The 115,343-nt window shown below is 57.8% G+C and carries 98 protein-coding genes and 2 pseudogenes; 45 read left to right on the forward strand and 55 right to left on the reverse strand.

The annotated features are described in order from the left end of the window. The 6 genes from malQ to D8U69_RS10410 all read right to left on the reverse strand — a co-directional run. On the reverse strand, positions 1-1,682 hold a 1,682-nt coding region (gene malQ, locus D8U69_RS10385), incomplete at its 3' end, for a 4-alpha-glucanotransferase (RefSeq protein ID WP_130907254.1). Then, positions 1,675-3,474 (reverse strand): malto-oligosyltrehalose trehalohydrolase, encoded by a 1,800-nt coding sequence (gene treZ, locus D8U69_RS10390; RefSeq protein ID WP_130905629.1) that lies wholly within the window; start codon positions 3,472-3,474, stop codon positions 1,675-1,677. The genes treZ and malQ, both read right to left, overlap by 8 nt. A gap of 12 nt (positions 3,475-3,486) precedes the next feature. Then, entirely contained in the window at positions 3,487-5,073 is a 1,587-nt protein-coding gene (gene glgA / locus D8U69_RS10395; RefSeq protein WP_130905628.1) for a glycogen synthase GlgA, read from the reverse strand. 639 nt (positions 5,074-5,712) lie between these two features. Beyond that, on the reverse strand, positions 5,713-6,735 hold the full coding sequence (locus tag D8U69_RS10400) for an alpha/beta hydrolase (RefSeq protein ID WP_056855477.1): 1,023 nt from the start codon (positions 6,733-6,735) through the stop codon (positions 5,713-5,715). A gap of 83 nt (positions 6,736-6,818) precedes the next feature. Further along, complete coding sequence (locus tag D8U69_RS10405; RefSeq protein ID WP_056855598.1) at positions 6,819-7,253, reverse strand: YqaA family protein; 435 nt, start codon at positions 7,251-7,253, stop codon at positions 6,819-6,821. Continuing rightward, a complete protein-coding gene (locus D8U69_RS10410) occupies positions 7,253-7,699 on the reverse strand; it encodes a DUF411 domain-containing protein (protein ID WP_056855476.1) in 447 nt (148 codons plus the stop codon). The genes D8U69_RS10405 and D8U69_RS10410 overlap by 1 nt, the downstream gene beginning before the upstream one ends. Positions 7,700-7,986: 287 nt before the next feature. On the opposite strand from D8U69_RS10410, the gene D8U69_RS10415 reads away from it, so the two are divergent. Beyond that, positions 7,987-8,175 carry a hypothetical protein gene (locus D8U69_RS10415; protein ID WP_130907255.1) on the forward strand — a complete coding sequence of 63 codons (189 nt, stop codon included), beginning with the start codon at positions 7,987-7,989 and terminating at the stop codon, positions 8,173-8,175. A gap of 24 nt (positions 8,176-8,199) precedes the next feature. Here the strand turns inward: D8U69_RS10415 and D8U69_RS10420 are convergent, their stop codons facing one another. Further along, a complete protein-coding gene (locus tag D8U69_RS10420) occupies positions 8,200-8,571 on the reverse strand; it encodes a hypothetical protein (protein WP_056855475.1) in 372 nt (123 codons plus the stop codon). 248 nt (positions 8,572-8,819) lie between these two features. Between D8U69_RS10420 and D8U69_RS10425 the strand changes: the two genes are divergently transcribed. Next, the gene (locus D8U69_RS10425) at positions 8,820-11,165 is read left to right on the forward strand and encodes an acylase (RefSeq protein WP_130907256.1); all 2,346 of its coding nucleotides are present in this window, start codon (positions 8,820-8,822) and stop codon (positions 11,163-11,165) included. A 53-nt stretch (positions 11,166-11,218) separates the two neighbouring features. On the opposite strand, the gene D8U69_RS10430 is transcribed toward D8U69_RS10425, so the two are convergent. Together D8U69_RS10430 and D8U69_RS10435 are read right to left on the reverse strand one after the other, a co-directional pair. Beyond that, positions 11,219-12,226, reverse strand: a complete 1,008-nt coding sequence (locus D8U69_RS10430; protein ID WP_056855473.1) for a FecR family protein — start codon at positions 12,224-12,226, stop codon at positions 11,219-11,221. Between the two features lie 192 nt (positions 12,227-12,418). Then, a complete protein-coding gene (locus D8U69_RS10435) occupies positions 12,419-17,233 on the reverse strand; it encodes a DUF6543 domain-containing protein (protein ID WP_130907257.1) in 4,815 nt (1,604 codons plus the stop codon). Positions 17,234-17,452: 219 nt separating this feature from the next. On the opposite strand from D8U69_RS10435, the gene D8U69_RS10440 reads away from it, so the two are divergent. Beyond that, positions 17,453-18,493, forward strand: coding sequence for an Ldh family oxidoreductase (locus D8U69_RS10440; protein ID WP_056855471.1), 1,041 nt, complete (start codon positions 17,453-17,455; stop codon positions 18,491-18,493). A 57-nt stretch (positions 18,494-18,550) separates the two neighbouring features. Here the strand turns inward: D8U69_RS10440 and D8U69_RS10445 are convergent, their stop codons facing one another. Continuing rightward, positions 18,551-18,868, reverse strand: a complete 318-nt coding sequence (locus tag D8U69_RS10445; RefSeq protein WP_056855470.1) for a DUF883 family protein — start codon at positions 18,866-18,868, stop codon at positions 18,551-18,553. 163 nt (positions 18,869-19,031) lie between these two features. Here D8U69_RS10445 and D8U69_RS10450 point away from each other — a divergent pair, with 163 nt between their 5' ends. After that, the gene (locus D8U69_RS10450; RefSeq protein WP_056855469.1) at positions 19,032-19,286 is read left to right on the forward strand and encodes a hypothetical protein; all 255 of its coding nucleotides are present in this window, start codon (positions 19,032-19,034) and stop codon (positions 19,284-19,286) included. A 4-nt stretch (positions 19,287-19,290) separates the two neighbouring features. On the opposite strand, the gene D8U69_RS10455 is transcribed toward D8U69_RS10450, so the two are convergent. Beyond that, positions 19,291-20,199: a LysR family transcriptional regulator gene (locus D8U69_RS10455; RefSeq protein WP_130907258.1), complete on the reverse strand. Its 909-nt coding sequence runs from the start codon at positions 20,197-20,199 to the stop codon at positions 19,291-19,293. A gap of 84 nt (positions 20,200-20,283) precedes the next feature. Between D8U69_RS10455 and D8U69_RS10460 the strand changes: the two genes are divergently transcribed. Then, positions 20,284-21,207 carry a carbon-nitrogen hydrolase family protein gene (locus D8U69_RS10460; protein WP_130907259.1) on the forward strand — a complete coding sequence of 308 codons (924 nt, stop codon included), beginning with the start codon at positions 20,284-20,286 and terminating at the stop codon, positions 21,205-21,207. Positions 21,208-21,224: 17 nt separating this feature from the next. Here the strand turns inward: D8U69_RS10460 and D8U69_RS10465 are convergent, their stop codons facing one another. The 3 genes from D8U69_RS10465 to D8U69_RS10475 form a co-directional block, all read right to left on the reverse strand. Next, positions 21,225-21,698: an LEA type 2 family protein gene (locus D8U69_RS10465; RefSeq protein WP_130907260.1), complete on the reverse strand. Its 474-nt coding sequence runs from the start codon at positions 21,696-21,698 to the stop codon at positions 21,225-21,227. A 61-nt stretch (positions 21,699-21,759) separates the two neighbouring features. Beyond that, positions 21,760-23,226, reverse strand: a complete 1,467-nt coding sequence (locus D8U69_RS10470) for a nucleobase:cation symporter-2 family protein (RefSeq protein WP_130907261.1) — start codon at positions 23,224-23,226, stop codon at positions 21,760-21,762. A gap of 85 nt (positions 23,227-23,311) precedes the next feature. Then, the gene (locus tag D8U69_RS10475) at positions 23,312-24,205 is read right to left on the reverse strand and encodes a LysR family transcriptional regulator (protein WP_130907262.1); all 894 of its coding nucleotides are present in this window, start codon (positions 24,203-24,205) and stop codon (positions 23,312-23,314) included. Between the two features lie 101 nt (positions 24,206-24,306). Between D8U69_RS10475 and D8U69_RS10480 the strand changes: the two genes are divergently transcribed. The 7 genes from D8U69_RS10480 to D8U69_RS10510 all read left to right on the forward strand — a co-directional run bounded on the left by D8U69_RS10480 (position 24,307) and on the right by D8U69_RS10510 (position 29,973). Further along, positions 24,307-25,398 (forward strand): polyamine ABC transporter substrate-binding protein, encoded by a 1,092-nt coding sequence (locus tag D8U69_RS10480; RefSeq protein ID WP_130907263.1) that lies wholly within the window; start codon positions 24,307-24,309, stop codon positions 25,396-25,398. A 13-nt stretch (positions 25,399-25,411) separates the two neighbouring features. After that, positions 25,412-26,371, forward strand: a complete 960-nt coding sequence (gene speB, locus D8U69_RS10485) for an agmatinase (RefSeq protein ID WP_130907264.1) — start codon at positions 25,412-25,414, stop codon at positions 26,369-26,371. 160 nt (positions 26,372-26,531) lie between these two features. Beyond that, the gene (locus D8U69_RS10490; protein ID WP_056855463.1) at positions 26,532-27,248 is read left to right on the forward strand and encodes a YafY family protein; all 717 of its coding nucleotides are present in this window, start codon (positions 26,532-26,534) and stop codon (positions 27,246-27,248) included. Between the two features lie 51 nt (positions 27,249-27,299). Then, the gene (locus tag D8U69_RS10495) at positions 27,300-27,641 is read left to right on the forward strand and encodes a nuclear transport factor 2 family protein (protein WP_056855462.1); all 342 of its coding nucleotides are present in this window, start codon (positions 27,300-27,302) and stop codon (positions 27,639-27,641) included. Between the two features lie 30 nt (positions 27,642-27,671). Then, a complete protein-coding gene (zapE, locus tag D8U69_RS10500) occupies positions 27,672-28,790 on the forward strand; it encodes a cell division protein ZapE (protein ID WP_130907265.1) in 1,119 nt (372 codons plus the stop codon). A gap of 18 nt (positions 28,791-28,808) precedes the next feature. Further along, a complete protein-coding gene (locus D8U69_RS10505; protein WP_130905615.1) occupies positions 28,809-29,390 on the forward strand; it encodes a DinB family protein in 582 nt (193 codons plus the stop codon). Positions 29,391-29,481: 91 nt separating this feature from the next. Beyond that, positions 29,482-29,973, forward strand: a complete 492-nt coding sequence (locus D8U69_RS10510; protein ID WP_056855459.1) for a GNAT family N-acetyltransferase — start codon at positions 29,482-29,484, stop codon at positions 29,971-29,973. A 113-nt stretch (positions 29,974-30,086) separates the two neighbouring features. Here D8U69_RS10510 and D8U69_RS10515 read toward each other — a convergent pair whose 3' ends face one another. The 3 genes from D8U69_RS10515 to D8U69_RS29465 all read right to left on the reverse strand — a co-directional run bounded on the left by D8U69_RS10515 (position 30,087) and on the right by D8U69_RS29465 (position 32,591). Further along, positions 30,087-30,302: a hypothetical protein gene (locus D8U69_RS10515; RefSeq protein WP_056855458.1), complete on the reverse strand. Its 216-nt coding sequence runs from the start codon at positions 30,300-30,302 to the stop codon at positions 30,087-30,089. Between the two features lie 169 nt (positions 30,303-30,471). Next, positions 30,472-32,214: a phosphoethanolamine transferase CptA gene (locus tag D8U69_RS10520; RefSeq protein ID WP_130907266.1), complete on the reverse strand. Its 1,743-nt coding sequence runs from the start codon at positions 32,212-32,214 to the stop codon at positions 30,472-30,474. A 200-nt stretch (positions 32,215-32,414) separates the two neighbouring features. Next, positions 32,415-32,591: a DUF6026 family protein gene (locus D8U69_RS29465; RefSeq protein WP_177336590.1), complete on the reverse strand. Its 177-nt coding sequence runs from the start codon at positions 32,589-32,591 to the stop codon at positions 32,415-32,417. 273 nt (positions 32,592-32,864) lie between these two features. Here D8U69_RS29465 and gnd point away from each other — a divergent pair, with 273 nt between their 5' ends. Further along, a complete protein-coding gene (gene gnd / locus D8U69_RS10525; RefSeq protein WP_056855456.1) occupies positions 32,865-33,845 on the forward strand; it encodes a phosphogluconate dehydrogenase (NAD(+)-dependent, decarboxylating) in 981 nt (326 codons plus the stop codon). Further along, positions 33,842-35,365 (forward strand): glucose-6-phosphate dehydrogenase, encoded by a 1,524-nt coding sequence (gene zwf / locus D8U69_RS10530; RefSeq protein WP_056855455.1) that lies wholly within the window; start codon positions 33,842-33,844, stop codon positions 35,363-35,365. The genes gnd and zwf overlap by 4 nt, the downstream gene beginning before the upstream one ends. Before the next feature lie 177 nt (positions 35,366-35,542). Here the strand turns inward: zwf and nhaB are convergent, their stop codons facing one another. From nhaB to D8U69_RS10545, 3 genes are all read right to left on the reverse strand, one after another. After that, positions 35,543-37,045 (reverse strand): sodium/proton antiporter NhaB, encoded by a 1,503-nt coding sequence (nhaB, locus tag D8U69_RS10535; protein WP_130907267.1) that lies wholly within the window; start codon positions 37,043-37,045, stop codon positions 35,543-35,545. Between the two features lie 79 nt (positions 37,046-37,124). Beyond that, positions 37,125-38,414: a hypothetical protein gene (locus D8U69_RS10540; protein WP_130907268.1), complete on the reverse strand. Its 1,290-nt coding sequence runs from the start codon at positions 38,412-38,414 to the stop codon at positions 37,125-37,127. Positions 38,415-38,701: 287 nt separating this feature from the next. After that, complete coding sequence (locus D8U69_RS10545) at positions 38,702-38,968, reverse strand: hypothetical protein (RefSeq protein ID WP_056855452.1); 267 nt, start codon at positions 38,966-38,968, stop codon at positions 38,702-38,704. A gap of 345 nt (positions 38,969-39,313) precedes the next feature. On the opposite strand from D8U69_RS10545, the gene D8U69_RS10550 reads away from it, so the two are divergent. Beyond that, positions 39,314-40,639: a sigma-54 dependent transcriptional regulator gene (locus D8U69_RS10550; protein WP_056855451.1), complete on the forward strand. Its 1,326-nt coding sequence runs from the start codon at positions 39,314-39,316 to the stop codon at positions 40,637-40,639. A gap of 58 nt (positions 40,640-40,697) precedes the next feature. On the opposite strand, the gene D8U69_RS10555 is transcribed toward D8U69_RS10550, so the two are convergent. From D8U69_RS10555 to D8U69_RS10595, 9 genes are all read right to left on the reverse strand, one after another. Then, a complete protein-coding gene (locus D8U69_RS10555) occupies positions 40,698-42,002 on the reverse strand; it encodes a hypothetical protein (RefSeq protein ID WP_056855450.1) in 1,305 nt (434 codons plus the stop codon). 47 nt (positions 42,003-42,049) lie between these two features. Next, positions 42,050-42,793, reverse strand: coding sequence for a hypothetical protein (locus D8U69_RS10560; RefSeq protein ID WP_056855449.1), 744 nt, complete (start codon positions 42,791-42,793; stop codon positions 42,050-42,052). Positions 42,794-42,837: 44 nt separating this feature from the next. Next, the gene (locus D8U69_RS10565) at positions 42,838-43,518 is read right to left on the reverse strand and encodes a C39 family peptidase (RefSeq protein ID WP_056855448.1); all 681 of its coding nucleotides are present in this window, start codon (positions 43,516-43,518) and stop codon (positions 42,838-42,840) included. A 63-nt stretch (positions 43,519-43,581) separates the two neighbouring features. Then, positions 43,582-44,589: a hypothetical protein gene (locus D8U69_RS10570; RefSeq protein ID WP_056855447.1), complete on the reverse strand. Its 1,008-nt coding sequence runs from the start codon at positions 44,587-44,589 to the stop codon at positions 43,582-43,584. Between the two features lie 63 nt (positions 44,590-44,652). Beyond that, positions 44,653-45,231 (reverse strand): hypothetical protein, encoded by a 579-nt coding sequence (locus D8U69_RS10575; protein ID WP_056855446.1) that lies wholly within the window; start codon positions 45,229-45,231, stop codon positions 44,653-44,655. Position 45,232: 1 nt separating this feature from the next. Beyond that, on the reverse strand, positions 45,233-45,667 hold the full coding sequence (locus D8U69_RS10580) for a hypothetical protein (protein ID WP_130905609.1): 435 nt from the start codon (positions 45,665-45,667) through the stop codon (positions 45,233-45,235). 349 nt (positions 45,668-46,016) lie between these two features. Further along, on the reverse strand, positions 46,017-46,547 hold the full coding sequence (locus D8U69_RS10585; RefSeq protein ID WP_130907269.1) for an AAA family ATPase: 531 nt from the start codon (positions 46,545-46,547) through the stop codon (positions 46,017-46,019). Beyond that, positions 46,544-47,107: a nicotinamide riboside transporter PnuC gene (pnuC, locus tag D8U69_RS10590; RefSeq protein WP_056855595.1), complete on the reverse strand. Its 564-nt coding sequence runs from the start codon at positions 47,105-47,107 to the stop codon at positions 46,544-46,546. Before pnuC ends, D8U69_RS10585 begins: the two co-directional genes overlap by 4 nt. Before the next feature lie 130 nt (positions 47,108-47,237). After that, positions 47,238-48,872 (reverse strand): methyl-accepting chemotaxis protein, encoded by a 1,635-nt coding sequence (locus tag D8U69_RS10595; RefSeq protein WP_056855443.1) that lies wholly within the window; start codon positions 48,870-48,872, stop codon positions 47,238-47,240. A gap of 258 nt (positions 48,873-49,130) precedes the next feature. Here D8U69_RS10595 and D8U69_RS10600 point away from each other — a divergent pair, with 258 nt between their 5' ends. Together D8U69_RS10600 and D8U69_RS10605 are read left to right on the forward strand one after the other, a co-directional pair. After that, positions 49,131-49,961 (forward strand): undecaprenyl-diphosphate phosphatase, encoded by an 831-nt coding sequence (locus tag D8U69_RS10600; RefSeq protein ID WP_056855442.1) that lies wholly within the window; start codon positions 49,131-49,133, stop codon positions 49,959-49,961. Beyond that, positions 49,958-50,386, forward strand: coding sequence for a DUF1294 domain-containing protein (locus tag D8U69_RS10605; protein ID WP_056855441.1), 429 nt, complete (start codon positions 49,958-49,960; stop codon positions 50,384-50,386). Before D8U69_RS10600 ends, D8U69_RS10605 begins: the two co-directional genes overlap by 4 nt. Here D8U69_RS10605 and D8U69_RS10610 read toward each other — a convergent pair. Both D8U69_RS10610 and D8U69_RS10615 read right to left on the reverse strand, forming a co-directional pair. Beyond that, positions 50,383-50,742: an MmcQ/YjbR family DNA-binding protein gene (locus tag D8U69_RS10610; RefSeq protein ID WP_056855440.1), complete on the reverse strand. Its 360-nt coding sequence runs from the start codon at positions 50,740-50,742 to the stop codon at positions 50,383-50,385. The genes D8U69_RS10605 and D8U69_RS10610 overlap by 4 nt on opposite strands. Next, positions 50,739-51,647 (reverse strand): LysR substrate-binding domain-containing protein, encoded by a 909-nt coding sequence (locus D8U69_RS10615; RefSeq protein ID WP_056855439.1) that lies wholly within the window; start codon positions 51,645-51,647, stop codon positions 50,739-50,741. The genes D8U69_RS10610 and D8U69_RS10615 overlap by 4 nt, the downstream gene beginning before the upstream one ends. Before the next feature lie 132 nt (positions 51,648-51,779). Between D8U69_RS10615 and D8U69_RS10620 the strand changes: the two genes are divergently transcribed. After that, positions 51,780-52,391: an FMN-dependent NADH-azoreductase gene (locus D8U69_RS10620; RefSeq protein ID WP_056855438.1), complete on the forward strand. Its 612-nt coding sequence runs from the start codon at positions 51,780-51,782 to the stop codon at positions 52,389-52,391. 167 nt (positions 52,392-52,558) lie between these two features. Continuing rightward, complete coding sequence (locus D8U69_RS10625) at positions 52,559-53,596, forward strand: dienelactone hydrolase (RefSeq protein WP_056855437.1); 1,038 nt, start codon at positions 52,559-52,561, stop codon at positions 53,594-53,596. A 17-nt stretch (positions 53,597-53,613) separates the two neighbouring features. Here D8U69_RS10625 and D8U69_RS10630 read toward each other — a convergent pair whose 3' ends face one another. Both D8U69_RS10630 and D8U69_RS10635 read right to left on the reverse strand, forming a co-directional pair. Continuing rightward, complete coding sequence (locus tag D8U69_RS10630) at positions 53,614-54,804, reverse strand: MFS transporter (RefSeq protein WP_130907270.1); 1,191 nt, start codon at positions 54,802-54,804, stop codon at positions 53,614-53,616. 467 nt (positions 54,805-55,271) lie between these two features. After that, positions 55,272-56,858: an ABC-F family ATPase gene (locus D8U69_RS10635; RefSeq protein ID WP_033044478.1), complete on the reverse strand. Its 1,587-nt coding sequence runs from the start codon at positions 56,856-56,858 to the stop codon at positions 55,272-55,274. Positions 56,859-57,230: 372 nt separating this feature from the next. Here D8U69_RS10635 and lpxO point away from each other — a divergent pair, with 372 nt between their 5' ends. Beyond that, complete coding sequence (gene lpxO, locus D8U69_RS10640; protein WP_130907271.1) at positions 57,231-58,130, forward strand: lipid A hydroxylase LpxO; 900 nt, start codon at positions 57,231-57,233, stop codon at positions 58,128-58,130. A 69-nt stretch (positions 58,131-58,199) separates the two neighbouring features. Here the strand turns inward: lpxO and D8U69_RS10645 are convergent, their stop codons facing one another. Next, positions 58,200-59,060 (reverse strand): Ku protein, encoded by an 861-nt coding sequence (locus D8U69_RS10645; RefSeq protein ID WP_056855593.1) that lies wholly within the window; start codon positions 59,058-59,060, stop codon positions 58,200-58,202. Positions 59,061-59,250: 190 nt separating this feature from the next. Here D8U69_RS10645 and D8U69_RS10650 point away from each other — a divergent pair, with 190 nt between their 5' ends. Together D8U69_RS10650 and D8U69_RS10655 are read left to right on the forward strand one after the other, a co-directional pair. Then, complete coding sequence (locus D8U69_RS10650) at positions 59,251-59,604, forward strand: hypothetical protein (protein ID WP_130905601.1); 354 nt, start codon at positions 59,251-59,253, stop codon at positions 59,602-59,604. Between the two features lie 52 nt (positions 59,605-59,656). Then, a complete protein-coding gene (locus D8U69_RS10655) occupies positions 59,657-60,808 on the forward strand; it encodes a PQQ-dependent sugar dehydrogenase (protein ID WP_130907272.1) in 1,152 nt (383 codons plus the stop codon). Between the two features lie 79 nt (positions 60,809-60,887). Here the strand turns inward: D8U69_RS10655 and rimI are convergent, their stop codons facing one another. Continuing rightward, positions 60,888-61,982 (reverse strand): ribosomal protein S18-alanine N-acetyltransferase, encoded by a 1,095-nt coding sequence (rimI, locus tag D8U69_RS10660; RefSeq protein WP_130907273.1) that lies wholly within the window; start codon positions 61,980-61,982, stop codon positions 60,888-60,890. Positions 61,983-62,074: 92 nt separating this feature from the next. On the opposite strand from rimI, the gene D8U69_RS10665 reads away from it, so the two are divergent. After that, positions 62,075-63,673, forward strand: coding sequence for a RimK family protein (locus D8U69_RS10665; protein WP_130905598.1), 1,599 nt, complete (start codon positions 62,075-62,077; stop codon positions 63,671-63,673). Between the two features lie 7 nt (positions 63,674-63,680). Beyond that, positions 63,681-64,604: a magnesium transporter CorA family protein gene (locus D8U69_RS10670; protein ID WP_130905597.1), complete on the forward strand. Its 924-nt coding sequence runs from the start codon at positions 63,681-63,683 to the stop codon at positions 64,602-64,604. A 149-nt stretch (positions 64,605-64,753) separates the two neighbouring features. On the opposite strand, the gene eco is transcribed toward D8U69_RS10670, so the two are convergent. Continuing rightward, positions 64,754-65,236 carry a serine protease inhibitor ecotin gene (gene eco / locus D8U69_RS10675; protein WP_130905596.1) on the reverse strand — a complete coding sequence of 161 codons (483 nt, stop codon included), beginning with the start codon at positions 65,234-65,236 and terminating at the stop codon, positions 64,754-64,756. Between the two features lie 291 nt (positions 65,237-65,527). Between eco and D8U69_RS10680 the strand changes: the two genes are divergently transcribed. Continuing rightward, positions 65,528-65,800, forward strand: coding sequence for a DUF1652 domain-containing protein (locus D8U69_RS10680; RefSeq protein WP_130905595.1), 273 nt, complete (start codon positions 65,528-65,530; stop codon positions 65,798-65,800). A gap of 93 nt (positions 65,801-65,893) precedes the next feature. Here D8U69_RS10680 and D8U69_RS10685 read toward each other — a convergent pair whose 3' ends face one another. The 11 genes from D8U69_RS10685 to D8U69_RS10740 form a co-directional block, all read right to left on the reverse strand. Further along, positions 65,894-66,163 carry a DUF2790 domain-containing protein gene (locus D8U69_RS10685; RefSeq protein ID WP_056855427.1) on the reverse strand — a complete coding sequence of 90 codons (270 nt, stop codon included), beginning with the start codon at positions 66,161-66,163 and terminating at the stop codon, positions 65,894-65,896. Between the two features lie 191 nt (positions 66,164-66,354). Beyond that, positions 66,355-67,293: a carbohydrate kinase gene (locus D8U69_RS10690; RefSeq protein WP_130905594.1), complete on the reverse strand. Its 939-nt coding sequence runs from the start codon at positions 67,291-67,293 to the stop codon at positions 66,355-66,357. Positions 67,294-67,306: 13 nt separating this feature from the next. Continuing rightward, positions 67,307-68,803 (reverse strand): xylulokinase, encoded by a 1,497-nt coding sequence (gene xylB / locus D8U69_RS10695; RefSeq protein ID WP_130907274.1) that lies wholly within the window; start codon positions 68,801-68,803, stop codon positions 67,307-67,309. A 205-nt stretch (positions 68,804-69,008) separates the two neighbouring features. Continuing rightward, on the reverse strand, positions 69,009-70,481 hold the full coding sequence (locus tag D8U69_RS10700; RefSeq protein ID WP_130907275.1) for a mannitol dehydrogenase family protein: 1,473 nt from the start codon (positions 70,479-70,481) through the stop codon (positions 69,009-69,011). A 16-nt stretch (positions 70,482-70,497) separates the two neighbouring features. After that, positions 70,498-71,601, reverse strand: a complete 1,104-nt coding sequence (gene ugpC, locus D8U69_RS10705) for a sn-glycerol-3-phosphate ABC transporter ATP-binding protein UgpC (protein WP_056855423.1) — start codon at positions 71,599-71,601, stop codon at positions 70,498-70,500. A 129-nt stretch (positions 71,602-71,730) separates the two neighbouring features. Then, entirely contained in the window at positions 71,731-72,561 is an 831-nt protein-coding gene (locus tag D8U69_RS10710; protein WP_056855422.1) for a carbohydrate ABC transporter permease, read from the reverse strand. 8 nt (positions 72,562-72,569) lie between these two features. Beyond that, positions 72,570-73,469: a sugar ABC transporter permease gene (locus D8U69_RS10715; RefSeq protein WP_236708491.1), complete on the reverse strand. Its 900-nt coding sequence runs from the start codon at positions 73,467-73,469 to the stop codon at positions 72,570-72,572. A 199-nt stretch (positions 73,470-73,668) separates the two neighbouring features. Further along, the gene (locus D8U69_RS10725; protein ID WP_130907276.1) at positions 73,669-74,979 is read right to left on the reverse strand and encodes a sugar ABC transporter substrate-binding protein; all 1,311 of its coding nucleotides are present in this window, start codon (positions 74,977-74,979) and stop codon (positions 73,669-73,671) included. 326 nt (positions 74,980-75,305) lie between these two features. Continuing rightward, positions 75,306-76,211 (reverse strand): AraC family transcriptional regulator, encoded by a 906-nt coding sequence (locus D8U69_RS10730; RefSeq protein WP_130907277.1) that lies wholly within the window; start codon positions 76,209-76,211, stop codon positions 75,306-75,308. Between the two features lie 23 nt (positions 76,212-76,234). Then, positions 76,235-77,539, reverse strand: coding sequence for a glycosyltransferase (locus tag D8U69_RS10735; RefSeq protein WP_130907278.1), 1,305 nt, complete (start codon positions 77,537-77,539; stop codon positions 76,235-76,237). A gap of 128 nt (positions 77,540-77,667) precedes the next feature. Next, the gene (locus D8U69_RS10740) at positions 77,668-78,039 is read right to left on the reverse strand and encodes a response regulator (RefSeq protein ID WP_130905586.1); all 372 of its coding nucleotides are present in this window, start codon (positions 78,037-78,039) and stop codon (positions 77,668-77,670) included. 257 nt (positions 78,040-78,296) lie between these two features. Here D8U69_RS10740 and D8U69_RS10745 point away from each other — a divergent pair, with 257 nt between their 5' ends. The 5 genes from D8U69_RS10745 (at position 78,297) to D8U69_RS10765 (ending at position 84,839) form a co-directional block, all read left to right on the forward strand. Continuing rightward, positions 78,297-81,785 carry a response regulator gene (locus D8U69_RS10745; RefSeq protein WP_130907279.1) on the forward strand — a complete coding sequence of 1,163 codons (3,489 nt, stop codon included), beginning with the start codon at positions 78,297-78,299 and terminating at the stop codon, positions 81,783-81,785. Then, positions 81,786-82,619, forward strand: a complete 834-nt coding sequence (locus tag D8U69_RS10750) for a protein-glutamate O-methyltransferase CheR (RefSeq protein ID WP_130907280.1) — start codon at positions 81,786-81,788, stop codon at positions 82,617-82,619. Beyond that, on the forward strand, positions 82,616-83,209 hold the full coding sequence (locus D8U69_RS10755) for a chemotaxis protein CheB (RefSeq protein ID WP_056855414.1): 594 nt from the start codon (positions 82,616-82,618) through the stop codon (positions 83,207-83,209). The genes D8U69_RS10750 and D8U69_RS10755 overlap by 4 nt, the downstream gene beginning before the upstream one ends. Continuing rightward, positions 83,203-84,384 carry a hybrid sensor histidine kinase/response regulator gene (locus D8U69_RS10760; RefSeq protein WP_056855413.1) on the forward strand — a complete coding sequence of 394 codons (1,182 nt, stop codon included), beginning with the start codon at positions 83,203-83,205 and terminating at the stop codon, positions 84,382-84,384. Before D8U69_RS10755 ends, D8U69_RS10760 begins: the two co-directional genes overlap by 7 nt. A gap of 77 nt (positions 84,385-84,461) precedes the next feature. Next, on the forward strand, positions 84,462-84,839 hold the full coding sequence (locus tag D8U69_RS10765; RefSeq protein WP_056855412.1) for a response regulator: 378 nt from the start codon (positions 84,462-84,464) through the stop codon (positions 84,837-84,839). An 18-nt stretch (positions 84,840-84,857) separates the two neighbouring features. Here the strand turns inward: D8U69_RS10765 and D8U69_RS10770 are convergent, their stop codons facing one another. The 3 genes from D8U69_RS10770 to D8U69_RS10780 form a co-directional block, all read right to left on the reverse strand. Then, a complete protein-coding gene (locus tag D8U69_RS10770) occupies positions 84,858-86,525 on the reverse strand; it encodes an ATP-binding protein (RefSeq protein ID WP_056855411.1) in 1,668 nt (555 codons plus the stop codon). Next, entirely contained in the window at positions 86,525-88,027 is a 1,503-nt protein-coding gene (locus D8U69_RS10775; protein ID WP_056855410.1) for an ATPase domain-containing protein, read from the reverse strand. The genes D8U69_RS10770 and D8U69_RS10775 overlap by 1 nt, the downstream gene beginning before the upstream one ends. Before the next feature lie 154 nt (positions 88,028-88,181). Further along, complete coding sequence (locus tag D8U69_RS10780) at positions 88,182-89,237, reverse strand: tetratricopeptide repeat protein (protein WP_130907281.1); 1,056 nt, start codon at positions 89,235-89,237, stop codon at positions 88,182-88,184. Positions 89,238-89,391: 154 nt separating this feature from the next. Between D8U69_RS10780 and D8U69_RS10785 the strand changes: the two genes are divergently transcribed. Genes D8U69_RS10785 through D8U69_RS10795 form a run of 3 tightly spaced genes read left to right on the forward strand, consistent with a single transcriptional unit; the run spans position 89,392 to position 92,696 of the window. Further along, on the forward strand, positions 89,392-91,527 hold the full coding sequence (locus D8U69_RS10785) for an FUSC family protein (RefSeq protein WP_130907282.1): 2,136 nt from the start codon (positions 89,392-89,394) through the stop codon (positions 91,525-91,527). Beyond that, a complete protein-coding gene (locus D8U69_RS10790) occupies positions 91,517-91,717 on the forward strand; it encodes a DUF1656 domain-containing protein (protein ID WP_056855407.1) in 201 nt (66 codons plus the stop codon). The genes D8U69_RS10785 and D8U69_RS10790 overlap by 11 nt, the downstream gene beginning before the upstream one ends. A gap of 4 nt (positions 91,718-91,721) precedes the next feature. Then, a complete protein-coding gene (locus tag D8U69_RS10795; RefSeq protein ID WP_130907283.1) occupies positions 91,722-92,696 on the forward strand; it encodes an HlyD family secretion protein in 975 nt (324 codons plus the stop codon). A 202-nt stretch (positions 92,697-92,898) separates the two neighbouring features. Here D8U69_RS10795 and D8U69_RS10800 read toward each other — a convergent pair whose 3' ends face one another. The 3 genes from D8U69_RS10800 to mexE are packed head-to-tail and all read right to left on the reverse strand — an operon-like array spanning position 92,899 to position 98,777. Further along, positions 92,899-94,320, reverse strand: a complete 1,422-nt coding sequence (locus tag D8U69_RS10800; protein WP_130907284.1) for a TolC family protein — start codon at positions 94,318-94,320, stop codon at positions 92,899-92,901. Beyond that, positions 94,320-97,508, reverse strand: a complete 3,189-nt coding sequence (locus tag D8U69_RS10805) for an efflux RND transporter permease subunit (RefSeq protein WP_056855404.1) — start codon at positions 97,506-97,508, stop codon at positions 94,320-94,322. Before D8U69_RS10805 ends, D8U69_RS10800 begins: the two co-directional genes overlap by 1 nt. A 15-nt stretch (positions 97,509-97,523) precedes the next feature. Further along, entirely contained in the window at positions 97,524-98,777 is a 1,254-nt protein-coding gene (gene mexE / locus D8U69_RS10810) for a multidrug efflux RND transporter periplasmic adaptor subunit MexE (protein ID WP_056855403.1), read from the reverse strand. Positions 98,778-99,075: 298 nt separating this feature from the next. On the opposite strand from mexE, the gene D8U69_RS10815 reads away from it, so the two are divergent. The 3 genes from D8U69_RS10815 to D8U69_RS10830 all read left to right on the forward strand — a co-directional run bounded on the left by D8U69_RS10815 (position 99,076) and on the right by D8U69_RS10830 (position 102,274). Then, positions 99,076-99,891: an alpha/beta hydrolase gene (locus tag D8U69_RS10815; RefSeq protein ID WP_130907285.1), complete on the forward strand. Its 816-nt coding sequence runs from the start codon at positions 99,076-99,078 to the stop codon at positions 99,889-99,891. Then, complete coding sequence (locus tag D8U69_RS10820; RefSeq protein ID WP_130907286.1) at positions 99,881-101,053, forward strand: PAS domain-containing sensor histidine kinase; 1,173 nt, start codon at positions 99,881-99,883, stop codon at positions 101,051-101,053. Before D8U69_RS10815 ends, D8U69_RS10820 begins: the two co-directional genes overlap by 11 nt. Positions 101,054-101,344: 291 nt before the next feature. Further along, entirely contained in the window at positions 101,345-102,274 is a 930-nt protein-coding gene (locus D8U69_RS10830) for a ZIP family metal transporter (protein ID WP_130907288.1), read from the forward strand. Between the two features lie 33 nt (positions 102,275-102,307). On the opposite strand, the gene D8U69_RS10835 is transcribed toward D8U69_RS10830, so the two are convergent. Next, the gene (locus D8U69_RS10835) at positions 102,308-102,886 is read right to left on the reverse strand and encodes an ATP-dependent Clp protease proteolytic subunit (protein ID WP_082557618.1); all 579 of its coding nucleotides are present in this window, start codon (positions 102,884-102,886) and stop codon (positions 102,308-102,310) included. 244 nt (positions 102,887-103,130) lie between these two features. Between D8U69_RS10835 and D8U69_RS29735 the strand changes: the two are divergent. Then, a pseudogene (locus D8U69_RS29735) lies at positions 103,131-103,292 on the forward strand (general stress protein); the annotation flags it as partial. A 191-nt stretch (positions 103,293-103,483) separates the two neighbouring features. Further along, positions 103,484-103,562 (forward strand): annotated as a pseudogene (locus tag D8U69_RS30000) (KGG domain-containing protein); the annotation flags it as partial. Positions 103,563-103,642: 80 nt separating this feature from the next. Here D8U69_RS30000 and D8U69_RS10845 read toward each other — a convergent pair. Then, positions 103,643-105,820 (reverse strand): ATP-binding protein, encoded by a 2,178-nt coding sequence (locus tag D8U69_RS10845; protein WP_130907289.1) that lies wholly within the window; start codon positions 105,818-105,820, stop codon positions 103,643-103,645. A gap of 294 nt (positions 105,821-106,114) precedes the next feature. On the opposite strand from D8U69_RS10845, the gene D8U69_RS10850 reads away from it, so the two are divergent. The 7 genes from D8U69_RS10850 to D8U69_RS10870 all read left to right on the forward strand — a co-directional run bounded on the left by D8U69_RS10850 (position 106,115) and on the right by D8U69_RS10870 (position 115,286). Continuing rightward, positions 106,115-106,432 (forward strand): helix-turn-helix transcriptional regulator, encoded by a 318-nt coding sequence (locus D8U69_RS10850; RefSeq protein WP_056855396.1) that lies wholly within the window; start codon positions 106,115-106,117, stop codon positions 106,430-106,432. Next, positions 106,425-107,693 carry a type II toxin-antitoxin system HipA family toxin gene (locus D8U69_RS10855; protein ID WP_130907290.1) on the forward strand — a complete coding sequence of 423 codons (1,269 nt, stop codon included), beginning with the start codon at positions 106,425-106,427 and terminating at the stop codon, positions 107,691-107,693. Before D8U69_RS10850 ends, D8U69_RS10855 begins: the two co-directional genes overlap by 8 nt. 955 nt (positions 107,694-108,648) lie before the next feature. Beyond that, on the forward strand, positions 108,649-108,906 hold the full coding sequence (locus tag D8U69_RS29745) for a hypothetical protein (protein WP_241667794.1): 258 nt from the start codon (positions 108,649-108,651) through the stop codon (positions 108,904-108,906). 27 nt (positions 108,907-108,933) lie between these two features. Beyond that, a complete protein-coding gene (locus D8U69_RS29750; protein WP_241668651.1) occupies positions 108,934-109,014 on the forward strand; it encodes a transposase in 81 nt (26 codons plus the stop codon). Positions 109,015-109,319: 305 nt separating this feature from the next. Then, positions 109,320-109,511: a transposase gene (locus D8U69_RS29755; protein ID WP_241667793.1), complete on the forward strand. Its 192-nt coding sequence runs from the start codon at positions 109,320-109,322 to the stop codon at positions 109,509-109,511. A 1,693-nt stretch (positions 109,512-111,204) separates the two neighbouring features. Further along, positions 111,205-113,310, forward strand: coding sequence for an FAD-dependent oxidoreductase (locus D8U69_RS10865; RefSeq protein WP_130905575.1), 2,106 nt, complete (start codon positions 111,205-111,207; stop codon positions 113,308-113,310). A 1,217-nt stretch (positions 113,311-114,527) separates the two neighbouring features. Next, a complete protein-coding gene (locus tag D8U69_RS10870) occupies positions 114,528-115,286 on the forward strand; it encodes a hypothetical protein (protein ID WP_130905574.1) in 759 nt (252 codons plus the stop codon). The last annotated feature ends 57 nt before the right edge of the window (positions 115,287-115,343 follow it).

The raw sequence follows: 115,343 nt of genomic DNA on the forward strand, positions 1-115,343 counted from the left end.
TGCCACCAGCCATTGAGGGTCGGCAGGTCGTGGGTGCTGGTGGTCGCCAGGGCATTGTCCGGCCAGTCGAGGATCGGTTTGAAATGGGTGTTGTCCTGTTCAAACAGCAACACACGCATGCCCAGCATCGAGCGGGCGCTGAGTTTTTCCCGCAGGCCCTCGGGCACTGTGCCCAGGTCTTCGCCGAGGACGATGGCCTTGTGACGATGGGATTCGAGCGTCAGCAGACGCAGCAAGTCGTCAATCGGGTAGTAAAGGTAGGCGCCGTCGGCAGGCGGTGCGCCGTTAGGGATGACCCATAAACGTTGCAGGCCCATGACGTGGTCGATTCGCAGTCCGCCGGCGTGGGCGAAATTGGCCCGCAACATTTCGATGAAGGCACGAAAGCCGTTGCGTACCAGACCTTCGGGCGAAAATGCCGAAATCCCCCAGCCTTGGCCCGTGCGATTGAGAATGTCCGGTGGCGCGCCGACCGTCAGCGCGGCAAGCAATTCATCCTGACGACTCCAGGCCTGGCTGCCACCGCCATCGGCACCCACCGCCAGATCGGCGATCAGGCCGATGCTCATGCCACTGCTGCGGGCAGCGGCTTGTGCACGCTCCAGACAGCGGGTGATCAGCCATTGGCAGAAGGCGAAGAAGCCGATGCGTCCGGCATTCTCCTCAGCGAACTCAGCCAGCGCGGCGCTGCGCGGATTGCGCCATTGTTCCGGCCACTGGCGCCAGTCGAGGCTTTCTCCATTGGCGGCCCGTGTTTCCTGGATGGCCTCGAAGCGGCAATGGTTTTCCAGGGCTTCGCCACCGGCGTGGCGGAAACTGCTGAAGTCGGCGTGCAACGGGTGCTCGCCTTGTACGAAGCCTTCGTACAGCGCCTGCAACAGTTTGTGTTTGGCTGCCGCGGCGGCGGGCCAGTCGATCAGCGGCAACGCCTCAAGATCCTTGAGCTCGGCGCCCAGACCGGTGGCATCGATAGCGGCACGCATGGCCCGTTCGCCGAGAATGCTCCCCGGCGCGCAGTACAGACTGTTCAGAAACAGACGACTGGAGGGCGAATAAGGGCTGTAGCGTTCGGTATCGTTGCTGAACATCGCATGCAGCGGACTGATCGCCAGGGCCTCGGCGCCGCGCTCACCGGCGACCCGTGCCAGATCTTCCAGCGCCTGGGTATCACCGAATCCGCCATCGCCGGCTCGTCGCAAGGCATATAACTGAACGCTCAGGCCCCAGGCGCGGGGGATCGGACTGTCGACCGCATCGCCGACGCTGTAACAGCGCTCAGGGGCCACGGCCAGGGTAAAGGTTTGTCCGTCGATGGTGACGTGCTGATAACCCACCGGGATCAACCCAGGCAGAATCGCCTCGGCATCCAGTTTCAGATGCAGGCGGGAGCCGTCTTCCAAGTGAACTTCGCAGGGCGTTTCCGGCTGGAAGTAGCGGGCCAGGTCGAGCCCGCTGCCGACGTCCACGGTCATCAAAGGTGGCAGGTGCAGGGTGTCTTGTACCTGTTGCAGCTCTTGCAGGCTGGCGTCGATTTCCTGGGCACTTCCGGCCGGGTGACCAAGACCGGTGAGGACATTGCGCAGCACTGCGGGGGCGACTTTTTGCGGGCGGCCATTGGCGTCGATCCAGTCGACTGCCAGGCCCGCCCGGCTTGCAAGGATTTCCAGTTGCGCATCACTCATTGGCGCTCTCCATCGGGGGTAGCAAAGGGGCTGCGGCCGTGAGGCTGACAAGCGCGCAATACGGAGCCAGAGTGCCTCGGTCGAGCAAACTGGCGGACCGGGGCGGGTGTTCAAACAGCAACGAAGTTCTGGCCGACGCAGTGTGGAGTACAGGCGTGTCGCTTAGGTTCAGGTCAATGTGCAACAAACTGCCGTCGCCCAACCGCCAGGACGCGCTGACTGCACCGACGCCCAGGACGTCGGCATCCAGGGCCTGGGTGCCGGGCAGGCGCGGGATGATCTGCTGGTGGCGGATCTGCAACAGCTGGCGATACAAGGCGTGCATCGGCGAAGTCTGGTTGTGCGCCAGATTCGGCCGTGACGCTTTGAAGGTCTGCGGGTCGTTGGGATCGGGAATCTGCTCGCGTCTATGCGGATCGGCGAAGGCGCTGAAGGCAGCAAACTCATTGCGCCTTCCTTCCCGTACCAGCTGTGCCAACTCGCCGTGATGACTGGTGAAAAACAGAAACGGCTGCTGCGCAGCGAATTCCTCGCCCATGAACATCAGCGGAATCATCGGCGAAAGCAGCAGCAATACGGTTGCAGCTTTCAGTGCATCGGGATGGGCCAATTGGTGCAGGCGCTCGCCGAATGCCCGGTTGCCGATCTGGTCATGGTTCTGCAGGAACAGTACGAAAGCGCTGGGCGGCAAATGACCGCTGGGCTCGCCACGGGGTTCGCCATGGCGGTTGATATGGCCCTGGAACACGAAACCCTGGCTGAGGCAGCGGGCCAGTTGTTGCGTAGGGTTGTTCGCGTAATCGACGTAATAAGCGTCGGTTTCGCCGGTCAGCAGCACGTGCAGCGCATTGTGGCCATCGTCGTTCCACTGCGCGTCGTAGCCTTTTTCCAACAGGCTCGACTGATTGTGTTCGTTTTCCACGGTAAGCCAGATATGTCGCGCGGGGTCCGTCTGCTGGCGCACCCGTTGAGCAAGCTCCTGGAGAAAGTCCGGGTCCTCTATGGCATGCACCGCGTCCAGGCGCAAACCGTCGAAGCGGTACTCCATCAACCACATCAAGGCGTTGTCGATGAAGAAATCCCGCACCTCGCGCCGCCGGAAGTCGATCGCCGCGCCCCACGGCGTGTGCTTGTCCTCGCGGAAGAAGCTTTTGGCGTAGCGATGCAGGTAATTGCCGTCCGGCCCGAAGTGGTTGTAGACCACGTCGAGAATCACCGCCAGACCATGGCCGTGGGCCGTGTCGATCAAGTGCTTGAGTTGTTCGGGCGTCCCGTATGAAGCTTGCGGCGCGTACGGCAACACGCCGTCGTAACCCCAATTGCGCGCTCCGGGAAATTGCGCGATAGGCATCAATTCGATCACGGTCACGCCCAGTTCGACCAGGCGCGACAGATGCTGCTCGACCGCCTCAAAGCCGCCGAGCAGACCTACGTGCAACTCGTAGATCACCGCTTCGTGCCACGGTCGCCCCTGCCAGGCGCTGTTCTGCCATTGATAAGCCAGCGGATCGACCACCACGCTGGGTTGGTCGATACCACCAGACTGGGCACGGGAGGCCGGGTCAGGCACCTCTATCTCGCCATCAATGTTGTAGCGATAGCGAGTTCCCGCCGGGCAACGGGTGTTGATCACGAACCAGCCGTCGGCCTGGGGCATCAACGGCAAGGATTGTCCATTTTCCAATTCGACACTGACGTAAAACGCATCTGGCGCCCACAACGCGAATCGCGTTTGTTCTGCGTCCAGCTTGATTGCGCCGTGGGGCCAGGTCTCAAGGGTCCGTAACGGCATTTGCAAAACCTCTTATTGTTTGTGCGATTTCCCCAAGGCCTTGGCCACCAGTTGTTCATAGAGTTCGGCATAGGGTTCGACGGCTTTGCACCAGTTGAACGGTGCTGCCATGGCTCGGCAACGCATGGCGTGCAACAAGTCCGGAAATGCGAAGACCTTGAACGCGCGGCTCAGGGCCTCCTGATAACTCTCGACCGTGGATTCATCGAACAGGAAACCGGTCACGCCGTTTTCAATGGTGTCGGCCAGGCCCCCGGTATTGCGCGCCACCGGCAGGGAGCCGAAGCGCTGGGCGTACATCTGGCTCAGGCCGCAAGGTTCATAGCGTGAAGGCATCAACAGGAAATCGCTGCCGGCGAACATGCGCCGGGCATCGGTTTCGTTAAAGCCGATGCGCACGCCGACCTGCCCGGGGAACCGCAAGGCCAGCTCGCGCATCGCTTGTTCTTCTTCCGGCTCGCCACGACCGATGATCGCGATTTGGCCACCGGATTTGACGATGTATTCGGAAACCGCTTCGGTAAGGTCCAGGCCTTTCTGGTAAACCAGACGTGAAACCACGGCAAACAGCGGACCTTCGGAGTCGTCGAGGCCAAACAACTCGCGTACATGGGCGGCGTTGGCGGCCTTGCCGTCCCAGTCACCGATGCTGAACGGGCAGAGCAAGTGCGCGTCAGTGGCGGCGTCCCAGCTTTCATCGATACCGTTGGGAATGCCGCTGAGCAAACCTTGCTGGGTCTTGGCGGCGAGAAAGCCGTCGAGACCGCAGCCGAAATCCGGTGTAGTGATTTCCTGGGCGTAGGTCGCGCTGACGGTGGTGATGTGGCTCGAGTAGGCCATGCCGGCCTTGAGGAACGACATCTTGCCGTAGAACTCCATGCCTTCCTGTTGCAGTGCGTGATGGGGAATACCCAGTTCCGGGCAGGAACCCAGACTGGTCACGCCTTGATAGGCGAGGTTATGGATGGTGAACAGCGTCGGGGTACGCTGCCCGCGCCAGTGCATATAGGCAGGCGCCAGGCCGGCCGGCCAATCGTGGGCGTGCACCAGGTCCGGGCACCAGTGGATTTGGGCGAGGTTGGCGGCGATATCGGCAGCGGCCAGACCGAGGCGGGCGAAACGAATGTGATTGTCCGGCCAGTCGCGGCCATTGTTGGCGCCATAAGGCGAACCTTCGCGCTCGTAGAGTTCAGGGCAGATCAACACGTAAATGACCAAGCCATCGGGCATGTCCATGCGCCCGATCTTGCACGGCGGCAATGCGGCATGACCGCCAAGCTCACCAATGATGTGAATCGGATTTTCGCTGTGCAGCACTTGCGGGTAACCCGGAATCAAAACCCGTACATCGTGCAAGTGCGCCATGGCGCGGGGCAGTGCAGCGGAAACGTCGCCCAAACCTCCGGTTTTCACCAGATCGGCGATTTCCGAGGTCACGAACAAGACTTTTTTCTTGTTCGGATTTCGGCTGGCCACGGGAGCCAGTGTCTTGGTGCCGGGAACGCTGATCGATTGGGAAGCCGGTGCACTCACAGTGCTTGATTCGCCGACATGCTGATGAGCACGTTCTCCCTGAACATCTAAAGCCGCACTAATCATATGAATCTCCCGCGTTGTTGATCTTCTTAGGCCTGGCAGACGGTGTTTCGTGGCCAAATCCTGTGGCCGGGCGCTGAAGCGCTGCGCATCAGTGAGCAAGCGCTGCCCAATGCGCTGTAGCAAGATGGGTGGAGTAGCCATTGCAAGGATTGCACCAGTCGCATCGCAGCTTCCTTTTAGTCGACCGACCACGCGTAGCAAAAGTTTCGACTTTTTTCCCACTTTGTGACCGACTGGTTTTACCCCCCGAAAATGAGTCTAGGCCAGAAGTTAGAGCGGTAAAGTGCAGATGGCAAAATTGTTCGACAATCGGTTGACGAGGTACGAGCGTGCCGGATTTGAGGGCTTACGCACCGACGAAGGGCAGGTTTTTTTGCAGTTTTGTCAGGAAATGAAGCAGTACTGTCACATCGGTGTGCGTCTGTGAACAGCGGCAATGCACCATTGCAGTGCAGGCTCTTGGGTGGTCGCCATGAGTACGGGGCTCATCGCGAGCAAGCTTTGCTCCTACAGGTCGCTTCAGTAGGAGCAAAGCTTGCTCGCGATGAACGATAACGCGGTATCCGTTGAGTACACGAACGGGCTGACCCCACGAATCGCCAATCAGCGTCATCGGCACCGCCTTCAGCCTTGCCTCAATTAACGCACAGGGTTGGTTTTGTTCAGCCAGTCGAGCAGGGCCTTGTGGAATTGCGCCGGTTCTTCCATTTGCGGAGCGTGGCCCATGCCGGGGAATTCGACCAGTGTCGATTGGGGAATCAGTTTTGCCACCTGCTTGCCGAGTACGTCGTAACGGCCGATCTTCGCCTTGACCTCGGGTGAAGCGAGGTCCTTGTTGATGGCGGTGCTGTCGGCCGTGCCGATCAACAACAGGGTCGGCATCTTCAAGTCCTTGAACTCGTAATACACCGGTTGGGTGAAGATCATGTCGTAGATCAGTGCCGAGTTCCATGCGACCTGAGCCTTGCCCGGGCCTTTGGCCAGACCGGCGTACATGTCTACCCAACGATCAAACTCCGGTTTCCAGCGCCCGTCGTAATAGGTGCTGCGCTGATAATCATGAATGCCCTGCGCGTTGACCTTCAGCTCACGTTCGTACCACTGATCGACGGTGCGGTACGGGACGCCGAGGGCCTTCCAGTCTTCCAGGCCGATGGGATTGACCATCGCCAGTTGTTCAACCTGATCGGGATACTGCAGCGCATAGCGGGTGGCGAGCATGCCACCGGTAGAGTGGCCGAGCAGGGTGGCTTTCTGGATGCCGAGGGCTTTGAGCAATTGCTGGGTGTTGCTCGCCAATTGCTGGAACGTGTACTGATAGTGGTCAGGCTTGCTGGATGTGCAGAAACCGATCTGGTCCGGGGCGATGACCCGGTAACCGGCGTCACTCAGTGCCTTGATCGAGGTTTCCCAGGTGGCCCCGCAGAAATTCTTGCCGTGCATCAGCACCACGCTGCGCCCGTTGGCCTTGCCATGGGCGGCGACGTCCATGTAACCCATTTGCAGGGATTTGCCCTGGGATTGGAAGGCAAAGTGTTTGACGGTGTAAGGGTATGCAAAACCTTGTAATTCAGGACCGTACGCCGGGCCTTCAGCGGCAAGGGCCGGCAGTGCGGCGGTGAGCAGCAGGCCGGCAAACCAGTGTGAGCGGGTCAAGGGCATGGGTGAACTCCATTGGAAATCCGCCGATCCTGGATCGGCATGATTAGGGCGACATTAAACAGGCAATCGCCACCACGGTTGGTTCAACCCATCCAGCCCAAAGTGGCCAATGCCAGTACGCCATAGCGGGCGCCCTTGGCCAGGGTCACGATCAGCAGGAATCGCCCCAGCGGCTCACGCAACACACCGGCCACCAGCGTCAGCGGGTCGCCGATGATCGGCAGCCAGCTGAGCAGCAGTGACCAATGTCCGTAGCGCTGATAGTGGATACGGGCTTTTTCCAGATGAGCAGGGCTGACCGGGAACCAGCGCCGGTCACGGTAGCGTTCAACGGCGCGGCCCAACCACCAGTTCACCAGCGAGCCGAGGACATTGCCCAGTGTCGCCACCGCCAACAATGCCCATAGCCAGTATTTGTCGCTGAGCAGCAAGCCCACCAGCAGGGCTTCGGACTGCAACGGCAACAAGGTCGCGGCACCAAATGCCGCCAGGAACAAACCGATATAGGCGCCGAAAATCAATGGGCCGGGTAGTCGGCCACGACCACATCCGTGCCGTCCTTTTTCAGGCCGATCACCTGATAGGCATCGCTCATGCCGTCCATCTCCATGCCGGGCGAGCCCATGGGCATGCCGGGCGCGGCCACGCCCAGCAGGTCGTCGCGTTTGCTCAGGGCCAGCACCTGATCGGCCGGGACATGGCCTTCAACGAATTTGCCGTTGACCAGCCCGGTGTGGCAAGACGCCAGACGCGGCGGTACGCCATGCTGTTGCTTGAACTCACTCATGTTGGCTTCGACGTGGTCCTCGACCTTGAAGCCGTTAGCTTCCAGGTGAGTGATCCATTTTTTGCAGCAGCCGCAATTGGCGTCGCGGTGGACTTCGATCGGGATCAGGTCAGCGGCCTGGGCCAGGGAAGAAATGAACAGGGCGCTCAAGGCAGCCAGACGCAGAGAGTTTCGCATGACGGGTCAAGTCTCGGATTGCGGGCGAAAAAACGCATTCTGACCGGTTTTTCCGGGCAGGCATTCATGGTTTGTTTCAAAGTACTACGGCGCAGTGCAGCCCTATTATCGTAGATCAAGGCTGTCAGGCAGATGAGGGCGGCATGACAAATTTGTCAGCCGGGGCGACGCTCAGGCAGTTGATGTAACATGTGGCCCCGGTTGCAACGCCCATCCCCACTGAACGGCAGGGATCTGGCAGCAATCGGGTACACAGCGCACACACTTATTCAGATTCAGGAACTGCAATGACCCAGTCGCAACGTTTGAAATATTCGATTCTGATCTCCCTGGTGGTCCTGGGAATCATGTTTGGCCTTTCGTATTTGCAGAACACCGGTGTCATCAGTGAAAAACTGTTCCAGTACATCGCCATCGGCGTGGCGGTGGTCGTGGTCGTGATCAATGGCGTGATGCGTCGCAAGGTGAAGCCCTGAGCCGTGAGGCTCAAGGCCACTTGATCAATCGTTGTGCAGCACCGCGGCGGCCCGTGGGTCGAGGCTGTAGCTTTTGTCCGGGTTGAGGACGATCACGCCCTCGCTGCACAGACGTTTCAACACCTCGCGCACACTCAGAAAGGACAGGGGAATATCCAGTTCCAGCAAATGACTGTGTACACCGCGCACGCCCAGGCTGCGGTCGCTTTCGGCGGCTGTCAGCAAAGCGTCGATGACTTTCAGGCGAATCAGACTCGTTCGCAAGCCAAAGCTTTTGAGCAGGAAGCGAATCCTCTCGTTGCCATTGCGCTCGGTACGCTGGTCGAAAACGCCGACCCCAATGGAGGTGCTCTTTGGCGCGTTGCTACCGTCCGTTGGCAGATGCGAGTTGTACATTGCAAAACTCCTTTTCAGAGCCTGATCAGGAAAAATGGGGCGCTCTTGCATAACAAGACGTATGAGCGACCCAAATAATGAAGACTTGAATGTAGAAATTTCGTCGTCATTACGTCACCGCTCTGTCGGGCGCCTCTGGATGGCAGTTCATTCTCCTAAATTTTTGTCGTTTGCTTCGTCCCTGAAAGGATGCGCAGTGCGTGTCAGTACGCAGAACTGTGACCATTGTTTTTCGATCAGGAGCGAGTGTGATTATTTCCAGCCAGTTAACCAGGTTGAGCCTGGCAGGTTTGTTCTTGGGGCTCAGTCTCGCGGCGAATGCACGCAGCCAGCCTGAGCAGGCGAGTGCCGATATCCGCCGGACCACGTTCGGTGTTCCGCACATTCGTGCCGAAAACGAGCGAGGGCTCGGTTATGGCATCGGCTATGCCTACGCTCAGGATAACCTGTGTTTGCTGGCGAATGAGATCGTCACGGTGAACGGTCAACGCTCGCGTTATTTCGGCCCTGATCAATTCACGTTGGAAGAGCGAGCAAACCTGGCCAGCGACTTGTTTTTCAATGGCTTGAACACAGAGCAGGCGGTCAGCGGGTTCTGGCGGGCACAAACCCCTGAAGTGCGCGAACTGATGGAAGGTTATGTGGCCGGCTACAACCGATTCCTGTCGCAAAGCCGAGGGCAGGGGCTACCGGCGCAATGTCAGGGCGACTGGGTGCGGGAAATCACCACCACGGACCTGGTCAAGTTGACTCGACGGCTGTTGGTCGAAGGGGGGATCGGGCAATTTGCCGAGGCGGTGGCGGGGGCGACACCCCCGACTGCCGTCGCCACCCATGCCGGTGAGCGCGCGTCATTTCAGCTGGCTGCTTCGCGCCTGCAGCGTTTTGCCCTCGACCGCGGCAGCAATGCGGTGGCGGTGGGCAGCGAGCGCTCCTTCAACGGCCGTGGCATGTTGTTGGCAAACCCTCATTTTCCGTGGGTCGGCGGCATGCGTTTCTATCAGATGCACCTGACTATTGCGGGCAAACTGGATGTGATGGGGGCTGCATTGCCGGGCCTGCCGTTGATCAATATCGGTTTCAACCGGCATTTGGCCTGGACCCACACCGTGGACACGTCCAAGCATTTCACCCTGTACCGCTTGCAACTCGATCCAAAGGATCCGACCCGCTATCTGCTCGACGGCCAGTCACTGCCGATGCACAGGCAAGCACTGACCGTCGATGTGAAGCAAGCCGATGGAACGATCAAAGCCATTTCCCACGTGGTGTACAGCTCGCAGTTCGGCCCGATCGTGCAATGGCCCGGCAAACTGGATTGGGATAACCAGTTTGCCTACAGCCTGCGTGATGCCAACCTGGATAACGATCGGGTGTTGGCCCAGTGGTACGCGATGAATCGCGCCGATAGCCTTGAAGCGTTTCAGGCCAGTGTCAACAAGATCCAGGGCATCCCTTGGGTCAATACGCTGGCGGCGGATGACAAGGGGCAAACCCTGTACATGAATCTGTCGGTGGTGCCCAACGTCAGTGCCGAGAAACTGGCGCAGTGCAGCGATCCGCGTATCGGTCTGGAAATGATCATTCTCGACGGTTCGAACAGTGCGTGCGCGTGGGACATTGACCCGCGGGCCGCGCAGAAAGGCATTTATGCAGCAGACAAGCTGCCGCAACTGTTGCGCAAGGACTTTGTGCAGCATTCCAATGATTCGGCTTGGATGGCCAACCCGGCGCAACCGTTGACCGGTTTCTCGCCGCTGATCAGCCAGGACAATCAGCCATTGGGTTTGCGTGCGCGATTCGCCCTGCAACGGTTGGGCAGACTGACCCAGGCGGGAACGCTCAGCGCGCAGGATCTGCAACACATGGTGATGGATGATCAGGTCTATCAGGCCGCACTAGTGATGCCGGACCTGCTGCAGTTCTGCGCCGATGGTCTTGGCACCGATGCGAAAACGCTGGCCCCGCTGTGCGCCAGTTTCAAGGCCTGGGACCGCAAGGCAAATCTGGACAGTGGCCTGGGCTTCGTACACTTCCAGAATGTCATGGAAGCTTTGCAGCAAATGCCGGATGTCTGGCGTGTAGCGTTCGATCCCAAAGACCCGCAACACACGCCACGGGGTTTGGCGCTCGATCGTCCGCACGTGGTGCAAGCGCTGCGCCAGGCGATGTTGGCCTCGGTGGAGCAGGTCAACGCCTCCGGGCTGAAGCAGGCCACGCGCTGGGGTGATGTTCAAGTCGTCAGCAGCGGTGGCCAGCAAACGCCGATTCACGGTGGGCCGGGAACATTGGGCGTCTACAACGCCATCCAGAGTGTGCCCCGCAGCGACGGCAAACGCGAAGTTGTCAGCGGCACCAGCTACTTGCAGGTGGTGACGTTCGATGAGAACGGTCCGCAGGCCAAAGGTGTGTTGGCGTTCTCGCTCTCCAGTGACCCGTCTTCGAAGTACGCGCGGGATCAGACTGAGGCATTTTCGAAAAAACAGTTGAGTGTGCTGCCGTTCACCGAGCAACAGATCCAGGCCGATCCGCACTATCAGGCCATGACCCTGCGCGAGCAGGATGAAAGAACCGGGAAGGTGGCGGCACAGTAAACACCGCTGCAACCGTTGAATGAAAGGCCGCACTCGGCAAAGGATGCGGCCTTTCAGCTTTTCGGCGGTTGTTGCGGGATGGAGTTGAGGACCGGGTTGCCCTCTTTGTTGCGGGTCAGGTAGACCGGCAGCACCTTGGGCAGGGTGGCCACCAGGCTATTGAGTTCCTTGATGTTGTAGATACCCCCAATCCGGATCGCGCCGGTATTGTGGTCGGCAACCATCAACGGGTTTTCCAGGTAGCGGTTGATCAATGGCAACGCATCGTTGAGTGCCAGGTCATCGAGTACCAACTTGCCGTTGAGCCAGGCCAACGCGTTATCGTTGTCGTAGGTCTGGCTGATCTGCGGAATGTAATCGCCCTGGCGGTAACTGGCCTGCATCGACGGGCCAAGCCTCAAACCATCTCCCGGCAGGTCATCATTGCTGCTGACCAGCACCGATCCTTCGATCAGATTCACTTTGACCTGGTCTTCATACATCCAGACATTGAACCTGGTACCGGTGACGCGGATCTTGCCTTCAGCCGCCTTGACCACGAAAGGGTGGCCAGTGTCATGGCTGACGCTGAAAAACGCTTCGCCCTTTTTCAGAGTGACCTGACGACGATCCTTGTAATTGCTGTAGGTCAGCTCGCTGCCCAGGTTCAGTTCGACTTTGCTGCCGTCATTCAAAGTGACCTGGCGTATGTTGTTGGTCGCTTCAAAGTGCTGGTATGAATTGGGCAGCCAGCCCAGATTCCAGCCGCTGTAGGCCGCCAGCGGCAGTGCCAGTGCACAGACGGCGGCGGCCATGCCAACGGTGCGCCATGGAGACTGTGACTTGACGGGCACCATCGGCACGACGACAGCAGGCTCTGGACGAGGCAAATCCCCCGCGACATCCCAGATTTCCAGCATGGCTTCGTACTCGAAGGCATGAAGCGGGTGTGCACTGCGCCACTGCTCGAACGCCAGACGCTCCTGCGCGGTGCAGTCTTCGGCGTGCAAGCGCATGCACCAATGCGCTGCGGCATCGGTGATGGCGTCGTATTCGTCTTGGGAGAGAGAGTGGTCGGTCATTGACTCATCCTGATTTGCGCCATTCTAACCTTGAGGGCGGCCGGCGAGAAACATCGGTCATGGCAATTAACCATCAAAGAGCGTTTATTTTTACCGGGATGCCCGTAAACACGGGGACGCCAGGTTTTATTCGTCGTCAGTGTGAAAAAACATTCACGGGCAGACCCGGCGGATCTGCGCATGTTTAATAGATCAGGCTGACGTGTTGGAAGTGGATGGAAGCGGGTCGAGCTGCCGCCCCATTTCACAAATCAGAAAGGCAATCGAATCGGCATTGCGCAAAATGATGTCGATCCGTTTCTCTGCGTTACTCGGATCCAGGAACGCATCGCGGGCTGCTGCCATGGTACGGGTGCCCGCAATAGTGAGGATTTCCTTGCCAATGTGAGTCGAACCCGGGATCGAATCCAGGCTTATCCATGACTGCAAGCGACTGTTCCAGCGTGCGAAGAGTTCCTCCTTCGGGGTGCTCAGGGACAACGCCTCCCGCTGAAACTTCGTCTGACTTTGCTTCATTGCCCGGCCGTAACCGGTGATCGGTGCGACAAGATCGAGAAATGGCCGCCGGGCCTCCAGGGTCGCGATATCCAGGGTTTTTGAAAACTGATGGGAAAATTCGTGAATCAGCGTGGCTGCCTGGCTGTGACCATCGACATCAAAGGGTTCAGTCAGACAGGACTTGTACCAGTCCAGTTGTTGATCGAAGAACCTTTCAGTGAAATGCACATGGTTGCTTGCGTCATCATTGACCACGAACGCGATCAGATTGGCTTGCTGGTATTTGTTCGAACCGACGACAAAGCGCTCGGTGTTCATCAAGTCTTCGTCCGGATCCACCAGTGCCGTACACACCGGCAGTATCGCCTGTTTGATTTTATCGAGCAGGGCGGTGTCGACGGCGCTGACATCAAAAAAACGCTTGAGAAAGGTGTCGAGGCGCGTGCCACTGGTGAGTTGCCTTTGTTGCGCCAGATTGTGCAGGCTGTTGAAGGCGTAATAGCGCGCCAGGTCGATGGCCTGCACAATCATGCGGGCCTTTTCCGGATGATTGGCGCGGATGGCTGCCATGCCCCGCGCTTCGATGTTCAGTACCAGCCTGGCTTCGAGGCTCGCCACATAGTCGTTACGCATTTTTGACAGGGCTTTTCCGTAATGCACGGTGTGCACGTCGGGGTCGAGCACCAATTGCCGGGTCGATGTGCTCGCCAGATAGGGCCCGTCGTGGCTGGCATTGAGGATTTGCCAGACCGCAGCGGGTTTATCGACGCGATAGACCTTGCCGGCGATGGGCGCGTAACGGTGTTTGTCGACTGAATTGAGGTAGGTGCCATCGACGGCATTTTTGCTCAGATCTTTCAGGGACACGGTCGACGCTTCGAAGGTTTGCAATTGAGTGCGTGAGGCAGACGTCAGTTTGATCTCAGACCATTTCGGTTTAGTCACGGCGGTGATGACCGGTGTTGTTTCGCTGGATTCCTGCAATGTCAGCTGTTCATTCTCGAGCGACAAACGCCCCAAGGAGACCATTTGTACCGTACCGGCAATAAACGCCTGCAAGGCCCGCGTCCAATGGTGGTCCTGCAACGCTTCGGCGGAGGCTTTGAAATCCTTGAAGCTTTGCCATAAGAACTGCACATAGGCGAGTTTGCCCGGCAACAGACCGGACGCCAATTTGAGACCGGAGCTGAACAGATGTTTGACGGCCTCCCAATCCGACTGGCCGTTGGCAAGCGATCGGCTGCCGAGCATTCGCTGCAACAGGCTGGCATTGTCGCTGAACAAGCTATCCAACAGATTGCCGTCAATGGCAGACGAGGCGAGGGTGATTTCGCTTTCCTCGCCGATCGTGGACTTGAGCAGGTTACTGAAGATCGATTGTTGGTTTTCAGGTAATCGCCGAATCACCAGGTCCTGGAATGAACCGGGGGTATTGATCGCCGCAACGACTTTGGCCTCGCTTTCAAACTCGCTGAAAGCCGAGCCTGCAAAGTATGGCGCATACAGGACATGCGGCCCGTGATGGCCGGCACCAGGGCTGATCAAATACAGTCCCAGGGTTTTGATGGCAGCAGCCCCCGCTGTCTTGATCAGTTCGAGCGGTCGGACGATAGCGTGCGCGCCTTCCACCGAGGCTCGAGCGGTGGCGTCCGGCATATCGAGCACTTGGCTGACCAGATCGAATGCCTCGCTGGAAAGACGCTGTTGCAACTTCAATGCGTGAGCATGCTGCAAGAGCTGCCAAGGAAGCTGTTGGGCAAAACGACGTTTACACTCTTCAGTGTCAGCGCCGGTCAATGTATCCGCCACCCGTTTTGCAAAGTCACTCTCGATATTCAGGGACTGCAAAAACTGTTGAACAACGCTCTGGTTCAGTCCCTCGGGCAGCGAGGTGGTCGTGGTTGATGTGATCTTGAAGCCCGTGCCTTGAGCAATCTTGACGTGATTGAGGGCGAAATCGGTCAGGGCCAGAGGCGGGCCGGCCAACGCCAGGTTGGGGGTGATTGTGATGTCGTCAGGGCTGAGCGACGTCCCGGGAAACCGGCTGGCAAGCAATGACTTCAACCGCTCGCGCGTGTAGTCAGATAGCGTCTGTATTCCATGCAGATAGTCTTTGTCATCGGTAACGCTGTTGCGGTACTGCTCCAGCAATTCGATGTGCAACTGTTGCTCTTCGACGGGCGCCATGCCCAGCCAGGCGGGTAAGGACTGCTGTTGTGAAATGGCTTTGGCGATACTGGCGGCCCTGGGCAAGTTGGTGTCGATGATGTTTTTCGTCAGTTCGCCAAGTGCCTTGCGCTCTTTGGCCTGCGCAAGCTTGCGCGAGCGTACCTGCTCACAAGTGGCCAGAAAGTGTTCGATGGATGATTGCGTGAGGTGCTCCATCACGTTGCCTTCGATCAGCCGCAACGCGTGGATTGAGTAGCGTTGATGAAATTGACGCAGGGCGGGGGACAGGTTCTCCAGCAGCTCCAGACGGATGCGAGGGTCGAGCAGGCGTCGGTTCAGTACCTGTTTCGCGCGGTTGAGCGAATCAAAGACCTCGAGTCCTGCTGCCGGGGACCTTAAAATGACGCGTCCCGAATGTTGGTTATCAAGTCCGCCACGCTCGGTCAGCAGCACGCAATTGGCCAAGGGCAGCAGCTCTTTCTGTCCGCTGCATTCAATCATCAGCGTGTAGGCGTCAGGCCGGAATCCATTGAGTGCGCGGCGACTTTTGCGATCCGGTTGATCGGGGTTGAACACCGTGTCGACGATGGACTGTTCTGCCGTCCGCAAGGTTTTATCAAGCACCCGCAGCCTGGCTTCCCCGCCAACTCCGACGGACAGGGCATGGGCTATTTTCGGTTTGATTTTCTCCAGATAGAGCCGTTGCAACGCCAGTGAAGTGATCGGTTGGGCGGCGAAGTCTGTGCTGATCGGTGTTTCGACAGCCGTGAAAGTTTTCACGTAGGCCGCCGCGGTGTCGCCGCGCACCGCCGAGGGTTTTTGCTTGCCCACCAGCATTGGCTGTGTACTCCAGCGACCATCGGTGCCGAGCGCGAGCAAGCGTTCGCTGATCATCGAACGTATATCCAGCGCCTTGTCGAACAGGGCATGGAGGTTCACCGTGCCGTCGCTGTGGCGGAAAACCTGCAAGGCGTATTCGATGTTTTGCCGTTGTTTGGTGATGATTGCCTCGAACAGTACCGTGAATATCGGGCCGTAAACGACCTCTCCGGAGACTTGCGGCTGATCGAATCCGATGAAGCTGTTTCGTTCGCCCAGACTCAGCAGGCCATAGAGTTCATCCTCGTGACCACTGGCGCTGAACTTGCTCATCAACGTCGCTTTCAAGTCTTGATAGTCTTTCAGTACCTGTAATCCCTGGGTCGGGGTGTAAAGGTAGGCAGTCGAGTGGCTGATCATCAGCGAGCCCGCCAATTCCACGAAGTTGGCTTGCTGCTCCCACAGGCGCACCGTCTCCAGGGTAACGGTGTGCGTGGTGGCGGTTGGTTGAAACAAAGTGTGCAGGGCACGGCTTTGGTCGGGGCTGATGATCTTCGCCTCACGCTTGAGCAAAATATCTGCTCGTGCCTGCTGACACAGGGCCCTGCTGAAGAGTGACCGGCGCGTTGCACCGTCACCGGCCGCGGGTGCTTCCCAGTAGGCTTCCAAGCGCTGGAAAAGCAGGGGCAGCAGTTTGCTGGAGGCGCTAAGTACCGCAGCTTGCCAATGTTGCTGGTCGGAACTGCTGGCGTTTTTCTGCGGGTGAGAAAACTCGACATGTTGACCCGCTGGCCACTGTTGATTGCGGTAATGGGACAGCACCGCAGCCTTCAGTGACAAGGAGTTGCTCAAGCGTTCAAAGGTGTTCTGCGTCTGGCCGACAGTGGCGTCGAGATAAAAATCTGCCCGGGTCTGACGCTGATCGAGCCCGGGCTGCGTGTTCGCCAGCAAGTCGGCAATTATCGTGTCGAGCAATGAATCGAGGGACGGCAGGGCAACCAGTTCGTCGATGAGTGCCTGATCATTCACAGCCAGGTTTTGGCGGATGGCAGCACCCTGGTCTTCGAATACATCGCCATCGATCGTCTGATAAGCCACCTGGACGCTGGTAGCCTCCGCCAGCGTCTTGCGCTGGGCAAGGGACATGAAGGCCAGCAGGTTATCGTCCTCGTCAGCGTCGCCAAGTTTTTGTACCAGGTGTTCGGTCAAGGCTGCTCGGCTGTAGAACTTCTGAATGCCGGCGTAGGGTGTATAAACGATCGCCCCGTTGGTATCCGGAGAAGGGCTCAACACGAAACAGCCGGCAAGAGGCACCGGTACCTGGTCGGAGGTGCCTATCAGTATTCTTTCGACGAGCATCGGTGGTGACTGACGACTGCGCAGGGTCTGGCTGGTGAGTTCAATGTGCTTGAACCATTCGAAATCTTTGCGCGCCAGGCCGTGGATATTGCCCAGTTCAGTCCAACGGCCGGGGGACTGCAGGGCTTCGGGGAAAAACAGTGGATCTGGAGGTACAGGCATTATCGAATCTCGAACAAGGCACTGCGCAGAGCGCCAATGGATGGAGCGTCGAGACTAAAAGCCGCGGCTGCGGTACGGGTGGTAGATAGTTAACGCACGACAGGTCCATGTTCATGCAAACAGGCACCACCGAAGGGTTGACAGCGCATACGCCGCGCGTTGTTAATCGGCGCTCTACGTACGCTGTAGCCCCCTCCAATAATTAGTCTGGAGCTTCAGATGTCTGCGCCACACGAACATGTGTCTACTGTTGTCTCGCAAAACCTGTCACTCGATGAGCTGACGGCACTGCTTGAGAAGATATTCCTGCGTCACGGCACTTCGGCCGATGTCGCGCGGGTGCTGGCGCAAAACTGCGCCGGTGCCGAGCGCGACGGCGCCCACAGCCACGGCGTGTTCCGTATGCCTGGCTATGTCTCGACGCTCAAGAGCGGCTGGGTCGACGGCCAGGCTGTTCCGACGGTCGAGGATGTGGCTTCGGGGTTTGTCCGGGTCGATGCCAAAAACGGTTTTGCGCAACCGGCCCTGGCTGCCGCTCGGCCACTATTGATAGAAAAGGCTCGCAGCGCGGGCATCGCGGTCCTGGCGATCCGTAATTCCCACCACTTCGCGGCGCTCTGGCCGGACGTTGAACCCTTTGCCTATGAAGGGTTGGTGGCGCTCAGTGTGGTCAACAGCATGACGTGTGTGGTGCCCCACGGTGCCGATCGACCATTGTTCGGCACCAACCCGATTGCCTTCGCTGCCCCTCGGGCTGACGGCGAGCCAATCGTGTTCGATCTGGCCACCAGCGCCATCGCCCACGGCGATGTTCAGATCGCTGCGCGCAAGGGCGAGCGCCTGGCACCCGGCATGGGCGTGGACAGTCTCGGTCAGCCGACCCAGGACCCGAAGGCGATTCTTGAAGGTGGCGCGTTGTTGCCGTTCGGCGGGCACAAGGGCTCGGCGCTGTCGATGATGGTGGAGCTGTTGGCGGCGGCGTTGACCGGGGGTAATTTTTCTTTCGAGTTCGACTGGAAAAATCACCCGGGCGCAAAGACTCCCTGGACCGGTCAATTGTTGATCGTCATCGACCCGAGCAAAGCCGCCGGGCAGAACTTCGCCGAACGCAGTCAGGAGTTGGTGCGACAGATGCACGGTGTGGGGCTCAAGCGATTGCCGGGTGATCGGCGTCACTATCAGCGGGCCAAGTCGCAAGCCGACGGCATCGCACTCGATGAGCAGACACTGGCGGATCTGCGGGAGCTGGCAGGGCTCTGATCTGAAAAACCTGTGGGAGCGAATTCGCTCCCACAGGTTTTGTGTTCAGGTTGATGATCAGCGGCGTGCCAGGAGCATCCCCACCACAAGGCCGAAACCCGCCGATACCGCAACCGTCTGCCAAGGGTGGCCGCCGATGTAGGTTTCAGTGGCCTCGACTGCAGGCAGTGTCCGGTTGCGTACGCTGGTCACCGAATCCCGGGCCTGCTGGAGTTTCAGGGCGATTTGCCCACGCAATGTCTCTGCTTCCTCACCGACCAGTGAGGCACTGCTTTTGAGCAGCTTTTCCGACTCTTCGATCAGCGATTGAAGCTCGCTGAAGGCTTGATCCTTGATTTGTTCATCGGCAGCCTGTGCGGCGGTTTTCCGGGCCATTGAAGTACTCCTTGCAGTGGGTGAACAGTGAACAATGGAGTCCTCGGCACTGGAAAAAGTTGCAGCGATTTCTCGCGTCAGCCCGATTCCAAGGAAATCCAGCGCAGGACGATTCATCCTACAGTGTAAGATGTCGCCTATTTTATGCAGCAGGAAAAATCCCATGAGCTTCAATCTGGCCGACAAATCCCTCGCCGAGCGCGCTGCGCTTGAAGATGAAAAATCCCGTCTGTTCGAACTCTGGCAAAACAACCTGGGCAAAGCCAAGGGTGAAGCGGCGCGCTTGTTTGGCGAACGTGCTAAACGCAAAGGCAAGTGGGCCGAGTGGGTTCGTGCCGAGCTGGACGGCATGTCGCCACCGGAGTACTCGAACATGGTGCGCAGTGAAGTCAATCGCCTGATGGCCGCCAACAAGTAAGTCGCTACATAAAACTCGCCACGATCGCCTCGCGCACTTTCAGCACCACCGGGTCTGGTTGGGTGCTGGTACGCCAGCCCAGCTCGATCGGATAGCGCGGCAATGCCAAGGGGCAAGGCAGCAATGTCAGGCCGCTGAGCGCAGCAATGCTCCTGGCCGCGTGAGCCGGAATGGTCGCCACCGCCTGACTGCCCTTGAGCAGATGCGGCAGTGCTGCAAAGTGCGTGGTCGAGGCGCACACCCGGCGACTCAAGCCCACTGCCGCCAGCCCTTCATCGGTAATGCCGATAAAGCCCCCCGAAGACACAAGGATGTGCTCACGGGTGACGAACTCCTCCAGACTGATGGTCTGCTGGCCCTCGCTGAGGCTCAGCGGGTCGACCAGACACAAGTAACTTCCTTCCCCCAGCACCTGACGGCTCAGCAAGCGTTCGGCGAACCCGCCGGCGGTAATCGCCAGATCGATGCTGCGTTCCATCAAGGCCTGAGCGACGATCTGGCTGTGGGTCTGGCGAAAGATCAGGCGCAACTTCGGCGCGCAGCGGGCAATTTCCTCTATCAGCCGACGCCCGTAGGCAATCTCGAAATCATCCGACAAGCCGATACTCACCGAGCGTCCGTCGTAATGGTGGGTAGTGGGATCGACCATCGCCAGGCTCTGCCGGCATTTATTCAGTGCATCGCTGACCACCGGCTTGAGTTGATTGGCCTTGAGCGTTGGCGCGAGGCCCCGGCCGGTTCGGACAAACAATTGGTCGCCATACACCTCACGCAACCGCCGCAATGCGGCACTGACCGCCGATTGCGTGACACCAAGGCGCAGCGCCGCTCGACTGGCACTGGACTCTTCGTGCAGGGCTTCAAAGACTTTCAACAAATTGAGATCGATATCGCTGATATTCATTTGGTTCATATCATTCAGCAGCTAACTGGGCTTTATTCATGATCCCGTGTCGCCGCAGAATCAGCAACATCTGACCCCGCTGGAGTTACTGTGATGCCCAAGTCAATCGTTGCTGCGCTGCAAATCGGCGCCTTGCCCGGCGGCAAGGCCGACACGCTGGAGCAAATTCTGTCGTATGAAAGTGCGATCATCGAATCCGCCGCCGCCCTGGTGGTGATGCCCGAAGCGCTGCTCGGCGGTTATCCGAAAGGTGAAGGCTTCGGCACCCAATTGGGCTATCGACTGCCGGAAGGGCGCGAAGCCTTTGCCCGTTATTTTGCCAACGCCATCGACGTGCCGGGCTTGGAAACGCAAGCGCTGGCCGGGCTTTCAGCGCGTACCGGCGCCAACCTGGTGATCGGCGTCATCGAGCGCTCGGGCAGCACGTTGTATTGCACTGCGCTGTATTTCGATCCGCAGGCGGGACTGGTCGGCAAGCATCGCAAATTGATGCCGACCGGCACCGAACGGCTGATCTGGGGCAAGGGCGATGGTTCGACGTTACCGGTGATCGACAGCCAGGTCGGGCGGGTCGCGGCGGTGGTGTGCTGGGAAAACATGATGCCGCTGTTGCGCACAGCGATGTACGCCAAGGGGGTGGAGGTGTGGTGCGCGCCGACGGTGGATGAGCGGGAAATGTGGCAAGTCAGCATGCGGCACATCGCGCACGAGGGGCGCTGCTTTGTGGTCAGCGCTTGTCAGGTTCAGGACTCGCCACAGGCCTTGGGCCTGGAAGTCGCCAATTGGCCTTCGGACCGGCCATTGATTGCTGGCGGCAGTGTGATTGTCGGGCCGATGGGCGACATTTTGGCCGGTCCGCTGCGTGGTGGTCGCGGTTTGCTGACCGCCGAAATTGACACGGACGAGTTGATCCGCGCGCGTTACGACTACGACGTGGTCGGGCACTATGCGCGCCCGGATGTGTTCGAGTTGACGGTGGATGAGCGAGCGAAACCGGGTGTGCGCTTTGCTTCATAGCCTCTGCATCTTCAGCGTTACCGGCTGCCCGTCGTCGGCCCTGGCAGGCTGAGCTTGCCGCTATCGACAAAGCGCATGGTGCCGAACAAGCCGCCGGCGAGTTTGCCACGCAGGATGTAGGGCATGTTGTTCAGGGTCTGCGTCTTGCTCAAGCCGAAGGTCTGGCGCAGCACCGAGAACGCCGAGACGCTGACGGGAACCGTGAGCACGGTTTCGGAGAAGCGCGCAATCGAACCCGACTGATCGCTGACACCGGAAGCGAAGGGTTGGCCGTTGATGTCCAGATCCAGCGCCACCCCGTTGAAACTGATCGAACCCTCATTGGGGTTCTGCACACGAATCTTCACCGCAAAACGGATCTCCATGTCCTGGCTTTGTAAAGGTTCGATGCCAACCACGTTGATGTTCAGCGGATCGCGATTCGGGAGCAGGGCGCAGGCGCTGAGGGAGAGTAACAACAGGGAAAGGATAACGGCGTGGACGCTGCGCATGGACGTGCTCTCACAAGTAAAAAAGGGCTGAGCCGCAATGGCTCGGCCCTTGAGCATTTGCCTAGCTGTTCAACTGTGCGACAACCGCAGGTCTGGCGGGTTCACTCTTGGCCGGGACATCCGGGTTTTCCATGACCTGCAAAATCGACGCTTCAGGATCGAAATCGTCTTCTTCCAGCTCGATGAATTCTTCCGGCAGGAAAATGTTCAGAACGATGGCGCACAATGCACCGACGGTGATCGGCGATTCAAAGATGTTGTGCAGCGCCTTCGGCAGCTCACGCAAGACTTCCGGCACCGCGGCCACACCCAGACCCATGCCGATGGAAATCGCCACGATCAGCATGTTGCGCCGATGCAGACCGGCTTCGGCGAGGATCTTGATCCCGGCCACGGCAACCGTGCCGAACATCACCAGTTCAGCGCCACCGAGCACCGGTTTCGGCATCAGCTGCAGCACCGCGCCGATCATCGGGAACAGCCCCAGCACGACCAACAAGCCGGCGATGAAAAACGCCACGTACCTGCTGGCCACGCCAGTCAGCTGAATGACGCCGTTGTTCTGCGCGAAGGTCACCATCGGCATGCTGTTGAACACGGCGGCCATCGCCGAGTTGAGTCCGTCAGCCAGCAATCCGGATTTGATCCGGCGAATGTACACCGGGCCTTTGACCGGCTGCCGTGAGATCATCGAATTGACGGTCAGGTCACCGGCGGCTTCCAGTGGCGACACCAGGAAAATCACCGCCACCGGCACGAACGCGACCCAATCGAAAGAGAAGCCGTACTTGAACGGCACCGGCACGCTCATCAACGGCACAGCAGGCAGGCTGGCGAAATCGACGTGCCCCAGCAGCCAGGCGACGAGATAGCCAAGGGTCAGGCCGATGACGATTGCCCCCAGGCGCAGGAACGGCACGTCCACGCGGTTGAGTACCACGATAGTGCCAAGCACCAGTGCGGCCAGGCCAAGATGGCTCGCTGCACCGAGGTCAGGCGCGCCGAAACCGCCGGCAATGTCGGTCATCGCGACCTTGATCAACGACAAGCCCATGAGGGTGATGATGGTGCCTGTGACCACCGGGGTGATCAGCATGCGCAGCTTGCCGATGAATTGGCTCAGCACCACTTCGATGAACGCGGCGAAGAAGCACACGCCGAAGATCGTCGAGAGAATCTCATCGGTGCCGCCGCCCCGGGCCTTGACCATGAACCCGGCGCTGAGGATCACGCTGATGAACGAAAAACTCGTGCCTTGCAGGCACAGCAGGCCTGAACCGACCGGTCCGAAGCGTCGCGCCTGAACAAATGTGCCCAGGCCGGAAACGAACAGCGCCATGCTGATCAGGTACGGTATTTCGCTTTGCAGGCCGAGGGCGCTGCCCATGATCAGCGTCGGCGTGATGATGCCGACGAAACTGGCCAGCACATGTTGCAGGGCTGCGAACACGGTAGCCGTCAGGTGAGGGCGGTCGTCGAGGCCGTAGATCAGGTCGTTATTGCGCGGGGTTTTTTCTGGGGAGGTCATGGTGGTTTGCGTGCCGGGAAGCGGGACCGGGTCGGAAAATGGAGGCGCAGGATGCCAGAACGGTCCGATCACGGCAAAAGAACCTTCAGGCAAAAGCCGCCAGTAAATCCTCTTCAAACGCTTTCTGCGCATCCCCCGGCACCAGCGCCCGATGCCTGGCCAGATGAAACGCCACGTCGAAACTCATTTCCTCGCGGCGCACCGCACGTAACAGTCCTTTGTCTTCCCAAGCACGGGCAAAGTGGCTGGGCAGATAACCGATATGCTTACCGGACAGAATAAAGGCGAGGGTGCCTTCGACCTGTTCTGCCCGCGCCGAACACAGTTTGCCCTGGAACGGCTCGTCACTGCGCAGGAAGCGGTAAGGGTGATCGACCCGGTCGCAGGCTTGCAGGGCCTGGTCATCCGGCGCTGCATCGGCGAACAGAGGATGGCCGACTGCGCAATACAAATGCTGGGTTTCACTGAATAGTTGGCGGTAATCAAAAGCGTTCTGGATCTGCGAGAAGTACCCGATCGCCAAATCCAGTCGCTGTTGCAGCAGCAGGCGTTCCATTTCGCCGGGCATGGCACTCATCAACTCAATACGCACCGATTCGTCGCGCTGGCGAAAGCGTCGGATGGCCTCCGCGACCCGGTGCAGCACCGATTGATCCAGCGCTTCGGACAAGCCCAGGCGCACTTCGCCGATCAGGCGACCGGCCACGCCATTGGATTGGTGACGGAACGCTTCGATGGACTCGAACAGGCTGCGCGTGGCGTTGAGCAGTTGCTCGCCCTTGGGCGTGACATTGAAGCCACCCTTGCCACGGCTGCACAGCCGATAGCCGAGGCGAGTCTCGAGCTTGGCCATTTGCTGGCTGATGCTCGACTGGCTCAAGCCCAGCTCGCCCTGCGCCGCGCTGAAGCCGCCGCACTCCACCACACTGACAAACAGACGCAACAGTTGCAGGTCCACATCGTGGAGTTGACCGAGCATCAAACATTACTCCCGGGTAATGTCAGGTTAATAAACGTGATATTTCACCAATGTATCCGACGCGGCATCCTGCAACCACTTCCAATGGTCAGGTGTTCGTCATGGCTCCCACGTTCAAGCTGTGTTTACCCGCGTTGTTTCTTGTCGTGTCCGCGTCGGCCAGTGCCGAGGAGAAAGTGCTTAACCTCTACAGTTGGGCCGATTACGTGGCACCGCAAACCTTGCAGCGATTCGAGCAGGAGACCGGCATTCATGTGCGCTACGACACCTTCGATGCGCCGGAAGTGCTGGAAACCAAACTGCTGACCGGTGGCAGTGGCTATGACGTGGTGGTGCCGTCCTCCAGTGTGCTGGCACGCGGCCTGGCGGCGGGTGCACTCAAAGCCATTCCCCACGATGGCTTGAAGGGTTACGCCAATCTTGATCCCGACCTGTTGGAAAAACTGGCGGCGGTCGATCCCGGCAACCGCTACGGCGTGCCCTACACCTGGGGCACGCTGGGCTTGGGAATGAATGTGCAGGCGGTCAAACAACGCCTGCCGAACGTGCCGCTCAATAGCCTGGACCTGCTGTTCAAGCCCGAATATGCCCACCAGCTCAAGGACTGCGGCATTGCGATCATCGACTCACCGCAAGAGGTGATCGGCCTGGCACTGCACTACTTGGGCAAAAACCCCAACAGCACCGACAAGCGCGATCTCGAATCGGCCCAGGCGTTATTGCAGCAATTGCAGCCATCGGTGCTGTACGTCGCCAGCGGCCGGCAGATCAATGATCTGGCCAATGGCAGTGTGTGCCTGGCACTGACCTACAACGGTGACGCGAGCATGGCCGCCGAACAGGCGCGCAAGGCGGCCAAGCCCTATGACATTGCCTACCGGATTCCCAGGGAAGGCACGTTCGTGTGGCAGGACAACCTGGCAATCCCCAAGGATGCACCGCACCCCGAAGCGGCGCGCCAGTTCATCGAATTCATGCTGCGCCCTGAATCCGTCGCCGCACTGACCAATACCCTGTTTTTCGCCACCGCCAACCAGGCTGCAACGCCGCTGGTGGATGAGGTTGTGCGCACCGACCCGGACATTTACCCGCCCGCCGAGGTGCGTGAGCGGCTGTATGCCGACCGCAGCATGAGCCTCAAGGACATGCGCCAGCGCACCCGCGTATGGACCAGTTTCCGTAGCCGTCAATAACAAGGAGCCTTCAATGGACGTCCCAGCGCAGAACGACCAAGCCATCACCCGTGACAGCCTCTACGGCACCGCGGCCGAAAGTACTTACGCTGGCATCACCAGTTTCATGCGCCGTCGTTACAGCCGCGAGTTGCGCGGTGTCGACGTGGCGGTCAGCGGTGTGCCGTTCGACACCGCCACCAGCAACCGTCCCGGCGCACGCTTCGGGCCACGCGGCATTCGTGCAGCGTCCACCGGGATTGCCTGGGAACGCCACTGGCCGTGGGCCTTCGACCCGTTCGATCATCTGGCGGTGATCGACTACGGCGATTGCGACTTCGATTACGGTTCACCACAGTCGACTCCGCAAGCCATCGAAGCCCACGCCGAACATATCCTCGGTGCCGGCAGCGCGATGTTGACCTTTGGTGGCGATCACTTCATTACCTATCCGCTGCTCAAGGCTCACGCCCGCAAACACGGGCCGCTGTCGCTGATCCACTTCGACGCCCACAGCGACACCTGGCCGGACGAAGAGGGCAAGCGCATCGACCACGGCACCATGTTCTGGCACGCGGCCAAGGAAGGGCTGGTCGATCCGTCACGCTCAGTGCAGATCGGCTTGCGCACCACTAACGATGATCATCAGGGGTTTGAGGTGTTGGACGCGCGACAGGTGCATCGATGTGGCGTGGATGCAATCGTCGAAGCGATTCGGGCGCGGGTCGGCGACAACCCGGTGTATCTGACGTTTGACATCGACTGCCTCGACCCCGCTTTCGCCCCGGGGACCGGCACACCGGTGTGTGGCGGGTTGAGCACGGTGCAGGCGCTGGAAATCCTCGGCGGCTTGCGCGGGATCAATCTGGTGGGCATGGATGTGGTGGAAGTGGCGCCAGCCTATGACAATGCAGACATCACCTCGCTCGCGGCGGCGACGTTGGCGATGGAAATGTTGTGCCTCTATGCGGCAAAACATAAGGTCGACCGTTAAGTAGCAATCTCCCGTGGGAGCAAGCTGAACTGGCCAAATGATTTTGCACACTTCAAGCGGGCGCTATGATGGCGCCCGAATCTGAGGTGTTTGCTACTGCCAATTTCTGTCAGTGGCCTCTGCTAAGCTCACTCGAATTTCCGGACTGGGCCTGCCGATCGTGTCGCGAACCACTCGTTTACTGACGTTGCTGCAAGTGTTGCGCGGCAGAAGCCGGCCGGTGACGGCGGCGACGCTGGCCGGGGAACTGGACATCTCCGAACGCACGCTGTATCGCGACATCGCCGAACTCACCGCCCTCGGTGCACCGATCTATGGCGAGGCGGGAATTGGCTACGTGTTGCGCAGCGGTCTGTTCCTGCCTCCGTTGATGCTCAATGCCGATGAAACCGAAGCCATCGTGCTTGGCTTGCGTTATGTCGACCAGCGAGGGGATGAGGTATTGAGCAAAGCCGCTGCCGACGCCCTGGCCAAGATTGCCGCGGTACTGGCGCCGGAAGCGCTGGACGCGTTGCACAACCCGACCGTTCTGCCGGGACCGTCCGGTTATGGCTTTGCGCCAAATGCGGTGCCGTTGAACGTGTTTCGCCAGGCCATTCGCAGTCAAGCCAAGTTGCACATCGATTATGCAGACGCGCAGCAAGTGCCCAGCCAGCGGTTGATCTGGCCACTGGCCCTGGGTTTTCTCAATGAGGTGCGAATCATCGTCGCCTGGTGCGAATTGCGCAGTGCCTATCGCACGTTTCGCACAGACCGTATTTCGCAAGCGAGGGAGCAGGGCGAGCGCTATCCGGGGCGACGCAGCGACCTGCTGCGAACATGGCGCAAGCAGATGCAACTGGACGATGCAGGGCGTTTCACTCCTGACAAGAACTGACATTCACCTGTTCTAGCATGGCTCCAGAATCAACCAACAAGGAGCCATATCATGTCTCATTCAGCTTCTGCGCTGGCGCCGGCCATCGCCGCCTACATTGCTGCTGCCAATGCCCGTGACACTTCGCGCGTCGGCAGTTTTTTCGCTGAAGATGCCAATGTGTTCGATGAGGGCCAGCATCGGGTCGGCACCCAGGCCATCGCCCAATGGATGCAGGACACGGCCGAGCGGTACCAGCCACGGGTCGAAGTGCTGGGAGTGCAGCAACGCACTGGAAAGGTGCTGGTCAACGGCCTGATTTCCGGCACATTTCCCGGCAGTCCGTTGACGTTGCGCTACATGTTCCGCCTCAATGATCAGGGCAAGATCGCCCGGTTGGACATTTCACTGTAGCTGTCGCGATCTGGTGGCATACTGCCGCGCATGAATGTCGACTCCCCACTCAAAGCCTGGCAACACGCCATCGAACAGAAGGGCTTCGTCCAGGACGAAGCCCAGGAACATGCCGTCTGGGCCTTGCAGAAGTGCCATGAGGCGCTGCATGAAGGGCGCTCGCCCGTCATGGGCGTTTATCTGTGGGGGCCGGTCGGGCGCGGCAAGACCTGGTTGATGGATCAGTTTTACCAGCACTTGCGGGTGCCGGCCCGGCGGCAGCACTTTCACCATTTCATGGGCTGGGTGCACCAGCGCTCGTTTCAATTGACCGGTACCGCTGACCCGCTGAAGGCGCTGGCGCGTGAATTGAGCGAAGAAGTGCGGGTGCTGTGCTTCGATGAGCTGTTCGTCAATGACATTGGTGACGCAATCATTCTCGGGCGCCTGTTCCAGGTGATGTTCGAACAGGGCGTGGTGGTGGTCTGCACCTCCAACCTTCCACCCGATCAACTGTATACCGATGGCTTCAACCGCGACCGGTTCTTGCCGGCCATTGCCGCGATCAAACAGCATATGCAGGTGATTGCAGTCGACGGCGGCGAGGATCATCGTCTGCATCCGGGGCAGGGGTTGCAACGCTACTGGGTTGCCGAACCCGGACAGCCCAGTCCGCTGGCGGATGTGTTCAAGGTCCTGACCGTGGGGCAAACGGTTTCCAGCGCGCCGATCAACGTGGGTTATCGACCGCTGGCTGTGGTGCAAGCCAGTCAATCCGTGCTCTGGTGTCGTTACGCCGATCTCTGTGAACAGCCGTTCGCCGCCATGGATTTCATGGCTTTGTGTGACACCTTCAGCGCTATTCTGCTGAGTGACGTGCCCAACCTCAGCGCGCAAAAACGTGCCGGACGCATTGCCCGGGGCACCGAAGACGCGCCCGTGCGCGTGGAAGCCGGCGACCGGGAGTTGCCGCAGTTGTCGGTGCACGACGACGGCGTGCGACGTTTTATTGCCCTGGTGGATGAGTGCTACGACCGCAAAGTGCCGTTATACCTCGAAGCACAAGTGCCGATGGATGCGCTGTACACCGAGGGTTATCTGGAATTCCCGTTCCGCCGCACGCTCAGTCGTCTGCAGGAAATGCAGCTGGAACGTTTCGCCGAGGTTTGAACCCCAGGAGGAATGACCATGAATCAACCTCTTTCGCATCACTTGCTGACCATGGCTTACCAGAACGCCTGGGCCAATCATCGCCTGGCCAAGGCCTGGTGCCAATTGAGCGAGGATGAGCTGCAGGCGCACCGCGTCAGTTTCTTTCCCGGTATCCGCGCGACCCTGAATCACATCCTGACCTGCGACTGGTTTTACGTGGATGCCCTTGAGCGGGAGCTGCGCGGCGATGAGCCTCATCCCGATTGCCAAGTGTTTTTCAATGAGGACGAGCCGTTCACCCGCGCTGTGGATCTCAAGCGCGAACAGGCACATGTTGACCGACGCCTGATCGCTTATTGCGAACAGATGCGTGACGCCGATCTGGGCAAAATCGTTACCATTGCCCGCGATACGCCGCAGTACGACAGCCGTTTGCGTCTGTTGTCACATCTGTTCGAGCATCAGATCCATCATCGTGGCCAGGTTCACGCGATGCTCAGTGGAACGCGGGTCAAACCACCGCAACTGGACGAGTTTTTCTGCGCGGGTGAATCGTCCCTGCGGGCACAGGATTTCGCCGAGTTAGGCTGGACCGAAGCCTTGATCTGGGGGCATTAGGACCTTTCGATTTTTTGCTGCTCGCGATATCGTCACGCCGGCCTTCCAGGACGAACTGCGTTCCGGGGCCTTTTTTCGATCGAGGATGGAAATGGATTCCGCAGAAATTCTTGTACTGCAAGCCAGCTACACCAACCCGGTGCATGCAGAAGCCATCGGGCTGGTGCTGAACAGCTACGCCCAGGACCCGATGGGCGGCGGTCATGCCTTGGCCGCCAGTGTTCTGGAGCATCTACCGGGCGAGCTGGCCAAGCGCGCGCATGCGTTCAGCGTATTGGCGTTCGTCAATGGCGAACCGGCCGGGCTGATCAATTGCTTTGAAGGCTTTTCGACTTTTGCCTGCCGGCCATTGGTCAATGTCCACGATGTGGCGGTGGTGCCGAAGTTTCGCGGGTTGGGTTTGAGCCAGCGGATGCTGCAAAAGGTCGAAGAAATCGCCCGTCAGCGTGGCTGCTGCAAAATCACTCTGGAGGTGCTGGAGGGCAATGCGGTGGCGCAAGCCTCCTACGGCAAGTTCGGCTTTGCGCCAGGCGAGTTCGACCCCGCCCACGGGCGCATGATGTTCTGGATCAAGCCGCTGTAGGAGGGGGCCTGCTCGCGAAGAAGGCGAATACGCCGCGGTGAATCAGAGTTCACGCGCCATCGTCGGCGATCATCGCGAGCAGGCTCGCGCTTGCAAGCAAGTAGCCAGGTCAATCATTTCGGTTTGTAGGTTTCAGTCATTTGTGCGGTTTGGTCGTCCGGGACTCGCAGCTCGTTGGCCTGGCTTTGCGTGATATTGCCCAGTGCCAGTTGCTGGTTGTAGCGCAGCGTTTCGAAGTAATACCTCATGCGCTCGGCGCCTCCTTCGGCAAATGCGCTGGCGGAACCGAATGTCATGAGTGCGGCGAGAATGAGTGTGGTGCGTTTCATGGTGTGCCTCCCACTTACAGATGTCGGATGCCTGTCGTCCATGAGTCAATGAATCAAAGTCGAACGCTCATTATCCGCCGATTCCGTTAAATGGGAACGCTATTGCACATCTTTGAATCTGCGGTGGGAGCAAGCGTGCTCCCACCGGGTTTGTGTTGCAATGAACTGACTATTTGAGGACAACTTCCGCCGCGACCGGCGCTTTCGGTTTGATCAGGCTGAAATCAATCAACGCCCGCTGTTGCCGCTCGTAGGGGTTGCCGATCATCAAGGGGCGAGGTTTGAAGCTGTCGCTGACCAGGCTCTTGCTACGATCGAGCTCATCGAAACTCAGGCCCGCCAGGTCTGCCCAGGTGTGGATCAGATGGGAGCTGCTGTACGGCCGCCCCAGATCAGCGGCAAAGTTCCAGTCATGGGTTTCACGCCATTTTGGCGAGGCCCAGGCCATGAACGGGATGGTGTACATCGGCGCTGTCGGTTTGCTTTCGTTGCGCCCGAGCGTGCTGTGGCCCGGGGAGTCGAAGACGTCTTCACCGTGATCGGAGAGGTACAGCAAAAAGCCGTTCGGGTCGGTCCTGGCGTAGTCCTTGATCAGGCTCGACACCACGAAGTCGTTGTACAGCACCGCGTTGTCGTAGCTGTTGTACGTCGGCAACTGATCGTCACGGACACCGGCCGGAACCCCATTGCGATCCTTGAACTTGTCGAAAGTCGAAGGGTAGCGGTACTGGTAACTCATGTGCGTGCCGAGCAAATGCACGACGATCAGCTTGCGCGGCGCTGTGTCAGCCAAGGCCTTGTTGAACGGCTCGATGACGTCGCCGTCGTACTGGGCGGCGTTCTGGTTACGGTTGTTGTTCAGGTACACCTGCTCGTCGGCCTGTTGGGAGAACGTCGTGAGCATGGTGTTGCGCTTGGTCATGGTCTGCTGGTTGGTGATCCAGAAGGTCTTGTAACCGGCCTGTTTCATCATGCTGACCAGCGAAGGCGTGCTCAGGTACAGGTCAGGGTTGTCTTCGTCGGCGAAGGTCAATACCTGCTGCAACGCTTCGATGGTGTAGGGGCGTGGCGTGATGACGTTATCGAAGACCGCCAGTTGATCCTTCAGCTTGTCCAGTTCCGGCGTGGTCTTGCGCGGGTAGCCGTACAGGCTCATGCGTTGCCGATTGGTGGACTCACCGATTACCAGCACCAGGGTGGAGGGCTGGTTGGCCATCGAATCCTTGAAGTTGTGCAGGGGTGGAATCGTGCTGGCGCTGTTGAGCATCTCCTGCATACCGGCCAGTGTGTCCAGATAGCGGTGGTAGGCCACAGCCATCTGCCAAGGCACAGCCGGTTCGATACGGGTTTCGAATTTTTCGAAGCCGGCGGCAAAACTGCCGGTGCGCAGGGTTTGTTTGACTAATGGATAACCGACAACGGCCACCAGGATCGCGGTGGCTGCGACCAAAGCCTTGCCGCGCGGCAGGTACACCGGGCGCAAGCGCGTCCACAGGAAGTAGCCGAAGGCGGTATGGGCGAGGAAGGCCGGGACCATCCACCAGGCAAAGTATTGCGTCATGTATTCGCCGGCTTCAGACACGTTCGATTCGAACATGATGAAGATGACGCTCTGTGAAAATTCCTGCTGATAGATAAAGAAGTAACCCAGGCTGGCCATGGAGCAGGCCCACAGCACAACACCGATCACGGCGGCCATGACGCGGGTCTGTTTCGGGAACAGCAACATCGGCGCGAGCCAGATGGCGCTCATCACGAAGGCTTGGCGAAAGCCGGAAAAACCGGAAGTGCCGGTCAACTGAATCAGCAGTTGGGTGATGCCGGAAAAATACCAGAAGAACAAAAAGAGCCAGAGAAAGCCTGCCCAATCGAAACCATTCGCAGACTGTTCGCTGCGTTTAAACCAAGACATTCACCGCTCCAATCTCTATTCACTTCCACCGTCGAGCCACTGCAAAGTCGCCGACGAACGGGAGGCGCGCGCATACCGAGCGGCCACAATGAACCGGAGTATCAACAAGCGGATGTGAAAACTTTGTGAGTTGCCAGGACTGGCAAAGCGCTATGGCGTGTCGGAAGCAGGGCGGTGCTGCTTCCGATTCAAGCGAGAGATCAGGCGTGAGGGGCGCGCTGGGTCACCGCTAACGGCTGTTGACCCTGGATCAGCAAGCGCAAGTGCGCCAGCTCCTGCTTCATTTGCTCGTGCTCATCTTTCAACTGACGCAATTCATCGCGACGAATTGTGACGTAAAGGGTTTGTGCTGGCAGTGCGGTGTGTACTGTGCCCATTGCTCACCTCGCAAATGGCGTGTCTCAACTGTAGATCCGCCTGAAATCAGCGGCTGATCTACTATCGGCGCCAATTTTGATTTCTTTTGCCCCCGAAGGGAACTTTTTTATTTTTCATGGTCGGTGTGTCTTCGGCACGATTCCCGACGTTATCAATCAGGATCGGGCACAATGCCCGGAAACTTCACGCCTGCTCGCTGGACTAAACCGAATGAGTCGCGTTGGGCTATAACCTTTGACACACTTTTTATTTGTAGTAGGGAGCATCAGCACATGCAACTCGGGATTATTGGACTGGGCCGCATGGGCGGTAATATTTCGCGGCGCCTGATGCTCAACGGACATTCCACCGTTGTGTACGACCGCAATACCGCTTTTGTCGAAACCCTGGCCGAAGAGGGTGCCACCGGCGTAGCCGATCTGCCGGCCCTGGTGGCTGGCCTGAGCAAGCCGCGAGCGGTGTGGGTCATGTTGCCGGCAGGCGCACCGACCGAAGACACCATCAACACCCTGAGCACCTTGCTCGAAGCCGGCGACACTATTATCGATGGCGGCAACACCTTCTATAAGGACGATATCCGCCGGGCGAAAACCCTCGCCGAAAAAGGTCTGCACTACGTCGATGTCGGTACTTCCGGTGGCGTCTGGGGCCTGGAGCGCGGTTACTGCATGATGATCGGCGGCGATACCGAGACCGTTCAGCGCCTCGACCCGTTGTTCGCAAGCCTGGCACCGGGCATGGGCGATATCCCGCGCACCAAAGACCGCAAGTCCGATGACGACCGTGCCGAGCGCGGTTACATCCACGCCGGCCCTGCTGGCGCCGGGCATTTCGTCAAGATGATCCACAACGGCATCGAGTACGGAATGATGCAGGCCTTTGCCGAGGGCTTCGACATCCTCAAGACCAAGAACAGCGAGAAACTGCCCGAAGATCAGCGCTTCGACCTGAACGTCGCCGACATTGCCGAAGTCTGGCGTCGCGGCAGCGTGGTGTCCTCATGGTTGCTCGATCTGACTGCCGACGCGCTGGCCAGCGATCCGAAACTCGATGGTTTCTCCGGCTCCGTAGCCGACAGCGGCGAAGGTCAATGGACCATTGAAGCCGCCATGGAACAAGCGGTGCCGGTGCCGGTGCTGTCGAACTCGCTGTTCTCTCGTTACCGTTCACGCGGGCAGGGCTCATTTGGCGACAAAGTCCTTTCGGCCCAGCGCTTCGGCTTCGGCGGCCACGTGGAGACTGCGAAAAAATGACCCATGCGATCCGCAGAAAATCCAAGACTGAACCCGCACCACCGACCACACTGTTTTTGTTTGGCGCACATGGTGATCTGGTCAAGCGTCTGCTGATGCCGGCGCTGTATAACCTCAAGCGCGACGGGTTACTCGGGGATGGACTGCGGATCATTGGCGTTGACCACAACGCCATCAGCGATGAAGGCTTCGCGAAAAAACTCGAAGACTTCATTCGCAACGAAGTGGCCACCAAGGTCGGCAAGGGAGATCAGTCTCTTGATCCGCAATTGTGGGCTCAACTCGCAAGAAACATCAGCTACGTCCAGGGCGACTTCCTGGACGACAGCACCTATCAAGCGCTGGCGGCGAAAATTGCCGACAGCGGCACTGGCAACGCGGTGTTTTACCTGGCTACCGCGCCGCGTTTCTTCAGTGAGGTCGTTCGCCGCCTCGGCGCCTCCGGTCTGCTGGAAGAAACGCCCGAGGCGTTCAGAAGGGTGGTGATCGAAAAGCCTTTCGGGTCTGACCTGCACACCGCCGAAGCGTTGAACGCTTGCTTGCTCAAGGTCATGTCGGAAAAGCAGATCTACCGCATCGATCACTACCTGGGCAAAGAGACCGTACAGAACATTCTCGTCAGCCGCTTTTCCAACAGCCTGTTCGAAGCGTTCTGGAGCAACCATTACATCGACCATGTGCAAATCACCGCCGCCGAAACCGTCGGCGTGGAAACCCGTGGCAGTTTCTACGAACACACCGGCGCCCTGCGCGACATGGTGCCCAATCACTTGTTCCAATTATTGGCGATGGTTGCCATGGAGCCACCGGCTGCTTTTGCCGCTGACGCCGTGCGCAGTGAGAAAGCCAAGGTCGTTGGTGCGATCCGCCCCTGGTCGGTCGAAGAGGCCCGGGCCAACTCGGTGCGCGGGCAGTACACCGCTGGCGAAGTCGACGGCAAACCCATGCCGGGGTATCGCGAAGAGGACAAGGTGGCCCCCGACAGCAATACCGAAACCTATGTCGCCCTCAAAGTCATGATCGACAACTGGCGCTGGGTTGGCGTGCCGTTCTACCTGCGCACCGGCAAACGCATGAGTGTGCGTGACACCGAGATCGTCATCTGCTTCAAACCGGCGCCCTACGCGCAATTCCGCGATACCGCAGTCGATGAACTGGCCCCGACCTATCTGCGGATCCAGATCCAGCCCAATGAAGGCATGTGGTTCGATTTGCTGGCTAAACGGCCAGGGCAGGCCTTGAAGATGGACAACATCGAACTGGGTTTTGCCTACAAGGATTTCTTCGAGATGCAGCCGTCCACCGGCTACGAAACGCTCATCTACGATTGCCTGACCGGCGATCAGACGCTGTTCCAGCGTGCCGACAACATCGAGAATGGCTGGCGCGCAGTGCAACCCTTTCTCGATGCCTGGCAGCAGGATTCAACGGTGCAAGGCTACGCGGCGGGCGAGGACGGTCCGCCGTCCGCTGAAGAACTGCTGAGCCGTGATGGTCGGGTCTGGCATTGTTTGGACTGAGCGACCCGCGTTCTGCCCGATGACCTGGACGGCACGTTGCTGCTGCCCGTGGGGTTCGAGCCTCAGATACCGCCCTCTGGAGGTGCCTGAGGCTGCGATTTTTTGATTTTGTTCTTCAAGTTCAAGTTCAAGATCAAGAAATCGCCGCCTTCGGCAGCCCCTGCAGGGATAGAGCGATTACAGCCAGTAGCTCACGGCATACCAACCCAACGCACCCATTACCACGGTATAGGGCAAGGCCATCCAGACCATGCGTCCATAGGACAGTCGAATCAGCGGTGCAATAGCGGATGTCAGGAGAAACAGGAACGCTGCCTGGCCATTGGGTGTTGCCACGCTTGGCAGGTTGGTGCCGGTGTTGATCGCAATGGCCAGCGTTTCGAAATGCTCGCGGCTCATGTGTCCGGAGATGAATGCCTGCTTCACTTCGGTGATGTAAATGGTCGCGACAAACACGTTGTCACTGATGGCAGACAACAAGCCATTGGCGATGAACAGCATGCCCGGTTGTTGATCGGCGGGCAGGGCCAGCACCCATTGGATCAGCGGCGTGAACAACTGCTGATCGTGAATCACCGCCACTACAGCGAAGAACACCACCAAGAGTGCAGTGAACGGCATGGCGTCCTTGAACGCACTGCCAAGCCGATGCTCGTCAGTAATACCGGTAAACGCGGTAATCAACACAATGACCATCAGCCCGATCAGGCCGACTTCAGCCACATGAAATGCCAACGCGACGATCAAAATCAAGGCCGCCGCGCCTTGCACGATCAGTGCAGCGCGCTGACGCGAAGTACGCTCGGCATTGTCTTCATCAGCGTAATTGGCCAGCACCGCGCGTACGTTGTCCGGCAGCAACGTGCCGTATCCGAACCAGCTCAGCTTCTCCAACACTACGCAGGTCACCAGGCCTGCCACCAACACCGGCAACGAGACCGGCGCGATCTTCAGAAAGAACTCGGAAAAGTGCCAGCCCATTTCATGGCCGATCAACAGGTTTTGCGGCTCACCCACCAGTGTGCAAACGCCGCCAAGCGCGGTGCCCACTGCGCCGTGCATCAGCAGGCTGCGCAGGAACGCGCGGAATTGTTCCAGGTCGCCATGATGAAGTGCAGGTAGTTTCTGGTCATCGCCGTACTCGCTGTCCTGACGCGGATCGGTGCCGGATGCCACGCGGTGATACACCGAATAGAACCCCACGGCGGCGCTGATGATCACGGCGGTCACCGTCAATGCATCGAGAAATGCCGACAAGAACGCAGACAGGAAACAAAACATCAACGCCAGCATTGCCTTGGAGCGAACCCCTAGCAGTAAGCGTGAAAACAGGAACAGCAGCAGATCTTTCATGAAGTAGATACCCGCCACCATAAACATCAGTAGCAGGATCACCGGAAAGTTGTGCAGAAGTTCGTCGTAAAGTGCCTGAGGGGTGGTCATTTTCAGCAGCAGCGCTTCGACCAACAACAAGCCACCCGGCATCAATGGATAGCACTTGAGCGCCATGGCGAGGGTGAAGATGAACTCCAGCACCAACAGCCATCCTGCGGCAACCGGCCCTACGGTCCAAAAGACCAACGCGTTGAGTATCAGGAAACCGATAATACAAACCTTGTACCAGCGGGGTGAGTTGCCGAGAAAGTTATGCGCGAACGCCTGGGCCATGGAACCGGACATCGGCTACTCCTTGTATAAAGAAGCGCGCAAGTTGCCGTAAGCGGAGAAGAAGATCAAGTGTAGGAAAAGTACCTTTTGACTATGCCAGATAGCGAGCGACAACTGCCCGATAGTTGCCATCAAGTGAATAGCCGCCGACAACGATCTTGCCATCGTCCTGGACGGTGATAGAGGTGGCCGTGTCGAGGCTGCGGCCCAGGCGCGTGCGAACCCATCCGGTGCGGTCGCCAAAGTCCGAATCCAGCTGCCCGTCAGGTTGATAGCGGCCCACCAGGAAATCGGCCTCGATACCACCGATGGTGGCTCCGGCGGTCAGCACATGGCCATCAGGCTGCAGGTGAGCGGCGGTCCATTGACTGCCTCCACGAGCGATTTCCAGCAATTGCGGCAGGCCGCCGTTGCAATGAATGTCCGGACGACCATTACTGTGCACTTTCAAGGCAAGACAGTGCATCGGATCGCGGCTGCTGCCAAAACAGTGAATGTCACCGTTTTGATGCTGGACGATGTGGCTGATCTGGGCACTGCGACCCTGCGCCTTGAAGCTCATGAAACCGTCCACGGCAAAACTTTCATCAAGACTGCCGTCACTGTGATAACGGGCCAGCAAACCTTCCTCGGGGAAGTTGATCGAGCCGCCGACAAGGATGCGGCCATCACTCTGCAGTTTCAGCGTACTGAGCCAGGTGTTCATCAGCAAATGCCTGACGATCACGAACCCTCGCCCATTGAAGGTTGGGTCCAGGGATCCATCGGTGTCGAGGCGTATGAGAATGCCAGCGTGGTCTGCCAGCTCAAAATGGTGATTGGCCACCAGCAAAATCCGGCCATCCTCCTGGACGTTGATATCGCAAGCTTCGGCCCCCGGCACGCCGGGTGGCAGCCAGGCGTCGCGCACACCATGGGACAGATTGCCCGGCAATCGAACGACGCAACGGCCGTTGTCACCGAACTCCTGGACGGGACGGCCTTGTGCGTCGAACATCGCCAGGGCCGGCAGCGTGCGGTGGGCATTCTCGTAATGCAGGCCGATGACCAGCAGGCGACCATCCGGCAGTACCTGAACCTTCCCGGCCATCGCATCGAAGCCCGGTTCGAACTGGCCGATGATGCTGCCTTGTTTGCCGAAGCCCAAATCTGCCGAGCCATCTTCCAGCAAGCGCGCCAGACCGAAACGGCTGCCGTCCGCCATGCCGACTTTTGCCGCCACCAACAGCCGGCCGCTGGAATCGATCGTGACCCCGTTGGTCATGCTTGAAAGACTGTCGGCGAAATACACCTGCGCTTGGCCATGGGAGGCAAAACGTGTGTCGAGCTGTCCCGAGGAATGGGCGGGTAGAGGGAAGGCTAAAACGGACTGGGTTGACATGCACGCATCTCCTTGCGAGTCGTCCTTATCCGGATTGGGGGAGGCGACCTGATAAGGAGATCATTCAATCCTTGAATGCTTGGATGCACAACTGACAGAACTAACAGACGGAGGGTCGTAGTGCGCCACAACAGTGTCTTTTCGAACCAAAGGCAAGCCTGCAAAGAATCCAGGCGTTGCGAAGTTCAAATAGCAATACGTCGCAAATACAGATATGCCGGGGTTGACCAGGCAACTAATCAAGACAAAGAGGGCGCGGATTACTCATCGAGTAATCCGCACAAGGATCAATGCGGCATCGACCATGACTGGAGCGTGTAACCTTCTTCGCTCAACTCGGCACGGGCCTGTTCAAGCAAACGTTCGAGCTGTGCCGGATCGGTGTAGGCACTGCTGGGGATCAGCTTGCGACCTATACTGGTATTGGTCCGGTCAATAACCGTCAGGCTGAGTTCACCGTTACCATCCTGTGGCGCCCAGGCCACGCACTGAAAAGGCTTGAAAGCGCGGTCGGCAATTAAAAGAGCTTCGTTGATACGGATCGGGGCGTTCATGGAATGTTCTCTCAGTATTGCCCAATCAAATGAGGTGCCGAAGGTTGGGCTTACCAATCGGCTGGTTACTTGTACTGATGTCCGCAACCAAGGTTCAGGTCACACCCAAACAAAAGAAATTTCAACTTTCTTTCGAAAGACCCACGCGAAAGTGGCTATTTGAAAGCTTAATGAAAGATTGAAGTTCGTTAGGTAACTATCCAACTACCTGCTTATAACTAATTACGCAATAACCCTATAGTCAATCGGTACAAGCACACGTCAAATTCTTGCTAATGTTACAGCCAGGTCCGCCAAATGACTGTTTTTAATAAAATTTCTTAAATTTGGCGCCAAGGAACAGTCATGAGTGAAGCGCCTGCCTTACGACGTCTATTAGTGGTTGACCCGTGTGACGACTGTCATCGTCTATTACCGGGATTGCGCTCCGTGGGTTGGGATGTAGACAGCTGTTCGCTGGAAAACGCCATCGACCGAACGTGTGACGTGGGGCTGCTACGCTTGCAGCCTTTTCACCTCGAACGACCGGATGCCGTCAAAGAACTCATCAGCCGCAGCGGTACGGAGTGGATTGCCGTTCTCAACCAGGAAGTCCTGAGATTGCAGAACGTAGGCGACTTTGTCTGTGAATGGTTTTTCGATTTCCATACCTTGCCGTTCGATGTATCCCGGGTACAGGTCACGCTCGGGCGCGCGTTCGGCATGGCGCGCCTGCGCGGTCAGGGCACTGTTCACATCGATCAGCCTGAACATGAATTGCTTGGCGACAGCAAGCCGATACGGGAGCTGCGCAAACTGCTGAGCAAACTGGCACCCACCGAGTCGCCGGTGCTGATCCGGGGCGAGAGCGGTACCGGCAAGGAATTGGTCGCGCGCACGCTGCATCGACAATCCCAACGTCACAGCAAGCCTTTTGTCGCGATCAATTGCGGGGCAATTCCTGAGCATCTGATCCAGTCGGAACTGTTCGGCCACGAAAAGGGGGCCTTTACCGGCGCCCATCAACGCAAGGTCGGACGAATCGAAGCGGCCAATGGCGGCACGTTGTTTCTCGATGAAATCGGTGATTTGCCTTTGGAACTGCAGGCCAACCTGCTGCGGTTCCTCCAGGAAAAACACATCGAACGGGTCGGTGGCAGTCAGCCTATTCCCGTGGATGTGCGGGTTTTGGCTGCGACCCACGTTGATCTTGAAGCAGCGATTGAAAAGAAACGCTTTCGTGAAGACTTGTACTATCGGTTGAATGTCCTGCAAGTCGTGACAGCTCCACTGCGTGAGCGTCATGGCGATCTGTCGATGCTGGCCAACCACTTTTCCCATTTCTACAGCCATGAAACCGGGCGCCGTCCTCGCAGCTTCAGTGAAGACGCGTTGATTGCCATGGGTAAACATGATTGGCCGGGCAATGTCCGTGAGCTGGCCAACCGGGTCCGCCGTGGGCTGGTACTGGCTGAAGGCCGGCAGATCGAAGCGCGGGATCTGGGCTTGATCAGCCAGCAGGCAATTGCCACGCCAATGGGCACGCTCGAGGACTACAAGACTCGGGCCGAGCGTCAGGCGCTGTGCGATGTGTTGAATCGCCATAGCGACAACCTGAGTGTGGCTGCACGGGTGCTGGGCGTTTCGCGGCCGACGTTCTATCGGTTGTTGCACAAGCATCAAATTCGCTAGGCAGCCAACAAAAAAGCCTGGCTGTGATTGAGATCGCAGCCAGGCTTTATGTTGTGGATCAGAAGTAGTACGGGAATTTCAGGCTGAACTGGAAGTCCGGGGCATCGTCCGTCATGCCGATGGACAGGTTGGGAACGATGGTCAGGGCGTTGGTGGCGGCAATGGTCATGCCGATGTTGAAGTAGCCCGCGTTGGCGTCACTGGACACCACCGACTCCCAATCACCGCCATCCTGTTTGATTTTGCTTTTGCGTTGCACCACATCGGATACCGAGAACGACATACTCATCTTCTCGTTGAGGGCGAATGCAATACCGGCACCGAGCTGGAAGCTGTCGCCGATGTCCACTTTGCCCGGGTTGTCCTGTCCGACCGTTGAACTGATGTCGTCGAATGACTCCTGGAAGTTATGGGTATATGACAGGCTGCCGAACAGCACGGCCGGGTCGTAGGTCTTGACCAGGGAAATGCCTGGCGTGATCGACCAGACGCCGTTACCGGTCGGCAGAGTGTCAGGTACGAACAGGTTGGAGTTGGCGTCCACCTGGCGCAGCTTGATGCCGAACGGGTCCTTGCCGGTAGGAGCCTTGACGCGCAAGGTGACCACCGCATCGGGCGTGTTGACCGACTCGTCGAGGAATTTGTAGGCGATACCGAAGTTGACGTCACCGATTTCCGGATCGCGGGTTACGGTTTCTTCGGTTGTCACACCGGCGGAGCCACCATTGCCTCCGCCCGACTGGTAAGTGGATTCGCGATAGATCACCGGCACGTTCAGGTCGAATTGCCAGCGGTTGTCGAAGTTGTAGCGACCGGTCAGGTCGAGTGTCCAGGTATCGGCCTTGATCCGGTCAAGGTTGATGTTGCCCAGAAAGATAGAATCCAGTGCGAGGAAACCGTTAAGGATCAACTGGCGAGTGTCGTACCGCGAATAGGTCAGCCCGGTTTCCACGCTGAACCTGCCGCCGCCGAAGAATCCGCTGGCCTCGTCATACAGGTTGGAAACGCTTTGTGCCGGTTGGGAATCGTCTGCCAGCGACTGCCCGTAGGAACTGCCGCCCCCGGCTGCGCCTCCCGAAGCCGCTGCAGCACCGGTGCCGACCGCGACTTGCGAGTTGCCTTTCATGTCTGCTGGCGATTTGGCCAGGCGTTTCGGAGGAGGGGCTGCCGGTTGTTCCTCAACCTGGCGGACCCGTTGTTCGAGAACCGCCAGGGCTTTTTGTTGTGCTTCGTATCGTTGCTTCAGCTCCATAAGTTCCTGTTTCAGAAGCTCTACTTCCGCATTCGGTGCTGCTTGCACCATCACCGCCGGGAACAGAGTGCTCAAACATACAACTGCACGCAGTGATACTGATCGATACATGAATCAAGCCGTCCCTTTAATGCCTAATGGTCGAGACTCAGCGTAGTTCAATATCCCAGGGAGCGAAGGGCAGTGAGTTGGTTCAGGTTGCAGTCCAAAGCACCTGCAGTCGGGCCATTGTTATTGAGAACGACGTTGAGCTGAGTGAGGTTGCTGACCATGTTGCTGTTGCCCAGCAATCGAGTGTTTTGCAGCAGGCCGCCCTGGGCGACTTGCTGGATGGCCGAACCTTGATTGTTGTTGGCCTGAATAGCCATTTGCACGCCGCCATTGCTGGCAGAAACCGCAATGCTGCCAGCGGCGCTGCTGCCGGTGATGGTATGGCCGGCCATCAGTGCCTGCCCTTGGGCCGGTACCAAAGCCGGCGCATGGCTGGCTTCTTTCACATCAATGGCGATGTTGTTGTAAGCGCTGTTGCCGTCACCTGCGGCGCGCACACTCTGGTTGATACCCTGAGTGCTGTTGAGTCCTGCACCTCCAATCACACTGCCGGTGCCTTGTTCGGCAGGTCCACCGTTACCGCTTTGGCTATAGGTTGAAACGTAGAACTCGGGTTTTACCGTTGCGGCCTGTATCTGCATTGAGGTGGTTGCCCCGATCAGATCGCCACTGGCATTGCGCCAGGTACTGCTCATGACCACACCGAAGCTGATGATCCTGCCCGGCATCACATATCGACCACGCAGCTCGGCCAGCTCCTGATCTTTTATCTCGATGGGTTTGAATCCATTGGCAAAACCTGAGGTGCTGGCTACCAGACACGCAGCCGCCACCCAATAAGAGGTTTTCATGTGCTGCTCCCGGAGCGTCCTGCTCCAAATCTTCTTGTTGGCGATTAAAAGAAGTCGCTCTGTATGAAACCAAAATCCATCAATTCAGCATCTTTGACCGGGTTGAAGTTATCCAGCTTGTTCTTGGCTGTCAGGGGTTCCGGTGGGCTGCGCAGTACATTTGTTTTTTCGTAACCGGCACCCACAATAGCGAAGACAATACCGTTCCAACCTTTGACAAAGTCATCATGGGAGTAGCGTTTTTGACCGAGTACCGGGTCGGCGATGTAGACCCAGTTTTTGTCAGCACGCTGCAACACCACGAAGTGCTTGTAACCGCGAACTTCCGTCAGTACCACCACCGGGATTGTTACTGCGTCGAGCTTTTCTGGCGGGATCTTGTAGCCCCTGGCGCGCATGCCGATGCTTTCTATGTAGCGCTTCATGTCGAGCATGGAAAAACCCTGGGTACGAACCAGGTCCTGGTCTGCATTGACCAGCATGCCTTTGATGACGTGCTCTTCATCGACGTCGAGCCAATAGGCTTGGCGCAAGATCGTTGCCAGCGCGGCGGCGCCGCAGCTGAAATCGGTCTTCTGTTCGACAATGTTGCTGAATTTGCGCTCACGCAAACTCTGCACCTGTTTGTAGATGAGTGTGCCGCCAGGCAGGGCGGCCACTGACATCTGTGCGGCCTCGGTCAGGCCAGACAGGCAGAGAAGGGCGATAAGGGCAGTCTTACGCATGGTCGATACGCCTTGGGACTGAGGAAAAAAGCCCCGTTGCCGGGGCTTTCAGTGCTATCGCGATTACAGGCAGGCTCTGCAGCCGGCAGCGATGGACAGCGAGTTGCTTTGTTGGTTGCCAACACCGGCAGCGTTGTTGAACCCTGCGTTGCCGGAGAAGTTGTTGCCTACGTTGCTGACACTGGCATTGTTGGTGACAGGGTTCTTCCAGCCGTCTGGAGTCATCACTTGTTGAGTGGTTACGCCAGCCAGACCGAATACACCTACGGCTACGAAGTCGGAAGTGGTGTCGCCGTTGCCGCCGTGGCCACCACCGTGGCCGCCGCCATGACGTGGGCCACCGTGGCCGCCGCCGTTGCCTTCGGTTTTTGCCTTGCCGACTGCGACGAATTTCCCGGCAGCGTTGAAGGTCCCGGTGAGCGTGTCGGTGGAGTAGGCCTGATCAGCATTGTTGGTAACGCTCAGGCCGGTGGAGCTTTGGTTGGCCGCTGCAGCAGCTTGTGCGACACGGCCGCCCGATACGGCAATTGCCAGGTTGTTTTTCTGTTGGTTGAAGTTGCCGGCAGCGTTGTTCACACCCATGTTGCCGGAACCGCCATTACCCACGTTGTCGAGGGTTGCGCGAGCAGTGCTGGAGTAGTTGGATACGGTGTTGCCGCCGTTCACTTGAGTAGCGCTGGAAGCGGCGACTGCGGTGCCGAAGATGAAGCTTTCGTCAGCAGTAGCCAGTGCAGCGGCGTTGTCTTGTTGGTTGCCGTCGCCACCAGCGTTGTTGAGGCCCACGTTGCCGTTGGAGCCATTAGCCGAGTTTTCGACAGTGGCACGGTTGGTGGTGCCCTGGTTCAGTACTTCGTTGCCGCTGCTGCTTTGCTGATCCATGACGGTGGCCCCGGCACCGGCGGTGATCTGCAGAATTTGTTCCAGAGACGGGCCTCTAGGTCCGTTGTTGCCGTGCCCGTTGCCGTGACCATTGCCATGACCGTGATCATCACGACCGCCTGCTTGTGCTGCGATTGCCATCACTGCTGCGAGAGCGAAAACCAGTGGTTTTAAGGCCATTGTAGGTTTCATGGTGTTTCTCCGTGCTTATTAGTTGGTTAAGTGTTGGTACTTTCTAATCGCACTGCGTTTGGGTCAGTCAGCGACCCGGATGCTCAGGGTGTTAGCCATTCGGTTTCCCACCCCGGCACTCTGGTTCACCTGAATCACCCCTCGGCTGCCGGTGAAAGCCTGGTCGCTTGTCACGACCTGGCGACTGCCGGTTGGGGTGCCAGTTGCTCCTGAGCCTGGTAGCAACGCCACGTTCTGTTGCGAAAGGGCGCTATCGTCAATCGCCTGCGGAGCAGCACTGATGCTGATGCGCATGACGTTGGCCATCTGGTTGTTGGCCCCGGCGCTCTGGTTGACGCCCAGTACACCGTTGCCATTGCTGAAAGAAGTGCCGCCGATGGTGGCCGTCGCGTTCATTGACGGATTGGCGGGCGTATTGAGTCTTTGGTTGACAATGGTGGTCGCACCGGCTTCTGTGCCAATGGCGATCGCTCGAACGTTGGTCTGTTGCTGTTGGTCACCAGCGGCCTGGTTGACGTTGAAGTTGCCCCTGTATTGCGTGCCGGAATCCTGGATGTCCGCGTTGTTGATGGCCTTCACGCCGGAATCAGCCATGACGCTGGCGCAGCCGAACAAAGCGAGGAAAAGCAGGGAGCGGTTCATGTCATTGACCTCCAGCCAGTCTGCCCAGTGGGGCGAGGCCGGAACTCATGGCGCGGTTGATGGTTCCCGAAATCGCATTGCCGCTGCCGCCCTGATGGCCGGCACCCATGCCGGGCATGCCGTTGGGGTTGGTGACAGTGTTGAGACCCTGCATGCCGCCCATGGCCTGGTTGTTGGCGCCACGGAAAGAGGTGCCGCTGGCGACGTTGGCGAAGTCGCCATCGCTCAGTTCACCAGTGATGCGTGCCGAGGGGTTGGTATTGACGGTAACCGGATTCGGATCCTTGCCCTGATTGCGGCCGATGTGCACCGGCTGGACAGTCCGTTGAAGAACGATAACGCCATCGCCTTCAGCCTGGACATTGAAACTGAGCACCGAGCTGGCGGCGCTTGCGATCAGCAGGAGGCAGGTCAAGCCTTTCGTGTAAGTCCCCACGGTGCAATTCCTTCTTTTTGTGGGCTGGCCCTGGTCAGCGTTGTGAAGGAGAGAGCGAAAGCTATGCCTGTTTTGAATTTGTAATTGAATTCAATAGCTTGTGGATTTTGTCCGGGTGCACGGCAACGGCGCTGTTTCAGCCATGAGACAGCTCGTCGTGCTTACGCCGGGCCAAAGTGCTTGCGATGCTCTAGAACAGTACTTTGCGCGAAGGTGTATCAACGCTTTAACAAATGCGTTGGCAACGAGGGAAGAGTGTTGAGATAGGCCTTCTGCGGGTACAAGGGTGTTTCAGGAGCGGACACTTTTTCCCCAGAAAAGGGCAAAGGATGGGTAAATACCCCCAGAATCAGGGGCTAGGGCCAATCAATTTCGCAACCGCATCAAACGCCTGGGCGCGTCGCTCAGCCCAGTTGCCGCATAAGACTTTCACCGTTTTCTTATGCTGTTCAAGCCACGCCCGGATGTCGTTGAAAAAAACCTGGCGTTCTTTCAACTCAGGCTGGCAGCGCTGACCATCGTCGGTCCACTCAACGTTGTCCGGTGACAACAACAAGTGCAGGTCATATCGCCGGGCCAGGAGTGCCTGCTCGATCCAGCCTGGACAGTCACCAAAGAGCGTGCGACTCCAGAGGATATTGCTGAGCAAATGGGTGTCGAGGATGAGCAGTTGCGGTATCAAGGCGCGAGCCTCGTCTTCCCATTGCAACTGGCCGCGGGCGATGGTCGGGATGTCTGCCAGACAGGTATCTCGCGGGTTCTCTTCAATGAATCGGCGCACGTATTCACCAACCAGCACCCCGCCGAAATGCGCTTGCAGCTCGCCCGACAGCCAGCTCTTGCCGCTCGACTCGGGACCTGTGAGTACCAGTACTTTCATGTGCGTAACGCCGGGGCCGCGCGCCATTCACGCCAACCTTGCACGGCCAGCAGCAAAAACAGACCGTACAGTGCGGCCGTCAAGTACATGCCTTTGTAAATGAATAGCCCGACAAAAATCACATCCACTGCGATCCAGAGCGGCCAGCACTGGACGCGCTTTTGCGCCATCCACACTTGCGCCACCAGGCTGAAACCTGTGAGGGCCGCATCGAGCCAGGGTTGGGCGGCATCCGTCCAGTGCGCCATCGCGGCGCCCAGCAGCAGGCTGCCGATGGCACCGAGGATCAATCCGAGGGTCACTGATTGCGTGTCCAGCCGGCTCACTTCACGGCCATGGCTGGCATCGCCCGCACGTGTCCACTGCCACCAGCCATACAATTGCAACGCGGCATAGATCACTTGCAGCAACATGTCCGAATACAGCTTCACCTCGAAGAAGATCCAGCTATAGATAAGTACCATGACCAGGCCGATCGGCCAGCACCAGGGGTTCTGCTTGACCGTCAACCAGACGGCAATCACACCGAGGGTGGCGGCAAACAGTTCAAGCCCGGACATGTCGGTTCCTTGGAGAAAATCGAAGAGGGGCGGATTGTAACCGCAGGCAGCGGATTTTGGTTTGCAGATCAACAGAACGCAGACTTCGGCAAGCCTTTAGCCGCTGCCCAAGCCTGCGTTCTTTTAAGGCTTATACCCTGAACTGCTTCAGCAGCCCGTTCAACTGCTCACTCAAGCCCCTGAGCCGCACGCTGGCGGCACTGGATTGCTCCGCCGCCAGTGCAGTGGAATGGGATAACCCGGCTGCTTGCGTAACGTTCTGATTGATGTCCTCGACCACATGCGCCTGCTGCAAGGTCGCGCTGGCAATCGAGGCATTCAATCCGTTCAGATTGCGCAATGCCTGGCCGATGGCATTAAGGCTCGCGCCGGCGAGGCCAGCCTGTTCAATCGTCAGTTGCGACGCACGGCTGCTGTCGCCGATGACCTTGACCGCCGCTTCGGAATGACTTTGCAGGCGTTCGATCATCGACTGGATCTCCGCCGTGGACTTCTGTGTACGCTGGGCCAGCAGTCGAACCTCATCGGCCACCACGGCAAATCCGCGACCTTGCTCGCCGGCACGGGCAGCCTCGATGGCCGCGTTCAAGGCCAGCAGATTGGTCTGCTCGGCGATGGAGCGGATCACCTCCAGCACGCTGCCGATCTGCGTGCTTTCGGCGGCCAGGGTACGAATGACTTCCACGGCCTGATCGATGGTCGAAGACAGCGTATCGATCTGTTGCAGGCTGCCGTCGATGTTGATCTGGCCTTGTTGAGCCTGGGCTTCGGCGTCGCGCATTTCACTGGCGGCATGTTCGGCGTTCTTGGCCACATCCTGCACGCCATAGGTGACTTGGTTGATCGCCGTGGCCACCAGTTCCATTTGCTGCGACTGTTGCTGGCTGCGTTGCTGGGCCTGAGTGGCGTCGTTGCCCAGTTCGCTGGACGACTGGCCCAAGGCACTGGCAGATGCCTGCAACTCGCCGATCACCAGGCGCAGTTTGGCGGTGAAAGCATTGAAGTGCCGCGCCAGTTGCGTGACTTCATCCTGGCCATGGGTGTCCAGGCTGCGGGTCAGATCACTTTCACCGCTGGCAATGTTGGCCATTGCGTTCACGGTTTCCTGGAGCGGACGCACGATGCTGCGGGCAATCAGGATCACCAGCGCAACCATGATCAGCGCAATGGTCACCCCAATGATCGTTGCTTTCCATACTTGCCCGTAAAACTCGGCCTGCATGTCATCGATGTACACCCCCGAGCCGAGCACCCAGCCCCAGGGCTCGAACAGTTTGACGTAGGAGGTTTTCTCGACCGGCGCGCTGGCCCCCGGTTTCGGCCAGCGGTAATTGATGATCCCGGCGCCTTTGCTCTTGGCCACGGCGACCATTTCGTTGAACACGGCAAAACCGTCGGGATCGCGGATCGCCGAAAGGTTCTGGCCGTCGAGCTTCGGGTTGGCCGGGTGCATGATCATCACCGGCGTCAGATCGTTGATCCAGAAGTAGTCATTCTGGTCATAGCGCAGGCCGCGTACGGCGGTCAGCGCCTGTTTCTGGGCGTCTTCACGGCTCAGCGTGCCGGTGGTCTCCAGGCCATGGTAATAACTCAAGATACCGCTGGCCGTCTGCACCACATGCTGGGTTTTTTGAGCCTTGGCGTCATACAGGTCATCGTGAATCTGCTTGAGCATCAAAACGCCCAAGGCCAGCAGCATCATGACGGCCACGATCAAGATGAGCCACAACCGACGGCTGATCGACATATTGCGCAAGCTGTTCATAACGCGGTGCTCCGGTTTCTTGTTTTTGTAAAGTGATCGCCAGCATCCTGCCAGGTCCGATAACGCGGCAGCGCTTTTCAGACTTGTCTGTTAGGATTTCGGCCCGGCGCGCAAAAACCTGAATCCAAATTGATTTTCCACGCGATTTTCAGGGGCCAGGGGGGACTTTGCGCACGCGGACTTCAACGACGCTGATCGCAGTGAACGCTTGGTATTAATGACGGGGCATGCGCAGATGCATAGCCTTTTGGGGGATTGATGGACCTTTGGACTGCCTTTCAGGCTTTGATTCTTGGCGTTGTAGAAGGACTGACAGAGTTTTTGCCCATTTCCAGTACCGGGCACCAGATCATTGTTGCGGACTTGCTCGAGTTCGGTGGTGAACGCGCCATGGCGTTCAACATCATCATCCAGCTCGGGGCGATCCTGGCGGTGGTCTGGGAGTTTCGCCGCAAGATTTTCGACGTGGTCATTGGATTGCCAACCCAGCCGAGTGCGCGACGTTTCACCGCGAACCTGCTGATTGCCTTCCTGCCGGCCGTGGTGTTGGGGGTGATCTTCGCTGACTTGATTCACCATTACCTGTTCAACCCGATCACCGTGGCCGCAGCCCTGGTCGTGGGTGGCGTGATCATGCTGTGGGCCGAAAAGCGTCAGCATGAAGTGCATGCCGAAACCGTCGATGACATCACCTGGAAAGATGCGCTCAAGGTGGGTTTCGCCCAGTGCCTGGCGATGATTCCCGGCACTTCGCGCTCCGGCTCGACGATCATCGGTGGACTGCTGTTCGGCCTGTCGCGCAAGACCGCTACCGAGTTCTCGTTCTTCCTGGCCATGCCGACCATGGTCGGTGCCGCGGTGTACTCGGGCTACAAGTACCGCGACCTGTTCGTGCCGGCAGACTTCCCGGTGTTCGCGATAGGTTTCGTCACCGCTTTCATCTTTGCGATGATCGCCGTACGTGGCTTGCTCAAATTCATCGCCAGCCATAGTTATGCGGCGTTCGCCTGGTATCGCATTGCCTTCGGCCTGCTGATCCTGGCCACCTGGCAGTTCGGCTGGGTCGATTGGACAGCGGCCCAGCCATGAGTGATTCCAGCGCACGCAACAACCCCGGTCGGCAATCCGGGGGAGGGGTGCAAAACCTTCGCCTGAAGTGGCTGGTGTTTGCGATCCTGTGTGCGCTGCCTCTGTTCGGTTCGACGTCGTTATGGCTGCATGGGGTGTCGACGATTCCCCTGGCGGCCTATGGCATCGTCAGTGTGCTGGCGTTTTTGCTGTATTGGAGCGACAAGCGCAAGGCCCGCGCGGATCAGTGGCGAACCCCGGAAAACGTGCTGCATGCGCTGGAGTTCGCCGGTGGCTGGCCGGGCGCCTTGTTGGCTCAACAGGCGTTTCGGCACAAGACGCGCAAGGTTTCGTTCCAAGTGGTGTTCTGGTTGATCGTGCTGATGCACCAGGTGTTCTGGATCGACCACTTGTTCCTCGGCGCACACCTGTTCGCGCTGTTCTAAAGCAGTAAGCCGACCTGGCTGCGCTTGGGCAATTTGCTGACGACCAGTTGATGGGAGCGCCGTAGCAGCGCCTGCAATTCCTCGCCGCCCAGCGGATAGGGCGTGGCCATGATGATCCACTGGGCGCGTGCCAGATAAGGCGCCGGATGAATTCCCGGGCGATCGCAATGACCGAGAAACAAATCCTTGTCGACCTTGAACGCCAGTGACGCACCGCGCAGGTTCTGCAGGGCGAACATCTTGTTTGCGGCAATCGAAAACACCCGTACGCCGCCCCATTTGTAGTCTTCCCGTGCACCCGGCAGTGCGAGGCAGAATGCTGCGACCTCGTCTTCGCTCATGCGCCCAGCCTTCATATCAAGCGATCTCCGCAGGCATTGAATGTTTCGATCAAATGGTCAAGCCAGGCGCGAACCGCCGGCATCACCCCACGTCGATGAGGGTAGACGGCTTGCAGCCAGCCTCCCGGCAAGGACCACTCGGGCAGCAACTGCACCAGTGAGCCGTTTGCCAGTTCCTGCTCGCAGTACATCATCGGCAACGTGGTAAAGCCCTGGCCGGCGAGGGCGCAGGTCTTGCGCACGATGAAGTCATCAATGCCCAGTCGTGCTTCAAGGGACAGCTCGTAACTTTTACCCTGACGATCAACCAGACGAATGTGCACCATTCGATCGGGTTCAAGTGCACCCAGCACTGGCAGGCTTTTCAGGTCATCGGGATGACTGATGTCATGTCCCTTGAGGAACGCGGGGCTGGCCACCATCAGCATTTGCGCCTGACGCAGTCGGCGTGTAACCAATAGCGGGTCTTCGTCGCCGGGCTCGCGTACACGTAAAGCGACGTCCACGCCTTCGGTCACCAGATCGACGCGGCGGTTGACCAGCATCACTTCCAATTGCACCTGGGGAAATTTTTCGAGGAAATTGCTGATCACACCCGGCAACATTTCATGGGCCAATCCGACCGGCGAAGACACCCGTAAACGACCGCGTGGTTCGCTGGACATGCTGGCCACAGCCTCATCAGCCATTTCCGCTTCGAGCAGCATTGCCTGGCAGTGTCGCAGGTAGCGTTCACCTACAGCCGTCAGCTTGAGCTGGCGGGTGGTGCGTTGCAGCAGACGTGCGCCGAGACGCTCCTCCAGTTCGGCAATGCGCCGCGACAGGCGCGATTTGGGAATCCCCAGCGAGCGCCCGGCCGCTGCGAAGCCGCCAGCCTCGACAACTTTGGCGAAGTAATAAAGGTCATTGAGGTCTTGCATGCGTGTGTGCTCGATTGTTCTATCAGTGAGACAAACTATCGCATTGTTGCATGCTAATCAGCTATTGGTTTCGTCTGTAGGATTGTTTCCATCAGATCGCCCTTGTGGGCGATCCTCACCTGGAGATCCCACATGAAACTGCTGCATATCGATTCGAGCATTCTTGGTGACAACTCGGCTTCCCGTCAGCTGAGCGGTGAAGTGGTCAAAGCCTGGCAAGTTGCCGAGCCATCCGCTGTGGTGACCTATCGTGATCTGGCCGCTGATGCCATCAGCCACTTTTCCGCGACGACGCTGGTTGCTGCCGGGACCAGCGCTGAACTGCGCAATGCCGCACAACAGCACGAAGCCGAACTGAGCGCCCAAACCCTCGCTGAATTTCTCGCTGCCGACGCAGTAGTGATTGCCGCACCGATGTACAACTTCACCATTCCAACCCAGCTCAAGGCCTGGATCGACCGCATCGCCGTGGCCGGTCAGACCTTCCGTTACACCGAAGCCGGCCCTGAAGGCCTGTGCGGTGGCAAGAAAGTGGTGATCGTTTCGACGTCCGGCGGCCTGCACGCAGGTCAGGCGACCGGCGTAGCCCACGAAGAGTACTTGAAAGTGCTGTTCGGTTTCATCGGCATCACCGATATCGAGTTCGTTCGCGCCCACGGCCTCGCCTATGGTGATGAAGTGCGTACCAAAGCCATGAACGACGCCCAGACGCAAATCAGCGAGCAACTGTTCGCCGCTGCGTAAGGCTTGCGTAAAGCAGCAAACCGTTCAGGTAAAGCCCCAAAAAACTCTGTATTCTGGATACGCAAGTACCAGGTGCGGAGTTTTTTGTTTCTGGTCGTTACAGGTTGTGGCCCAAGATATGCAGTCGAGGGTTTACCTCCATGGTCCGGTAACAAGGTGGGCATCCCATGATGCGTCTTTGTGCAACCTTAGTGTTATGCCTGTTGAGCAGCCTGAATTCGGTGCACGCTGCCCCCGCGCCACATCCTCACTGGAGCGTCGGTTATCACGAGATGAGTTTTCTCGACCCGCTCGATCTGCAGCCGATGCGCGCCATCGCGTTCTATCCCTCCAGCGAAAAAGAACATTCCAGCAAGCTTGAGGGCTACACGGTCGAAGCCGGCGAAGACACCAGGGTCGCCATGGGCCGCTTCCCGATGCTGATGCTCTCCCACGGCAATACCGGCACTCCGTTGGCGCTGCACGATCTGGCCACGTCGCTGGCTCGCAAAGGGTTTGTGGTGGTGGCGGTGATTCACCCCGGGGACAATTCCAGGGACCACAGCCGACTCGGCACCTTGAGCAACCTGTACGGGCGGCCGATCCAGATCTCCGAAGCCATCACCGCGACGTTGGGCGATCGTATGCTCGCGCCGTTCGTCAATGCCGAGCAGGTGGGCGTTATCGGTTATTCAGCCGGCGGGGAGACCGCGTTGATTCTGTCCGGCGCGACGCCCGATCTCGATCGCCTGCGCCGTTACTGCCAGGAACGTCCGGATGACCGTGACGCCTGCAATACCCAGGGTGAGTTGATTGTCGACCGTGATGATTTGCAACCGGTGGCTGACCCGCGGGTCCATGCGTTACTGCTGATGGCGCCGCTGAGCCTGAAGTTCGGCCGACACACGTTGGCCGATGTGCATGTGCCGGTGCTGCTCTACAGCGGTGACGGCGACAAATTGGTGGCCTTTGACAAGAACGCCGCAGCGCTGGCGCGCAAACTGCCCATCGCACCGGACTTCAGATTATTGTCCGGGGCAGGGCACTTCGTGTTCATGGCACCTTGCAATGACGAACAGATCGCGATCATGCCGGCACTTTGCACCGATGCTGATGGCGTCGACCGCGAAGACATTCATCGCAATCTGATTGCCGAGGCTGGACGTTTTTTCTCGCGTACCTTGGGCAAGGCAACCCGGGCCGGGATGCAAACCGCCGATCAGTAGCTCAACGCTCCCACAGTTTATTGGGCCATCGAACGCTGCTTGAGCAGCAGCGTCAATCCAAGACCGCTGATCGACAACAGCGCCGCACTGAAGAAAATCCACGAGTACCCCATGTTCAGCGCAATGGCCCCCATCAGCGGGCCGGCAATCGCCAATGCCAGATCGAAAAATACTGCGTAAGCACTCAGTCCCGCGCCACGGCTGGAGTTGGGCACTTGTTTGATCGCCTCGACACCGAGCGCGGGGTAAACCAGCGACAGGCCAAACCCGGTCAACCCGGCACCTATCAAGGCATACCCGGTTGAGGGTGCGAGCCACAGCAGCACCAGGCCGACTGTCTCGATGGTCATGCAGGCAATGGCCGAGCTGAATCCGCCAAACCGGCTGATGCTGGAAATGAACAACAATCGCGCAAGGATAAAGCACACGCCGAACACCGTCAGGCAGTACGCCGCACCGCTCCAGCCGCGGTTCAAGTAGTACAAGGTAATGAAGGTGGTCAGGGTGCCGTAGCCAATGGACGCCAGGCTCAAGCTCGCACCGAACGGTGCAATGCGCCCGAACACCGCCCAGAACGGCAAGCGCTCACCACGCACCACTGGCACCGACGGTTTGTTGCGAATCAACAGTAGCGCCGCCAAGGCCAGTACCGACAGGGCAATGCCCAGGCTGGCGAACCCCAACTGAGCGACCATCACCACCCCCAACGGCGCTCCGATGGCGATCGCACCGTAGGAAGCTATTCCATTCCAGGAAATCGAACGTGCCGTGTGCTCCGCGCCAACCTGGCCCATGCACCAACTGATGGTGCCGACGCCGATCAAGCCTTGGGCGATCCCCAGCAACAAGCGGCCGGCGATCAGGATCGACAAACTTAACAACGGAAACCCTTGCAGCAAGGTCGACAGCAGCGTCAGCACACCGCTCAACACAATCCCTGACAACCCGTAAATGATCGCCCGTTTGGTCCCGACGTTATCGGACATGCGTCCGGCCATGGGCCGACTGAGCAGGGTCGCAAGGTACTGCGAACCAATGGTCAGCCCCGCGATTACAGCACTGAACCCCAGTTGTTCATGGACATACCCCGGCAACACCGCAATGGGCAAGCCGATGCAGAGGAAGGCAATAAAGGTGTAGAAAACGATGGAGACGATCTGCAGGGTGATCGCCATGGAGCTTTGCGGTGGCTGTTGCTGCGCAGACATGAGGGCTCGTTCGCGGGCGGCGGAGGGAGAGCTGCATGATGGCTTGGGCGCGGGATAAAAGAAAGCTGGCTAACGATTGAATGCTTAAACTCTTCGTCGATTGTGATGCCCTCATCGCGGGCAAGCCTTGCTCCTACGGGTTTTGAGGCTGGCCGCGGTTTGGTGCTCAGCGCAAAGCCCTTGTAGGAGCGAGCCTGCGCGCGATGGATTCGGCACCTGAATAATTCCAGCCCTGGAATGCAAAAAGCCCCGTCACAAGGACGTAATGCTGTTCACTTAAGAGATAGAGCGAACAACAAGTAACCTGTGGCGAGGGAGCTTGCTCCCGCTGGACTGCGCAGCAGTCCCATTTTTAGGGTCGCTTCGCGCCCCAGCGGGAGCAAGCTCCTTCGCCACAGATACAGTGTTCGTCCTTAAGTGAAGAGCATTCCGTCACAAAGACAGGGCTTTTCGATTCAAGCGGAGGCTTAGAACACTACGCCCTGGCTACGCAGGTAATCGTCATAGGTACCGCTGAAGTCGGTCACGCCATTCGGGCTCAGCTCGATGATGCGAGTGGCCAGGGAGGATACGAATTCACGGTCGTGGCTGACGAAGATCAACGTGCCTGGATAGTTCTCCAGCGCCAGGTTCAGCGCTTCGATGGATTCCATGTCCAGGTGGTTGGTCGGTTCGTCCATCACCAGTACGTTCGGCTTTTGCAGGATCAGCTTGCCGAACAGCATGCGGCCTTGTTCACCACCGGAGATGACCTTGACCGACTTGAGGATCTCGTCGTTGGAGAACAGCATCCGGCCCAACGTGCCGCGAATGATCTGCTCGCCCTGTGTCCACTGACCCATCCAGTCGAACAGGCTGACGTCGTCTTCGAAGTCGTGGGCGTGGTCCTGGGCGTAATAGCCCAGCTCCGCGCTTTCGGTCCACTTCACGGAACCGGCGTCCGGGGTCAGCTCGCCCATCAAGGTGCGCAGCAGGGTGGTTTTGCCGATACCGTTCGGGCCGATGATCGCTACGCGCTCGCCAGCTTCAACGGTGAAGCTGAAGTTCTTGAACAGCGTCTTGCCGTCGAAGCCTTTGGACATCTGCTCGATGGTGACAGCCTGGCGGTGCAGTTTCTTGGTCTGTTCAAAGCGAATGAACGGGCTCACGCGGCTCGATGGCTTGACCTCGGCCAGCTGGATCTTGTCGATCTGCTTGGCACGGGAAGTGGCCTGCTTGGCTTTCGAGGCGTTGGCCGAGAAGCGGCTGACGAACGTTTGCAGTTCGGCGATCTGGGCTTTCTTCTTCGCGTTGTCCGACAGCAGTTGCTCGCGGGACTGGGTCGCCGCGGTCATGTACTCGTCATAGTTGCCCGGGAACAGGCGCAGTTCGCCGTAGTCCAGGTCAGCCATGTGGGTGCACACGCTGTTGAGGAAGTGACGGTCGTGGGAAATGATGATCATGGTGCTGTTACGCACGGTGAGAATCGATTCCAGCCAGCGAATGGTGTTGATGTCCAGGTGGTTGGTCGGTTCGTCGAGCAACAGCACTTCCGGATCGGAAAACAGCGCCTGGGCCAGCAATACGCGCAACTTCCAGCCTGGAGCGACTTCGGACATCGGGCCGAAATGCTGTTCCAGCGGAATGCCCAGGCCCAGCAGCAGCTCACCGGCACGGGACTCGGCGGTATAACCGTCCATTTCGGCAAACTCGGTTTCCAGTTCGGCCACGGCCATGCCGTCTTCTTCGCTCATTTCCGGCAGCGAGTAGATGCGGTCGCGCTCGGCCTTGACCTTCCACAACTCTTCGTGACCCATGATCACGGTGTCGATCACGGTGAATTCTTCGTAGGCGAACTGGTCCTGGCGCAATTTACCCAGGCGCACGTTCGGCTCGAGCATGACCTGACCACCCGAAGGTTCGAGGTCACCGCCAAGAATCTTCATGAAAGTCGACTTGCCGCAGCCGTTGGCGCCGATCAAGCCGTAACGGTTGCCACCGTTGAATTTGACCGAAACGTTTTCGAATAGCGGCTTGGCGCCGAACTGCATCGTGATGTTAGCTGTAGAGATCAAAGGTTTTTCCTGCGAAGCATTCAGAGTAGCCAGGGTGGCGGCTGGACCGCGCTTGACCCGAGTCAAGGTGCGCTGAAACGGGTTTTTTCCGTCATCAACGAGGTGGCGCGTAAAGTTTGGCGGCGATTGTACTGGTCTGGCTCTTTAAACGATAGGGCAATGGAGGCCACACCGTCGTTTTGGCGGTAGCAGTGCGCATTTTCAATGTTATAGGTTAACTATTGGTTACAAAGTGTGGCTAAAATGCCATCTCTCACCGAGGCCGACATACGGCCTGGCTCGAAAACGGGCCAAAAGACGCTGCACAAGCCTCCACACGCCGCTGGCTGGCAAGGGGCGCAGTTTGTTCACTTCTGATGTGTGACGATTTCCGTGAAACTGATCATTGCCGCTGTCTACGTTGTATCCATCGCGTACGTCCATCTGCGCGGTCGCGTGCGCCACAAGTTGGGGCGCCAGTTGAGCGATCACTCGACGTTTCTGGCGCCGATCAATTGCTTTCTTTATCTGTTCTCGAAAGTCCCCAACAAGCCCTACCTGGATCCGGCGGACTTTCCCGACCTGACGCCCCTGCAAACCCATTGGCAGGAAATCCGCGCCGAAGGCCAGAACCTGCTGCGTGCCGGCGAGATCAAGCGTTCCAACCAATACGATGATGTTGGCTTCAACTCGTTTTTCAAGACGGGCTGGAAGCGCTTCTATCTCAAGTGGTACGGCGACAATCACCCGTCGGCGATGAAACTGTGCCCGCGCACCACTGAGTTGGTTCAGAGCATCGGCTCGATCAAGGCCGCGATGTTCGCCGAGTTGCCGCCGGGCTCCAAACTGGTTCGTCACCGTGATCCGTATGCTGGTTCCTATCGTTATCACCTGGGACTGGAAACGCCTAATGATGCCGGTTGCTATATCAACGTCGATGGCGAGAACTATCACTGGCGTGATGGCGAAGCCGTGATGTTTGATGAGACGTTCATTCATTACGCGGAAAACACCACCCAACAGAACCGCATCATTCTGTTCTGCGATATCGAGCGCCCGATGAAGTATCGCTGGGCAGCCGCGTTCAATGGCTGGTTCAGCCGCACGGTGATGTCGGCTGCTGGCGCGCCCAACGAGGCGGGCGACAAGACGGGTGGCATCAATCGCCTGTTCGGCAAGATTTACAAGATTCGTCTGCGCGGCAAGGAATTGAAGAAGCGTAATCGCAAGCTCTATTACTTGCAGAAATGGGCCTTCTTCGGTGGTCTGCTGGCGATTTTTGTCCTGGTCTGAATCTCTTGTCAGTGCTGCTGCTGACGTCATCGCGGGCCTGCCTGCGATGACGCCGGAACATTCACCGCATCACTTGCTGACTTTCTTCCGCGCAGCCGGTTTGCTCGCTGATTTGCTCTTGGCAGGCGCCTTGTCGGCGCTCCTGCCCCCAAGACTGCGCTTGAGCAGTTCGGTCAAATCGATGACATCCGCGGTCTTGCGCTCTTCTTCGCCAGTCGCCGTTTCAACGTCTTCGATCTTGCCTTCATGGGCCTTCTTGTCGACCAGGGCCATGATCTTGTCTTCGAATTCATCCCGGTAATCTTCGGGCGTCCATTCTGCGCTCATGTCCTCCACCAAGCGTTTGGCCATGTCGAGTTCACCTTTGGCCAGTTCTGCTTTGGTGACGTCCGGCCCTAACGCCAGCTCGTCAAGGCTGCGGACTTCCGCCGGCCAACGCAGTTTGACCAGTACCAGCGCCGATTCCAGTGGCATCAATGCCGCGAGGTACTGGCGGGTATGCAACACCACGCGTGCCAACGCGACTTTCTTGGTTTTGGTCAACGTCTCGCGCAACAACGCGTAGACTTTGCCGCCACGTTTATCCGGTGCCAGGTAATAGGGCGTATCGATGTTTTGCAGCGGAATCTGTTCGCCGTCGACAAAGGCGAAAATGTCGATGGTCTGCGTGGATACGGGGTGCGCTGAGCGAATTTCCTCTTCGCTGAGCACCACATAACGACCCTTTTCGTAGGCTACACCTTTGACGATGTGTTCCTTGGTCACCTCCTTGCCGGTGACCTTGTTCACACGCTTGTAGCCCACCGGCTCCATGCTGCGGCTGTCGAGCCAGTCGAAGTCCACCCCTTGGGAAGAGGTCGCCGAGACCAGCGCCACGGGGATATGCACCAGTCCGAAACTGATCGCGCCTTTCCAGATTGCCCGTGCCATGGTCGTGTTCTCGCGAGTGATGATCAGGTGACCGTAGGCCTCGAGCAAAAGTTTCAGCGGCCTGCAGCCCGTCTCTCGCGCAAGATCAACTTCGTGTTACACCTTGCCGTTGAGGTTTTGATTAACAAATCCGAACCCGGGGCGTAGCGTGCTATCGAAGACCTTACACGCGCGTGCCCAGAGGCAACCCATGAACAGATGCATCCTCGGCTTCATCCTGTTGGCCTCGAGCAGCATTCTCGGCCCATTGGCCCAGGCGCAAGTCCCTTCGACTCACGCGCCGTTGCTTTTGGCGCAGAGCCTGCCGAACAGCGGTAACAACAACCCCTACAACAGCCCGATTCGCCGGGCCAATCCCAACAGCATGCAAGGCACGCAACCCAGTGCCCCGGCGATCCGAGGACCGAACACGGTCCCTGTGCCACGTCCGCCAACCCTCGACAACGGTGGCATCGGCAATCGCTACCCGCAGACGCCAGCGGCTCCCGCCAGCTCTCCCAGATTCATACCCAACCCGCCAGCGCGGGGTACTCCCATTCGTTGAACGGCAAAATCTGCATTTCTCCCCGCCATTCTCATGACAAAAGGAATCGTGCATGTTGTGTAAATCTCTTCTGACCGCTCTCTGTGCCAGTGCAATGTTGACCGTTACGCCGCCTGTGCTTGCCGCGTCCGCGCAGGCGATGAAAAGTGAACTGGGCACGCTTGAAGTCACCCCCATCGCCGATGGGCTGGAGCACCCCTGGTCCGTGGCGTTTCTGCCGGATCGCCAGGGCATGCTGGTGACAGAAAGACCCGGCAACCTGCGCCTGGTGAGCACGGAAGGCAAGGTCTCGGCGCCGATCAGCGGCGTGCCCAAGGTCTGGGCCAAGGGGCAGGGCGGCTTGCTGGATGTAGTGCTGTCACCCGACTTCAAGCAGGACCGCTTGATCTACCTGTCCTACGCCGAGGGTGGTGGTCAGGGTAACAAGGCCGGTACGGCCGTCGGTCGCGGCAGACTGTCCGAAGACCTGACGAGCCTCAGGGATTTCACGGTGATTTTCCGTCAGGAACCCAAGCTATCCGTCGGCAACCATTTTGGCTCACGGCTGGTATTTGACCGTGATGGTTATCTGTTCATTACCCTCGGGGAAAACAACGACCGGCCGACCGCACAAGACCTCGACAAACTCCAAGGCAAGGTCGTTCGCATATATCCCGACGGCAAGGTACCGGACGACAACCCGTTTGTCGGTCAGTCCGGTGTGCGTCCCGAGATCTGGTCCTACGGGGTGCGCAATCCGCAAGGTGCGGCGCTCAACCCATGGACCGGCACACTGTGGGAAAACGAACACGGGCCTCGGGGCGGGGACGAGATCAACGTGATTGAGCGCGGCAAGAATTACGGTTGGCCATTGGCGACTCACGGCATCAACTATTCCGGGCTGCCCATTCCTGAAGCCCAGGGCAAAACCGCCGAAGGCACCGTCGGGCCACGGCATTTCTGGGAAAAATCTCCCGGGTTGAGCGGCATGGCGTTCTACGACGGCGATCGTTTCAAGGCCTGGCAACACAACGTTTTCATTGGTGCGCTCGTCACGCAGGAACTGATCCGTTTGCAGTTCGACGGCGACAAGGTGGTTCACGAAGAGCGCCTGCTGGGGGAACTGAACAAGCGCATCCGCGATGTGCGGCAGGGGCCGGATGGTTACTTGTATGTGTTGACCGATGAAGAGGACGGCGCGTTGTATAAAGTCGGATTGAAGTAACGCAAAAAGGATCGCAGCCTGCTGCAGCGCCTGTATGAGCATGCGCGACCTGGAAGCGCCGCCGCAGGCTGCGATCTTTTCAACGGTTATGCAGGATCACCGCCGCCCTTAACTTGTCCCGACCAAAGCTGCACATCTTCTCGAATTCCCTATGGCTGACCGGCACATGCTGGCAGTCCATGGTTTGTCGATGCTGGCTGTGGTCCACATCGGGATCGTGCAGATAGACGAATTCGTCGTCGCAATCGGTAACGATCACCCAGTGCGGTGATTTGGAGCGAGTCAGGCGATAGCTGCTGATCAGTACCAAAGGCTGACCGCCTTGCTCCAGCAGCCGTGGGAGGTCCAGCTGTCCGCCGATTTCGCACTCGACGTCGCTGGCAAGCAACTGTTCAGTGAACGCTTCGTGCACCAGACGCATTACGTCTTTTTTATGCTCGTTGCGCACGCCGTCGAGAAACAACGGCCCGCTCATGCTCAGTTGCAGACGCACCCGAAACCCGCGGCGCCAGGCCGCCAACGCCAAGCCTTGAGGGCTGCAGCCACCGTGGCCGGAGGTCATGAAAACGGTAGTCGCCTCGCGCCAGATCTGCAGTTCTTCGCGGCGTTGCGGATATTGGTCACGCTGCAGTGCGGCCATGGCCATGATCAGGCAAGCCGGACCGCAGGTGAATTCGGTGGTTTGTGCGTAATAAGGCACTTGAACGTTACGCGACTCGCGATGCTCAAGGATGCGTTTTTGCAGGCGCAGCGCATCGGCATGGTCCTGGTAATAGTCATGAATCACGGCAAAGCGCCGGTAGCCGTTGCGTTCATACAAGGCAATCGCCGCAGGATTGTCGATACGCACCTCCAGCCGCAAATAAGCACAGTCGTGCTCCAGAGCGCAGGCCTCGACGCGATCGAGCAATTTTTTACCCAATCCGTTGCCTCGCGCCTGGGCGGCGATGGCGATCGAATACAGTCGTGCCAGCGACGTACCTCGATGAAATAGCACCACGGCGTAACCCAGCAAATGCTCACCGTGCTGTGCTACCAACAGTTGCCCGTGGGCACGAGTAATCATCCATTGAAAGCTGCGACTGTTGAGCCGATCGGTGGTGAAGCACTGCTCTTCCAGTTGCAATAACTGAGGCACGTCTTGCAATACCGCCAAACGAAAAAAAGTATTCATACGACCGCCGTAAAAGTTGCGTAACGAAACGGGACTTTCGAAAAACATCGTGCTTAATAGGAAAGGTCTTGTTCACCAACGGATCGATCACTATGTCAGCGGTACAAGGTCATTGGCGCGAAGTATCCGAGCAAACTTTGCCGGCGGCAATCACTTCTGAAACTTATTTAAAAGGTTCTTCAAATGAGTCGGGTAGAACTTCCAGCCAGTTGATTATCATCGTCGAACGCAGGGAGGACTGGGCTTCCTACTTTCCCAGCGAGGACATTGTCACGGCCCAGGAATACCTGGAACAAACCCGCGACAACGACCAGGGCAAGCGGGTTCAGGTCATCAACCTGTGCCGCAGCTACAAGTATCTGGGGCACGGGTACTACTGCTCGCTGCTGGCAGAGGCCCGTGGGCACAAGGTCATTCCCTCTGTGCGAACCATCAGTGAACTCACCCGTAAATCCTTGTACGGTCTAGCGTTGGATGACTTGGATAAAACCCTGGAAAAAGCGCTCAGTCATCATGCTTACAGCGATACCGAAGGTTTTACCCTGACACTTTACTTCGGCAAGACCAATATCGAGCCGTTGCAGGATTTGGCGCGGCAATTATTTGAAGTGTTTGCCTGCCCGATTTTGTTAGTTGAATTTCGTCGAACTAACGGCTGGCACATCGAAGGCGTTAAGTCGGGTGCACTGCATAAGTTGCGCGAAGATCAGGAAGATCAGTTTGCACAATCCCTGGATAGTTTCAGTCGAAAAATCTGGCGCCAGCCGCGATCCCGGCGATTGGCCCGATACGACCTGGCCATTCTGCATGACCCCCAGGAAGCCTTGCCGCCCTCCAATGCCAAGGCGCTGGATAATTTTGTCAGGGTCGGCCGGACGCTGGGGATCGACGTTGATCTGATCGAGCGCAAGGACTATTCGCGAATTGCCGAATACGACGGCTTGCTGATCCGCGAGACCACCAGCGTCGACAACCACACGTATCGATTCGCCAAGAAGGCCGAAAGTGAAGGGCTGGTAGTGATGGACGACCCGGCGTCGATTCTGCGTTGCACCAACAAGGTGTACCTGACCGACTTGCTCAAGAGTCACCAACTGGGCATGCCCGCTACTGAAATCCTCTACAAGGAACGACCGGAAGATTTCGAACGGGTGGGCGAACGCCTGGGGTTTCCGTTGGTGCTGAAGATCCCCGACGGGTGTTTTTCCCGGGGTGTCATCAAGGTCGAAAGCCAGCAAGCCTTGCTCGAAGCTACCGCTGAATTGTTCGAGCATTCGGTGTTATTGCTGGCGCAGGAGTTTTTCTACACCGAGTACGACTGGCGCATCGGCGTGCTGAACCGCAAGCCGATCTTTGCCTGCCAGTACTTCATGTCCAAGGGCCATTGGCAAATCTACAACCACAAGGCCAAAGGCCAGGATATCAACGGTGAGTGCCGAACCCTGGCCGTCCACGAAGCGCCGCGAGCGGTGGTGGAACTGGCGGTAAAGACCGCCAACCTGATCGGCGATGGTCTGTACGGCGTTGATCTCAAGCAGTCGGGGGACAAAGTGGTGGTGATCGAGGTCAACGACAACCCGAACATGGACGCAGGCATCGAAGACGCGTATTTGCAAGACGACCTGTATTCACTGGTGCTGGAAGAGTTCGTGCGACGCCTGGAACTGAAACGTCGCGGCCAGGCCTGGTGATCAGCCGATGATCAAGGGCTTTGAATTGACCCACGGCGCTCTGCACGCCGTCGATCGGCTGGATGCCCCGGTCGTGCTGTTCAGCAATCCCGATGTGGCCGAGCGCGACCTGTTGCACAGCCATTTCAAACTCGATGAACACGCCTTGGCGTCGGCACTCGACCCTGACGAGGTGTCGCGCATCGAGTTTCACCCCGACAACCTGTTCCTGATCTGGAAACGCCCGGAAAACTACTCCGGCTCGCAGAGCCTGGCGTTTGAAGTGTCATCCTGTGGCTTGCTGTTTTGCCCGGACCGCTTGCTGGTGATCGCCACCGATGACGCGCCGCTGAGCGGGTTGGGCAAGCGTCAGGCGCTGAACACGCCGATGGATGTGTTGCTCGATCTGCTCTTCAACAACATCCATCACTACTTGGGTCACCTCAAGGTGATCAAATTGGTTGCCCGGGAGCTGCAGCAGAAATTCAATGCGTCGATGCAGAATCAGCACCTGATCCAGATGTTCAACCTCAGCGAAAGCCTGATCTATTACATCAATGCCATCCACAGCAACGGCGCGGTCCTCACCCGACTGCGCAACCACGCAGAAAAGCAACACTTCAATGCCCATGCCATCAGCCTGATCGACGACCTGATCATAGAAAACAACCAGTGCTACAAGCAGGCGGAAATCTACTCGACGGTGTTCTCCGGGCTGATCGACGCGCGGGGCAATCTGATGAACAACAGCATGAACAACCTGTTGCGCAAACTGACGTTGATCAATGTGGTGTTTTTGCCGCTGAACCTGATCGCAAGCATCGGCGGAATGTCCGAATTCAGCATGATGACGGCAGGCACGCCGTGGTGGATTTCTTATCCGTTGTTCTTGAGCGCGATGCTGCTGGGGGCAGGGGTGATGGTGCTGGGGCTCAAGCGCTTGGCGAAATGAATCGGGTGATGTTCACCAGGCCTGTGGGCGCGAGCCTGCTCGCGATAGCCGCTTCCAAATCGCCAAAATGTCCGGATCAGAGCTGTTGAGCCGCATCCATGCGGTCGAGCGCGCCGCGTTTGGCGACGCGTTGGCATGATGTGCAAGGATTATTCGGCAACGGCTTTTTCGACTTTAGTCGACGCCGACCAGATCCTGTAACGTACCTCTACATCCTCAGGTACATAGAGCACGATCGGCAGTTTGCTGTTGTAGCGCAGCATGAAACCGTCACCCACCACGGGCACGAAATCCTGTTTGCGCTTGCCGTCCGGGCAGGCCATCAGGGTGCTCATCGGGCCGATGACTTTTTCCAGTCGGTAAAACGGATAACCCCAGCCTTCGAGGTTTTTTTCCTCAAGCATGCCGCCCAGGCGTTGGCGGTTGCAGTCGACGGTAAGGGTCTTGCCAGCGAGTATTTCGACCTGGAAATCGTCTTCCCGGGTTTGCGGTGCCAAGTGAATGACCTGGCGGCTGAAGCCGTCCTCGGCTTTTGGAAATGGCGCGGTTTTTTCCAGCGTTGCCCCGTGGATGACGCCCGACAGTGCAGCCGCGATAACGCCGATGGATGTGCGAAAAAATAAAGGACTCATGGTGCCTCCTTGCAGGTAAACAGAAGCGAACGATCGCCTGCGCGCATTCTCCCTTCCACGGGCACCCGATGCAAACTCACGCTGTGTGCAATTTGCAGGGCTATCTGAGGCCGATAGTGCAATTTGCATGACGGTTGTTACAGGTTGTTAACCTAAACCTCTGATTTACCGATGAGCTGCATAGCTGAATTCAAGGCATGTTTTATGCTGTAGATGTTCTTAAGCTGACCGGGATCGCACACGAGTCAGCCATCGATAACCGTTGGCAGTCTCACAAAGGAGAGGGTCGCCATGTTTCTTTCTGCCTTGGAACTTCGCAACATCATTGAAAGCAGTTTCCTGCCGAAACGCTGCCAATGTTCGCTCTCTCCGGACCTCAAGATGACCGTCAAGGTCTTCGCGGAGGATGGCACTGATACCCTCGATCTATTGAGAACGGATATCGATGCCCAGCATCTGAACAGCTGCAGGGAAATCCATGAGTTGATTGCGGGGCTGCGCTCAGACCTTTACCACCATCACGGGGAAAACGAGCACCGTGAGGTACTGGGCAAAGCGCTGTAGCCCAACGTTTGAATCTGCCGTGCGCTGCGGGCCTGGATCAAAATACCAGGCCCAGCGCCAGATCGAACGCATAAATGCAACTTGTGCGATCAGTCAGTTTTGATAACTGCAAGCGTCCGACAGTTTTCGGTAGGCGAGTTCCGCGGGTTTGCCCGACTGCTTATCGATATACGTCATCGTTGCCGTGATCACTTCACAATCCATCGTCGTGGGTTCGGTCAGGGCAATCACTTTGCCAATGTGCAGGGGCATTCCGTAATGATACGAGGGTATCGCGTCGGCGACGGTGGTGTCCGCTACGGTAAAACCTGAAAAGCTGGCACAGACAAGAGCTGAAGAAACGAGCAAAACGCGCGAGTTCATGGGGCAATCTCCAGTGCAGACGGAAGTCAGCTCGACGGATCGTCGAACCTGCCGCACTGGGCGTCAGAGAACTCTGAGGGCGTGCGGTCCAGTAAGTGTTGGACTGCACGATTAAGCATTGGTTAATTCTCCTGAACGCCACCTGTCGCTTTGCCACTACCGTTCGGCGGACGACCACACCATCAGGTGCGTTATGCCAGTTGTTTTCGATAGGGCAGGTCCGGCCCGGTTTTGCCGCAAGTCAGTGCCGCTGCCTGAACCGCAAACCGCATCATCGCTTCGATCTGCTCGCGGCTGAGCTCACGCAATCCCTCGATTGAATCCAGTTGTTGCTCAGTCAACCAGGCAATCAACGCCGCCTGAAAAGTATCGCCAGCGCCCACGGTATCTGCGATTTTGACCGCGCAGGCCGGCACCGACCACGAACCATGGACCCGGCTGAACACCGTCGCGCCTTCGCCACCGCGCGTCAGGAACACCAACTGGCAACGGTGCTGCAACCAGCCCTCGATGACCCGCGCAGGGTCCTGTTCGGGATACAACAGGCGCAAATCCTCATCGCTGACCTTGATCAGGTCGGCATGTTCGACCAGCGTGGCCACGCGCGAACGCCACAACTCGATATCTGGCTCGGGGTTGAGGCGCACGTTCGGATCGAGGCTGATCAGGCGTTTACCGCTTTCCCGTCGCACCAACGCCAGCAGCGTGTCGGCAATCGGTTGCACCACCAGCGAAAACGAGCCGATGTGCAAGCCGCGTACGTCAGGCCCAAGTTCCGGCAGATGCTCAACTTTCAATTGCCGATCGGCACAACCTTCGCCACGGAAGCTGTAATGTGGCGAACCATCAGCACCCACCGCAACCATCGCCAGCGTGGTTGGTGCGGCGAAATCCCGTAGATAGCCGGTTTGTACCCCTTCGTCCTGCAGCACTTGCAACAGTCGTCGGCCAAGGTAATCGGTGGACAACCCGGCAAACAGCGCCACGTTCACACCCAATCGGCGCAAACCCACCGCAACATTGAACGGCGAACCGCCGGCAATCGCCTTGAAATTCACTTTTGAAGCCAGGCCACTGGCATCGTTTTCACTGAAAAAATCAAACAGCGCTTCGCCACACACCAGATACATAATTGTTCACTCTTCAAAGGGTTGCGACATGCTGTTGATAGCGTTCGTAGGCTTGCTGCGAAGCCACGACGTTTTGTGCAATGGGCAAGGTTTCACTCGCCGGGTCGAGCGTCACGCAGCGCTCGCACAGATCCGCCAGGCTCTCTTCTCGGCCGCTTTCCCGGGACTTGCACCAGGCCGCCTGAATCGCCGCCCCAAGGGCCGCGGCTTCGCTTTGTTCAGTGCAGACCACCGCAGTGTTCATGATGTCCGCGACTACCTGGCGCCATACCGTACTTTTCGAGCCGCCGCCGATCAGGCAAATGCTGCGGCTTTGTAAGCCATTTTGGCGCAGCAGGTCCACACCGAAACGCAATCCGAAGGTCGTGCCTTCAACCACTGCACGGCACAGATTGGCCTGGGTCAGGTTGGTCATGGTCAAGCCGCGCACGCTGCCGGTAGCGTGGGGCAGGGCGGGTACGCGTTCACCATTGAAAAACGGCAGCACACAAACGCCTTCGGCACCGATCGGTGCCTGGGCCGCGAGTGCATTGAAGCGATCGATATCCAGCTCGAATAACTCACGGAACACCCCGGTGGCATTGGTCAGGTTCATGGTGCAAATCAAGGGCAACCAGCCACCGCTCGAAGAACAGAATGTGGCGACTCCAGCGTCCGGGCTGACGATCGGTTGATCGGCATAGGCGTACACCGTGCCGGATGAGCCGAGACTCATGGTGATGGCGCCTGGCCGAATATTGCCGGTGCCGATGGCGCCCATCATGTTGTCGCCACCGCCGCTGGAAACAAGGGCTTGCGGATTGATACCCAATCGTCCAGCGATCGCCGGCAGGATCATACCGACCGCTGCGTGCGCGTCGATCAGCTCCGGCAATGCCGCTTGCAGGCGCCCGCTCGGATCGATGTCGCGCAGCAATTGTAAATCCCACTGGCGAGTGCGCACGTTGAAATAGCCCGTGCCGGAAGCATCGCCGTACTCGCTGCAACTGCGGCCGGTGAGCCAGAAATTCAGGTAATCATGGGGCAACAGAATGCGGGCGATTCGGGCAAATACCGCCGGATGCTGTTCTTTGGTCCATAGCAGCTTAGAGACTGTGTAACCCGGTGCGATGACCACGCCAAGGCGCTCCAGCGAACCTTTTTCACCGCCCAGGCGTTCGAGAAGGCGATCGTTCTCGGCGCTGGTTTCGGTGTCGCACCAGAGTTTGGCGGGGCGCAGGACCTGGCCCTGATCATCGAGCAGGACGAGGCCGTGTTGTTGGCCGGACACACCGATGCCGAGGATCGATTGGCCATCGACACCGGCCGCCAGCAATGCGTGGCGAGTGGCACTGGCGAAAGCATCCAGCCACTGAGCGGGGTCCTGCTCGCGACGGCCGTTGGCGCCGCTGATCATGGTGTGGGTAGCGGCGCCCTGGCCAATCACGGCACCACTGACCGCATCGAGGATAATGGCTTTGGTGCCTTGGGTGCCGCAGTCGATGCCGAGGAATAATTGTTGGTCTGCCATGGTGGGTCCTTGGTGTATGAAGATCGTTCCCATGCTCTGCGTGGGAACGCCTCAATGGACGCTCCGCGTCTGCTTCTGGATGGGGACGCAGAGCGTCCCGGGCTGCATTCCCACGCAGAGCGTGGGAACGATCAGAAATCACTGTGGGAGCGGCGGTGCGACGATTCGACTTGCCCGCGATGACGGCAGCAGATTCACCGCATGCTTACGCCAGAACCCGCGCAAGCGTGCGCGTCACACCCACCTCGCGCAAACTGTTGCAACACCACTCAAACGCCGCGACAAACTCTGCCGAGCGAGGGATCGCGGTGCCGAAAATCTCCTCAACCTCCAGCAAGCGCTGGGTGATCAATACGTCGTCGGCCACCAACGCCTGACAGAACGCCGCCCGTGGGTCCGGTATCGAGTAGGTATCGCCATTTTCATCCACGCCTTTCAAGTACAAGGCCCATGCGGCCACCACCAGCGCCGCACGCTTGGTCTCGCGGCCATCGGCGATCAAGCGGTTGATGGTCGGAATGGTGAACTTGGGAAACTTCGACGACCCGTCCGAGCACACACGTTCCAGTTGATCGGCAATGGCCTGATTGGAGAAGCGTTCGACCAGCGTGTTCTTGTAATTGGTCAGGTCAATGCCTGGCACTGGCGCCAGTTGCGGCGTGACGTCGAGGTCCATGTAGGCACGCATGTAGCGCACGAACAGCGGGTCGTTCATGGTTTCGTGAACGAAGCGATAGCCCTTCAAGAACCCTAGATAGGTCAGGGCCAGATGACTGCCATTGAGCAGTTTGATCTTCATCTCTTCATAGGGCGTGACATCGTCGGTGAACTGCACGCCGACCTTTTCCCAGGCCGGCCGGCCATTGACGAACTTGTCTTCCAGCACCCATTGCACAAAGGGTTCGCAGACCACCGGCCAGGCGTCATCGACGCCATGTTTGTCCGCCAGCAGCAGGCGATGCTCAGTGCTGGTCATCGGCGTGATGCGGTCGACCATGGCGTTGGGGAACGTCACGTTGCGCTCGATCCAGTTGCGCAACTCGGCGTCCCGAAGCGCGGCGAATGCCAGCAGTGCTTTGCGAGTGACCGCGCCGTTGTGCGGCAGGTTATCGCAGGACATCAAGGTAAACGCGGGTATCCCTGCGGCCCGGCGCTTGGCCAGTGCTGCGCAAAGAAAACCGAACACGGTTTTCGGTGAATACGGGTTGGCGAGGTCGTGCTGGATCTGCGGCAGGTGCGCCATGAACTCGCCGTTGCTGTCATCGATGCAATAACCGCCCTCGGTGATGGTCAGCGAGACGATGCGGATCTGCGGGTCGGCGAGTTTGTCGATCAGCGTTTGCGCACCGTCCTCTGCCAGCAGCATGTCGCGAATGGCGCCGATCACTCGGACTTCGGTGTCATCGGTATCACCCAGCTCAAACAGGGTGAACAGGCAATCCTGTTGCTTGAGATCGTCGCGGGCGCGGCGGTCTTCGGCACGCAGGCCAACACCGCAGATCGCCCAGTCCAGGCCCTCGCCGGTGTTCATCAGCGCGTCGGTGTAGTACGCCTGATGGGCGCGATGGAAACCGCCGACGCCGATGTGGGCGATACCTTGGCGCGTGTCGCTCAGGGCGTAGGCGGGCAGTGCCACTTCGGGGGCGAGGCGGTTGAGGTTCTGTTTATTCAGTTTCATCACACACTCTCGCAAATCAGGCAGCAACGCGCAAAGGACGGGTCAGCGCCACGCCGTCGGCATCGAATAAATGGCAGTGTTCGGCATCCAGATGCAGGCTCAGGGTTTCGCCATAACGGCTGGCGAGGTCGCCGCGTACACGCATGGTGAGGGCTTCGCCGGAAGCGGTGCGAACATGGCAGAAGGTGTCGCTGCCCAGGCGTTCGCTGACATCGGCGGTGACTTGCAGTGTGCAATCGCCGGGTTTGGCCAATTCCAGGTGCTCGGGGCGAATGCCCAGCGTCACCGCACCGCCGACGCTCAGCTTGGCGCCACTCAGCGCCAGGCTGATGCGGGTGCCGGCGTCCAGTTGCACTTCACAGCCCTGGCCATTGACCTGAGTGATCCGGCCTTTGAGGAAGCCCATTTTCGGCGTGCCGAGAAAACCGGCGACGAACAGGTTGGCCGGCTGGTGATACAGATCCAGTGGCGAGCCGACTTGCTCGATCTTGCCGCCATTGAGCACGACGACTTTGTCGGCCATGGTCATGGCTTCGACCTGGTCGTGGGTCACGTAAATCATCGTCGCTTGCAGGTCTTTGTGCAGGCGCAGCAACTCCAGACGCATCTGCACCCTCAGCGCCGCGTCGAGGTTGGACAGTGGTTCGTCGAACAGGAAGATTTTCGGGTTGCGCACAATGGCCCGGCCGATCGCCACACGCTGGCGTTGGCCGCCAGACAGTTGCTTGGGTTTGCGCTCGAGCATCGGCCCCAGTTCAAGGATGCGCGCCGCTTCGCCGACTTTCTTTTCCACTTCGGCCTTGGGCACGCCGGCCAGGTCAAGGGCGAAGGACATGTTTTTGCGCACGCTCATGTGCGGGTACAAAGCGTAAGTCTGGAACACCATCGCCAGGTCTCGCTTAGCTGGACTGACTTCAGTGATGTCGCGGCCATCGAGTTCGATGGTGCCACCGCTGACTTCCTCCAGCCCGGCGATCAACCGCAGCAGGGTGGATTTACCGCAGCCCGATGGGCCGACGAAGACCACGAATTCCTTGTCGTTCACTTCAAGGTCAATGCCCTTGATGATGGAAAAGCCTTCAAAGCCTTTTTGCAGGTTCTTGATTTTCAGGTTGGCCATGGTGATGGGCCTCCGCATGTTTTTATTCATTTAAACCGGACGGCTTTTCGTAGGAGCCAGGCTTGCCGGCGAAGGCAATTTGACGGGCGCCTTCGCCGGCAAGCCTGGCTCCTACAAGGGGCGAACCGTTTATTTCACGGCGCCAAACGACAGGCCGCGCACCAATTGCTTCTGGCTGATCCAGCCGAAGATCAGGATCGGCGCGCAGGCCAGGGTCGAGACCGCCGACAGCTTGGCCCAGAACAACCCTTCGGGGCTGGAATACGAAGCGATCAAGGCGGTCAACGGCGCCGCTTTCGATGAGGTCAGGTTCAGCGACCAGAAGGCTTCGTTCCAGCACAGGATAAGCGACAGCAAAACCGTGGAGGCCAGGCCACCCTTGGCGATCGGCAGCAGCACGCGGACCATTTCCTGCCACAGCGTGGCGCCATCGAGGCGGGCGGCTTCGAGGATGTCCTTGGGGATGTCCTTGAAGTAGGTGTAAATCATCCAGACCACGATCGGCAGGTTGATCAGGGTGTAGATCACGATCAGCGCGATGCGCGTGTCGAGCAGGCCGAAACTCTTGGCCAGCAGGTAGATCGGCATCAGCACACCCACCGGCGGCAGCATTTTGGTCGAGAGCATCCACAGCAGCGTGCCCTTGGTGCGCTGGGTTTCGTAGAACGCCATCGAGTAAGCGGCCGGCACCGCGATCAGCAGGCACAGGGCCGTGGCGCTGAAGGAAATCACCACCGAGTTCCAGGCGAAACTGAAGTAATCGCTGCGCTCGTTGATGTGCAGATAGTTCTCCAGGGTCGGTGCGAAGATGAACTGCGGCGGCGTGGCGAACGCGTCGATTTCGGTTTTGAAACTGGTCAGCACCATCCAGAAGATCGGGAAGAAAATCAGGATCGCGATGGCCCAGGCCAGGGTGCCGAGCAGCAGGCTTTGCAGACGGCGCGATTGTTGAAGGGTCATGGCAGGCCTCAGGCTTTGTCAGTCAGGTTTTTGCCGATCATCCGCACCAGCACGATGGCCGCGATGTTGGCGATCACCACGGCAATCAAGCCGCCGGCCGAGGCCATGCCGACATCGAACTGCACCAGCGCCTGGTTGTAGATCAGGTAGGCGAGGTTGGTCGAGGCGTAGCCGGGGCCGCCGTTGGTGGTGGTGAAGATTTCGGCGAACACCGAGAGCAGAAAGATGGTTTCGATCATCACCACCACCGCAATCGGCCGCGCCAGGTGCGGCAGGGTCAGGTGCCAGAAAATCGCCAGTGGCCCGGCACCGTCCAGGCGCGCGGCTTCTTTTTGTTCCTGATCGAGGGACTGCATGGCGGTCATCAGGATCAGGATCGCGAACGGCAGCCATTGCCACGAGACGATGATAATGATCGACAGCAGCGGGTAGTGCGCCAGCCAGTCCACCGGTTGCGCGCCGAACAGCTTCCAGACGTAGGCGAGGATCCCCGACACCGGATGGAAAATCAGGTTCTTCCAGATCAGCGCGCCAACCGTGGGCATGATGAAGAACGGTGAGATCAGCAACACCCGCACGATGCCGCGACCGAAAAACTCGCTGGCCTCCAGCAATGCACTGATCAACACGCCGAACACCACGCTGATCAGCAGCACACTGCCCACCAGCAACAGAGTGTTGCTGGCACCGGGCAGGAACCCCGAATCGGTAAGGAAATAGGTGAAGTTTTCCAGCCCGATGAACTCGTTCTCGCCGGGATTGAGCAAGTTATAACGAATCGTCGAGAAGTAGACGGTCATTCCCAACGGCACGATCATCCATAACAGCAGCAACGCTACCGAAGGGCTGACGAGAAACCAGCCGGGGTTGACCAACCGGCTCTTGCGTACCGGTTGGGGCATTTCCATGTGAGCTTTGGCAGTTGAAGTATTCATGGTGATCACTTGCTCGTTGTCCGACGAGTTCTCTGTGGCGAGGGAGCTTGCTCCCGCTCGGCGGCGAAGCCGTCGTAAAACCGGTTCGCACGTTGCGACTGTTAGATCGCAGGGGCCGCTTCACAGCCCAGCGGGAGCAAGCTCCCTCGCCACAAAAATGGATGTTTACGCGTTACTTGGGGTAACCGGCGCGCTTCATCTCTCGTTCAGTGGTTTGCTGGGCGGCGGCCAGGGCCTGGTCGACTGTGGTCTGGCCGATCAGCGCCGCAGAGAAGGATTTGCCGACCTGGGTGCCAATGCCCTGGAACTCGGGAATGGTCACCAACTGAATGCCGATGTACGGCACCGGTTTGGCGCTCGGCTTGCTCGGATCTGCTGCCTTGAGCGATTCGAGTGTGACCTTGGCGAATGGCGCGGCGCTCATGTAGGCCTCGCTGTAGGTCGAGGCCCGAGTGCCTGGCGGCACGTTGGCGATGCCGTCTTTCTCGGCCACCAGTGCCCCGTATTCCTTGGAAGTGGCCCAGGTGCTGAAGGTTTTTGCCGCGTCTTTGGCCTTGGAACTGGTCGGAATCGCCAGCGCCCAGGAATACAACCAGGCCGAGCCTTTGTCGGTGACTTCATGGGGCGCGTAGGTGAAGCCGACGTGATCGCTGACCTTGCTCTGGGTCTTGTCGGTGACGAACGAACCGGCAACGCTGGCGTCGACCCAGATCGCGCATTTACCGCTGTTGAACAACGCGAGGTTTTCATTGAAGCCGTTGCTCGATGCGCCCGGGGGACCGAACTTTTTCATGGTGTCGACATAGAAGTTCAGCGCGTTTTTCCATTCGGGGCCGTTGAATTCCGGTTGCCACTTTTCATCGAGCCAGCGGGCGCCGTAGGCATTGGCCACGGTGGTGATCAACGCCATGTTCTCGCCCCAACCGGCCTTTCCGCGCAAGCAGATGCCGTACTGTTCCTTGTCCTTGTTGGTGAGTTTGCCGGCGAATTCGCTGATCTGGGTCCAGGTCGGGCGCTCGGGCATGGTCAGGCCGGCGTCCTTGAACAGGTCGGTGCGGTAATAGGTGATCGAGCTTTCGGCGTAGAACGGCAGGGCGTACAACGAGCCTTTCACCGAAAGGCCTTCACGCACCGACGGGAACACGTCGTCGAGGTCATAACTGGCCGGCAGGTCCTTCATCGGCTCCAGCCAGCCTTTGGCTCCCCAAAGTGCCGCTTCGTACATGCCGATGGTCAGCACGTCAAACTGCCCGCCCTGGGTGGCGATGTCGGTGGTCAGACGCTGGCGCAGAACGTTTTCTTCCAGCACCACCCAATTGAGCTTGATCTCTGGATGCTCGGCCTCGAAGGTCTTCGAGAGTTTCTGCATGCGGATCATGTCGCTGTTATTGACGGTGGCGATGGTCAGGGTCTGGGCGCCGAGGGTGACGCTGCTGAGGGTCATGCAGGTGAGGGCAAGCAGAGCTTTGACTGAAGGTTGCATCGAGCACTCCTTTTCTGCACCCGAAGGGCAACAGAAGGACAGTTATTGTTTTTGTGTCTTCCGAAGGCTGGAAGAATCTGTGCTGATTACAGCCTTCAATGGCGGGCGAGACAAATCATCCATCGCACTGGGATCGATACTTTTTTGCACTGCTGTTTGGCGATGTAGACGCAGGGAAGGGGGTTCCAGCGAGGCAGGGGTATTGAATCCGTACAGGTCTTCGCTACCCCAAGGTCGCCAAACATCCTGTAGGAGCAAGGCTTGCCCGCGATGCCGACCTCAAATACGCCATCGCGGGCAAGCCTTGCTCCTACAAAAGCTTCTATTTAACTGAGGTTTTGTTCGGTCAATCTGTGCACCACCAACCGCCGGTAATGCGAAGGCGTCATGCCCTTGAGCTGCTGGAAGCGTCGGTTGAAGTTGGAAATGTTGTTGAAGCCCGACTCGAAGCAAACGTCGGTCACCGGTTTATCACCATCGGCCAACAACTCGCAGGACTTGCTGATACGCAGGCGATTGACGAACTCGATGAAGTTGCGCCCGGTGGCCTGCTTGAACACTCGGCTGAAATAGGTCGGTTTCATGCCCAGATGCTCGGCCACTTCCTCCAGCGTCAAGTCCCGGGCGTAATGGGCAAAAATGTAATCCACCGCGCGGTTGGTGCGATCAATATTGTGTTCGTCGGCCAGTTGCGGCGTGGTTGCGCCGGACAGCAACTGATAGTCATCAGTAGCGGCCAGCAATTCCAGCAGGATGAAAAAGTGCCCGAGCCGGGTCACGCCGGTGCTATCGGCGATGCGTTGCATCAGGTCCATCGCTCGGCCAATCGTCTGCTTGCCACGAAACTCGATGCCGTACTTGGCGCGCTCCAGCAGCGGCGCGAGGGTCTTGAGTTCGGCGAAGACCTGATAGCCACTGTCGAACAACTCGTCAGTGAAGTTGACCAGCATGTCGCGTTTGGGCACGACTTCGTCTTCGGCGACCTGGCTGATCCAGTTATGGGGCAGGTTAGGGCCAGTCAGAAACAGGGTTTCGGGATAAAAATTGCCAATGTAATCGCCGATGAATACTTTGCCGGAACTGGCGACGATCAGGTGCAGTTCGTATTCCTTGTGGAAATGCCAGCGCACCAACGGACAAGGAAAACCGTGCTGACGATAGATGATGGACAAGCCGTTGTGGTCGTCCATCAATTCGTAGGAAGGGTCGGTGACTCTGGCGATTCGGGTCATGGCAGGGCGCTTTTGTGTTTTGGTTACATGGCGTCGATCGTATTCCGGTTCTTTGCCTCAATCCATTGCGCCATGTACTGGGTACTTTTGTGGTGGTGATGGCGCAACATGCTGCCGGTGAAATTATCCCGTCGAATGTTCGCCAGATTCTGTCGACATTCCATCAGTCGCTGAATCAACGCCGGGCCATGCAAGGATTGCCGGTAGCGGTTGGCGAGCAAGGTCTGGCCATGCGCCTGTGCCTCAAGCCAGCGAGGCTTGTCGCTGTACAGTTGCACCGCATGCTTGGCAATCTCGCGAGCGGTGCGGGCGACGGCGCCGGGCCAGGCTTCGTCGCCGTGCATCGCCTCCGCCCCTGCGGGCGTCGTGACGTTGGGAGTGCCGCAGAGCATCGCATCGACAATCTTGCCCTTTATGCCGGCACCGAAACGCAGCGGTGCCAGGCACACTCGAGCCGCCGACATGACTTGCAAGGCATCTTCTGCCCAGTTCATGACATGAAATCCTTGGGCCGGATTATGCAGTGCTGTCGCCTTGGGTGGCGTGTATGAGCCGTAGATGTGCAGTTGCGCCGCGGGCAGTTGCTCGCGAATCAGCGGCCAGATCGTGGTTTTCATCCACAACACCGCATCCCAATTGGGCGCGTGCCGGAAGTTACCGATGCTGAGAAAGTGCGCCCTGTCTTCAAATGCGGCCGGCGCCACACTCGGCAGATCGACCATCAGCGGGCACCAATGCAAGAGGGTAGCGGGCAATTTGAACTGTTCGATCAGCAATTGGATTTCCACTTCGGAAATCATCAGGTTCAAGTCGCAACGATAGATCGCGGCAATCTCACGCTTGGCCAGATCGTTATCGGCCATGAACTCAAACTCTTCACGCAGGCTGGGCGCAAACAGTTCACTGAAGTCATTCGCGTCGTCACTGACCTTCAAACGCTGTTTGAGACGTTGCTGCCGGGCATCACGCAAGCTCTGCAGGTCCGACGTCTCCAGCACGCGAACGGCGTCGGGACAGTGTTTTTCCACGCGCCAGCCGAACTGTTCTTCCATCATGAAACGGTCGAACAGCACCACATCCGGCGCGAGTTCGCGGATGAATGTGTCGAAGCTGCTGTTATTCAATTCTATCGGCACTTCGCGAATGCCCAGCGACGTCAGGTCAGCGCGCTGCTCACCATAACCGGCAGGGCTGCTGAAGGTGATGTCCCAACCTTGCTGCAAGAAGGTCTCGAGAATTTGCATCATGTGCCCACCGGCCGCCGAAGAACGGGGCTCGGGCCAGACGTAGCCGATGACCAGGACTTTGGTTTGGCGAGGTTGATTCATGGGCGATTGTTCCAGGCTACAAACGAGAATAAGGCGATACCAGGAAAAACAGGTGAGAGTGTACGTAACCTTCCAGGTCACCTGAATCGAATGCGGATCACCAGCAATTGTTGTTCATCCAAACCAGCTTACTTCGACTGCGCGAGAATTCCCTGGACCTTGTCTCGCAACTGATCGATCGAAAACGGTTTGCCAATCACCGACATGCCTTCGGGCACGTCAATATTCTCCGCATAACCACTGGCGAACAGGATGGGCAATTGCGGGCGCAGCATCCGGGCCTGGATGGCCAGTTCCCGACCATCCATCACCGGCAGGCCGACGTCGGTCATCATCAAGTCGATGTGCTGGTCCTCGTCATTGAGGAACTCCAGCGCCTGTTCGCTACCATCCGCGTCAAGTACCTTGAACTCCAACTCCTCCAGCACATCGACGATCAGCATGCGCACGATGGCATCGTCTTCGACGACAAGAATGGTGGACGCATTGGCGGTGGACATAGTGGGGTTCCTGAAAAATGATTGGCGGTTGCCGGCTTGCGAAAGCGCCGGTCTCTTGCATGAGTAAGTGACGGCTCCCGACAAGTTCCCGAGGGACGGAAAAAGATTGGTCGCACATGTCAGGCAAGGATACCCGCGTCCATCAACTGGCGCAGGGGAATGTAGGACCTGGCGTTAAAACATGTGAGAAAAATGGATCAATGTGCCAGTTTTGGGGCAAACTCGCCCAATTCTGACAGTTCGACAAGGCCTGCCCCATGACCTCTGCGTCTTTGGTTGATGAGCAACGATTCCGCAAACTCCTGAGCCGCAATATCAGCCTGCCGCTGGGTGTCGGCGCCATCAGCGCTGTTTTCTTCGTGTCATTGATTACCTATCTGCTGTCAACGATCCAATGGGTCGAGCACACCGATCGGGTCATCAATAACGCCAATGAGGCCGTCAAGCTGACGGTCGACCTGGAAACCGGGATGCGCGGGTTTCTGCTCAGTGGCGACGAAAAGTTTCTCCAACCTTATGAAACGGCTAAGCCTCGGGTCGAGGTGGTGCTCAATACGTTGCTCGAACTGACGGCTGACAATCCGGTCCAGACCGATCGCTTGCACCGCCTGCAGTCGTTGCAACAAGAGTGGGCCAATTACGCGCAATCGATGATTGATCTGCAGCGATCGAGCGGCGATTACCGCAGCGCGGTCCGCGCCGGCAAAGGCAAGCGCCTGACCGACGAGATACGCAAGCAGTTCGAAGACGTGATCGACATGGAGCAGCAACTGCGTGCCACGCGCAATGAAGAGGTGCGGCGCACCACCGTCTGGAGCATTGGCCTTTATCTGCTGTTTATCGCAGGCATCAGCGCGTTGCTGGCCTACATCGGCCGTCGTGATCTGTTGAACCTGTCGCAAAGCTACTCCGCGACATTGGCTGCGCAGCAAGCCAGTGCTCAGCGCCTGGAGCAACAAGCGTGGCTGCGCAACGGCCAGACCGAACTGGCCGAGCAAGTATTGGGGCAACTGTCCCTGAATTTGCTGGGGCGCAACATCCTGCAATTCTGCGCGCAGTACCTGGGCAGCGCCGTGGCGGCGATTTACGTGCGCGAAGAACACGGTGGCCTGCGGCGAGTTGCGTCTTACGGTTTTTCGCGCGACCAGGAGGCACTTGAGCAACATATCTACAGTGAGGAAGGCATCGTTGGTCAAGTTGCGCATCAGGCCAAGTTGATTCGCCTCGACAACGTGCCGAGCGACTACTTCAAGGTCAGCTCCGGCCTCGGTGAAGGGCTGCCACGCAGTGTGCTGGTGGTGCCGACCAGTGATGACGACCGGGTCAACGGTGTTATCGAACTGGGTTTCCTGCGGCCCTTGGTTGACCGCGACATCGAATTGCTGGAGTTGATTGCCGGCAACATCGGCACGTCTATCGAGGCTGCGCGCTATCGTCAGCGCTTGCAGGAAGTGCTGGCCGAAACCCAGCAACTCAACGAAGAGTTGCAAGTGCAGCAGGAAGAACTCAAGACCGCCAACGAAGAACTCGAAGAGCAGTCGCGGATTCTCAAGGAATCCCAGGCCCATCTCGAGACGCAACAGGTCGAGCTGGAACAGACCAATGAGCAACTCGCCGAACAGGCCGAAGTACTGGCCCAACAACGCGACGCCATGGACCTCAAGAACACTGAACTCAATCAGGCGCAGATCCAGCTCGAAGAGCGCGCTGAAGAGTTGCAGCGCTCAAGCAAGTACAAGTCCGAATTCCTCGCCAACATGTCCCACGAACTGCGCACGCCATTGAACAGCTCGTTGATTCTGGCCAAGTTGCTGGCGGAAAACCCTCAGGAAAACCTCAGCGCCGAACAGGTGAAGTTCGCCGAGTCGATTTACTCCGCCGGCAACGATTTGCTCAACCTGATCAACGACATTCTCGATATCTCCAAGGTCGAGGCCGGCAAGCTCGAGATTCGCCCGGAGAACACCAGTGTTGCGCGTCTGGTGGACGGCCTGCGCGGAATGTTCCAGCCGTTGGCAACCGACAAGCAGCTGCAATTCCATGTCGATTTGCAGGACGGCGTGCCCGCGATGATGTTCACCGACCGTCAGCGCCTGGAGCAGGTGATCAAGAATCTGTTGTCCAACGCGGTGAAGTTCACCGAAAAAGGCAGCGTGAGCCTGAGCGTCGCCGCAGCGCCGAACAATGGCATAGCCTTCAGCGTCCGTGATTCCGGCATCGGCATTGCCGCCGATCAGCACGAAAGCATTTTTGAAGCGTTCCGCCAAGCCGACGGCACCACCAACAGGCGATACGGCGGAACCGGTCTGGGGCTGTCGATCTCCCGCGACCTGGCGGCCCTGCTCGGTGGCTCCATCAGCGTGAGCAGCACGCCGGGGCAGGGCAGTGTATTCACCCTGGTCTTGCCGCAGCAGTACATTGAGCCCGGAGAAGAACCGGTCGAACCGATGCGTGCCGCGCCAGTAGCGATTGCACCTTATGTTGCGCCAGCTACCGTGGCGTCGGTGGTGGCGCAGGATATTCCGCGTTTCAATGATGACCGGCAGAAGGCGCCGTTCACCTCGCGTTGCATCCTGGTGGTGGAAGACGAGCCGAACTTTGCGCACATCCTCTTCGATCTCGCGCATGAACTGGGCTACCACTGCCTGGTGGCTCACGGTGCCGACGAAGGTTACGACCTGGCCCGGGAGTTCATTCCCGATGCCATCCTGCTGGATATGCGCCTGCCGGACCATTCCGGCTTGACCGTGCTGCAACGTTTGAAGGAACACGCCGAAACCCGGCACATTCCTGTGCACGTGATTTCGGTCGAGGACCGGGTCGAAGCGGCGATGCACATGGGCGCGATCGGTTATGCGGTCAAACCGACCACCCGTGAAGAACTCAAGGACGTTTTCTCGCGTCTGGAAGCCAAACTGACCCAGAAGGTCAAGCGCGTCTTGCTGGTTGAAGACGACGATTTGCAGCGTGACAGTATTTCCCGGTTGATTGGCGACGATGACATCGAGATCACCGCGGTCGGCTTGGCCCAGGATGCACTGCAGTTGCTGCGAAGCACGATGTTCGATTGCATGATCATCGATCTGAAGCTTCCGGACATGCTCGGCAATGACTTGCTCAAACGCATGTCTACCGAAGATATCTGCTCGTTTCCGCCGGTGATTGTCTATACCGGACGCAACCTCACCCGGGATGAAGAGGCGGAACTGCGCAAGTACTCGCGCTCTATCATCATCAAGGGCGCGCGCTCGCCCGAGCGTTTACTGGATGAGGTGACACTTTTTCTGCACAAAGTCGAATCGCGGTTGTCCCATGAGCGACAGAAGATGCTCAAGACTGCCCGCAGCCGCGACAAAGTCTTCGAGGGACGCAAAGTGCTGTTGGTGGACGACGATGTACGCAACATCTTCGCCCTAACCAGCGCGCTGGAGCATAAAGGTGCAGTCGTGGTCATTGGCCGTAACGGCCGGGAAGCGATTGAGCGATTGAATGAAGTGGAAGACATCGATCTGGTGTTGATGGACGTGATGATGCCGGAGATGGATGGTTTTGAAGCCACCATCGAGATCCGCAAGGACCCGCGCTGGCGCAAGTTGCCGATCATTGCGGTGACGGCCAAGGCCATGAAGGACGATCAGGAACGCTGCCTGCAAGCAGGCGCCAATGATTATCTGGCCAAGCCCATCGACCTGGATCGGTTGTTTTCGTTGATCCGTGTGTGGTTGCCAAAGATGGAACGTATCTAAGTGGAGCGCAATTATTCAGGGGAACGAATCAGCGAGATAGAGTTGCGGTTGTTGATCGAGGCCATCTACCTCAAGTACAGCTACGATTTTCGTGATTATTCAGGCGCTTCCATCAAGCGCCGGGTGAGCCATGCGCTGAATCAGTTCGAATGCAACACCATTTCGGCCCTCCAGGAAAAAGTCCTGCATGACCCAATGGCGTTCATGCAGCTCCTGCAATTGCTGACGATTCCGGTCAGTGAAATGTTCCGAGACCCTTCGCACTTCCTGGCGATACGCCAGGAGGTGGTGCCGCTGCTCAAGACGTACCCGTCGATCAAGATCTGGATCGCTGGGTGCAGCACCGGTGAAGAGGTTTATTCGATGGCCATCCTCTTGCGTGAAGAGGGCTTGCTTGAGCGCACCATCATTTATGCCACGGACATCAATCCGCGCTCACTGGAAAAGGCCAAGCAAGGGATATTCTCGATGGAGAATGTCCGCGCCTACACTTCCAACTACCAGCAGGCCGGCGGTAAACGCTCGTTCGCCGACTACTACACGGCGGCGTATGGCTACGCCATTTTCGACAAGTCGCTGTGCGAGAACGTGACCTTTGCCGACCACAGCCTGGCTACCGACAGTGTATTTTCAGAAACACAATTAATTTCGTGTCGTAACGTATTGATTTATTTCAATAAAAAACTTCAGGATCGGGCTTTCGGTTTGTTTCATGAGTCGCTGTGCCACCGTGGTTTCCTGGTGCTGGGCAGCAAGGAAACCCCGGATTTTTCAGCCTTCGGCAACCAGTTCGAACCGCTGGTCAAACAAGAACGGATTTATCGCAAATCATGAACAGCGCAACGGGTTTGCCTTCAGTAGAAGCGATCGTGATCGGCGCTTCGGCCGGTGGGGTCGAGGCGCTGCTGAGTATTCTCGGCCCGCTGCGTGCAGGCTTCGTGTTGCCGATCATTGTCGTGTTGCACTTGCCGGAACAGCGTCGCAGCCATCTGGCGGAAGTGTTCGCCCGGCGAGTGTCGCTGCCGGTTCAGGAAGCCAGCGACAAGACTCCGGTGGTGTCCGGCACCCTGTATTTCGCATCGCCCGGCTATCACTTGTCAGTGGAGCAGGACCGCAGCTTTTCCCTGAGCCTGGAAGACCGCGTGCATCATTCGCGGCCGGCCATCGATTACCTGTTCGAGTCTGCCGCCGACGCCTACGGTCCCAGCCTGGCGGCAGTCTTGCTGACGGGCGCCAACCGTGACGGTGCGAACGGTCTGGCGCAGGTCAAGCAGCGCGGCGGTCTGACCATCGTGCAAGACCCGCAGGAAGCCCAGGTTGCAACCATGCCCCAGGCAGCATTGGATATTCACCAACCTGACCACATTCTCCCTATCCGCGGCATCGGCCGTCTGCTTGTCGAGCTGGAACGAATCGCATGCTAAGTAATATCCAGGCCAAACTGCTGATCGTGGACGATCTGCCGGAGAATCTGTTGGCACTCGAAGCGCTGATCAAGCGTGAAGACCGTACCGTCTACAAAGCGCAATCTGCCGACGAGGCCTTGTCGCTGTTGCTGCAACACGAATTCGCCATGGCCATTCTCGATGTACAGATGCCTGGGATGAATGGCTTCGAACTGGCCGAGTTGATGCGCGGTACGGAAAAAACCAAGAACATTCCAATCGTGTTTGTCAGTGCCGCCGGTCGTGAGCTCAATTACGCGTTCAAGGGCTACGAAAGCGGCGCTGTGGACTTCCTGCACAAACCGCTGGACATCCATGCGGTCAAGAGCAAGGTCAACGTTTTCGTCGAGCTGTTCCGCCAGAGCAAGGCGATGAAACAGCAAGTTGAAGAACTCGAGCAAAGTCGCCGCGAGCAGGAAGCGCTGCTCAAGCAATTGCAGAGCACCCAGCTGGAATTGCAACAGGCGGTACGCATGCGCGATGACTTCATGTCGATTGTCGCCCATGAGGTGCGCACGCCACTCAACGGCCTGATCCTCGAAACCCAGCTGCGCAAGATGCACCTGGCCCGGGATAACGCCTCGGCGTTCACCCTCGACAAAATGCACGCCATGGTCGATCGCGACGAACGGCAGATCAAAAGCCTGATCCGGCTGATCGAAGACATGCTCGATGTGTCACGCATCCGCACCGGCAAATTGTCGATCCGCCCCACGCGGTTTGATCTTTCGGCCCTGGTGCGCGCCCTGCTGGAAAATTTTGCCCAACAGATCGAAGCCGCCGAAGCGACCGTGACACTTGAAGCCGAACAACCAGTGGTCGGCAATTGGGACGAATTCCGCATTGAGCAGGTAGTTTCCAATCTGTTGACCAATGCCTTGCGCTACGGCGCCAAGAGTCCGATCAGCGTCAAGGTGTACAGTGAGCACGGCGAAGCACGGATAGAAGTCCGTGATTGCGGAATCGGCATCAGTGAAGAAAACCAGCAACGGATTTTCCAGCAGTTCGAGCGGGTGTCGGCCAAGCACGCCGTCGCCGGACTGGGTTTGGGATTGTTTATTTCCGAACAGATTGTCACCGCCCATGGCGGTACCATTACCGTCGAAAGCCGGATTGGCGAAGGCGCCCTGTTTCGCGTTTGTCTGCCGCTGTAGGAAAACAGCCCGATAAACGCAACCTCTGATCGACCCCACGGTCGTATCAGCAGCTATTGACCGAACAAAGGCTTCCCATGAGTGAAGATGCACAAGACGTCGTACTGATCGTCGAAGATGACCCCTCGATTCTGATGGTCCTGTCGGCCTATCTGTCAGGGGAGGGCTACCGGGTGTTGCAGGCCGAGAATGGCGAGCAAGCGTTTGAGATTCTCGCCAGCAAGCCGCACCTGGACATGATGATCACTGACTTCCGCCTGCCGGGTGGGATTTCCGGCGTGCAGATCGCCGAGCCCGCGGTAAAACTGCGACCGGAGCTGAAGGTGATTTTCATCAGCGGCTACCCGCAGGAAATCCGTGAAACAGACAGCCCGATCACCCGCTCGGCACCGATACTGGCCAAGCCATTCGACCTGGACGTGTTACAGGAAATCATGCAGGACATGCTCTCCTGAATCCCGGCAGAAGCCGCTTCAGGCGCTGATCATCTCCCTCACTTTGGCCGTCAACAGGTCAAACGTGAATGGCTTGGTGATCATCTGCATGCCCGGATCGAGGAATCCGCCGCGTACGGCCGCGTGTTCGGCATAACCGGTGATGAACAGGACTTTCAGGCCGGGCCGGAACTGCCGGCCGATTTCTGCCAGTTGCCGGCCGTTCATGCCGGGCAGTCCGACATCGCTGATCAACAGGTCGATGCGCTGCGCGGATTCAAAGATCGGCAGGGCGCTGTCGGCATCGCACGCTTCGACGAAGGCATAGCCCAAATCACTGAGCACCGTGCTGACCAGCACCCGTACAGCCGGGTCGTCCTCAACGATCAGGACGGTTTCGCCATTCTGCGCGAAGAGCGGGTGGTGACTGTCCACCGGCGGATCTTGCGGCAGATCACCACCGTAACGCGGCAGATAAATGCTCACCGTGGTGCCTTCACCCACTTCGCTTTGAATGGCGACGTGGCCCCGCGATTGTTTGCTGAAGCCATAGATCATCGACAATCCAAGGCCGGTGCCCTGGCCGATCGGCTTGGTGGTGAAGAAAGGGTCAAACGCGCGGTTGATGGTGCTCTGCGGCATGCCGCAGCCATTGTCAGTAACGCTGAGCGTCACGTAATCACCGGGTTCGAGATTGCTGTGCAGGTCGGTAAAGGACTTTTCCAGATGTTGGTTCGAAGTGGTCACTACCAGTCTGCCGCCGTTGGGCATGGCGTCGCGGGCATTGATGACCAGGTTGAGCAGGGCGCTTTCCAGTTGATTGGGGTCGGCCTCGGCCACCCACAGTTGTTCGCTCAACTGCATGTCCAGGCGAATGCTCTCATTGATGCTGCGTTGCAACAGTTCACCCATGGAAACCACCAGCGTATTCATTTCCACGGGTTTGGAATCGAGCGACTGCCGGCGAGAAAACGCCAGCAGGCGATGGGTCAAACCAGCGGCCCGGTTGGCCGAGGTCACGCCAAGATCGATAAGGCTGTCCAGGTCTTCGATGCGGCCGCGGGCCAGGCGCCGGCGCAACAGCTCAAGGCTGCCGATGATGCCGGTGAGCATGTTGTTGAAGTCATGGGCGATACCGCCGGTGAGTTGGCCAACCGCTTCCATCTTCTGGGATTGACGCAAAGCTTCTTCGTTGTGGCGCAATTGTGCGGTGCGCTCTTCGACCTGTTGTTCCAGGGTTTCCAGGGTGTTTTGCAGGCGCAGTTCGCTTTGGCTCAAGTCGACCAGCCGATCCCTGGCTTCGTACTGTCGTCGACGGCCGCGCAAGGCGGTGGTCACCAGACTGATCAATGTCTCCGGGTGAAAAGGACGTTCCAGGAACGTGACGTTGCCCAACTGCGGCCCGAAGCGCGAAGCGGGGTTCTGTTCCGGGCCACCATGGTGCGTCAGCAAAACGATCGGCAAGTCCGACCAGGCCGGTTGTTGATCGATGAGGGTCAACAGCGGCCCCAGATCACTGCGCAACAGCGCTTCGGAAGAGATCAGCAGCAAACCGGCGCCTTGCTCCAGTTCGCTGCACAGTTGCGGTAAATCCTGGCTGATGATCCCGTCGAACCCTGCTTCTTTGAGCAACATCATCGCAATCTGACTGTCTCGCCCCAGCGGGGCGAGAATAATTGCGCGTTCGGATGTCGCAGGTTGGGTCATCACAGGCCTTCATCCCCAAGCAATGGAATGCTCGCGCCCATATAGGTCGGCACGCCGCGCAGTACGCCCTGGAAGGCTTCCAACGGTTCGCCGATGGTCATGCCTTTGGCGCTGATGCGGTATTCGCGGATAGTTGCTTCATGGCTGCCGGTACGTTTCTTGATGATTGAAATGGCCCGGCGGACTTTGCCCAAGGCTTCGAAGTAGCGCAATAGAATCACTGAGTCGGCCAGGTAGGTAATGTCCACCGGGGCCTGCATGTCGCCGACCAGTCCATGCTGGGCAACGGTCATGAAGGTCGCAGCGCCTTTGCGGTTGAGGTAAAGCAACAACTCGTGCATGTGCAGTACCAGGGCATTCTCCTCTGGCATCGCCGCTTGATAGCCGTTGATGCTGTCGATCACTACGGTCTTGATGTTGCCTTGATCGACGCAGCGCCGCACCCGGTGGGAAAACTCGCCAGGGGACAGTTCGGCGGCATCCACCTGCTCGATCAGCAGGTTCCCGCCATCCTGCAACGCCTGCAGATCGATACCGATGTTCTTCATCCGCTCGAACAGCAATCCAAGCTCTTCGTCGAAGATGAACAGGGCTGCTTTCTCGCCCCGAGCCACTGCGGCGGCGGCGAACAGCATCGAAATCAGCGATTTGCCAGTGCCGGCCGGCCCGAGAATCAGCGTGCTGGAACCCGTTTCGATGCCGCCACCGAGCAGCGCGTCCATTTCGGCAATGCCGCTGGTCAACTGCCGCCGGACGTAGTTGCCGCGATGTTCGGCGGCCACCAGGCGCGGGAACACGTGCACGCCGTCGGTCATGATCGTGAAGTCATGGAAACCGCCACGGTATTTCTGGCCGCGGTATTTCACTACGCGGATACGGCGGCGCTCGGCACCGTAATTGGGCGTCAACTCCTCCAGGCGAATCACACCGTGGGCCACACTGTGCACGGTTTTATCCAAAGATTCGGTGGTCAGGTCGTCGAGCAACAACACCGTGGCATCGTAGCGCACGAAGTAATGCTTGATCGCCAGGATCTGGCGGCGGTAGCGCAGTGAACTCTGCGCCAACAAGCGGATTTCAGACAGGCTGTCGAGGATTACGCGGGTCGGTTTGACCCGCTCGACCACTTCGAAGATCTGTCGTGTGGCTTCACCCAGCTCCAGATCGGAGGAATACAGCAGTGATTGCTGATGCTCGGCGTTCAACACGCTTTCGGGCGGCGTCAGTTCGAAGATATGGACGTTTTCGCCCAGCTCCCAACCGTGGGAACGGGCACCCTGGCGCAACTCGTGTTCGGTTTCAGACAGGGTGATGTACAACGAACGCTCGCCGGCTTCAGCGCCAGCCATGAGGAAATGCAATGCGACAGTGGTCTTGCCGGTACCTGGTTCGCCTTCAAGTAAAAACACATGGCCGCGGGACAACCCTCCATTGAGGATGTCATCCAGGCCTTCAATACCTGTGGCCGCTTTTGTGCTGATCAACTCGTTGGATATAGACAAATAATGCCCTCTCTTGAATAGGGGAAACGAGGCTGCTGGCACGATGGCCATTATAGGCTGCCTGTTTCACTTGACCCTTTGTCGAGACGACGGTTCAACCTTTTCTGCTATGGGCGGTTGATGCGCATAAGGAAACACAGCAGAGAGCGCGTCCTTACAGACCTTGCTGCAAGGCCGGATCATCCGGATTGAGCTGTTCGAGTTGGGCCAGCAGGATCTGTACGTTTTGCAACTGGCCGCTTTCCTTCCAGTAGTTGATCAGCAGCACCCGCGCCCGGCGATCGTTGGGGTGTCGCTGCACGATGTCCTGCAATTGCTTCTGCGCCGCTGCCAGTTCCTGTTCACCGTGCAGCGTGGTGGCCAGGTCATAGCGGTAATCCTTGTTGTCCGGTTCAAGCTCTACGGCCTTGGACAGTCCGAGCAGGGCGAACTCGCTTTGTCCGTGATGCAACAGCCACATCCCCAGTGCATGTTGCAAATAGGCTGAATCGGGCTGCGCCTTCAGTTGTTTGGCCAGCAACTGGCGAGCGGCGTCGTTCTGACCAAGTTTATCCAGCACCTCGATCTGCATCACCAGCGCCGGCAAATTGTCCGGGGCAAGGCGCAAAGTATTTTCAAGAGCCTGCTGGGCTTCTTTGAATTGGGCATTGTGCAGATACAACCGCGCCAATTGATATTGGTTTTCGGCACTCTGCGGCGCACTTTTGAGCGTTTGCTGCCAGGCATCGATGGCCTGCTCCAGCGGCGCGAAATACAGACCAAGGTCATCCGGTGAAAGCCCGAGCAATGCGTTGACCGCGGCCAGGCGTACGCTTTGCTCGGGGTCATCGAGCAATGGCCCCAGCAACAGAGTGCGTTGGCCACTGGACACCAGCCCGCTGATGCTTTTGATCGCGGCAATACGCACGTCCGCTGATTCATGCTGCAAATCCGCATCAGCCAGTTTCAGCGCGACGGAGCTCGGATAGTTGGGCAGTTCGGCATGCAGCCAGACGCGTCGTTTCGGCGAAATGTCAGGCCGGGCCAGTTGCTGGTAAAGCACCCGTGCCGCACCCGGTTGGCCGGCCCGGGCCTTTTCCAGAGCTTCGCTGTAACCACGCTTGATGGCCTCCGGTATCACAGGGGTTGTACTGCGCAGAAACGCCCACGCAAGACCGATGGCGAACAGGGCACAGAGGCTGATTAGCAGGTAACGGCGGGACTTGGGCATGCAGAATCCGGGCTGGCAAGCTTTTGCAAAGTGATCAGCTTCGGTCAGGCAGGGCTGTGAGTCAAACCTTGGGCGCTTGCAAAGCGCTTTCTTCAGGTTGTCGAGGTTGCGAAGCAGTGTCTACGCTTGCTGAATAGCAATCAACGAGCGTTCCATGCAGCCGTTTTTGCAGTACTTCAAGGCGATCCTTCACCCCGGCCCCGGGGTGTTGCTGTTTGCCTTGCGAACCATTGCGGCCGGGTTGCTGACGCTGTACCTGGCATTTGTGTTCGATCTTGAGCAACCCAAATGGTCGATCATGGCCGTGGTCATCATTAGCCAGCCCTTGGCCGGCATGGTCTTGGCCCGCAGTTTCGGCCAGGTCATCGGCACTACGCTTGGCGCGGCTGTGGCGGTGCTGATCATGGCGATTTTCCCCCAGGCGCCGGTGCCGTTTCTTATCACGCTGTCCCTGTGGCTGGCGTTGTGTACTGCCGGTGGCACCTTGTTGCGCTACACCAGTTCGCAGGCATTCGTACTCAGCGGGTATACGGCGGTGGTCGTCGGTTTGCTGGCCGTGCCGGAACCTGACGGCACATTTTTGCTGGCCGTCACCCGTGTCACCGAAACATTGCTCGCGGTGGCCTGTGTTTGCGTGGTGAGTCTATTGACCGCACGCCCGGAAGCCGTGGCCAAGGATTACTTCGCGCGGATCGATCAGGTGATCAAGCTGCTGGCCACGCACGCCAGCGCCGTCATCCGTACTGAAGAAAGCGAGGCCGAGTTCCATCGCCGACAAATGCAGCTGCTTGCGCAGATTGGTGCATTGGAAGGCGTTCGCCGCCACCTCTATTACGATGCACCGCGGTTGCGCAGCGCCGACGATCTGGTGCAATTGTTGGGCAACCAACTGGTGCTGTTGACGGCACGGCTGACTGCGTTGCGCCATCAGCGCGAATTGTTGCTGGAGCGCTGGGAGGGTGAGATTCCCTTGGAGATTCGGCAGTTGCTCACCGAAGAACTGGAGTTTCTCGATGAATTGGCCCGGCAAGGGCGCGCACTTCCGGCGGAGCAACGACGGCAGTTTGCGGTACTGCAAAAGCGTTTTGATGCGCTGGCTTATCGCTCGGAACAGCTTACCGAACCGCTCAAGGCGACATTACGCTCGCTGTCATGGTCTTTGCGCTGGGAACAGGCGCGAATGCTGCAGCAGCTGGAAACCATTCTTGAGTTGAGCGACGCGATCCAGAGCGGGCGCGGCGCCAGCAGCATGTTTCGTGGGCAGAAGAATCCCTTGCATCTGGATTACACGCTGGCGGCGATGAACGCTATCCGCGCCTACAGCGCGCTGATGGTCGCGGGCCTGATCTGGATAGAAACCGGCTGGGACGGCGCGCGGGGCGGGATGATCGTGACCGGCATTCTCTGTTCGTTGATGGCGACATTTCCCCGGCCATTGCTGGCAGTCCAGAGTTACGCCAGAGGGTTGGGGTTGGCGTTGGTCGTGTCGGCGGTGCTTCAGTTCGCCCTGGTACCGATGATCAGCAGCTTCGAATTGCTCGCTTTGTTATTGGTGCCATTGCTGTATGCGGTCGCCGTCGGGTTGTCCAGCCCGCCGACCACAGGGACCGGGATCGGTCTGGGGCTGACCACGTTTTTGCTGTTAGGGCCGCAAAACACCGGTTTGGGCCAGAACACCGCGATTCAATGGTTCGAATTTGCCGGTGCTTACGTGTGCGCTGCCGCACTGGCCTTGAGTGTCTATGCCTTGATTTTCCCCTTCAGGCCCGGCCTGCGCATGCGTCGGTTGCACCAGGAAAACTGCGAACAGGTCTACGCCTTGCTGAAAGCTGCGGCCACCGATGAAAACCAGTTTGCCTTCGAAAGCCGCATGGTCGATCGCCTGACCATGATGCTGGGCTTGTTGCCAGCCATCGAGGACTCGTCTTCGCGGGAACTGTTCGAAGTCAGTCTTGGCAGTATGGCCCTGGGCATTGCCTTGAATCAGCTCAGGCAGCAGGGGCAAAACAACGTGTTGTTGAGCCCGCAGACGCAGGAGCGTTTATTCGCCACGGTTCGGGAAACCGGGCGCCTGGTCGCCGGCCGGGCCAATATCGATGTCGATCGCGTGCTAGGCAGCCTGCACAGCTTGGGTGATGAACTGGACGCGTTGCATTCAAGCGTGCATGAACATTTATGGTCGGTGTTCCGCATGCGCGTAGCGCTGCTGATCGTCGTGTCATTCCTGGAACGACACCGCGGCCACTTTGAATCCACAGCACCCCAAGGAGAACCGACACTTGCCCATTGATCTGGAAATAGGCGGTGTTTATCTGCCGCCGATTGCCCAGGCACTGTTGCTGGGGCTGCCGATATTTTTGCTGCTGGACTGGCTGCTGCGCCGCCTCGGCGTGCTGCGGTTGGTCTGGCATGAAGCGTTGTTCGAAGGCGCGCTGTACGCCTGCGTGTGCGCGACACTGATTCTGTGGATGGGAGCCTGATGCCTTGAAGACGATTCTTGCCCGACTCTCGACGTTAGCCGTGGTAGCGCTGGCGTTTGTGCTCGGCTGGTTTGCCTGGGAGCATTACACGCGCGCGCCGTGGACCCGGGACGCCAGGGTACGCGCCGATGTGGTGACGTTGTCCGCTGATGTCGCCGGACGCATCGTCAAACTCAACGTGCAGGATAACCAGCATGTGGACAAGGGCCAGTTGCTGCTGGAGATCGATCCCTCGCGCTACACCCTGGCAGTGGAACACGCCAAGCGCGCGGTGGAGGTGTCCAAGGCCTCACTGGGGCAATCGCAAGCAACGATTGTCGCCAGCCAGGCATTGCTTCGTCAGCGCCAAAGCGAGGAACGCCGCCGGCGTACCCTCAAGGAGCGTTCGGCGATCTCTGGCGAAGAGTGGGAAAAAGCCAACACCGATGTGTCGGTGGCCGAAGCCGATTTGCTGCGCAACCAGGCCAACCTGGGGTTTGCCCAGGCCAACGTACAACTGGCGATTGCTGCGCTGGCCGAGGCTGAACATGATCTTGAACGCACCCGGGTCGAGTCGCCGGTCAGCGGCTACGTCACCAATCTGCTGACCCGCCAGGGTGACTATGCAACGGCGGGTGGACCCTTGGTGGCGCTGGTGGACAGCGATTCGTTTTATATCAGCGGCTACTTCGAAGAAACCAAATTGCCGCGAATCGGGGAGGGCGACCGGGTCGCTATCGAGTTGATGAGTGGCGAGCGATTTGGCGGCACCGTGCAAAGCATCGCCTTCGCCATTGCCGACCGCGAAAACCTGCCGGGCGGGCGTTTGCTGGCCAACATCAACCCCAGTTATACCTGGGTGAAACTGGCGCAGCGGGTGCCGGTGCGGATACGGATCGACGAGGATTATGCGGGCAAGGACAAACTGCGCGCTGGAACAACAGCCACCGTGACCGTGCAGCAATCCCAAAAGTCCGAAGACCAGCGCTACCCCCCGTAGGAGCCGAGCTTGCTCGCGATAGCGTCATGTCAGCCACTATCAATGTTGAAGTTGCGACCGTCATCGCGAGCAAGCTTAGCTCCTACAGGATCCATGTTGTTTGGCTGAAAAAATGCAAAAAAAAGCCCCGCGACCGAATGATACGCGGGGCAAAAAATTTGGTTGGTTGCGGCCAACCAAAGGAGCTCTTTAGTAAACCGAATTACTTGCTGGCGACCGTCTCCGGCTGCCAGCCACCGCCCAGGGCCTTGTAGATCGCGACGATGCCGCGATACAGATCGACCTCAGCCTGGGCCTGGGTATCTTCAGCCGCCAGACGTTCGCGCTGCGCATCCAGCAGCACGAGGAAATCGGCGGTGCCTTCGCGGTAGCGGATCTCGGCGAGATCGGCTGCGGAGCGGCTGGACTCACTCTGGCGAATCAATGAAATAAGCCGCTGTTGGCGCTTGCCGTAATCGCTGAAGGCGTTCTCCGATTCTTCCAGGGCCAGCAAGACTTGTTGCTCGTAAGTCGCCAGTGCGCCTTCGGCGTCGGCATCGGCACCGCGCAGACGGGCACGCACGCTGCCCAGATCGAAGGCCGCCCAGGTAATGCTCGGGGCAAGCGCCCAGGCGTTGGCCGCCGAGGAGCCGATCTGCGAACCGCGCCCGGCGGTGAAGCCGAGGAAGCCGCTGAGGCTGACACGCGGGAACAAATCCGCCTTGGCCACGCCGATGCGCGCCGTGGCCGAGGCCAGTTTGCGTTCGGCACTGAGAATATCCGGACGGCGTTGCAGCAGTTCACCCGGATCACCAATCGGCAGCGCCTTGGCAATCGCCGGCAGGTCTTTGGGGCTGAGGTCCACAGTCAGCTTGTCCGGGCGTTCACCGAGCAGGGTAGCGATGCGGTTTTTCTGCCGCACCTGCTCCGCCTGCAATTGCGGCACGCTGGCTTCGACCGAGGCCAGGCGCGCATCGGCGCGCTCGACATCGAGCTGATCGCCAACGCCGGCATCACGCAGGCTGATGGTGATCTTGCGCGATTCCTGCTGGTTCTCCAGGTTGGCCAGGGCAATCTTTTCCCGCAGCTGGGCACCGCGCAGTTGACCGTAAGCATCCACCAGTTCGGCGATCATGGTGACTTGCAGCTGGTACAGATCAGCCTCGAGTGCCTGTTGCTCGGCGTTGGCCGATTCCAGATTGCGCTGGATGCGGCCAAACAGATCGATCTCCCAGGCCATGTCCAGGCCCAGGTCGTAGCGTTCGCTATTGACCCGGTCAGTGGTTTCGCCAGGGATCTGGCCCTTGCCCAGGTCACTGCTGACCCGGCTGGTGATCGTCGGCATCGCGTCATTGCTGACGTCGTCACGGATCGCCCGCGCCGCTTTCCAGCGGGCGAAGGCGACGCGCAGATCGCGGTTGCCCTTGAGCGATTCAGTCACCAACTGGTTGAGGGTCGGGTCTTCGAACTGCTGCCACCAGATGCCTTCGAAACGCGAGCGGTCAAAATTCTTCTGACCGGCCGCACCGTCGGTGGCAGTGGTGATGTTGGCCGGTTCTGTGGCTGGGGTCTTGTAGTCCGGGCCGACGGCACAGGCGCTCAGTGCCAGTACCAGCAGGCTCGGCAGGAAAGCTTTCAAACTCATCAATGCGACTCCAGCTGATTTTGCAGTTTCAGCGCCTTGGCGGCTTTGCGCGCTTCACCGCGTTCGACGAAGTTACGGATCAGTACGTAGAACACCGGCGTCAGCAGCAGACCGAAGAAGGTCACCCCGAGCATCCCGGAGAACACCGCCACACCCATCGCATGACGCATCTCGGCACCGGCACCGCTGGAGAACACCAGTGGCACCACACCCATGATGAACGCGAAGGAGGTCATCAGGATCGGCCGCAGACGCAGACGGCACGCTTCGAGTACCGCCGCCAGCGGGCTCATGCCTTCGAGCTGTTTGTCCTTGGCAAACTCGACGATCAGAATCGCGTTCTTACAGGCAAGCCCCACCAGTACGATCAAACCGATCTGGGTAAAGATGTTGTTGTCGCCACCGGAGGCGATCACCCCAGTAATGGCCGACAGCAGGGTCATCGGTACGATCAGGATCACCGCCAGTGGCAGGCTCCAGCTTTCGTATTGGGCCGCCAACACCAGGAACGCCAGCAGCACACAGAGCGGGAACACGAACAGCGCGGTGTTGCCAGACAGAATCTGCTGGTAGGTCAGGTCGGTCCATTCGTAGGTCATGCCGTTCGGAAGTTCTTCCTTGAGCAGTTTCTCGATGGCTTTTTCGGCCTGGCCGGAGCTGTAGCCGGGGGCTGCCGCACCGTTGATTTCAGCGGTAATGAAACCGTTGTAGTGCATCACGCGGTCAGGTCCCGAGGTGTCGCTGACCTTGATGAAGGTCGCCAGCGGGATCATCTCGCCTTTGTTGTTGCGCACTTTCAGCTGGCCGATCTGGTCGGATTCGAGGCGGAACTGTTGTTCGGCCTGAACGTTGACCTGATAGGTGCGACCGAAGCGGTTGAAGTCGTTGGCATACAGCGAACCCAGGTAGATCTGCAGGGTGTCGAAGATGTCGCTGACGGCCACGCCGTGGGTCTTGGCTTTCTCACGGTCGATGGCGGCATCGACCTGTGGCACGTTCACGGTGTAGCTGGTGAACAACCCGGCCAGTTCCGGCACGCTGTGGCTCTTGTTGATGATGTTCATGGTTTCTTTGTACAGCTCTTCGTAGCCCAGGTTGCCCCGGTCTTCGATCTGCAGGCGGAAACCACCGATGGTGCCCAGGCCTTGTACCGGCGGTGGCGGGAAGATCGCCATGTAGGCTTCCTGAATCCCGGCGTACTGGCCGTTCAAGGCACCGGCGATGGCACCGGCGGACATGCTCGGGTCTTTGCGCTCGTCGAACGGTTTCAAGGTCACGAACACGATGCCGGCGTTCGGGCTGTTGGTGAAACCGTTGATCGACAGGCCAGGGAATGCCACGGCACTTTCCACGCCAGGCTGTTTCAGCGCCAGGTCGGACATGCGCTTGATCACGTCTTCGGTGCGATCCAGGCTCGCGGCGTCCGGCAATTGCGCGAAGGCCACCAGGTATTGCTTGTCCTGGCCGGGTACGAAACCGGTCGGGGTGCTGGAAAAACCGAAGAAGGTCAGGACCATCAGGCCGGCATACAGCAGCAGGGCGATACCGCTTGAGCGGATCACACGGGCAACGGTGCCGACATAACCGTGGCTGGCCTTTTCGAAGAAACGGTTGAACGGGCGGAACAACCAGCCGCCAAACATCTTGTCCAGCACCTTGGAGAAACGATCCTTCGGTGCGTCATGGCCCTTGAGCAATACCGCAGCCAGTGCCGGCGACAGGGTCAGCGAGTTGAAGGCCGAAATCACCGTCGAAATCGCAATGGTCAAGGCGAACTGCTTATAGAACTGACCCGTCAGGCCAGAAATGAACGCCGCCGGTACGAACACCGCACACAGCACCAGCGCCGTGGCGATGATCGGGCCGGTGACCTCGCCCATGGCTTTTTTGGTCGCTTCGACCGGCGTCAGTCCGAGTTCAATGTTGCGCTCGACGTTCTCCACCACCACGATCGCATCGTCGACCACGATACCGATCGCCAATACCAGGCCGAACAACGACAGGGCGTTGAGCGAGAATCCGAACAAGTGCATCACCGCAAACGTACCGATCAACGATACCGGCACCGCAACCAACGGAATGATCGATGCGCGCCAGGTTTGCAGGAACAGGATCACCACCAGCACCACGAGGATCAGCGCTTCGAAGAGGGTATGCACCACTGCCTCGATGGAACCGCGCACGAAGATCGTCGGGTCATAGACAATGCTGAAGTCCATGCCTTCGGGGAAGCTCTTCTTCAGCTCGGCCATTTTCGACCGCACTTCGTTGGAGATTTCGATCGCGTTCGAACCCGGACGCTGGAAGATCGGGATCGCCACCGCCGGCTGGTTGTTGAGCAACGAGCGCAGGGCGTATTGGCTGGAACCCAGCTCGACCCGAGCGATGTCTTTAAGGCGAGTGATTTCACCGTTGTCGCCCGAGCGAATGATGATGTTCTCGAACTCTTCCTCGGAAACCAGACGACCTTGGGTGTTGACCGACAGCTGGAACGCGGTGGCATTCGGCGCAGGCGGGGCGCCCAGGGCACCGGCCGCTACCTGGCGGTTCTGTTCACGAATCGCGGTCACTACATCCGTTGCAGTCAGGTTGCGCGAAGCGGTCTTGTTCGGATCGAGCCACACCCGCAGCGAGTAATCGCCCATGCCGAACAGTTGCACGTCGCCGACACCGCCCAGACGCGCCAGCTCATCCTTGATGTTGAGCAGGGCGTAGTTGGACAAGTAGAGCATGTCGTAGCGTTTGTCCGGCGAGGTCAAGTGCACCACCATCGTCAGGTCGGGCGACGCCTTGTCCACGGTGATGCCGATGCGCGTCACTTCCTCGGGAAGTTTCGGCTCGGTCCGGGTCACGCGGTTCTGCACCTGCACCTGAGCGTTGTCCAGGTCAGTGCCCAGCGCAAAGGTGATGGTCAGGGTGATCTTGCCGTCGGCGGTCGACTGCGAGGACATATAGAGCATGTTCTCGACGCCGGTGATCGCTTGCTCCAGGGGAGCGGCTACGGTTTCACCGATGACTTTCGGGTTGGCACCCGGGAAGTTCGCACGAACCACAACAGTCGGCGGCACCACTTCCGGGTATTCGCTGATCGGCAACTGGAACAGCGAGATCGCACCGGCGATCAGGATCAGCAGCGAAAGCACCGCTGCGAAGATCGGCCGTGAAATGAAGAATTGGGAGAAATTCATCGGAGTCGTTATCCCTTAACCGCGTGGGGTCGCTGCAGCCAGTTTCACAGCCGTGCCCGGCGCAACCTTGGCAGGTGCGACTTGTGGCAGGTTGCTGGCTTCCAGCGCTTGTCGTTGTTGTGCGAGGGCCGCGAGCGTTTGTTCGCTGGCCATCGGGATCACTTCAGGGGTGACTGGCGAACCGGGGCGTACCCGTTGCAGGCCCTTGACGATGATGGTGTCGTCCTTGTTCAAGCCGTTGCGCACGATGCGCAAGCCTTCGATCTTCGGCCCCAGCTCAACGGCGCGGTAGGCGGTCTTGTTGTCGGCATCCATCACCAGCACAAACTTTTTGCCAAGGTCAGTGCCGACTGCTTCGTCATTGATCAGCATGGCGTTGTAGGTGCCGCTGCCTACCAGTTTCAGGCGTGCATACAGGCCCGGGGTGTAGCTGCCGTCGCTGTTGTCGAACACGGCGCGACCACGGATGGTGCCGGTTTTCGGGTTGACCTGGTTGTCGACGAAGTTCATCACGCCCTGGTGCGGGTTGCCGTCTTCGTTGGACAGGCCCATGTAAACCGGGGTGGTGGCGCCGCGTTTACCCTGGCGTGCGAGTTGGGTGTACTTGAGGAACACACGCTCGTCAGCGTCGAAGTAGGCATAGACCTTGTCGGTGGACACCACGCTGGTCAGCGCGGTGGTATCGGCGGTCACCAGGTTACCGGCGGTGATCTCGGCGCGGCTGACGCGACCGCTGATCGGCGCGGTGACGCGGGTAAAGCTGAGGTTCAGCTTGGCCAGGTCCAGTTGAGCTTGCAGGGCGCCGACTGCGGCGCGGGCTTCCTGGGCGGCACTGGTTCGCGAATCGGCCAGTTCGGCGGAAATCGCATTGCTGGTACGCAGGCGCTCACCGCGCTGGGCTTCGTTTTCGCTGCGGGTGGCCGTGGCGCGGGCCTGAGAGACCAGCGCTTCGAGGCGGCGAACCTCGGCCTGGAACGGACGCGGGTCAATCTGGAACAACAGGTCGCCTTTCTTGACGAGGGCACCCTCGGTGAACGCCACTTCATCGATCTGGCCGGAGACCCGTGGGCGGATCTCTACGGTTTCCGGTGCCTCAAGGCGCCCGGTGAACTCGTCCCACTCGTTGACCGGCTGCTCGAGCACCTTGGCGACGCTGACTTTCGCCGCCGGCATCGTAGCGGCCGTTTCCGGTGCCTTGCCGCAAGCGCTGATCACCACCATGGCCAATAAAGCCAACGGGAAGCGCAAATGTTTGAATGACTGTTCCATGGATGCATCCGCCAATGTGTTTAGATTGGCGAATGATGCTCGGCGAGGTTGTATGGCACGAATCGAATGAGCCGAAGGTAACTATCATCCGGAATGATATGAGGCCCCATGCAGCCCTCTAGCATGCACCTCTGATCAGCGGACTATCAATTGAGTCAATAGCAATTCAGTGTTGCCGAAAATGCATCAAAGGGCATGAGTCAACGCCACCGGCAGGCAGTTAAGCGTGACCGGACACTGTCGAGTATCTACACTGCCCGCTATCGGAGTTGATTCCGGCCCGCCCTGGATAACAAGCATGTCCCTTCAAAGTCGCAACAATGTAAAAGTGATCGGTGAAGGCTCGGCGACGCTCATTTTGTCCCATGGCTTTGGCTGCGACCAGACCATGTGGCGTTATCTCGTCGATCACTTCACCGGGCATTTCAAAGTCGTGCTGTACGATCTGGTAGGCGCGGGTCAATCGGACCTCGGGGCCTATGATTGCCAAAAATACGACTCGTTGGCGGGCTACGCTCAGGATTTGGGTGACATCATTGATGAGTATGCCTGCGGGCCAGTGATCGTGGTCAGCCACTCCGTCAGCAGTATGATCGGTGTCCTGGCTGACCGCATGTCCCCCGGGAAAATCGACGCGCATGTGATGATCGGCCCGTCGCCATGCTATATCGATACCGACAACTACGTGGGTGGCTTCAAGCTTGAAGACATTCACTCGCTGCTTGATACCCTGGACAGCAACTATCTGGGCTGGTCCAGCACCATGGCCCCGGTCATCATGGGCGCACCCGGCCAGCCGGCACTGAGCGAAGAGTTGACCAACAGCTTTTGTCGTACCGAGCCTGAGATCGCCAAGCAGTTCGCACGGGTGACGTTCATGTCCGACAATCGCAAGGATGTTGCCGGATTGACCACCCCGACATTGATTCTGCAATCGACCGATGATCTGATCGCCCCCATTGCGGTCGGCAAGTACCTGGAAGCCGTAATGCCCAACAGCACACTGTGCATCGTCGCCAACGTCGGTCATTGCCCGCACATGAGTGTACCTAGCGCCTGTTCTGAAGCTATCGACAACTTCTTGTTGCCGTGGACGGCTGCCAATGCCGGCTGACATACCGTTTTTGCTCGATCCGCAAGCACTGTTCGACGGGGCTCCCTGCGGGCTGGTCGTCACCAGGGAAGATGGCACCATTGTGCGTAGCAATCAGACCTTCAGCCATTGGATCGGCTGCGATGCCCCTGATTTGGTCGGTCGGCGTTTCCAGGACCTGTTGACGATGGGTGGGCGGATTTTCCACCAGACCCACTGGGCGCCCCTGATGCAGATGCAGGGTTCGGTGGCCGAAGTGAAGCTCGATCTGCTGCACCGAGACAAACGCATCATCACTATGCTGCTCAACGGCGTGCGACGAGAGCACGAAAGTGGCGCGTTTTATGAACTGGCGCTGTTCGGCACCACCGATCGCGACAAGTACGAGCGCGAATTGCTCAACGCCCGGCGAACTGCAGAAGCTTTGCTGCGGGAAAAAACAGCAGCCGAAACGGCCCTGCAACAGGCGCAAACAGCGTTGAACGACGCTTACGAAAAATCCCAGCGCCGCGCTTCATTCGCCGAACAAATGGTCGCGATTGTCAGCCACGATCTGAAGAACCCTTTGACGGCTATCAGAATGGCTTCCGACATCCTCGCCCAATCCGAGCGCAGCGCAAAGGAAAGCAAGATGCTCGAGCACATCAGTCGCTCGACCGACCGCGCCGAGCGCATGATCGCAGATTTGCTGGACTTTGCCCTGGCGCGCATTGGGCGGGGTATAGCGGTCAATCCCGATTGGCTGGATTTGCATCGATTCATCAGCCAGAGCATTGATGAACTGCGTGTCGCTTTTCCGCAAGCCACACTCTTGCACACGTCCAACGGTTCTGGCCGCGCTTATCTGGATGCTGATCGGGTGCAGCAGGTCATTGGCAATCTGGTCGCCAACAGCGTGGCATATGGTGATCTGGCGCATCCGATCACTATTGTTTCCGAATGGGGTGACGATCAATCGGTGATCTCGGTCCATAACCACGGCCCGGCAATTGCGGATGCATTAGTGGCCGCTCTGTTCGAACCCATGACCCGTGGCACCGAAACCGACAGTGATGTGCGAAGCGTGGGGCTTGGTTTGTTCATCGTCAGAGAAATAGCCAGGTCCCATGGCGGGGAGGTTGCGGTCAGCTCGACGGCCCAGGAGGGCACTCGGTTCAGCGTGCATCTTCCCCATCCTGAATAAGGCCGGTCAACAAATTACCAATGATCGACGTGGTGTTGTGTTCCAGAGTTTCGATTGATTGTTTGGCGAATCGCAGGACCCCGCGGGATCAAGCAAGGCCCGAGCTCAACGGAGCACAGCAAAGGCCAGGCTGTACCGGGTTGTCATTGGGGGCAGGGTGTTGAAATCAACCCGATGCATTTGTTTCAGATAAATGTGGCCTGGCATCCGGGCTGCTTTTACTATCGAGTGCCATCCGACATGTTTACCGCGTGCTGTAGAGCGCGCGGTGTTTAAAACCAAGGGGCTTGCATGGCTCAGTCGACTTCTTCATTGGTAGCTCCTCTGCGTGCTTTCTTTACACAGTTGACCCGTTCTGGACGGGGAGGCATGGCGTTTTGGCTGGTGTTGGCCTGTGTGATGGCGTTGCTGCTGGTTAGCGGTTACAGCGCTGTTGTCGGGGGCAGCAAGGACAATCTGCGTTTCGCTTTACTCGGGGGATTGTCCGGATTCGGCGCAACGGCGCTCGGCGCAGTGGTGGCGATTGCGCTTCGCGACATTGCGGCTCGCACCCAGGACATCATGCTCGGCTTTGCTGCCGGGATGATGCTGGCCGCCAGTTCTTTCTCGCTTATTCTTCCTGGCATCGAGGCGGCTCGGCAACTGAGCGGCAATGGGTTACTGGCAGCCGGTATTGTCGTATTGGGTTTGGCACTGGGCGTTGCCTTGATGATCGGTCTTGATCGATTTGTGCCTCACGAGCACGAAAAAAGCGGCCGGCGCGGCCCAGAAGCCAAACGGATCAATCGGGTATGGCTGTTCGTCCTGGCCATCACGTTGCACAACTTGCCCGAAGGCATGGCGATCGGTGTCAGCTTTGCAACAGGCGACATGCAGGTGGGAATACCGCTGACCACGGCGATCGCCCTTCAGGACATACCCGAAGGTCTGGCGGTGGCAATGGCTTTGCGAGTGACCGGTATTACGGCACTGCGCGCGGCGCTGATTGCCGTCGGATCAGGCTTGATGGAGCCTCTTGGCGCCTTGGTCGGCCTCGGTATTTCCAACAGTTTTGCCCTTGGCTACCCCATCGCACTTGGCCTCGCCGCCGGCGCCATGATCTTTGTGGTGTCCCATGAAGTCATTCCCGAGACCCATCGCAATGGTCATGAAACGCCGGCAACACTGGGCCTGATGCTGGGCTTTGGCGTCATGATGTTTCTCGATACTGCGCTGGGATAAAACACTCGCGTTATTGTTTCTGCATTGGCCAGATCATCCGCCACTGACTTTCCAGTGTTTAACATCATCGGCAAACACCATTTGCCTCATCTCGTGAGCAATGCCGTATGCGAGAGACTCATGGGCGGCGATGACTTTTTCCTCCGCGGACAAGCAATGGAAGATATCGAGTTTGGTCTGCGCTTCAGCGGTTTCCAGCGCGAAAATCTGCACGTAGCGCGCAAGGTCATTGTCGAGACTCGACAGGTATTCACGCAGACGTTGATGATCAACGGATTTCTGACTGAAATACCAATTCATCGGGTGGATCAGAAAGCGTGAGTGGGGAGAGGTGATCCGGCGCCCTGCGGCCAGGAACATGATGATGCCCATCGATTCGATGTTCCCCGCATTGATTGCACACAATGGCACTGGCAGCGATTTCAGGAAGGTATAAAGCGTGAAACCGAAATTGGTACTGCCCCCGGATGTGGACAGGTTCAACAGTAAAGACGTGGCACCTTGATCTATGGCTTCGAGACAGCAATCCCTGAAACGCTCGGTGGTTGCCTGGTCGATCTGGCAATGAAAATGCACGATATGTTCGGTCATGGCCCGACCTCCGAAATCCATTATTTGTAAAGCTGCGTATGCGCTATGCAGTCTAGTAAATATTGACCTTTCGTTAGCGAAATATTCGACTTTATCAACCGGTTTTTGAGTGCCTGTTCCGTCAGTCGAAAGTCTTTATTTTTCATTGAACTAACGTCGTAAATCCACTGGTCGCGAAGCCTTTTTTTTGTTCAAACTTTCGATTTTCCATGCCATCCGAATTAAACGGGCGACTGCTCGTGTCAATGATTCAGAGGTGATTGAAATGGCCAATACAGGAAATAACAATCCCGGCAATTTTTCTAATGACCGAGATAAGGCATCCGAAGCTGGCAAGAAAGGTGGCCAAGCTTCAGGCGGTAATTTCGCCAATGATCCACAACGAGCATCTGAAGCCGGCCAAAAAGGTGGCCAGGCATCAGGTGGACAACAATCGAGAGATGCTGATCGTATGTCCGGAGGCGGGCAGGGTACCCAACGCGGTGGAGAGTTCACCGATGACATGGAGGACATGAACAAGCCTGGACAGAAAGGCGGACAGGCATCGGGTGGACGGCAATCCAACGAGGCTGGTCAATCCACCGGTGGTGGTCAGCAAAGTGGACGCGGCGGCAATTTTGCCGATGACAGGGACAAGGCGTCTGAAGCAGGCCGCAAAGGAGGAGAAAACAGTGGTGGCGGAGGGCGTCAGTCCTGATGCCTTGTAATCACCAAGCCCCGATTTTTCGGGGCTTGGTTTAAAGTTTCCCGGGTGACTCTTTTGGCTGCTGATCTTTTTTACGAAGCACCACTGTCTGCCGCACTCACCTGAATCAAAGCATGAACACGCGAACTGAGTTCATTCAGGCTGAAGGGTTTGGTCAGCACCTTGGTAGTGGCATCGACAGAAATCAGGCTGGAGCCACCTGCGAAACCGGTGATGAACAGCACCTTCATTTGCGGGAATTTCAATTTCAGTTCAGCCGCCAGGCTGATCCCGTTCATCATGCCGGGCAGACCAATGTCAGTCAGGAGCAAATCCAGGTGCCCGAGCTTTTCTGCCTGCTTTATTGCCGATACGCTATCGACCGCCTCTACTACGCAGTAACCTGTTTCGCTCAATAATTCCGAGGCCATCTGGCGTACCGCGGCTTCGTCATCCACCAGCAAAATAGTTTCGCCGTTCCCCACTGGCTCCGTCGAACCTGATTCGGAATGGGCTTGGGTCTTATCGGGTTCAGAATTGTCCACTGGAAAATACAGGGTTACGGTGGTGCCGACGCCGACGCTGCTGTGGACCCGCACCTGCCCACCGGATTGTTGGGTAAATCCATAGATCATTGAAAGACCCAGACCGGTACCTTCGCCGATTTTCTTGGTGGTAAAAAACGGATCGAAAATGCGCGACAAAAGCTCTGGTTTGATCCCGGTGCCGGAATCTGTCACGGATATGCTCACATAGGATCCTGTAGGCATCATTTTCTCGGAAGACGACGCTTCATCTATCACGCATCGGTCGACCGAAAGATCCAGCGTACCGCCATTGGGCATGGCATCTCTTGCGTTGATGGCAAGATTGAGCAGGGCATTCTCCAGCTGATTGAGATCGCACTTGATACGATCACTGGTCTTGAACGAGCACCCCACTACAATGCTCGGCCCGACCGAACGGCGGATCATGTCTTCAAAATCGGCCACTACTTTGCGAGGTTCGATAATTTCGGGGTTGAGTGATTGCTGTCTCGAAAACGCCAGCAGACGTTGCGTCAAAGCGGCTGCGCGAGACGCTGAGGTCATCGCAATCGAGTTGTAACGGGCCAGTTTGTCATGGCGACCGGCATCAATTCGACGTTGCATCAGCTCCAGGTTACCGATGATGCCCGCCAACAGGTTGTTGAAGTCGTGGGCAATGCCACCGGTCAGTTGACCTACCGCTTCCATTTTCTGACTCTGCCGAAGCTTGAGTTCCGCCATCGCCCGTTCATGTTGTTCGGCTTCCAACTGCTGAGTGCGCTGATTGATTCGGTCCTCCAGCAGCTCGTTCCAATCTCGCAATGCGTTCTCTAGCTGAACCCGATCGTCGATGTCTTCAATGGTGCCGTACCACTGCTCGCAATGACCGTCGATACCGAGGCTGCACAACGCGCGGACGCGGAACCAACGATATTCTCCGGTGCCTTTGCGTAAGCGGATTTGAGAGTCGAAAGGCTGCAAGGTGGTCAATGATTGATCCCAGAGCACTATCAACGCCGTCTTGTCCTCAAGATGCACCGCGTTGGACCATTGACGATCCAACGTTTGCTCAGGTGTCAGGCCGGTGTATTCATACCAGCGATGATCGATGGAAATGAGATTGCCGTTTTTGTCGGCCGTCCAGGGCCAGAGCGGATTGAGTTCAGCCGCTATTCGATAGTGCCTTTCACTTTCCCGTAGCTTTTTTTCGGTCAAGCGCATGGCTTGCATGGTTTTGGAACGCTTTAAAGCTGCGCCAAGCAAATTGCTGTAACCGCGAAGAAAATCGATATCGCTGTCGGTGAACTGGCGAGGGATTCGACTATCCACCTCAAAAATGCCGAATGGACGTTCTCCATCGGCACCGTGGACGAGCACGTTGACGAACGCTTTAACGCCGTTTTCGATTTGAAAATCGTGATAGCGAAAGCGGGTTTCCGTTGCAATATCCGTTGAAATGACCGGGCCGTTCGTGTCCAGAGAGTGACGTTCAGGGGTTCCCTCGCAGGCTTTTACTTTCACCTTCCCGACGACATTGGGTGCCCAGCCCACACCATTTCGCACAAAAAAAGTGATCTCGTCTTCCAACAACAGCATGAATTTCGCCATGTTGGTTCCGAGCCCGTCGCCGACCAAGCGGCAAGCTTCATCGAGAATTTGCTCCAAATCATCTGACGCCAAGGCCAGCTCGCCAAATTTGGCAAGCACCTTGCGCTGGCGCAGAAGCGTCTCCTCGATTGCCATGTCATCACCTATGGGGTTTTAGTATCCGAGGGCCGGGCACTGGCCTAGGTTCAAACGATGTGATCAAAAGCAGTTTGTCTTTGCTTCCTGCAGCGCGTTCAGTCAAACCAGACAGGGATTTCAGGGGTGTTGAACGGGCCGATCACAGGTGATATGTAAATCCTTTGAACTGTGTCTAAAGCTAGAAATTAGGCGATAAGACACAACTTCAGGGAATTAAGTTGCTTGATAGGGCTGGGCCTTAATTCTATAATTTTGGGAATTAACTGGCACAGAACAGGCTGGGTGCACTCTATGTTGGATTTAAGCTTCAGCAAGCCGAGCGAGGTCGTCAAGCGCCTCTGCGATCGCTTGCGCACAGAGCGCTTGGCGCAGGATATGACACAAGCCGACTTGGCCGGACGTGCCGGCATCGGCACAAATACAGTCTCCAACCTTGAAGCCGGGCGCAATGTCGGATTCGAGAACGTCGTTCGGGTGGCGATGGCTCTTGGCCGAACCAAGGAACTGGAAGGCCTGTTTCTGCCTAGACTGGACAGCATCGAGGACATTCGGCGCTACGAAAACAGCGCCAATCGTCTCCGTACAAAAAGGAAGTCCGGCAATGCTTGAGCAGGTGAACGTCTTCTACGAGGGATGGGGTGAACGATGGCAATGGGGCACGCTGGTCTCCACGACTGCCCTGACCGGTCGCCCGTTGATCGTGTTCGAGTACAGCAATGAAGCCAGGCAAAGGGGCTTGGAACTGTCCTCCTACACGCTGCCGTTGGGGGGGGCTAACTTGCGCCGAGATTTTCCAGAGCACCAACTGTACTTGCCAGGGACTGTTTACGACGCCTTGCCGGATGGGTGGGGCATGTTGCTGATGGACCGTTTGTTCAGGCGTCGCGGGCTCACCACAGCACGCATCGGTTCACTGGAACGGCTGGCCTACATTGGTAGCAATGCAATGGGGGCCATGACGTTTGAGCCCGTGGCACCCGAAGGGCAGGAATCTGAAGTCCACATCCCGCTGCAGCAGCTTGCCGCCGAAGTACAGAAAGTCCTCCATGGAGACGGTGGCGAGTTCCTGCAGACGTTGCTGCTGGTGGGCGGCTCGCCTCAAGGCGCAAGGCCTAAGGCCCTCGTCTATCGCGATCCAGAAACTGGCGGATTTACCACTGCCGCCACGCCGGGCTTTGAAGCATGGTTGATCAAGTTCCCGGCCAAAGAAGAACATGCCGAGGTGTGCGCTGTCGAAATGGTCTACGCCGAATGCCTGCGCATGTGCGGTATCGAGACCCCTGACACGCAGTATTTCAGTCTGCCTGATGGGTTGGCGGCGTTCGCCAGTAAGCGATTTGACCGTCGGGATGGTCTACGCGTACCCATGCAAAGCCTCGCGGCGTTTACGGGGGCAAATTACCGCTCCCCGGGAGTGTTGGACTACGTCAACTTCCTGCGGGCAACACAGATGTGTACCAACGACGTGCGAGAAATGGCGCGGGCGTTCGAACGTGCAGTCTTCAACGTTGCGTTCAACAACAGAGACGATCATCCCAAGAACTTCGCCTACATCATGTCGCAAGACGGTCAGTGGAGACTGTCACCGGCTTACGACGTGACCTTCTGCGAGGGGCCAAGTGGATATCACCAGATGGATGTGATGGGGGAAGCACTGTCGATTTCCCGCACGCAAATGCTTCGGCTGGCCGAGGAAGCCGAGGTGCCCCCGGAGATTGCAGGCAGAATGATTGACGGCATTTGTGATGTGGCGAGCCAGTTTGAAAGCATCGCCGAGAACCTGTATCCACAGGTTATTACTCGAGACACCTTGCGCACGATCCAAGACCGCATCGATCAGAACGTAGCTCGGTTACACCGTGGTCCATAGTGTGTGGAAAGGCAAAATAATCAGATTAGGAGCCTGCCCGACGACACTTAAAGACTATCCGGGTCCCCGAAAAACATCGAGATGATCCTCTAGCTAGAGGGTTATGGCTTGAATAAAATCAAAATGTACCCCCAGTTGTACCCCCAGTCGCCCATCAAGGATCCAAGATCGAGAATGGCGACTGCTGACAGCGATGTGAATGGAACAACTTGGTGCCCAGTAGACTTCGAACCCGCTCCGAAGCAGAGCCGGCGCTTAAACCGAGGCAAGCATGATTTTGTTTTTGACTGGAATTGCGACGGGCGGTACGTACAATATCCATCATCCAACGGCGAATATCACCCGATACCATCAATGCCGCGAGCGTGGATGTATGAGTTCCACACTTGGGTGAACCACGACCAGGGCAGTGCAGACTACGTCGGTAGCGTCTGGCGGCGCCGTTATACGACACCCCAACCGGCGTTCATGTGATGTCCAAAGGGGCTGAGTGTCCCAAGTAAATCAAAATGTAGGTGTCCAGCGCTGTCAAGCTCGCTGAGGGCGAGACCTGGACGGCTTAAAATGGCTCTTAACGCAATCCTGGGAATGACGGGAACATAAACGCCGATTTGATTGATGATGTTCGTGCGAGCAAACACATCTAACAAAGTCGCGTACGTAGGCGCGATATTCATACTTTCCTTCCGTTTTGGGAGGGTTTTTCTCTCGTTTCTATCAGGCCTGATGGTGACGCCCTGCAGATCGACCTCATCCCCCAAGCTAACCGATTTCCTACCTGCAGCGGCTGCAACGAGCCCAGAACCACCCCGCCCATGAATATTGCCAACGGCTTATTTGAGACCTGCCTGGTCTCGGGCACTCGCTGCAGTTAAGCGTCGAACTCAGACGAGTCGGGTGCGGCCGTTGTGGCAAACGCATGGAGGCTGTCAGCTGGCTGGGTCGTTACTCTCGTATGACGCGTCGCTTGGCTGAAGCCGTTATCCAAACCGGCCGACGGTCGCCTACCTTGCATGTGGCTCAACTGTTCGGATTGCACTGGGACAGCGTGCGATTACTGGAGCGACGGGCGCTACAGACGGAGCTCGACGAGTTTGCCCTACTCCAAGGGCATCGATACACCAGCGTCGTACAGGATGCGGACTCCGCCGGGTCGGCGAAGGACGTAGACGGGCCGCTATCAGACTCTTCTTCGAAGAGCTGGGGGCCTTAAGGCTGCTCGCAAATAGAGACGGTGGCGATGGACAAGAATATTGCTTTCGACCTCGAGGTGCGCCAACACTGCCCGCAAGCACGAGTGGTCTACGACCCGTTTATGTAGTGGCCAAATACGGCCGAGAAGTGCTTGCCCGTGTACGAGTCGATGAGGCCCACCGCCGCGCCATGACAAGCCCGCGCGCAAAGTCATCAAAGCTCGCTGGTTACTGCTGCGCAATCCGGGTAACCGCAAGAGTGAAGATCAGCAGGAGCACCTGCAGGATCTGTTGGCTGCAAACCAATCACTGATGACGGTTTATCTGGATGAAGCCAGAGCTCAAAGCACTCTGATCGCCCCTTTCCGCTTGAGGCTGGAGATCATCCTGGAAGCACAGGTTACGTCTAGCGAATGAAAGCGAAATACCGGATCTGAAGCAGTTCGCTATACGCTTGAAGGGTTACTGGCAGGACATTTTGAGCAGGATTCGCTGGCCGATGCACACCAGTCGACTGGAGGGGATCAATAACCGCATCAAGGTGGTTAAGCGTGTGGCCTACGGCTACTGGGGCAGCGAATTCTCTTTTACGAAGATTAACAGCGACTTTCCCGGCAATCGGTGAGGAACCTCAAAAATGGCACGCTCTATTCTGAAGCAGGGAAGTATTAATTAGTCCCAGTCTCCCGGGAAGCAATCGTGATGACGCGCGCGGCACACCGCTGACCAAAAGAAAACGACGGGAGGCGGCGCAGTGGCGTGAGATGGCCTAACCTTCAAGCACAACGCTTACATGAAATAATCATTGCTACGATGGGTTTCGACGCGATAGCGCTTAGCGAAACTGGCGCATTGTGGGCGTGGCGATAGAGGGCAGAATGGCGCGAAACTACGGGTTGTACGGGGATTTGAGGGGCTATCGAGGATAGGGCTGCGCGAATGAGTTTAATCAGGATAGGCGCGGGAGCCCGGTGATTATGACTTGAAGAATATCGAGCAGAGCCGTACTCCTCACGCACTAGGTGCAAGTTGCGCTGACAAGCCTGCGTGGTTGGCGCATTCTGTGTTTTGCAGCGCCAGTGCGTGCCCTATCTAGCTCCAGCTGGCAGGGGTTGATGCACGCATTATTTGACCAGGCCAGTTGTCGTCGAGGCGCGGAAGACTAGCCACACTCGATGGCGTACTCAGTCACTGCAAAGTCTTCCGTCTGGCGCCGGGAATTGTGCTCACTGTCGGAGAATCGCAGGTGCACGACTGGATTAGGCCTGAGAAGGCACAAAACGACGGCTAAACCATCGGAACTGCGTTAGCTATCTGTGGCAACCTCCCCGTCGGATCTTGGGTCTGGGTAGGCAGTTAGGTAAGACCTATGGCTCACTGGGCGAGAAAACGTTTGGCTCCGAGGAATAGCCGCAAGAGCCGAAGGTCGCCGGCTGTTGATACTTCATGCTTTTGGGCATCTGATCCTGCTGGCGGATTTGACTATGCAACCATAGGAACTTGCCGCGCTACCGAACTGATGGTGTACACTCGGGCGGCTTGATATTCAAGTTCCTTACTTTTCTTACCCGCCTTGTGCGGGTTTTTTTTGAGAAGCACCATGACACCCGTTTTTGATAAAAGCGCGGCTTTAGGGTTCTGATTAATAACCGATTGTTGTCGTTCAAGATTACCTCAGCTTCACGAGTTATCCGACGGTTCACGTTGTGCAGCGAGTACCCATACGTCGCGTGGCACCGCCATCCGCAACGACAGTTGGAAAGCCTGCCGCTGGCAAGCGGTCTGCCGATCAAGTCCGGACGTCTTGAGCAGCGAACCAAATCGGATTTGAACTTCATTACGCACCTAGATAAACGATGACCGCATAATCAAAATCGCAGACAGCAAACAGCGGCATGTTATGACCTAACTGCCTAGACTCACTGTATTGGCATTCCGTACGCCAACGGCAAGTGTTTGGTAGGTGCCCCGCAAAATTTTCCCGACTCGACAATAAGTCAATTAAGAGCATCGTCATCGATACGTAGCAATTCACAATAAGCCCCGCCGGAAGGGACTTATTCACCCTCTTGGACCAATGCAGACCGCCCTGGGCAACCTGGTGGTACCCACTGATTGTTGGAACTCCCCCCTTTCGGAGCTGTGTTGAACCACACCGTCCAGCCTGTATGGGGGATATAAAAATTGAGGGTATTTCCTACAGACGGTAGTCACGCTTATCTTGATCATCGTTGCTTCGTCGAGAGGGGCCTTCGCGTAGCGTGGGTGGTAGGCATCCTTTCAGTCACTTATAACTCGATCAAAGCAATAGGAAAGACATGCCATTCCCTACTTATGACGCGTTTGGTGGTTTTGCAAATTCCGTTCTTCCATTCAGTAAGCGACGAAAAAAACTTCCCGGCCCGGTAGATTTGGATACGTTGAATACCGGCGTTACCCGCATTATTGATGTCTACGCCGCGGATTATGCATCGGTGGTTCGAGATAACCCAGCACCGTTGGCGACTTTAAATGATTCACAAAAAAATACTGAAGTAGCGATTGTCGGCGCGGGTATGGCTGGTCTTTGCGCGCTATACGAACTGACCCGTTGCGGGTTAAAGCCCACAATTTTTGAAGCATCCGGTCGACTAGGCGGAAGATGTTATACCGAGCATTATAGCGGACCTGCAACTGGAGCTGATCCCGCCGAAATGGGAGCGATGCGTTTCCCGGACACTGCAAAACTGATGTGGCATTATTTTAAGAAGACAGTTGAGAAAACTGAGAACCCAAACCCTGTCTTCCAGCCGTTCCCCAATCCTGGCATTGTCGCCACAGCGTTGAACGTTGAGGGCAATACTTCGTGTTGGATTTCTGACCCGTCCTCAGAAGATTTTGGGTTGCCTCCTCGTGTAAACAAGTTAGGTGTCGAGTTTGATGACGTGTTCTTAATGGAAACAACTGTAGAAGTCGCACCACAGGTATATTGGGGGTTACACGAAGCTGCTGCGGCACTCAAAAAAGCAATATTGTCAAGTCATGAGGAAGAGTACCTTTTTTCCTATTGGACAGCAATCATCAACAAATTTGATCACGTCAGCGTCGAAATGTTCGTCCGAACAAAACTTCAAGGTCCGGATGCGCAAGCCAATTGGACTGAGAGCGACGTGAGGTTGTTTAAAGCAGTAGGGTTCGGAACGGGAGGGATGGGGCAGGATTTTCCAACCTCAATGGTGGATTTTATTCGTTATGATCTCTGGGACTATGAAGCGCTTTATCGCTGGGGCCCCGATTATACGTCAACAGGATTTGCTGAATCGTTTTTTAAGTTAAGTCTAGAAGAAGGCTTGCCACGTGAAAACCTGATTAAGAGTGCAGCCTTCGACATTCATCGCTCACTGCTTGAATCTAATAAAATAGGGGTTCGATATGTTGACCCCGATACGAACGAAGTCACTTTAAAACTCTTCGATTATGTCATCATTGCGACAAGTAACCCAGCAATGATGCAACCAATGCTACTTGATAGCGGAGATAGTAGTATTTATCCCGCGTCTCGTGCTCAGCGCCCGTTCGGCTATATAGCCTCAGATTTACAGGCTCCGCTCACGCTCTATACGAAGCAGATTAGAGAATCGATTCGCAATGTTGAATTTTATCCATCGACGAAAATTTGGGCCGCGACTCATGGCGACTATTTAAAAAGTCCAGAATGGCCTAAAGTTGAAGGCGCTGATGGGGTTAAGCACCCTGTAAGATGGATAGTCACAGATCGTCAACTTGGTCAAACCGCTATTTTTCCGAACGAGGACGGATCTAAATGTTCTGTGCTATTAACCTATCAGAATGGCATTGATGCACTGCGCTATCATCCCCTGCCGTTGCCCATTCCTCAACCACCCAGCGTAGTTTCGAAAATCCAGTACGCGCTTGCAACGAACCAATTAACGCTCAGTTATGTTGGGATGTCTTCTAATAATCCCGGAACGACCCCGCTTAATGAGTTTGGCGATATCCTTAATAATAAATTTCTGGAGTCGGGTATTCCTGGGGAAAATACGTTTAAAATTGAATGGCATAATGAGGCGTATTTTCAAGGTGCATTCCGCTTGCTTCTAGCGGGTCAATATAATTACAATGCTGTACTCGCTTTTCAGTATACCGTTGCATCTCCATCTCGTTATATGGAAAACGGTACTGAAGTAATTCCAGAGGCATATCGTAGGGTGTTTCTTGCTGGCGAATCTGCTTTTTTCCTGGATGGGTGGATTGAAGGTCCTTTGTATTCTGGTGTCAACGCGGCTACTGCCGTGCTCCACTCTATTCAAGGTGTGGGTGGTGATCTAAGAACATCAAAGTTTTTGGATCCGACCTACGTATGGAGGTTTCGTAATAACGCTCAAACCAACTCCGTCGATTTTTGGAACGATTCGATGGAATAACAGCTAAAAATTTTGATGCACTCATACGAAACGTATAAAAGGCAGAGATTTACGCAATTTCAGTGCAGAAACTGATCTAAACCCCGCGGAAGCGGGGTTTTTATTGGGTGCGCCATTGCATTGCTCGTTGCGCGCAAGCGCAATCAGTGGGTGTTGTGGCCTCGCTGGTGACTTGGAAGCGAAAGTCCTCTACACACCCCGGCAATGGGATGTGTTAGCCAGAGATAAGTCGTAGTCGGTTTCAGCGAATCTGAAGAATGCCCAAGGCAAAATGCTGGGCTAACGAACAGTAAGCGGATAGAGATGGTGCCGGGAGGTAAAGCTGTCCAAGCTGTCAAAGCCCGATATTTGCAGGGAGCGCTGTGTCGTGGGCCCGACAGGCATAAGCAGGTAGGTCGCGTGATTTACCCTGAGAGATCTGCACGTTTGCCTGTGCTATCGAGCATCGACCATCGCGTGGAAGTCAGTTGACTCGGTAGTCAGTGGCGAGTACCCATCCAAAGAGCCGAACAGGTTATTGATCTGGAGCTGTAATTGCGGGTCATCGCTTCGTGCGCTACGGTGGCGACGCAGCGAGGTATGACGGCCATGATTGTTTAAACCCGATATTTGTATGTAACACTGTGACGGATCCGACCGGCATAAGCAGACGGACGAATTATGGTGGAGGCTTATACGTTTGCCATTGCGCTACCGAACTTCATGAGGCGTCGGGATGAAACTGCATAATTCAGCCGAAACCGTAGCAAGGTCGCTAACCGCGCCACTAAGGGTCGCTTAGATTACGCCGCCAGTGGGCGCCCGCGTCTCGCTGAATACCGAAATGCAGGAAATTTTAGCTCTGCAGCTGTTAATTTAGTCCGGGTCGGTATCCTAGTATGACGACCAACAGTGCGAAGGTACCAGCGGCCAATGTGGCGTGGCGGGCTTCAAACAAATATACGGGCTAGCAAACAATTCGATCTATAAGTAATATGGTTGAATGAAGTTAAAAATGCTAGGAAATGTCGTTTAACTTCCCAATCAAAATTTTTTATATATTTCTCTAGGTTGGCGACTATTTGCAAAATTATATTCATATTTATTTAACGTTTTTTTGACCTTCCGCTGTGCACCTTGTACCAACCACTACATCACCGTACACCCGCTGATTGTCGCCATGCATGAATCGGCGCTCGGCGTAACACCCTTTATACCTTATCAGGAGCGTGTTTTTTATGAGTACCCATACCAACCTAAACAAACTGCCGGAAATAACCTTGGCTTTCTGGGTTATGAAAATCTGTGCTACCACCCTCGGCGAAACCGCCGGCGATCTGTTGTCTATGACCTTAAACGTGGGCTACGCTATGAGTTCGTTGATCCTGATCAGCGTCTTTTGGCTGACGCTTGGCTTGCAACTGTTTTCGAAGAGTTATAATCCAGTGCTGTATTGGATCGTGATTCTCTCCACCAGTACTGCGGGCACGACAATGTCGGATTTTATGGACCGTACTCTCGGCTTAGGCTATGCCTCGGGTTCGCTCATTCTGATTTGCATGCTGATCACGATTTTTGCGGGTTGGCGCCGGAGCGAATTAAAGCTGTCTGTGGACAGCATCTACACCACTAAGGGTGAGTTGTTCTACTGGGCAGCCATTCTTATTTCTAACACTCTGGGTACGGCGCTAGGTGACTATTTGGCAGATGATTCCGGCCTTGGCTTTGCCGGTGGCGCACTGCTGATTGGTTCGGCAATTACCGCAGTGGTGCTAGCCAGGTTTTACACCACTGTCTCTGGCGTGCTGTTGTTCTGGGTGGCGTTTGTCCTCACCCGTCCGTTCGGTGCAACCCTTGGCGACTTATTGACTAAGCCGCATGAAAAAGGTGGTTTGGACTTTGGTACCATCGGTTCCTCCTTGGTACTTGCTGCGGTCTTAGTAGTCCTGGTGGCCGTCGCTGCGAAAGCCCGCCGAGTGGGGCAAGCGTGCGGTTAAAGACCAGTTTGCGTTGACCGTTCTCAACTTAGAGGCTAGCGAAAATTTTGTCTTGGT

It is taken from the genome of Pseudomonas sp. Sample_16 (genome assembly GCF_004307665.1).
Lineage (GTDB): Bacteria > Pseudomonadota > Gammaproteobacteria > Pseudomonadales > Pseudomonadaceae > Aquipseudomonas.

What these genes read in the sequence shown, in the direction of transcription:
- D8U69_RS10615 (WP_056855439.1), bottom strand. Translation starts at nt 51,647, where the DNA reads ATGCAAGACCTCAATGACCTTTATTACTTCGCCAAAGTTGTCGAGGCT.
- D8U69_RS10555 (WP_056855450.1), bottom strand. Translation starts at nt 42,002, where the DNA reads ATGTATCGATCAGTATCACTGCGTGCAGTTGTATGTTTGAGCACTCTG.
- D8U69_RS10785 (WP_130907282.1), top strand. Translation starts at nt 89,392, where the DNA reads ATGCAGCCGTTTTTGCAGTACTTCAAGGCGATCCTTCACCCCGGCCCC.
- D8U69_RS10870 (WP_130905574.1), top strand. Translation starts at nt 114,528, where the DNA reads ATGAGTACCCATACCAACCTAAACAAACTGCCGGAAATAACCTTGGCT.
- D8U69_RS10435 (WP_130907257.1), bottom strand. Translation starts at nt 17,233, where the DNA reads ATGCCTGTACCTCCAGATCCACTGTTTTTCCCCGAAGCCCTGCAGTCC.
- D8U69_RS10495 (WP_056855462.1), top strand. Translation starts at nt 27,300, where the DNA reads ATGTCTCATTCAGCTTCTGCGCTGGCGCCGGCCATCGCCGCCTACATT.
- D8U69_RS10470 (WP_130907261.1), bottom strand. Translation starts at nt 23,226, where the DNA reads ATGACCTCCCCAGAAAAAACCCCGCGCAATAACGACCTGATCTACGGC.
- D8U69_RS10515 (WP_056855458.1), bottom strand. Translation starts at nt 30,302, where the DNA reads ATGAAACGCACCACACTCATTCTCGCCGCACTCATGACATTCGGTTCC.
- treZ (WP_130905629.1), bottom strand. Translation starts at nt 3,474, where the DNA reads ATGCCGTTACGGACCCTTGAGACCTGGCCCCACGGCGCAATCAAGCTG.
- D8U69_RS10605 (WP_056855441.1), top strand. Translation starts at nt 49,958, where the DNA reads ATGAGTGATTCCAGCGCACGCAACAACCCCGGTCGGCAATCCGGGGGA.
- D8U69_RS10545 (WP_056855452.1), bottom strand. Translation starts at nt 38,968, where the DNA reads ATGAACGCCCCGATCCGTATCAACGAAGCTCTTTTAATTGCCGACCGC.
- D8U69_RS10620 (WP_056855438.1), top strand. Translation starts at nt 51,780, where the DNA reads ATGAAACTGCTGCATATCGATTCGAGCATTCTTGGTGACAACTCGGCT.
- D8U69_RS10450 (WP_056855469.1), top strand. Translation starts at nt 19,032, where the DNA reads ATGAGCTTCAATCTGGCCGACAAATCCCTCGCCGAGCGCGCTGCGCTT.
- D8U69_RS10845 (WP_130907289.1), bottom strand. Translation starts at nt 105,820, where the DNA reads ATGGCAATCGAGGAGACGCTTCTGCGCCAGCGCAAGGTGCTTGCCAAA.
- D8U69_RS10830 (WP_130907288.1), top strand. Translation starts at nt 101,345, where the DNA reads ATGGCTCAGTCGACTTCTTCATTGGTAGCTCCTCTGCGTGCTTTCTTT.
- D8U69_RS10685 (WP_056855427.1), bottom strand. Translation starts at nt 66,163, where the DNA reads ATGAACTCGCGCGTTTTGCTCGTTTCTTCAGCTCTTGTCTGTGCCAGC.
- D8U69_RS10445 (WP_056855470.1), bottom strand. Translation starts at nt 18,868, where the DNA reads ATGGCCCGGAAAACCGCCGCACAGGCTGCCGATGAACAAATCAAGGAT.
- D8U69_RS10770 (WP_056855411.1), bottom strand. Translation starts at nt 86,525, where the DNA reads ATGACCCAACCTGCGACATCCGAACGCGCAATTATTCTCGCCCCGCTG.
- D8U69_RS10800 (WP_130907284.1), bottom strand. Translation starts at nt 94,320, where the DNA reads ATGAGTTTGAAAGCTTTCCTGCCGAGCCTGCTGGTACTGGCACTGAGC.
- D8U69_RS10650 (WP_130905601.1), top strand. Translation starts at nt 59,251, where the DNA reads ATGAACAGATGCATCCTCGGCTTCATCCTGTTGGCCTCGAGCAGCATT.
- zwf (WP_056855455.1), top strand. Translation starts at nt 33,842, where the DNA reads ATGACCCATGCGATCCGCAGAAAATCCAAGACTGAACCCGCACCACCG.
- D8U69_RS10665 (WP_130905598.1), top strand. Translation starts at nt 62,075, where the DNA reads ATGTCAGCGGTACAAGGTCATTGGCGCGAAGTATCCGAGCAAACTTTG.
- D8U69_RS10560 (WP_056855449.1), bottom strand. Translation starts at nt 42,793, where the DNA reads ATGAAAACCTCTTATTGGGTGGCGGCTGCGTGTCTGGTAGCCAGCACC.
- D8U69_RS10805 (WP_056855404.1), bottom strand. Translation starts at nt 97,508, where the DNA reads ATGAATTTCTCCCAATTCTTCATTTCACGGCCGATCTTCGCAGCGGTG.
- D8U69_RS10740 (WP_130905586.1), bottom strand. Translation starts at nt 78,039, where the DNA reads ATGTCCACCGCCAATGCGTCCACCATTCTTGTCGTCGAAGACGATGCC.
- D8U69_RS10735 (WP_130907278.1), bottom strand. Translation starts at nt 77,539, where the DNA reads ATGAATCAACCTCGCCAAACCAAAGTCCTGGTCATCGGCTACGTCTGG.
- D8U69_RS10465 (WP_130907260.1), bottom strand. Translation starts at nt 21,698, where the DNA reads ATGCGCAGCGTCCACGCCGTTATCCTTTCCCTGTTGTTACTCTCCCTC.
- D8U69_RS10645 (WP_056855593.1), bottom strand. Translation starts at nt 59,060, where the DNA reads ATGGCACGGGCAATCTGGAAAGGCGCGATCAGTTTCGGACTGGTGCAT.
- xylB (WP_130907274.1), bottom strand. Translation starts at nt 68,803, where the DNA reads ATGGCAGACCAACAATTATTCCTCGGCATCGACTGCGGCACCCAAGGC.
- D8U69_RS10680 (WP_130905595.1), top strand. Translation starts at nt 65,528, where the DNA reads ATGTTTCTTTCTGCCTTGGAACTTCGCAACATCATTGAAAGCAGTTTC.
- D8U69_RS10700 (WP_130907275.1), bottom strand. Translation starts at nt 70,481, where the DNA reads ATGAAACTGAATAAACAGAACCTCAACCGCCTCGCCCCCGAAGTGGCA.
- D8U69_RS10850 (WP_056855396.1), top strand. Translation starts at nt 106,115, where the DNA reads ATGTTGGATTTAAGCTTCAGCAAGCCGAGCGAGGTCGTCAAGCGCCTC.
- D8U69_RS10865 (WP_130905575.1), top strand. Translation starts at nt 111,205, where the DNA reads ATGCCATTCCCTACTTATGACGCGTTTGGTGGTTTTGCAAATTCCGTT.
- D8U69_RS10510 (WP_056855459.1), top strand. Translation starts at nt 29,482, where the DNA reads ATGGATTCCGCAGAAATTCTTGTACTGCAAGCCAGCTACACCAACCCG.
- mexE (WP_056855403.1), bottom strand. Translation starts at nt 98,777, where the DNA reads ATGGAACAGTCATTCAAACATTTGCGCTTCCCGTTGGCTTTATTGGCC.
- D8U69_RS10630 (WP_130907270.1), bottom strand. Translation starts at nt 54,804, where the DNA reads ATGTCTGCGCAGCAACAGCCACCGCAAAGCTCCATGGCGATCACCCTG.
- rimI (WP_130907273.1), bottom strand. Translation starts at nt 61,982, where the DNA reads ATGAATACTTTTTTTCGTTTGGCGGTATTGCAAGACGTGCCTCAGTTA.
- eco (WP_130905596.1), bottom strand. Translation starts at nt 65,236, where the DNA reads ATGAGTCCTTTATTTTTTCGCACATCCATCGGCGTTATCGCGGCTGCA.
- D8U69_RS10765 (WP_056855412.1), top strand. Translation starts at nt 84,462, where the DNA reads ATGAGTGAAGATGCACAAGACGTCGTACTGATCGTCGAAGATGACCCC.
- D8U69_RS10690 (WP_130905594.1), bottom strand. Translation starts at nt 67,293, where the DNA reads ATGTATCTGGTGTGTGGCGAAGCGCTGTTTGATTTTTTCAGTGAAAAC.
- D8U69_RS10480 (WP_130907263.1), top strand. Translation starts at nt 24,307, where the DNA reads ATGGCTCCCACGTTCAAGCTGTGTTTACCCGCGTTGTTTCTTGTCGTG.
- D8U69_RS10505 (WP_130905615.1), top strand. Translation starts at nt 28,809, where the DNA reads ATGAATCAACCTCTTTCGCATCACTTGCTGACCATGGCTTACCAGAAC.
- D8U69_RS10625 (WP_056855437.1), top strand. Translation starts at nt 52,559, where the DNA reads ATGATGCGTCTTTGTGCAACCTTAGTGTTATGCCTGTTGAGCAGCCTG.
- D8U69_RS10455 (WP_130907258.1), bottom strand. Translation starts at nt 20,199, where the DNA reads ATGAACCAAATGAATATCAGCGATATCGATCTCAATTTGTTGAAAGTC.
- D8U69_RS29745 (WP_241667794.1), top strand. Translation starts at nt 108,649, where the DNA reads ATGACGCGTCGCTTGGCTGAAGCCGTTATCCAAACCGGCCGACGGTCG.
- D8U69_RS10475 (WP_130907262.1), bottom strand. Translation starts at nt 24,205, where the DNA reads ATGCTCGGTCAACTCCACGATGTGGACCTGCAACTGTTGCGTCTGTTT.
- D8U69_RS10565 (WP_056855448.1), bottom strand. Translation starts at nt 43,518, where the DNA reads ATGCGTAAGACTGCCCTTATCGCCCTTCTCTGCCTGTCTGGCCTGACC.
- D8U69_RS10415 (WP_130907255.1), top strand. Translation starts at nt 7,987, where the DNA reads ATGACCCAGTCGCAACGTTTGAAATATTCGATTCTGATCTCCCTGGTG.
- D8U69_RS10745 (WP_130907279.1), top strand. Translation starts at nt 78,297, where the DNA reads ATGACCTCTGCGTCTTTGGTTGATGAGCAACGATTCCGCAAACTCCTG.
- D8U69_RS10835 (WP_082557618.1), bottom strand. Translation starts at nt 102,886, where the DNA reads ATGGATTTCGGAGGTCGGGCCATGACCGAACATATCGTGCATTTTCAT.
- D8U69_RS10725 (WP_130907276.1), bottom strand. Translation starts at nt 74,979, where the DNA reads ATGCAACCTTCAGTCAAAGCTCTGCTTGCCCTCACCTGCATGACCCTC.
- D8U69_RS10595 (WP_056855443.1), bottom strand. Translation starts at nt 48,872, where the DNA reads ATGAACAGCTTGCGCAATATGTCGATCAGCCGTCGGTTGTGGCTCATC.
- pnuC (WP_056855595.1), bottom strand. Translation starts at nt 47,107, where the DNA reads ATGTCCGGGCTTGAACTGTTTGCCGCCACCCTCGGTGTGATTGCCGTC.
- D8U69_RS10600 (WP_056855442.1), top strand. Translation starts at nt 49,131, where the DNA reads ATGGACCTTTGGACTGCCTTTCAGGCTTTGATTCTTGGCGTTGTAGAA.
- gnd (WP_056855456.1), top strand. Translation starts at nt 32,865, where the DNA reads ATGCAACTCGGGATTATTGGACTGGGCCGCATGGGCGGTAATATTTCG.
- nhaB (WP_130907267.1), bottom strand. Translation starts at nt 37,045, where the DNA reads ATGTCCGGTTCCATGGCCCAGGCGTTCGCGCATAACTTTCTCGGCAAC.
- D8U69_RS10540 (WP_130907268.1), bottom strand. Translation starts at nt 38,414, where the DNA reads ATGTCAACCCAGTCCGTTTTAGCCTTCCCTCTACCCGCCCATTCCTCG.
- D8U69_RS10440 (WP_056855471.1), top strand. Translation starts at nt 17,453, where the DNA reads ATGTCTGCGCCACACGAACATGTGTCTACTGTTGTCTCGCAAAACCTG.
- D8U69_RS10610 (WP_056855440.1), bottom strand. Translation starts at nt 50,742, where the DNA reads ATGAAGGCTGGGCGCATGAGCGAAGACGAGGTCGCAGCATTCTGCCTC.
- D8U69_RS10820 (WP_130907286.1), top strand. Translation starts at nt 99,881, where the DNA reads ATGCCGGCTGACATACCGTTTTTGCTCGATCCGCAAGCACTGTTCGAC.
- D8U69_RS10730 (WP_130907277.1), bottom strand. Translation starts at nt 76,211, where the DNA reads ATGACCCGAATCGCCAGAGTCACCGACCCTTCCTACGAATTGATGGAC.
- D8U69_RS10400 (WP_056855477.1), bottom strand. Translation starts at nt 6,735, where the DNA reads ATGCCCTTGACCCGCTCACACTGGTTTGCCGGCCTGCTGCTCACCGCC.
- D8U69_RS10575 (WP_056855446.1), bottom strand. Translation starts at nt 45,231, where the DNA reads ATGAACCGCTCCCTGCTTTTCCTCGCTTTGTTCGGCTGCGCCAGCGTC.
- D8U69_RS10420 (WP_056855475.1), bottom strand. Translation starts at nt 8,571, where the DNA reads ATGTACAACTCGCATCTGCCAACGGACGGTAGCAACGCGCCAAAGAGC.
- D8U69_RS10815 (WP_130907285.1), top strand. Translation starts at nt 99,076, where the DNA reads ATGTCCCTTCAAAGTCGCAACAATGTAAAAGTGATCGGTGAAGGCTCG.
- glgA (WP_130905628.1), bottom strand. Translation starts at nt 5,073, where the DNA reads ATGATTAGTGCGGCTTTAGATGTTCAGGGAGAACGTGCTCATCAGCAT.
- D8U69_RS10760 (WP_056855413.1), top strand. Translation starts at nt 83,203, where the DNA reads ATGCTAAGTAATATCCAGGCCAAACTGCTGATCGTGGACGATCTGCCG.
- zapE (WP_130907265.1), top strand. Translation starts at nt 27,672, where the DNA reads ATGAATGTCGACTCCCCACTCAAAGCCTGGCAACACGCCATCGAACAG.
- D8U69_RS10655 (WP_130907272.1), top strand. Translation starts at nt 59,657, where the DNA reads ATGTTGTGTAAATCTCTTCTGACCGCTCTCTGTGCCAGTGCAATGTTG.
- D8U69_RS10460 (WP_130907259.1), top strand. Translation starts at nt 20,284, where the DNA reads ATGCCCAAGTCAATCGTTGCTGCGCTGCAAATCGGCGCCTTGCCCGGC.
- D8U69_RS10710 (WP_056855422.1), bottom strand. Translation starts at nt 72,561, where the DNA reads ATGACCCTTCAACAATCGCGCCGTCTGCAAAGCCTGCTGCTCGGCACC.
- D8U69_RS10855 (WP_130907290.1), top strand. Translation starts at nt 106,425, where the DNA reads ATGCTTGAGCAGGTGAACGTCTTCTACGAGGGATGGGGTGAACGATGG.
- D8U69_RS29465 (WP_177336590.1), bottom strand. Translation starts at nt 32,591, where the DNA reads ATGGGCACAGTACACACCGCACTGCCAGCACAAACCCTTTACGTCACA.
- speB (WP_130907264.1), top strand. Translation starts at nt 25,412, where the DNA reads ATGGACGTCCCAGCGCAGAACGACCAAGCCATCACCCGTGACAGCCTC.
- D8U69_RS10715 (WP_236708491.1), bottom strand. Translation starts at nt 73,469, where the DNA reads ATGGAAATGCCCCAACCGGTACGCAAGAGCCGGTTGGTCAACCCCGGC.
- D8U69_RS10670 (WP_130905597.1), top strand. Translation starts at nt 63,681, where the DNA reads ATGATCAAGGGCTTTGAATTGACCCACGGCGCTCTGCACGCCGTCGAT.
- D8U69_RS29750 (WP_241668651.1), top strand. Translation starts at nt 108,934, where the DNA reads ATGGACAAGAATATTGCTTTCGACCTCGAGGTGCGCCAACACTGCCCG.
- D8U69_RS10570 (WP_056855447.1), bottom strand. Translation starts at nt 44,589, where the DNA reads ATGAAACCTACAATGGCCTTAAAACCACTGGTTTTCGCTCTCGCAGCA.
- D8U69_RS10410 (WP_056855476.1), bottom strand. Translation starts at nt 7,699, where the DNA reads ATGCGAAACTCTCTGCGTCTGGCTGCCTTGAGCGCCCTGTTCATTTCT.
- D8U69_RS10755 (WP_056855414.1), top strand. Translation starts at nt 82,616, where the DNA reads ATGAACAGCGCAACGGGTTTGCCTTCAGTAGAAGCGATCGTGATCGGC.
- D8U69_RS10780 (WP_130907281.1), bottom strand. Translation starts at nt 89,237, where the DNA reads ATGCCCAAGTCCCGCCGTTACCTGCTAATCAGCCTCTGTGCCCTGTTC.
- D8U69_RS10520 (WP_130907266.1), bottom strand. Translation starts at nt 32,214, where the DNA reads ATGTCTTGGTTTAAACGCAGCGAACAGTCTGCGAATGGTTTCGATTGG.
- ugpC (WP_056855423.1), bottom strand. Translation starts at nt 71,601, where the DNA reads ATGGCCAACCTGAAAATCAAGAACCTGCAAAAAGGCTTTGAAGGCTTT.
- D8U69_RS10430 (WP_056855473.1), bottom strand. Translation starts at nt 12,226, where the DNA reads ATGACCGACCACTCTCTCTCCCAAGACGAATACGACGCCATCACCGAT.
- D8U69_RS10585 (WP_130907269.1), bottom strand. Translation starts at nt 46,547, where the DNA reads ATGAAAGTACTGGTACTCACAGGTCCCGAGTCGAGCGGCAAGAGCTGG.
- D8U69_RS10550 (WP_056855451.1), top strand. Translation starts at nt 39,314, where the DNA reads ATGAGTGAAGCGCCTGCCTTACGACGTCTATTAGTGGTTGACCCGTGT.